General features: G+C 62.0%; 120 protein-coding genes and 2 tRNA genes (2 of these 122 running past the window's edge). 54 read left to right on the forward strand and 68 right to left on the reverse strand.

Features of this window, described 5'->3' with window-relative positions; genetic code table 11:
- A protein-coding gene (locus tag C9E81_RS08725) for a precorrin-2 C(20)-methyltransferase (RefSeq protein ID WP_122111948.1) crosses the window boundary here: on the forward strand, positions 1–604 show its 3' portion. The gene continues 152 nt to the left of window position 1, outside the view; the window shows 604 of its 756 coding nt (coding positions 153–756); its start codon lies off the left edge, out of view; it ends in the stop codon at positions 602–604.
- Positions 601–1,344, forward strand: coding sequence for a precorrin-3B C(17)-methyltransferase (gene cobJ / locus C9E81_RS08730; protein WP_122111949.1), 744 nt, complete (start codon positions 601–603; stop codon positions 1,342–1,344). The genes C9E81_RS08725 and cobJ overlap by 4 nt, the downstream gene beginning before the upstream one ends.
- Here the strand turns inward: cobJ and C9E81_RS08735 are convergent.
- A complete protein-coding gene (locus C9E81_RS08735) occupies positions 1,311–2,066 on the reverse strand; it encodes a cobalt-precorrin-6A reductase (RefSeq protein ID WP_122111950.1) in 756 nt (251 codons plus the stop codon). The genes cobJ and C9E81_RS08735 overlap by 34 nt on opposite strands.
- On the opposite strand from C9E81_RS08735, the gene cbiE reads away from it, so the two are divergent.
- From cbiE to cobM, 3 genes are read left to right on the forward strand one after another with little or no spacing between them, the layout of a single operon-like run.
- Positions 2,065–3,255: a precorrin-6y C5,15-methyltransferase (decarboxylating) subunit CbiE gene (gene cbiE, locus C9E81_RS08740; RefSeq protein WP_122111951.1), complete on the forward strand. Its 1,191-nt coding sequence runs from the start codon at positions 2,065–2,067 to the stop codon at positions 3,253–3,255. The two genes, C9E81_RS08735 and cbiE, sit on opposite strands and share 2 nt — an antisense overlap.
- Positions 3,252–3,605 (forward strand): cobalamin biosynthesis protein, encoded by a 354-nt coding sequence (locus C9E81_RS08745; RefSeq protein WP_122111952.1) that lies wholly within the window; start codon positions 3,252–3,254, stop codon positions 3,603–3,605. Before cbiE ends, C9E81_RS08745 begins: the two co-directional genes overlap by 4 nt.
- The gene (cobM, locus tag C9E81_RS08750; RefSeq protein WP_122111953.1) at positions 3,602–4,375 is read left to right on the forward strand and encodes a precorrin-4 C(11)-methyltransferase; all 774 of its coding nucleotides are present in this window, start codon (positions 3,602–3,604) and stop codon (positions 4,373–4,375) included. The genes C9E81_RS08745 and cobM overlap by 4 nt, the downstream gene beginning before the upstream one ends.
- Before the next feature lie 139 nt (positions 4,376–4,514).
- Here the strand turns inward: cobM and gap are convergent, their stop codons facing one another.
- The 4 genes from gap to purB form a co-directional block, all read right to left on the reverse strand.
- Positions 4,515–5,516: a type I glyceraldehyde-3-phosphate dehydrogenase gene (gap, locus tag C9E81_RS08755; RefSeq protein WP_122111954.1), complete on the reverse strand. Its 1,002-nt coding sequence runs from the start codon at positions 5,514–5,516 to the stop codon at positions 4,515–4,517.
- Between the two features lie 239 nt (positions 5,517–5,755).
- Positions 5,756–5,899, reverse strand: coding sequence for a hypothetical protein (locus C9E81_RS22875; protein ID WP_166461861.1), 144 nt, complete (start codon positions 5,897–5,899; stop codon positions 5,756–5,758).
- 108 nt (positions 5,900–6,007) lie between these two features.
- Positions 6,008–7,018 (reverse strand): FliG C-terminal domain-containing protein, encoded by a 1,011-nt coding sequence (locus C9E81_RS08760; RefSeq protein ID WP_166461862.1) that lies wholly within the window; start codon positions 7,016–7,018, stop codon positions 6,008–6,010.
- Positions 7,019–7,100: 82 nt separating this feature from the next.
- Positions 7,101–8,414: an adenylosuccinate lyase gene (purB, locus tag C9E81_RS08765; RefSeq protein ID WP_122112394.1), complete on the reverse strand. Its 1,314-nt coding sequence runs from the start codon at positions 8,412–8,414 to the stop codon at positions 7,101–7,103.
- 165 nt (positions 8,415–8,579) lie between these two features.
- On the opposite strand from purB, the gene C9E81_RS08770 reads away from it, so the two are divergent.
- On the forward strand, positions 8,580–8,918 hold the full coding sequence (locus C9E81_RS08770) for an SMR family transporter (protein ID WP_122111956.1): 339 nt from the start codon (positions 8,580–8,582) through the stop codon (positions 8,916–8,918).
- On the opposite strand, the gene C9E81_RS08775 is transcribed toward C9E81_RS08770, so the two are convergent.
- The 6 genes from C9E81_RS08775 to C9E81_RS08800 all read right to left on the reverse strand — a co-directional run bounded on the left by C9E81_RS08775 (position 8,915) and on the right by C9E81_RS08800 (position 15,188).
- Entirely contained in the window at positions 8,915–10,621 is a 1,707-nt protein-coding gene (locus tag C9E81_RS08775) for a peptidoglycan -binding protein (RefSeq protein ID WP_122111957.1), read from the reverse strand. The two genes, C9E81_RS08770 and C9E81_RS08775, sit on opposite strands and share 4 nt — an antisense overlap.
- Before the next feature lies 1 nt (position 10,622).
- Positions 10,623–11,963: a hypothetical protein gene (locus C9E81_RS08780; RefSeq protein WP_341802631.1), complete on the reverse strand. Its 1,341-nt coding sequence runs from the start codon at positions 11,961–11,963 to the stop codon at positions 10,623–10,625.
- 90 nt (positions 11,964–12,053) lie between these two features.
- Positions 12,054–12,608: a gamma-glutamylcyclotransferase gene (locus tag C9E81_RS08785; RefSeq protein WP_341802632.1), complete on the reverse strand. Its 555-nt coding sequence runs from the start codon at positions 12,606–12,608 to the stop codon at positions 12,054–12,056.
- A gap of 63 nt (positions 12,609–12,671) precedes the next feature.
- The gene (locus C9E81_RS08790) at positions 12,672–13,595 is read right to left on the reverse strand and encodes a prephenate/arogenate dehydrogenase family protein (protein WP_122111958.1); all 924 of its coding nucleotides are present in this window, start codon (positions 13,593–13,595) and stop codon (positions 12,672–12,674) included.
- Entirely contained in the window at positions 13,592–14,686 is a 1,095-nt protein-coding gene (gene hisC, locus C9E81_RS08795) for a histidinol-phosphate transaminase (RefSeq protein ID WP_122111959.1), read from the reverse strand. The genes C9E81_RS08790 and hisC overlap by 4 nt, the downstream gene beginning before the upstream one ends.
- A gap of 172 nt (positions 14,687–14,858) precedes the next feature.
- On the reverse strand, positions 14,859–15,188 hold the full coding sequence (locus C9E81_RS08800) for a hypothetical protein (RefSeq protein ID WP_166461863.1): 330 nt from the start codon (positions 15,186–15,188) through the stop codon (positions 14,859–14,861).
- On the opposite strand from C9E81_RS08800, the gene C9E81_RS22880 reads away from it, so the two are divergent.
- Entirely contained in the window at positions 15,187–15,462 is a 276-nt protein-coding gene (locus C9E81_RS22880) for a hypothetical protein (RefSeq protein ID WP_166461864.1), read from the forward strand. The two genes, C9E81_RS08800 and C9E81_RS22880, sit on opposite strands and share 2 nt — an antisense overlap.
- 50 nt (positions 15,463–15,512) lie before the next feature.
- Here C9E81_RS22880 and rpsD read toward each other — a convergent pair whose 3' ends face one another.
- The 3 genes from rpsD to C9E81_RS08815 all read right to left on the reverse strand — a co-directional run bounded on the left by rpsD (position 15,513) and on the right by C9E81_RS08815 (position 18,035).
- Positions 15,513–16,133, reverse strand: a complete 621-nt coding sequence (rpsD, locus tag C9E81_RS08805; RefSeq protein WP_122111961.1) for a 30S ribosomal protein S4 — start codon at positions 16,131–16,133, stop codon at positions 15,513–15,515.
- Positions 16,134–16,256: 123 nt separating this feature from the next.
- Complete coding sequence (xylB, locus tag C9E81_RS08810) at positions 16,257–17,675, reverse strand: xylulokinase (RefSeq protein WP_122111962.1); 1,419 nt, start codon at positions 17,673–17,675, stop codon at positions 16,257–16,259.
- 120 nt (positions 17,676–17,795) lie between these two features.
- Positions 17,796–18,035, reverse strand: a complete 240-nt coding sequence (locus tag C9E81_RS08815) for an antibiotic ABC transporter (RefSeq protein WP_243698582.1) — start codon at positions 18,033–18,035, stop codon at positions 17,796–17,798.
- A gap of 232 nt (positions 18,036–18,267) precedes the next feature.
- Here C9E81_RS08815 and pyrC point away from each other — a divergent pair, with 232 nt between their 5' ends.
- From pyrC to C9E81_RS08850, 7 genes are all read left to right on the forward strand, one after another.
- On the forward strand, positions 18,268–19,311 hold the full coding sequence (gene pyrC / locus C9E81_RS08820) for a dihydroorotase (protein ID WP_122111964.1): 1,044 nt from the start codon (positions 18,268–18,270) through the stop codon (positions 19,309–19,311).
- Positions 19,308–19,979, forward strand: coding sequence for an orotate phosphoribosyltransferase (locus C9E81_RS08825; RefSeq protein ID WP_122111965.1), 672 nt, complete (start codon positions 19,308–19,310; stop codon positions 19,977–19,979). Before pyrC ends, C9E81_RS08825 begins: the two co-directional genes overlap by 4 nt.
- Before the next feature lie 124 nt (positions 19,980–20,103).
- Positions 20,104–21,591: a replicative DNA helicase gene (locus C9E81_RS08830; protein WP_122111966.1), complete on the forward strand. Its 1,488-nt coding sequence runs from the start codon at positions 20,104–20,106 to the stop codon at positions 21,589–21,591.
- A gap of 43 nt (positions 21,592–21,634) precedes the next feature.
- Entirely contained in the window at positions 21,635–22,846 is a 1,212-nt protein-coding gene (locus C9E81_RS08835; RefSeq protein WP_122111967.1) for a multidrug effflux MFS transporter, read from the forward strand.
- 160 nt (positions 22,847–23,006) lie between these two features.
- Positions 23,007–24,404 (forward strand): helix-turn-helix domain-containing protein, encoded by a 1,398-nt coding sequence (locus tag C9E81_RS08840; protein ID WP_122112397.1) that lies wholly within the window; start codon positions 23,007–23,009, stop codon positions 24,402–24,404.
- 180 nt (positions 24,405–24,584) lie between these two features.
- Complete coding sequence (locus C9E81_RS08845; RefSeq protein ID WP_243698583.1) at positions 24,585–25,889, forward strand: DUF5930 domain-containing protein; 1,305 nt, start codon at positions 24,585–24,587, stop codon at positions 25,887–25,889.
- Positions 25,879–26,376 (forward strand): bactofilin family protein, encoded by a 498-nt coding sequence (locus C9E81_RS08850; protein ID WP_122111969.1) that lies wholly within the window; start codon positions 25,879–25,881, stop codon positions 26,374–26,376. The genes C9E81_RS08845 and C9E81_RS08850 overlap by 11 nt, the downstream gene beginning before the upstream one ends.
- Before the next feature lie 177 nt (positions 26,377–26,553).
- Here C9E81_RS08850 and C9E81_RS08855 read toward each other — a convergent pair whose 3' ends face one another.
- A complete protein-coding gene (locus C9E81_RS08855) occupies positions 26,554–28,344 on the reverse strand; it encodes an L-lactate permease (RefSeq protein WP_122111970.1) in 1,791 nt (596 codons plus the stop codon).
- A gap of 291 nt (positions 28,345–28,635) precedes the next feature.
- Here C9E81_RS08855 and C9E81_RS08860 point away from each other — a divergent pair.
- Positions 28,636–28,719 (forward strand) — tRNA-Leu (locus tag C9E81_RS08860).
- Positions 28,720–28,802: 83 nt separating this feature from the next.
- Here the strand turns inward: C9E81_RS08860 and C9E81_RS08865 are convergent.
- The 6 genes from C9E81_RS08865 to C9E81_RS08890 are packed head-to-tail and all read right to left on the reverse strand — an operon-like array spanning position 28,803 to position 31,284.
- Positions 28,803–29,852 (reverse strand): tyrosine-type recombinase/integrase, encoded by a 1,050-nt coding sequence (locus tag C9E81_RS08865; protein ID WP_122111971.1) that lies wholly within the window; start codon positions 29,850–29,852, stop codon positions 28,803–28,805.
- Positions 29,849–30,058, reverse strand: coding sequence for a hypothetical protein (locus C9E81_RS08870; RefSeq protein WP_122111972.1), 210 nt, complete (start codon positions 30,056–30,058; stop codon positions 29,849–29,851). Before C9E81_RS08870 ends, C9E81_RS08865 begins: the two co-directional genes overlap by 4 nt.
- Positions 30,059–30,109: 51 nt before the next feature.
- The gene (locus C9E81_RS08875) at positions 30,110–30,619 is read right to left on the reverse strand and encodes a hypothetical protein (protein ID WP_122111973.1); all 510 of its coding nucleotides are present in this window, start codon (positions 30,617–30,619) and stop codon (positions 30,110–30,112) included.
- Entirely contained in the window at positions 30,616–30,825 is a 210-nt protein-coding gene (locus C9E81_RS08880; RefSeq protein WP_147457578.1) for a hypothetical protein, read from the reverse strand. The genes C9E81_RS08875 and C9E81_RS08880 overlap by 4 nt, the downstream gene beginning before the upstream one ends.
- Positions 30,822–31,124 (reverse strand): hypothetical protein, encoded by a 303-nt coding sequence (locus tag C9E81_RS08885; protein ID WP_122111975.1) that lies wholly within the window; start codon positions 31,122–31,124, stop codon positions 30,822–30,824. The genes C9E81_RS08880 and C9E81_RS08885 overlap by 4 nt, the downstream gene beginning before the upstream one ends.
- A gap of 13 nt (positions 31,125–31,137) precedes the next feature.
- Positions 31,138–31,284, reverse strand: a complete 147-nt coding sequence (locus tag C9E81_RS08890; protein ID WP_122111976.1) for an Arc family DNA-binding protein — start codon at positions 31,282–31,284, stop codon at positions 31,138–31,140.
- A gap of 110 nt (positions 31,285–31,394) precedes the next feature.
- Here C9E81_RS08890 and C9E81_RS08895 point away from each other — a divergent pair, with 110 nt between their 5' ends.
- From C9E81_RS08895 to C9E81_RS08910, 5 genes are all read left to right on the forward strand, one after another.
- Complete coding sequence (locus tag C9E81_RS08895; RefSeq protein WP_122111977.1) at positions 31,395–31,835, forward strand: hypothetical protein; 441 nt, start codon at positions 31,395–31,397, stop codon at positions 31,833–31,835.
- Between the two features lie 98 nt (positions 31,836–31,933).
- Positions 31,934–32,140 (forward strand): hypothetical protein, encoded by a 207-nt coding sequence (locus C9E81_RS08900; RefSeq protein ID WP_122111978.1) that lies wholly within the window; start codon positions 31,934–31,936, stop codon positions 32,138–32,140.
- Positions 32,130–32,435, forward strand: coding sequence for a type II toxin-antitoxin system RelE family toxin (locus C9E81_RS08905; protein ID WP_122111979.1), 306 nt, complete (start codon positions 32,130–32,132; stop codon positions 32,433–32,435). The genes C9E81_RS08900 and C9E81_RS08905 overlap by 11 nt, the downstream gene beginning before the upstream one ends.
- A gap of 70 nt (positions 32,436–32,505) precedes the next feature.
- Complete coding sequence (locus tag C9E81_RS22690; RefSeq protein WP_147457579.1) at positions 32,506–33,003, forward strand: hypothetical protein; 498 nt, start codon at positions 32,506–32,508, stop codon at positions 33,001–33,003.
- A 60-nt stretch (positions 33,004–33,063) separates the two neighbouring features.
- The gene (locus tag C9E81_RS08910) at positions 33,064–33,252 is read left to right on the forward strand and encodes a hypothetical protein (RefSeq protein WP_122111980.1); all 189 of its coding nucleotides are present in this window, start codon (positions 33,064–33,066) and stop codon (positions 33,250–33,252) included.
- Positions 33,253–33,322: 70 nt separating this feature from the next.
- Here C9E81_RS08910 and C9E81_RS08915 read toward each other — a convergent pair whose 3' ends face one another.
- From C9E81_RS08915 to C9E81_RS09010, 20 genes are all read right to left on the reverse strand, one after another.
- The gene (locus tag C9E81_RS08915; protein ID WP_122111981.1) at positions 33,323–33,544 is read right to left on the reverse strand and encodes a hypothetical protein; all 222 of its coding nucleotides are present in this window, start codon (positions 33,542–33,544) and stop codon (positions 33,323–33,325) included.
- Positions 33,545–33,812: 268 nt separating this feature from the next.
- Entirely contained in the window at positions 33,813–34,166 is a 354-nt protein-coding gene (locus C9E81_RS08920) for a phage tail assembly chaperone (RefSeq protein ID WP_122111982.1), read from the reverse strand.
- A complete protein-coding gene (locus C9E81_RS08925) occupies positions 34,166–36,397 on the reverse strand; it encodes a tape measure protein (RefSeq protein ID WP_122111983.1) in 2,232 nt (743 codons plus the stop codon). The genes C9E81_RS08920 and C9E81_RS08925 overlap by 1 nt, the downstream gene beginning before the upstream one ends.
- Before the next feature lie 9 nt (positions 36,398–36,406).
- Positions 36,407–38,020 (reverse strand): terminase large subunit, encoded by a 1,614-nt coding sequence (locus tag C9E81_RS08930; RefSeq protein ID WP_122111984.1) that lies wholly within the window; start codon positions 38,018–38,020, stop codon positions 36,407–36,409.
- Positions 37,995–38,375, reverse strand: a complete 381-nt coding sequence (locus tag C9E81_RS08935) for a phage terminase small subunit P27 family (protein ID WP_122111985.1) — start codon at positions 38,373–38,375, stop codon at positions 37,995–37,997. The genes C9E81_RS08930 and C9E81_RS08935 overlap by 26 nt, the downstream gene beginning before the upstream one ends.
- Positions 38,372–38,689, reverse strand: coding sequence for a phage head closure protein (locus C9E81_RS08940; RefSeq protein ID WP_122111986.1), 318 nt, complete (start codon positions 38,687–38,689; stop codon positions 38,372–38,374). The genes C9E81_RS08935 and C9E81_RS08940 overlap by 4 nt, the downstream gene beginning before the upstream one ends.
- On the reverse strand, positions 38,686–39,096 hold the full coding sequence (locus tag C9E81_RS08945; protein WP_122111987.1) for a DUF3168 domain-containing protein: 411 nt from the start codon (positions 39,094–39,096) through the stop codon (positions 38,686–38,688). Before C9E81_RS08945 ends, C9E81_RS08940 begins: the two co-directional genes overlap by 4 nt.
- Positions 39,096–39,506: an HK97-gp10 family putative phage morphogenesis protein gene (locus tag C9E81_RS08950; protein ID WP_122111988.1), complete on the reverse strand. Its 411-nt coding sequence runs from the start codon at positions 39,504–39,506 to the stop codon at positions 39,096–39,098. Before C9E81_RS08950 ends, C9E81_RS08945 begins: the two co-directional genes overlap by 1 nt.
- Positions 39,506–39,814 carry a head-tail connector protein gene (locus C9E81_RS08955; RefSeq protein WP_122111989.1) on the reverse strand — a complete coding sequence of 103 codons (309 nt, stop codon included), beginning with the start codon at positions 39,812–39,814 and terminating at the stop codon, positions 39,506–39,508. Before C9E81_RS08955 ends, C9E81_RS08950 begins: the two co-directional genes overlap by 1 nt.
- Complete coding sequence (locus tag C9E81_RS08960) at positions 39,811–40,269, reverse strand: hypothetical protein (RefSeq protein WP_122111990.1); 459 nt, start codon at positions 40,267–40,269, stop codon at positions 39,811–39,813. Before C9E81_RS08960 ends, C9E81_RS08955 begins: the two co-directional genes overlap by 4 nt.
- Positions 40,269–40,751 carry a hypothetical protein gene (locus C9E81_RS08965; RefSeq protein WP_122111991.1) on the reverse strand — a complete coding sequence of 161 codons (483 nt, stop codon included), beginning with the start codon at positions 40,749–40,751 and terminating at the stop codon, positions 40,269–40,271. Before C9E81_RS08965 ends, C9E81_RS08960 begins: the two co-directional genes overlap by 1 nt.
- Positions 40,748–41,107, reverse strand: coding sequence for an HNH endonuclease signature motif containing protein (locus C9E81_RS08970; protein WP_122111992.1), 360 nt, complete (start codon positions 41,105–41,107; stop codon positions 40,748–40,750). Before C9E81_RS08970 ends, C9E81_RS08965 begins: the two co-directional genes overlap by 4 nt.
- Positions 41,107–42,642 carry a phage major capsid protein gene (locus C9E81_RS08975; RefSeq protein ID WP_122111993.1) on the reverse strand — a complete coding sequence of 512 codons (1,536 nt, stop codon included), beginning with the start codon at positions 42,640–42,642 and terminating at the stop codon, positions 41,107–41,109. The genes C9E81_RS08970 and C9E81_RS08975 overlap by 1 nt, the downstream gene beginning before the upstream one ends.
- Positions 42,639–43,028, reverse strand: a complete 390-nt coding sequence (locus C9E81_RS08980) for a hypothetical protein (protein WP_122111994.1) — start codon at positions 43,026–43,028, stop codon at positions 42,639–42,641. The genes C9E81_RS08975 and C9E81_RS08980 overlap by 4 nt, the downstream gene beginning before the upstream one ends.
- On the reverse strand, positions 43,015–44,223 hold the full coding sequence (locus tag C9E81_RS08985; RefSeq protein WP_341802633.1) for a phage portal protein: 1,209 nt from the start codon (positions 44,221–44,223) through the stop codon (positions 43,015–43,017). Before C9E81_RS08985 ends, C9E81_RS08980 begins: the two co-directional genes overlap by 14 nt.
- 56 nt (positions 44,224–44,279) lie before the next feature.
- Positions 44,280–44,540, reverse strand: a complete 261-nt coding sequence (locus C9E81_RS08990) for a MerR family transcriptional regulator (protein ID WP_243698584.1) — start codon at positions 44,538–44,540, stop codon at positions 44,280–44,282.
- A gap of 40 nt (positions 44,541–44,580) precedes the next feature.
- The gene (locus C9E81_RS08995) at positions 44,581–44,901 is read right to left on the reverse strand and encodes a hypothetical protein (RefSeq protein ID WP_122111995.1); all 321 of its coding nucleotides are present in this window, start codon (positions 44,899–44,901) and stop codon (positions 44,581–44,583) included.
- The gene (locus C9E81_RS09000) at positions 44,898–45,974 is read right to left on the reverse strand and encodes a bifunctional DNA primase/polymerase (RefSeq protein WP_122111996.1); all 1,077 of its coding nucleotides are present in this window, start codon (positions 45,972–45,974) and stop codon (positions 44,898–44,900) included. Before C9E81_RS09000 ends, C9E81_RS08995 begins: the two co-directional genes overlap by 4 nt.
- Positions 45,974–46,480, reverse strand: coding sequence for a hypothetical protein (locus C9E81_RS23300; RefSeq protein WP_243698585.1), 507 nt, complete (start codon positions 46,478–46,480; stop codon positions 45,974–45,976). Before C9E81_RS23300 ends, C9E81_RS09000 begins: the two co-directional genes overlap by 1 nt.
- Before the next feature lie 291 nt (positions 46,481–46,771).
- Positions 46,772–47,155 (reverse strand): DUF2147 domain-containing protein, encoded by a 384-nt coding sequence (locus tag C9E81_RS09010; protein ID WP_122111997.1) that lies wholly within the window; start codon positions 47,153–47,155, stop codon positions 46,772–46,774.
- 138 nt (positions 47,156–47,293) lie between these two features.
- Between C9E81_RS09010 and hisA the strand changes: the two genes are divergently transcribed.
- The 6 genes from hisA to aat all read left to right on the forward strand — a co-directional run bounded on the left by hisA (position 47,294) and on the right by aat (position 51,767).
- Positions 47,294–48,010, forward strand: a complete 717-nt coding sequence (gene hisA / locus C9E81_RS09015; protein WP_122111998.1) for a 1-(5-phosphoribosyl)-5-[(5-phosphoribosylamino)methylideneamino]imidazole-4-carboxamide isomerase — start codon at positions 47,294–47,296, stop codon at positions 48,008–48,010.
- A 17-nt stretch (positions 48,011–48,027) separates the two neighbouring features.
- Positions 48,028–48,789, forward strand: coding sequence for an imidazole glycerol phosphate synthase subunit HisF (gene hisF, locus C9E81_RS09020; protein WP_122111999.1), 762 nt, complete (start codon positions 48,028–48,030; stop codon positions 48,787–48,789).
- Complete coding sequence (locus C9E81_RS09025; protein WP_122112000.1) at positions 48,786–49,118, forward strand: phosphoribosyl-ATP diphosphatase; 333 nt, start codon at positions 48,786–48,788, stop codon at positions 49,116–49,118. Before hisF ends, C9E81_RS09025 begins: the two co-directional genes overlap by 4 nt.
- A gap of 145 nt (positions 49,119–49,263) precedes the next feature.
- Positions 49,264–49,776, forward strand: a complete 513-nt coding sequence (accB, locus tag C9E81_RS09030; RefSeq protein ID WP_122112401.1) for an acetyl-CoA carboxylase biotin carboxyl carrier protein — start codon at positions 49,264–49,266, stop codon at positions 49,774–49,776.
- 7 nt (positions 49,777–49,783) lie between these two features.
- Positions 49,784–51,130, forward strand: a complete 1,347-nt coding sequence (gene accC / locus C9E81_RS09035; protein ID WP_122112001.1) for an acetyl-CoA carboxylase biotin carboxylase subunit — start codon at positions 49,784–49,786, stop codon at positions 51,128–51,130.
- A gap of 7 nt (positions 51,131–51,137) precedes the next feature.
- Positions 51,138–51,767 carry a leucyl/phenylalanyl-tRNA--protein transferase gene (aat, locus tag C9E81_RS09040; RefSeq protein ID WP_279432710.1) on the forward strand — a complete coding sequence of 210 codons (630 nt, stop codon included), beginning with the start codon at positions 51,138–51,140 and terminating at the stop codon, positions 51,765–51,767.
- On the opposite strand, the gene C9E81_RS09045 is transcribed toward aat, so the two are convergent.
- The 3 genes from C9E81_RS09045 to C9E81_RS09055 form a co-directional block, all read right to left on the reverse strand.
- Positions 51,734–52,150, reverse strand: a complete 417-nt coding sequence (locus C9E81_RS09045) for a DUF2155 domain-containing protein (protein ID WP_122112003.1) — start codon at positions 52,148–52,150, stop codon at positions 51,734–51,736. The two genes, aat and C9E81_RS09045, sit on opposite strands and share 34 nt — an antisense overlap.
- On the reverse strand, positions 52,151–52,525 hold the full coding sequence (locus tag C9E81_RS09050) for an NADH:ubiquinone oxidoreductase subunit NDUFA12 (protein ID WP_122112004.1): 375 nt from the start codon (positions 52,523–52,525) through the stop codon (positions 52,151–52,153).
- A gap of 181 nt (positions 52,526–52,706) precedes the next feature.
- Positions 52,707–53,522 carry a hypothetical protein gene (locus tag C9E81_RS09055; protein ID WP_122112005.1) on the reverse strand — a complete coding sequence of 272 codons (816 nt, stop codon included), beginning with the start codon at positions 53,520–53,522 and terminating at the stop codon, positions 52,707–52,709.
- 133 nt (positions 53,523–53,655) lie between these two features.
- Here C9E81_RS09055 and C9E81_RS09060 point away from each other — a divergent pair, with 133 nt between their 5' ends.
- The 3 genes from C9E81_RS09060 to C9E81_RS09070 are packed head-to-tail and all read left to right on the forward strand — an operon-like array spanning position 53,656 to position 55,974.
- Positions 53,656–54,009 carry a PepSY domain-containing protein gene (locus tag C9E81_RS09060; RefSeq protein ID WP_147457580.1) on the forward strand — a complete coding sequence of 118 codons (354 nt, stop codon included), beginning with the start codon at positions 53,656–53,658 and terminating at the stop codon, positions 54,007–54,009.
- 7 nt (positions 54,010–54,016) lie between these two features.
- Entirely contained in the window at positions 54,017–54,679 is a 663-nt protein-coding gene (locus tag C9E81_RS09065; protein ID WP_122112007.1) for a response regulator transcription factor, read from the forward strand.
- Positions 54,679–55,974, forward strand: a complete 1,296-nt coding sequence (locus C9E81_RS09070; protein ID WP_122112008.1) for a sensor histidine kinase — start codon at positions 54,679–54,681, stop codon at positions 55,972–55,974. Before C9E81_RS09065 ends, C9E81_RS09070 begins: the two co-directional genes overlap by 1 nt.
- Positions 55,975–56,012: 38 nt before the next feature.
- Here the strand turns inward: C9E81_RS09070 and thyX are convergent, their stop codons facing one another.
- Entirely contained in the window at positions 56,013–56,924 is a 912-nt protein-coding gene (gene thyX, locus C9E81_RS09075; protein ID WP_122112009.1) for an FAD-dependent thymidylate synthase, read from the reverse strand.
- A gap of 146 nt (positions 56,925–57,070) precedes the next feature.
- On the opposite strand from thyX, the gene C9E81_RS09080 reads away from it, so the two are divergent.
- Entirely contained in the window at positions 57,071–57,499 is a 429-nt protein-coding gene (locus C9E81_RS09080; RefSeq protein ID WP_122112010.1) for a VOC family protein, read from the forward strand.
- 51 nt (positions 57,500–57,550) lie between these two features.
- Here the strand turns inward: C9E81_RS09080 and C9E81_RS09085 are convergent, their stop codons facing one another.
- A complete protein-coding gene (locus C9E81_RS09085) occupies positions 57,551–58,036 on the reverse strand; it encodes a MarR family winged helix-turn-helix transcriptional regulator (protein ID WP_243698586.1) in 486 nt (161 codons plus the stop codon).
- Positions 58,037–58,186: 150 nt separating this feature from the next.
- A complete protein-coding gene (locus C9E81_RS09090) occupies positions 58,187–58,489 on the reverse strand; it encodes an FAD assembly factor SdhE (protein WP_243698587.1) in 303 nt (100 codons plus the stop codon).
- Between the two features lie 98 nt (positions 58,490–58,587).
- On the opposite strand from C9E81_RS09090, the gene C9E81_RS09095 reads away from it, so the two are divergent.
- Positions 58,588–59,790, forward strand: coding sequence for a pyridoxal phosphate-dependent aminotransferase (locus C9E81_RS09095; RefSeq protein ID WP_122112012.1), 1,203 nt, complete (start codon positions 58,588–58,590; stop codon positions 59,788–59,790).
- Positions 59,791–60,019: 229 nt separating this feature from the next.
- On the opposite strand, the gene C9E81_RS09100 is transcribed toward C9E81_RS09095, so the two are convergent.
- The gene (locus C9E81_RS09100; RefSeq protein WP_122112403.1) at positions 60,020–60,802 is read right to left on the reverse strand and encodes a 3-hydroxybutyrate dehydrogenase; all 783 of its coding nucleotides are present in this window, start codon (positions 60,800–60,802) and stop codon (positions 60,020–60,022) included.
- A 401-nt stretch (positions 60,803–61,203) separates the two neighbouring features.
- On the opposite strand from C9E81_RS09100, the gene C9E81_RS09105 reads away from it, so the two are divergent.
- From C9E81_RS09105 to C9E81_RS09115, 4 genes are all read left to right on the forward strand, one after another.
- On the forward strand, positions 61,204–63,072 hold the full coding sequence (locus C9E81_RS09105; protein WP_122112013.1) for an extracellular solute-binding protein: 1,869 nt from the start codon (positions 61,204–61,206) through the stop codon (positions 63,070–63,072).
- Entirely contained in the window at positions 63,069–63,197 is a 129-nt protein-coding gene (locus C9E81_RS23530) for a hypothetical protein (protein WP_279432711.1), read from the forward strand. Before C9E81_RS09105 ends, C9E81_RS23530 begins: the two co-directional genes overlap by 4 nt.
- Complete coding sequence (locus C9E81_RS09110; RefSeq protein WP_122112014.1) at positions 63,197–63,520, forward strand: hypothetical protein; 324 nt, start codon at positions 63,197–63,199, stop codon at positions 63,518–63,520. Before C9E81_RS23530 ends, C9E81_RS09110 begins: the two co-directional genes overlap by 1 nt.
- A gap of 191 nt (positions 63,521–63,711) precedes the next feature.
- The gene (locus tag C9E81_RS09115; protein WP_122112015.1) at positions 63,712–64,599 is read left to right on the forward strand and encodes a cation diffusion facilitator family transporter; all 888 of its coding nucleotides are present in this window, start codon (positions 63,712–63,714) and stop codon (positions 64,597–64,599) included.
- 13 nt (positions 64,600–64,612) lie between these two features.
- Here C9E81_RS09115 and C9E81_RS09120 read toward each other — a convergent pair whose 3' ends face one another.
- The 5 genes from C9E81_RS09120 to C9E81_RS09140 form a co-directional block, all read right to left on the reverse strand.
- Positions 64,613–64,876, reverse strand: a complete 264-nt coding sequence (locus C9E81_RS09120) for an FkbM family methyltransferase (protein WP_122112016.1) — start codon at positions 64,874–64,876, stop codon at positions 64,613–64,615.
- A 27-nt stretch (positions 64,877–64,903) separates the two neighbouring features.
- Complete coding sequence (locus tag C9E81_RS09125; protein ID WP_122112017.1) at positions 64,904–65,350, reverse strand: class I SAM-dependent methyltransferase; 447 nt, start codon at positions 65,348–65,350, stop codon at positions 64,904–64,906.
- 102 nt (positions 65,351–65,452) lie between these two features.
- The gene (gene xth, locus C9E81_RS09130) at positions 65,453–66,238 is read right to left on the reverse strand and encodes an exodeoxyribonuclease III (RefSeq protein ID WP_122112404.1); all 786 of its coding nucleotides are present in this window, start codon (positions 66,236–66,238) and stop codon (positions 65,453–65,455) included.
- 136 nt (positions 66,239–66,374) lie between these two features.
- The gene (locus C9E81_RS09135) at positions 66,375–66,956 is read right to left on the reverse strand and encodes an outer membrane protein (RefSeq protein WP_122112018.1); all 582 of its coding nucleotides are present in this window, start codon (positions 66,954–66,956) and stop codon (positions 66,375–66,377) included.
- 110 nt (positions 66,957–67,066) lie between these two features.
- Entirely contained in the window at positions 67,067–67,390 is a 324-nt protein-coding gene (locus tag C9E81_RS09140; protein ID WP_122112019.1) for a HesB/IscA family protein, read from the reverse strand.
- Positions 67,391–67,417: 27 nt separating this feature from the next.
- On the opposite strand from C9E81_RS09140, the gene C9E81_RS09145 reads away from it, so the two are divergent.
- The 3 genes from C9E81_RS09145 (at position 67,418) to metH (ending at position 72,519) form a co-directional block, all read left to right on the forward strand.
- Positions 67,418–68,644 carry a deoxyguanosinetriphosphate triphosphohydrolase gene (locus C9E81_RS09145; protein WP_122112020.1) on the forward strand — a complete coding sequence of 409 codons (1,227 nt, stop codon included), beginning with the start codon at positions 67,418–67,420 and terminating at the stop codon, positions 68,642–68,644.
- 127 nt (positions 68,645–68,771) lie between these two features.
- Entirely contained in the window at positions 68,772–69,815 is a 1,044-nt protein-coding gene (locus C9E81_RS09150) for a homocysteine S-methyltransferase family protein (RefSeq protein ID WP_122112021.1), read from the forward strand.
- Complete coding sequence (gene metH / locus C9E81_RS09155; protein WP_122112022.1) at positions 69,808–72,519, forward strand: methionine synthase; 2,712 nt, start codon at positions 69,808–69,810, stop codon at positions 72,517–72,519. Before C9E81_RS09150 ends, metH begins: the two co-directional genes overlap by 8 nt.
- 62 nt (positions 72,520–72,581) lie before the next feature.
- On the opposite strand, the gene C9E81_RS09160 is transcribed toward metH, so the two are convergent.
- Both C9E81_RS09160 and C9E81_RS09165 read right to left on the reverse strand, forming a co-directional pair.
- Positions 72,582–72,658: transfer RNA gene (locus C9E81_RS09160), tRNA-Arg, on the reverse strand.
- A gap of 73 nt (positions 72,659–72,731) precedes the next feature.
- On the reverse strand, positions 72,732–74,153 hold the full coding sequence (locus tag C9E81_RS09165) for a sensor histidine kinase (RefSeq protein WP_122112023.1): 1,422 nt from the start codon (positions 74,151–74,153) through the stop codon (positions 72,732–72,734).
- Positions 74,154–74,418: 265 nt separating this feature from the next.
- On the opposite strand from C9E81_RS09165, the gene rpmH reads away from it, so the two are divergent.
- The 10 genes from rpmH to C9E81_RS09215 all read left to right on the forward strand — a co-directional run bounded on the left by rpmH (position 74,419) and on the right by C9E81_RS09215 (position 82,562).
- The gene (rpmH, locus tag C9E81_RS09170; protein WP_028725980.1) at positions 74,419–74,553 is read left to right on the forward strand and encodes a 50S ribosomal protein L34; all 135 of its coding nucleotides are present in this window, start codon (positions 74,419–74,421) and stop codon (positions 74,551–74,553) included.
- A gap of 43 nt (positions 74,554–74,596) precedes the next feature.
- Positions 74,597–75,022: a ribonuclease P protein component gene (gene rnpA / locus C9E81_RS09175; RefSeq protein ID WP_122112024.1), complete on the forward strand. Its 426-nt coding sequence runs from the start codon at positions 74,597–74,599 to the stop codon at positions 75,020–75,022.
- Positions 75,019–75,273 (forward strand): membrane protein insertion efficiency factor YidD, encoded by a 255-nt coding sequence (gene yidD / locus C9E81_RS09180; protein WP_122112025.1) that lies wholly within the window; start codon positions 75,019–75,021, stop codon positions 75,271–75,273. Before rnpA ends, yidD begins: the two co-directional genes overlap by 4 nt.
- A 25-nt stretch (positions 75,274–75,298) precedes the next feature.
- On the forward strand, positions 75,299–76,174 hold the full coding sequence (gene ttcA / locus C9E81_RS09185) for a tRNA 2-thiocytidine(32) synthetase TtcA (protein ID WP_122112405.1): 876 nt from the start codon (positions 75,299–75,301) through the stop codon (positions 76,172–76,174).
- A gap of 61 nt (positions 76,175–76,235) precedes the next feature.
- Positions 76,236–77,537, forward strand: a complete 1,302-nt coding sequence (locus tag C9E81_RS09190; RefSeq protein ID WP_122112026.1) for an EAL domain-containing protein — start codon at positions 76,236–76,238, stop codon at positions 77,535–77,537.
- 178 nt (positions 77,538–77,715) lie between these two features.
- Positions 77,716–79,569, forward strand: a complete 1,854-nt coding sequence (yidC, locus tag C9E81_RS09195; protein ID WP_122112027.1) for a membrane protein insertase YidC — start codon at positions 77,716–77,718, stop codon at positions 79,567–79,569.
- Entirely contained in the window at positions 79,566–80,327 is a 762-nt protein-coding gene (locus C9E81_RS09200) for an MOSC domain-containing protein (protein WP_122112028.1), read from the forward strand. The genes yidC and C9E81_RS09200 overlap by 4 nt, the downstream gene beginning before the upstream one ends.
- Positions 80,324–80,974, forward strand: coding sequence for a ribosome biogenesis GTP-binding protein YihA/YsxC (gene yihA, locus C9E81_RS09205; RefSeq protein WP_122112029.1), 651 nt, complete (start codon positions 80,324–80,326; stop codon positions 80,972–80,974). Before C9E81_RS09200 ends, yihA begins: the two co-directional genes overlap by 4 nt.
- Positions 80,975–81,037: 63 nt before the next feature.
- A complete protein-coding gene (argB, locus tag C9E81_RS09210) occupies positions 81,038–81,937 on the forward strand; it encodes an acetylglutamate kinase (RefSeq protein WP_122112406.1) in 900 nt (299 codons plus the stop codon).
- Between the two features lie 106 nt (positions 81,938–82,043).
- On the forward strand, positions 82,044–82,562 hold the full coding sequence (locus C9E81_RS09215; RefSeq protein WP_122112030.1) for a SixA phosphatase family protein: 519 nt from the start codon (positions 82,044–82,046) through the stop codon (positions 82,560–82,562).
- Between the two features lie 5 nt (positions 82,563–82,567).
- Here the strand turns inward: C9E81_RS09215 and C9E81_RS09220 are convergent, their stop codons facing one another.
- The 10 genes from C9E81_RS09220 to C9E81_RS09265 form a co-directional block, all read right to left on the reverse strand.
- Entirely contained in the window at positions 82,568–84,526 is a 1,959-nt protein-coding gene (locus C9E81_RS09220) for a serine/threonine-protein kinase (protein WP_166461865.1), read from the reverse strand.
- Between the two features lie 130 nt (positions 84,527–84,656).
- Complete coding sequence (locus C9E81_RS09225) at positions 84,657–85,421, reverse strand: PP2C family protein-serine/threonine phosphatase (protein ID WP_122112032.1); 765 nt, start codon at positions 85,419–85,421, stop codon at positions 84,657–84,659.
- On the reverse strand, positions 85,418–86,113 hold the full coding sequence (gene tagF / locus C9E81_RS09230) for a type VI secretion system-associated protein TagF (protein ID WP_122112033.1): 696 nt from the start codon (positions 86,111–86,113) through the stop codon (positions 85,418–85,420). Before tagF ends, C9E81_RS09225 begins: the two co-directional genes overlap by 4 nt.
- Complete coding sequence (gene tssM / locus C9E81_RS09235) at positions 86,092–89,733, reverse strand: type VI secretion system membrane subunit TssM (protein ID WP_122112034.1); 3,642 nt, start codon at positions 89,731–89,733, stop codon at positions 86,092–86,094. Before tssM ends, tagF begins: the two co-directional genes overlap by 22 nt.
- Positions 89,730–91,427, reverse strand: a complete 1,698-nt coding sequence (gene tssL, locus C9E81_RS09240; protein WP_122112035.1) for a type VI secretion system protein TssL, long form — start codon at positions 91,425–91,427, stop codon at positions 89,730–89,732. Before tssL ends, tssM begins: the two co-directional genes overlap by 4 nt.
- Positions 91,427–92,761 carry a type VI secretion system baseplate subunit TssK gene (gene tssK, locus C9E81_RS09245; RefSeq protein WP_122112036.1) on the reverse strand — a complete coding sequence of 445 codons (1,335 nt, stop codon included), beginning with the start codon at positions 92,759–92,761 and terminating at the stop codon, positions 91,427–91,429. The genes tssL and tssK overlap by 1 nt, the downstream gene beginning before the upstream one ends.
- Positions 92,762–92,877: 116 nt before the next feature.
- A complete protein-coding gene (locus C9E81_RS09250; protein ID WP_147457581.1) occupies positions 92,878–99,213 on the reverse strand; it encodes a hypothetical protein in 6,336 nt (2,111 codons plus the stop codon).
- A 340-nt stretch (positions 99,214–99,553) separates the two neighbouring features.
- A complete protein-coding gene (locus C9E81_RS09255; protein WP_122112038.1) occupies positions 99,554–101,752 on the reverse strand; it encodes a peptidoglycan DD-metalloendopeptidase family protein in 2,199 nt (732 codons plus the stop codon).
- A gap of 4 nt (positions 101,753–101,756) precedes the next feature.
- The gene (locus C9E81_RS09260; protein ID WP_147457582.1) at positions 101,757–103,034 is read right to left on the reverse strand and encodes a hypothetical protein; all 1,278 of its coding nucleotides are present in this window, start codon (positions 103,032–103,034) and stop codon (positions 101,757–101,759) included.
- A gap of 79 nt (positions 103,035–103,113) precedes the next feature.
- A complete protein-coding gene (locus tag C9E81_RS09265) occupies positions 103,114–103,530 on the reverse strand; it encodes a DUF1036 domain-containing protein (protein WP_243698590.1) in 417 nt (138 codons plus the stop codon).
- Between the two features lie 17 nt (positions 103,531–103,547).
- Between C9E81_RS09265 and C9E81_RS09270 the strand changes: the two genes are divergently transcribed.
- The 6 genes from C9E81_RS09270 to C9E81_RS09295 are packed head-to-tail and all read left to right on the forward strand — an operon-like array spanning position 103,548 to position 107,146.
- Positions 103,548–104,045 carry a hypothetical protein gene (locus C9E81_RS09270; protein WP_147457583.1) on the forward strand — a complete coding sequence of 166 codons (498 nt, stop codon included), beginning with the start codon at positions 103,548–103,550 and terminating at the stop codon, positions 104,043–104,045.
- 21 nt (positions 104,046–104,066) lie between these two features.
- Positions 104,067–104,579: a hypothetical protein gene (locus tag C9E81_RS09275; protein WP_122112041.1), complete on the forward strand. Its 513-nt coding sequence runs from the start codon at positions 104,067–104,069 to the stop codon at positions 104,577–104,579.
- A gap of 19 nt (positions 104,580–104,598) precedes the next feature.
- Positions 104,599–105,234, forward strand: coding sequence for a MotA/TolQ/ExbB proton channel family protein (locus tag C9E81_RS09280; RefSeq protein WP_122112042.1), 636 nt, complete (start codon positions 104,599–104,601; stop codon positions 105,232–105,234).
- Between the two features lie 3 nt (positions 105,235–105,237).
- Positions 105,238–105,717, forward strand: a complete 480-nt coding sequence (locus C9E81_RS09285; RefSeq protein WP_122112043.1) for an ExbD/TolR family protein — start codon at positions 105,238–105,240, stop codon at positions 105,715–105,717.
- Positions 105,714–106,112: an ExbD/TolR family protein gene (locus C9E81_RS09290; protein WP_122112044.1), complete on the forward strand. Its 399-nt coding sequence runs from the start codon at positions 105,714–105,716 to the stop codon at positions 106,110–106,112. Before C9E81_RS09285 ends, C9E81_RS09290 begins: the two co-directional genes overlap by 4 nt.
- Positions 106,109–107,146 (forward strand): hypothetical protein, encoded by a 1,038-nt coding sequence (locus tag C9E81_RS09295; RefSeq protein WP_122112045.1) that lies wholly within the window; start codon positions 106,109–106,111, stop codon positions 107,144–107,146. The genes C9E81_RS09290 and C9E81_RS09295 overlap by 4 nt, the downstream gene beginning before the upstream one ends.
- Positions 107,147–107,188: 42 nt before the next feature.
- Here C9E81_RS09295 and tssH read toward each other — a convergent pair whose 3' ends face one another.
- The 3 genes in view from tssH to tssF are tightly spaced (at most 13 nt apart) and all read right to left on the reverse strand, a layout consistent with a single transcriptional unit that may run on beyond the window.
- Positions 107,189–109,822, reverse strand: coding sequence for a type VI secretion system ATPase TssH (tssH, locus tag C9E81_RS09300; protein ID WP_122112046.1), 2,634 nt, complete (start codon positions 109,820–109,822; stop codon positions 107,189–107,191).
- 13 nt (positions 109,823–109,835) lie between these two features.
- Positions 109,836–110,804, reverse strand: coding sequence for a type VI secretion system baseplate subunit TssG (tssG, locus tag C9E81_RS09305; protein WP_166461866.1), 969 nt, complete (start codon positions 110,802–110,804; stop codon positions 109,836–109,838).
- On the reverse strand, positions 110,801–111,377 hold the end of the coding sequence (gene tssF / locus C9E81_RS09310; RefSeq protein ID WP_122112048.1) for a type VI secretion system baseplate subunit TssF. 1,334 nt of this gene lie beyond the right edge of the window; the window shows 577 of its 1,911 coding nt (coding positions 1,335–1,911); the start codon falls outside the window, past its right edge; it ends in the stop codon at positions 110,801–110,803. The genes tssG and tssF overlap by 4 nt, the downstream gene beginning before the upstream one ends.

Raw genomic sequence — 111,377 nt, forward strand, 5'->3', positions numbered from 1 at the left:
GCAGGGCATGCTGGCCGAGGGCGTGACCGAATACCCTATGGAATACCCGGTCACCACCGAGCTTCCCTTTGACAGCCCGGAATACAACGCCCTGCTGGCCGCATTCTATGACCAATGGGCCACGAGGCTGGCCGATCTGGCGCAGGATCACGAGGTGGTGGTGCTCTGCGAGGGCGATCCGTTCTTCTACGGCTCCTTCATGCATCTTTACATCCGCCTGCGGGGCCGCGCCCCGGTCGAGGTGATCCCCGGCATTCCGGGCATGGCGGGCTGCTGGAACGTGACCGGGCAGCCGGTCACATGGGGCGACGACGTGCTGAGCGTGGTCATGGGCACCCTGTCTGAGCCCGACCTTATCCGGCATATGCGCGGATCGGACGCGCTGGTGGTGATGAAGACCGGCCGCAACCTGCCCAAGATCCGCCGGGCGCTGGCGGCAGCCGGACGGCTGGACCAGGCATGGCTGATCGAACGCGGCACCATGCCGGGCGAAAGGGTGGTGCGGCTGGCCGAGATCGAGGCAGGCGACTGCCCCTATTTCGCCATCGTGCTGATCCACGGACAGGGCCGCCGCCCCGTCTCGATGCCAGAGGCGGCGGAATGAGCGGTCGGGTCACGGTCGCGGGGCTCGGCCCGGGCGCCGATAGCATGGTCACGCCCGAGGTCAGCGCAGCCCTGGCCGAGGCCACGGATGTCATCGGCTATATCCCCTATGTCGCCCGCATCGCGCCGCGCCCGGGCCTGACCCTGCATGCCTCGGACAACCGGGTCGAGCTGGACCGCGCCGCCCATGCGCTGGAACTGGCGCAGGCGGGGCGGCGCGTGGTCGTGGTCTCCTCGGGCGATCCGGGGGTCTTCGCCATGGCCTCTGCCCTGTTCGAGGCCGTCGAGGCCGATCCGTGCCATGAAGCGCTCGACATTCGCATCCTGCCCGGCATCACTGCCATGCTGGCCGCCGCCGCGCGTGCAGGCGCGCCATTGGGGCATGATTTCTGCGCCATCAACCTGTCCGACAATCTCAAGCCCTTCGCGCTGATCGAGCGCCGGTTGCGGCATGCCGCAAGGGGCGATTTCGCCATGGCGTTCTATAACCCCCGCTCGGCCAGCCGCCCGCATCAATTCGCCCGCGTGCTGGAGATCCTGCGCGAGGAATGCCGCTCTGATCCGCTGATCACATTCGCCCGTGCCGTCTCGACACCCGATGAACGGCTGATCACCGTAACCCTGTCCGAGGCGCGCCCCGAGATGGCAGATATGCGGACGGTTGTGCTGCTTGGCAATTCCGCGACCCGCCGCGTCGGGCGCTGGATCTATACCCCGCGACGAGCGGAGGGCGCGACATGATGCAGCCACGCCATCGCCTCTTCGGGGCTCGCGACCCTGAGGCGCGGCGGCAGCCGGGGCCTGTCGATCATCACCACCGGCAGGTGCAGGTGGCGGGCGGCGACCAGCTTGGCCTCGGTCCCCGCGCCACCGGAATTCTTGGCTACCAGATGAGTGATGCCATGGGCGCGCATCAATGCCTCGTCCCCCTCTGCCGTGAAGGGGCCGCGGGCGATCACGGCCTCGGCACCCTGCAACGGAAGCGGCCCCTCCGGCGGATCGACCAGCCGCAGCAGGTAATGATGCGGACGGGTGGCAAAGGGGGCGAGGTTCTGCCTGCCGATGGCCAGGAACACCCGCGCGGGCGCGTCGGGCAAAGCGCGGGCGGCCCCCTCGGGATCGGCGGCATGGGTCCAGCGGTCCCCCGGCCCGGCGCTCCATGCCGGGCGCTCCAGCGCCAGAAGCGGGGTTCGCGTCTCTTCGCAGGCGACAACCGCGCTGCGGCTCATCTGCGCGGCAAAGGGATGGGTCGCGTCGATCACATGGCTGATCGCCTGCTCCCGCAGGTAGGCGGCCAGCCCCGGGACGCCGCCGAAGCCGCCCACGCGCAGCGGCAGGGGCTGTGCGAGCGGCGCATGGGTGCGGCCCGCATAGGAAAACACCGCATCCATGCCCGCATCCGCCAGCAGGCGAGCCATGCGGCTGGCCTCGGTCGTGCCGCCCAGCAGAAGGATACGGATCATGGCTGAACCCTGGTTGACGATCATCGGTATCGGCGAGGATGGCTTGGCCGGGCTGCCCGATGCAAGCCGTTCCGCGCTGGAACAGGCCGAAATCGTTTTTGGCGGCCCTCGGCATCTGTCGCTTGCTGGGGTCGGGGCCAAGGGGCAGCCTTGGCCGGTGCCCTTCGATACCGCCCCGGTGCTGGAATGCCGGGGGCGGCCCATCGCCGTGTTGGCCTCGGGCGATCCGTTCCGTTTCGGCGCAGGAGGGGCCTTGGCCGAATGGCTAGAGCCCGGAGAATGGCGCGCCCTGCCCGCGCCGGGCATATTCTCGCTGGCTGCCGCACGGTTGGGATGGCGGCAGGAACAGACCGCCTGCCTTGGCCTGCACGCAGCACCATTCGCCCGCCTGCGACCATATCTGGCACCGGGTTGCCGGATCATCGCCACCCTGCGCGATGGCGCGGCGCCAGTGGCCCTGGCGGAATGGCTGACGGCACAGGGCGCGGGGGCGATGCGCATGGCGGTGCTGGAACGGCTTGGCGGCGCGCAGGAGCGTGTGCGACAGACCCGCGCAGACGGCTTTGGGATCACGGGAATCGAGGCCCCGGTCGCCGTCGCCCTCTGCGGTGCCGACCTGCCGCGTGGGTTCGGCCCGGCCAATGCGCCGGGACGGCCCGAAGCGGAATTCGCCCATGACGGCCAGATCACCAGATCGCCCATCCGCGCCCTGACGCTCGCCGCTCTGGCCCCACGGCGCGGCGCGCTGCTCTGGGATATCGGCGGCGGATCGGGCGCGGTCTCGGTCGAATGGGCACTGGCCGGAGGCCGCGCCTGCTGCATCGAGCCGCGCCCGGATCGGCTGGCCAATATCCGCGCGAATATCGAGGCTTACGGGTTGTCCGGTATCGTCGAGCCTATCCATGGTGCTGCCCCCGAGGCGTTGGCCGGTCTGGCAGAGCCGGATGCAGTCTTTGTCGGCGGCGGTGCAAGCCGGGAATTGTTCGAGACGCTCTGGCCGCTTCTGCCCGCAGCCGCCCGGCTGGTAGCCAATGCCGTAACGCTGGAAACCGAGGCCCTGCTGACCGATCTGCATGTCCGCCGAGGCGGCAGCCTGACCCGGATCGAAATGGCCGAGGCCGCGCCCCTTGGTCGGATGCGGGGCTGGCAGGCCGCACGGCCAGTGGTGCAATGGCAGGTGACGCGATGAGAGTGGCAGGTTTCGGCTGCCGTCCGGGCGCGCCCATCGAGGCGCTGCGTGATGCCCTGGCCCGGACCGGGATGCAGGAACTCTCGGCACTCGCCACCATCCCGGTGCGCGAGACTGAACTGACCGCCTTGGCGCGCGCGCTGGACTTGCCGCTGCATCTCAGCGAGGTGGCAGGCATCACCACTCCCACGCGATCCGAGCGTATCCAGGCCATGCACGGCACCGGCTCGATCGCCGAGGCTGCTGCCCTGTCAGCCTGTGGACCGGGCGCGAGGATCATTGTCACCCGTGTCACCAGCACCTGCGGCCGCGCCACTGCGGCCATCGCCGAACGCAAGGAAACCCCATGACCGTCCATTTCATCGGTGCCGGTCCCGGCGCGGCTGATCTGATCACCCTGCGCGGGCGCGACCTGATCGCGGCCTGCCCGGTCTGCCTCTATGCGGGCAGCCTGGTCCCCGAGGCATTGCTGAGCCATTGCCCGCCCGGCGCGCGGATCGTAAATACCGCGCCGCTCAGCCTCGACCAGATCATCGGCGAGATGGCCTCGGCCCACGCGGCGGGCCATGACGTGGCGCGGCTGCATTCGGGTGACCTCTCGGTCTGGTCGGCGATGGGAGAGCAACTGCGCCGCCTGCGCGTACTGGATATTCCCTTCGAGGTGACACCCGGTGTCCCCTCTTTCGCTGCCGCTGCCGCTGCCTTGCAGACCGAGTTGACCCTGCCCGGCATCGCCCAATCCGTGGTGCTGACCCGCACGCCCGGCCGCGCCTCGGCCATGCCGCCGGGCGAGACACTGGCCGCATTCGCCGCCACGGGTGCGACTTTGGCCATTCACCTGTCGATCCACGCGCTGTCCCGCTCGGTAGCCGAGCTAATTCCGCATTACGGCCCCGATTGCCCGGTGGCCGTTATCTGGCGCGCAAGCTGGCCCGATCAGCGGGTGATCCGCTCGACACTGGCCGGGATCGAGGCCGAGGCGGAAGGCATCGACCGCACCGCACTGATCCTTGTCGGTCCGGCACTCGCGGCGGAAGGCTTCGACGACAGCCGCCTTTATGCCGCCGATTACGACCGCCGTTACCGCCCTACCGGTGCAAACCCGGAATTTCCCGAATGATGATGCCTGGATATACCGATGGCCCCCGAGGTATTTGCACAAAGAAGAAGAGGCATTTGGTTCCAAATGTCCCGTCATCAATAGTAAAAGGGCGGCAAGGAACTATCCTGCCGCCCGATCCGTCCGCGATATCCTCTGATCAGATCAGCTTGCCCATCGCAACCGCGGTATCCGACATGCGGTTCGAGAAGCCCCACTCGTTGTCATACCAGGTCAGGATCCGGCAAAGCTTGCCTTCCATCACCTTGGTCTGATCCATGTGGAAAATCGAGCTATGCGAATCGTGGTTGAAATCCGACGAGACCAGCGGTTCTTCGGTATAACCCAGGATACCCTTCAGCGAACCTTCCGCAGCGGCCTTGATCGCGGCATTGATCTCTTCAACCGATGTGTCGCGGGCAGCCTCGAAGGTCAGGTCGACAACCGAGACATTGGGCGTCGGCACACGGATGGCGACACCATCCAGCTTGCCTTTCAGCTCGGGCAGCACCAGCCCCACGGCCTTGGCAGCGCCGGTCGAGGTCGGGATCATCGACAGCGCGGCGGCGCGGGCGCGATACAGATCCTTGTGCATCGTGTCCAGCGTCGGCTGGTCGCCGGTATAGCTGTGGATCGTGGTCATGAAGCCACGGGTGATGCCGATGCTGTCATTCAGCACCTTGGCAACCGGTGACAGGCAGTTGGTCGTGCAGCTTGCATTCGAGACCACGATATCGTCCGAGGTGAGCGTGTCGTCATTCACACCGAAAACGATGGTCTTGTCGGCATCCGTTCCGGGAGCCGAGATCAGCACGCGCTTGGAGCCGTTCTCCAGATGCGCCTGGCATTTTTCCTTCGAGGTGAAGATGCCGGTGCATTCCATCACCACATCGACATTGCTCCAGGGCAGTTCGGCGGGATTGCGGATGGCGCTGACCTCGATCGGACCACGGCCCACATTGATCGTCGATCCCTCGACCTTGACCTCGGCGGGAAAACGGCCATGCACGCTGTCATAGCGCAGCAGATGGGCGTTGGTCTCGACCGGGCCCAGGTCGTTGATGGCGACGACTTCGATATCCGTGCGTCCCGATTCCACGATGGCACGCAGCACGTTGCGCCCGATGCGTCCGAAACCGTTGATGGCGACTTTGACAGCCATGGCTCTTTCTCCCGACCAGATGACGTTGCGTTTCCTCTAGCGTGGCTTGGGGGCCGATGCAAATCCCCTTGAAGGCCCCGATAGCCGGTGGCGCGGCTCTTTGCCACCGGATCGACGGGTCCCGGGTTGACCCGCGAAACAGCGGTATCTCGGTTATCGGCTGAAAACGGCAGCGCTGCGGATCTTTACTCTTGAACCGCTTCGGGCTTCAGATTGACGTCTGCTTTTCCGGAAAGGGCTTAATTCCAGAAGGTTACGTGGTCTACCAGTCGGTCGAACATCTTCCCGGCCAGCACCGGCAAGTCCATGTGCAGCCAGAAGTAATCCAGAGCGAATATGCCGATAATCAGCACCGCGATCGTGATGGCAACCTGATTGTTCATGTCGGCCTCCGGCGGTGTTTATGGCGCGCCTTGCACGCAGCGGCAAGATAGTCCGCGATCACTCTGGCGAGACCGGACGGGGCGATGAAAAAAACGGTTCCGCCCAGTTTACTCGTCGTCCTTCGGCAGAATCAGCTTCAGTTCACCGTCCATCTGCAGTCTGCGGATCGTGGCAACGACCTCGTTTGCTGCCGCCTCCGCCTCCTCGGAACTGATCGTTCCCAGATCCGCTATCTCCTCGCGCAGGCCGTCCGCCATGCGCGAAGACAGGTTCGAAAGAATGAACTCGGCCGCGGCGGCCTCTTCCTCTGATTTCTGGGATAGTGCCTTCAGCATTGTGGCCTGATCCACCTCGCGGATGATGCGTGGGATGTCGCGCGGTTCGACCCGTTTCGGTATATGCGCAAAGATGAAAATCGCCCGCCGGACATCGACGGCGAATTCCGCATCCTCGTTATCCAGCATTTCGAGGATATCATCGCGCAATTCCGAACTCGCGAAGTTCAGCATGTCGCCCATGCGGTCACTGGCCGGCGTTTCCATCGCCGGGCGCGGCAGGGCGTCTGCCGCCTGCGCCAGAACCAGACCGATCCGGCGCAGCGCCTGCGGCGCGATATTCCGGGTCAACGACATCGACTGCGCGACCATCCGCGCCCGCTCACGCTCCAGCGCCGAGTAGGTCGCGGCAGCCTTCTCGACCGGCAATTGCGACAACATCACGGCCACCAGTTCGACCGCCTCGTTATCCGCGAGGGTCTGGATATCCTCTTGCGGCAGTTCGGTAATGCGCGGCCAGGGATCGCCGCGCCCCGACATCAGGACCAGCCGCCGCAGCCGATCGGTCGTATCGTCGGAAAGGCGGTCCGCCAGTATCGCCAGAGTGCCGTCCAGATCGCCGGGGAAGGTGACTCCCACGGCCTCCAGGCTGTCGCAGAACTCCGTGATCACATCATCCCGGGTTCTGCGGTCGATCAGCTCCATATTCGCCATTTCCTCGACCAGCAGGGTCTGTCGGTCGCTGTCGAATTCGTCCAGGCTTACCCCCGCATCGTCATCCAGCAGCAGACGAACGATAATCGCCGCCTTTTGCCGCGGACTCAGCCCGGTCTGCGTATTCATGCCCGCCCTCGTCAGCCGTTGATCACTTGCCGGGGACCAGTCTGGCATGGATTTCCTAACCCGAATTTACCGGCGACGGCTTTCAGGCCGGATTTTCGCCGAAAACCCGTGCAAAAATCGTATCGACATGCTTGGTGTGATAACCGAGATCGAATTTCTCCTCGATCTCCTCGCGCGTCAGGGCCGCGGTCACTTCCGCATCGGCCAGCAATTCCTCCTTGAAGTCCTTGCCTTGCTCCCAGACCTTCATGGCATTGCGCTGCACCAGCCGATAGGCATCCTCGCGCGACACCCCTGCCTGGGTCAGTGCCAGCAGGACCCGCTGGCTCATCACCAGGCCCTTGAACTTGTTCATATTGGCAAGCATGGTCTCGGGATAGACGACCAGCTTGTCGATCACCCCCGCCAGCCGGTTCAGCGCGAAATCCAGCGTGATCGTCGCATCAGGCGCAATGCCACGCTCGACCGAGGAATGGCTGATGTCGCGCTCATGCCACAGCGCCACATTCTCCATGGCCGGGATCACCGCCATGCGGACCAGCCGGGCCAATCCGGTCAGATTCTCGGTCAGCACCGGGTTGCGCTTGTGCGGCATCGCGGAAGACCCCTTCTGGCCGGGGCTGAAGAATTCCTCGGCTTCCAGCACCTCGGTGCGCTGCATGTGGCGGATCTCGATGGCGATGTTCTCCATCGAACTGGCGATCACCCCCAATGTCGCGAAGAACATCGCATGGCGGTCGCGCGGGATGACCTGCGTGCTGATCGGCTCGGGGCGCAGACCCAGCTGCGCACAGACATGCTCCTCGACGCGCGGATCGATATTGGCGAAGGTCCCGACCGCGCCCGAGATCGCGCCGGTGGCCACCCCTTCACGCGCCCGTTCAAGCCGTTCCCGCCCGCGCGCCATCTCGGCATAGAAGCGCGCGAAGGTCAGGCCCATCGTGGTCGGCTCGGCATGGATGCCGTGGCTGCGCCCGATGCGGACGGTGTCCTTGTGCTCCAGAGCGCGGCGCTTCAGCGCGGCCAGCAGCTTGTCCATATCGGCCAGCAGGATGTCGGCGGCGCGGACAAGCTGGACATTCAGCGTGGTGTCCAGAACATCGGACGAGGTCATGCCCTGATGAACGAAGCGGGCATCTTCGGATCCGATATGCTCGGCCAGATGGGTCAGGAAGGCGATCACGTCATGCTTGGTCACCGCCTCTATCTCGTCGATCCGGGCGGTATCGAACTCCACGTCCCTGGCACGCCAGACCGCTTCGGCATTCGCCTTGGGGATCACCCCCAGCTCGGCCTGTGCGTCGCAGGCATGGGCCTCGATCTCGTACCAGATGCGGAACTTGGTTTCCGGCGACCAGATCGCGGTCATTTCGGGGCGGGCATAGCGAGGGATCATGGCAGGCTCCTTGTCGTTGGCGCGGGCATAGCCTTCTGCTGCCGCCGGGGCAAGTTGCATGTCTTGGCATCTGCCGCCGGCAGCGGCGAATCCGAGGTTGAACAGCGCCGGGGGCTGGGCCAAGTTCCCTTGGTCGCCAAACCCCGCCAGCCAAGGAGATTCGCCATGCTGTCCCTTCCCTATCTCGCGCTGCTAATGGCGATCGCTCTCGAGGTGGTAGGGACTTCGCTACTGCAAAGTTCGGCCCAGTTTACCCGGATATGGCCGACAATCGGTATGGCATTATGCTATCTGCTCAGCTTTTATCTGCTGTCGATCAGCCTCAAGGTGCTGCCGCTCGGCATAGCCTATGCGGTGTGGAGCGCGGTGGGTATCGTGCTGGTTGCGCTGATCGGGCTGGTGATATTCGGACAACGGCTGGATTTGCCCGCGGTCATCGGACTGTCACTGATCGTCGCAGGCGTTCTGGTGGTCAACCTGTTTTCCAAGACGGTCGGGCATTAACGCTCGGTCAGTTTCAGCTCGATCCGGCGGTTCTGGGCACGCGCCTCGGGCGTATCCCCGTCATTGACCGGACGCGTATCGGAAAAGCCGGTCGCAGCCAGCCGGTCGGAGGGAAAACCCAGTTGGTCGATCATGTAGCGCACCACAGCCAGGGCACGGGCCTGGCTGAGTTCCCAGTTGTCCCGGTAACGGCCAGTTCCCGACAAGGGCGTGCTGTCGGTGTGACCGTCCACCCGGATGATCCAGTCGATTTCGGCCGGGATCTCGTCCGATATATCCGATAGCATCCGGGCCACTCCGGCAACCTGCTCGCGTCCCGCAGGGGAGAGGTTCGCCTCGCCCGGCGCAAACAAGACCTCCGACTGGAACACGAAACGGTCGCCGACGATCCGCACGCCCTCGCGCCCCGAGAGAATTTCCGACATCCGCCCAAAGAACTCCGACCGGTAGCGGGCGAGATCGCGGACCTCCTCCTCGGCCCGCTTGCGGGCGGCTTCCTCCAGTTCCAGACGCCTCTCCTTTTCCTCGGCCGCACGCAGGAGAGCAGCGTTAAGCTGTTGCCCCAGCTCGGCCACCCGCAATTCGGCCTGCTCCTGTTCGCCTCCGGCAGTATCCAGAAGCGCCTGCAACGAACCGAGTTCCGCGGTCAGCGACGCGACCTGCTCGTTCAGCAGCGCGAGTCGCCGCTGATCCTCGTTCGACATCTCCTCCTGTTTGGCCAGTTCCGCCCTCGCGGTTGCCAACAGGGCGGCTTGCCGTTCCGCCTCTGTCGCTTTCGCCTCGCCCTCCTTCGACAGCCGGTCGCGGGCAGCCTCGGCGGCGGCCAGCAGGGTCAGCGTCTCTTCAGCGCGCTTGCGGCTTTCCTCCAGCGACAGTGTCATAGCCGTCAATTCGCTATCGGCCTTTTCAAGCCGCTCGCGCAGGGCCTTTGCCGCCTCGGCCTCGGCCAGACGTGCCGCTTCGGTCTCGCTCAACTGCGACTCGACAGCGGTGAGCTCGGAGCGGAGGCGTGCTGTCCTCTCATCCGCGCCGGCGTTCCGGCTGCGCAGGTCTGCGATCAGTGCTTCGAGCGCCTCGCGGCGGGCAGCGGCCAGCCGGGCCTGTTCCGCCTGTGCATCGACCTCTTCGCGCGCAGCGGCCACTGCCAGTTCCGCCGCCGAGGCACGCTCGCGCTCTTTGGCCAGCTGATCCTGCAATGCCTCGGTCCGGGCCTGGCCCTTATTGCGCACCGCAATCAGCGCGGCCACCTCGGCCTCGAAATCCGTCAGCCGGGATTTCGCGTCCTTCAGTTCCGACCTGCTGCTTTCCAGTTGATTTGCAAGGCGCGTGATATGTGCGGCCCTGTCGCGTGCCTGCGCCTCGGCCTCGGCAAGGCGGCCTTCCAGGGTCTCTCTCGCGCTGGTCTGATCGGCCAGTTGCCGTTTCAGATCGGCCCCCCGTTCCTCGGAAGCCGTCAGAGCCTGACCGAGTGCGGATACCTGCTGGCCCAATTCGTTCAGCCGCCGCTCTTGCCGCGAGATCACCTGATCCTGCTCGACGATCCTGCTGCCCTGATCGGTGACCTGCTCGCGCAGAACCGACTGCACGATCACGAAGATCGTCAGGACGAACATCATCACCATCAGAAGCGCGGTCATGGCATCGACAAAACCCGGCCAGATCGTGGCCGAGAAGCGATTGGCCGAGGCGCGGTTCAGCGCCATTTCATTCGTCCCGCTGCTGCTGCGGGACAGATGGATCGGGCAGTTGATTATCAGGGAACCGATCACCGAAACGCGCCGCCCTGACCGCGCGGGTCAGCACAAGGAGATCCGAGCGCAGTTCCGCCACCCTGGCGTCGCGGCTCTCGTTCAACTGCCCGGCAAAACGCGACAGGGCCGAATCCAGACCATTCCCGCCCGCCGGTGGCTCTTGCTGTTGCATCAGCGCAATCAGCCGATCCTGTCCATCCGCCATCCTGTTCATCGCAGAGGTCAGCGCCGCCGCCTGCGCGATCGTCGCCTCGCCCGCCGCATCGTCCCGGCGAACCAGCGCCTCGACTGCCTCGACCATCGCCAGCACCCGCTCGTCGGCCATCGCCGCCGCCTCATCCCGCACCACGTCCCGCTCGGCGTGGAATTGCTGCAGCCAGTCGATCTGCGTGGCAATCTGGTCCAGCAGACCGGCTCCGGCTGATGACCCGGCTTCATCGCCATCCATCGTGAGGCTGATGCGGGTGAAGCCCGACATCCATTCTTCCAGCTCACGGTAGAAGCGGTTCTGGCCATGGGTGACGAACAGCTCCAGCAGCCCGACCACCAGTGACCCGGCAAGCCCCAACAGCGAGGATGAGAACGCCGTCGCCATCCCGCCAAGCTGCGCCTCGAGCCCGCTCATCAGCTTGTCGAAAACCTGCACCCCGGTCTCGCCCTCTTGCGGAGCCAGCGCCCGGATCGTCTCGATCACTGCGGGCACGGTCGTCGCGAGGCCGTAGAAGGTTCCAAGAAGACCAAGGAATATCAGCAGATTGGCAATATATTTCGTGATATCTCGGATCTCTTCGATCCGGGTCGCGACGGATTCGAGGATGGACCGGGCCGATCCAGTCGAGATCACTCCACCGGCCGGACCGCGCGCACCCAACAGCGACGCCAGAGGCGCTAGCAACCGGGGCGGCTGATCGCCGTCATCCGCGCCCCGCGCCGCAAGCCCTTTTTCCACGGCATTGCGGCGCCGGGCCGCGAAACGTTCTATCCAGTGAACCGAGCGGATCAGTTGCGCGACCTGCCAGAAGCAAGCCAGAACGCCAAGCGCGAATACCGCGAAGATCAGCCCGTTCAACCAGCGATTGGCCATGAAGATCGGCAGGATTCGTCCATATGCGAACCAGCCGCCGAGCAGGACCAGAACCAATACGGTCAGCATCAGCAGAATCTGCCTGACCGGCTGCGAGAAATGCGGATGCCCCGCCGAGCCGCCGCCACGCGAAGCCGTGACGCGCCGCGGAGGCGCCGTCAGTTTGGGCTTGGGTTCATGCGGCCCATGGCCGGTGGTCGGATCACTCAAGGTCAGCCTTTCCACTCAGTACGCAATCATTCGCGCGGAGTGTAGGGCGCAGCAGGTGGCTTGCCAAGCGACCCTATTGGGAAACCGTGCTTAAGCCTGATCCTTCATCAGACGCCGCACATCCTCGGAAAGGCGTTCCAGCATCCCGTCGTTCATGCCGATCTCGGCGAGGTGACGCACGGTATTGAACAGGTAATCCGCGTTCGGCCCGCGCCCACCATGCGCCCGGGCGATGATCATGGCCTGCTCATCGGCGCAAAGATTGCCGGCATATTGCCAGTGATCGCGCCGCATCACATAGGCGATCGCCTCGACCTGTCGCCCGTCTTCCAGCGCAACCGGCAATACGGCCTCACGATAGGCGCCGGTCACCATCTCGCGCCCGCGCAGGTATTCCATGACCCGGTCATGCTCATCCTCGGCGATCCGCAGGGCCAGCCCGCTGCACTCCGCCTCCGGCTCCCTGTCAAGGCCAAGCACCAGACCGGGTGCATCCTCGGTGCCGCGATAGGTAATCGACCGCAGGCAGAAGCTGCGGGAATAGCCTTTCAGCCGTGCCTTGGCCGTCTCGATGGGAGTAAAGCCGGGATCCCACATCAGTGAGCCATAGCCGAAAACCCAGAAAACCTTGTCCATGCCTGACATGCCTCTCTTCCGTCAGGAAACTAGGCGAGGACCTGCATGATGAAAAGCCCCGGGCTGCGCGAGCTACGGTCTGGCCCCCGGCGTGCGCCCGAAATCGGGCGCATCGGTGTCCTGCCCCGCCTCGATAATGCCGCGACGGATTGCGCGGGTACGGGAGAAATAGTCGAAAAGCTGCTCTCCGTCCCCCATGCGGATCGCACGTTGCAGCACGAAAAGCTCTTCGGTAAAGCGGCCAAGAATATCCAGCGTGGCTTCCTTGTTATGAAGGAACACGTCGCGCCACATGGTCGGGTCGCTGGCCGCGATGCGGGTGAAGTCGCGGAAGCCGGCGGCGGAATACTGAATCACCTCTTCGTCCGTCACCCGGCGAAGGTGATCGGCCACGCCGACCATGGTATAGGCGATCAGATGCGGTGCATGGCTGGTAACGGCCAGCACAAGGTCGTGATGGCCGGGTTCCATCCTGTCGGTCTTGGCCCCCATTGCGGCGATCAGGCCGGAGAGCCGGTCGACCGCCCCAGGATCGGTTCCGGGCAGCGGAGTCAGCAGCCACCAGCGATTGCGAAACAGGCTGGCAAAGCCCGCGCGCGGGCCGGAATGCTCGGTCCCGGCAAGCGGGTGCCCGGGAATGAAATGCACGCCGTCCGGGATATGCGGACCGACCGCGTCGATCACCGCCTGCTTGACCGATCCGACATCGGTGACCGTGGCTCCCGGCGCCAGATGCGGCGCGATTTCGGCGGCGACATCGCCCATCGCGCCCACCGGCACGGCAAGCACCACCAGATCGGCCCCCGCCACCGCCTCGGCGGCGCTGTCGCAGATGCGGTCGCACAGCCCGATCTCGCGCGCCGTGTCGCGGGTGGCCTCGCTGCGGGCATGGCCGGTGATCTCCCCGGCAAGGCCGGATTCGCGCATGGCATGGGCCATCGATCCGGCGATGAGCCCCAGTCCGATCAGCGCGACACGGTTGTAGATCAGGCTCATTCCTCGGTCCTTCTTTCCTGCATGAAGCGGCCAAGGCAATCGATCACCCGGCGACAGCCCGCCTCGTCGCCCACGGTGATCCGCAGGGCATCGGGCAAACCGTAGCCGCCCACTCGCCGCACGAGAATGCCATCCTCGCGCAAAGCGGCATCGGCGGCCTCCGCCTCTTCGGGGCTGGCAAAGCGCGCCAGCAGGAAATTCGCGAAGCTCTCGTCACAGCCGATCCCCATCTGCACAAGGGCGTTGCGCAGCCATTCGCGCCAACGGGCGTTCTCGGCCGCACAATGGGCAGTGAAACCTGTGTCACGGATCGCCGCCTCGGCCGCTGCAAGCTGTGCCGATGACAGGTTGAATGGCTGCCGGATCCGGTTCAGCACATCGATGACCGAGCGCTGAGCATAACCCCAACCGATCCGCAGCCCGCCCAAGCCGTGGATCTTGGAAAAAGTCCGCGTCATGATCACATTCGGATGCCGGTCGACCAGCGACACGCCGCCATCGAAACCGCCCGCGAACTCGGTATAGGCGCCATCATGCACAAGAATAACATGCCCGGGCAGGCCGTCTACCAGCCTCTGCAACTCCTCCTCGCCCAGCATCGTGCCGGTCGGATTGGCTGGGTTGGCGATGAATACGATCCGGGTTCGCCCCGTCACGGCCTGCAATATGGCATCCACATCGATGCGCCGTTCGGCCTCGGGCGCCGTGACCGGCTCCGCCCCGACCATCCGGGCAAGGATGGGATACATCGAAAAGCCATGCTCGGTGGTGATGATCTCGTCTCCCTGCCCCGCATAGGCATGGGTGACGAATTGCAACACCTCGTCCGAGCCGACCCCGCAGATGATACGCGCCGGATCCAGACCGTGCACCTCTCCGATCGCCTTGCGCAGGTCGGCATGGTCCGTCGAAGGATAGCGGTTCAGCCCGCCCGCAGCCGCCAGAAATGCCGCCTTCGCCGCCTCGCTACACCCTAACGGGTTCTCGTTCGATGACAGTTTCAGCACGTCGTCATGCCCGGCAAGCCTGCTTTCACCGCTGACATAAAGCGCAATATCCATGATGCCGGGTTTTGGCGTGATATCTGTCATGACCGTTTTCCTTTGCGCGCCCGGTTTAGAGACTTGGCCCGGTCAGGGAAAGGGCCGAATCACAGGGTTCCGCTATTGGCCGTGGCTGCGAAACCGCTGCCGCGCCCGGCCCCGACCTGCAGGGAACTTCATGAACATGCCACGAAACATACCCGCCCGGAATTGACGCCGTTCAGTCCCGCCAGAGCGGGATGCGCAGGCTGCAGAAATTGGCCACCGCCATTCCGGCCGACAGGGACCCGTCCCGCGGTCCCGAACCGAACTGGGACAATCCCGCCCCTTCGGCCTTTCGCGTGGGGTCAAGAGTGAAGACAATACCGTTGCCAGCCTCGCGCGGCTTGGATGTGGCGCGCCAGATACGGGTCTTGCCCGGCTGTTCCAGAACGCGCTGGACGAAATCACCCGCAGCGCACCAATAATCGGTGTCGTCCCGTCGCACCTCATGAAGAACTTCGATCTCGGTCGGGCTGACCTGCACCGCCGTCATGCCGTTCCGGGCCATGAAAGCAGCCGCCGGCATCGGCAACAACAGCGGGATCAGAAACAGCAGTCGCATCGCAAATTGCATTGGGGGCGTCAGGATTATTTCCAAGACTTCATCACCGATGATGCCTCACAAGTATTTCTGCGGCAATAACGAATGGCTTGGGTATCGTCGCAGCTACGCTGTGATGGCCCGCGACACCGAGTCGCCGTTAGGCATCACGGAAAGTCTCGGATCCGGCATCTCTTCGCAAAAATGGATTGCCAGCAGGACCAGCCAGGAGTTCATGTGAAAAGGGCCGCGCCATGGCGCGGCCCTTGAAAAATTCCGATGCGGCGAAGATCAGTTCTTCGCGTAGAATTCGACCACGAGGTTCGGCTCCATCTGCACCGCGTAGGGCACGTCGCCCAAGGTGGGGGTGCGGACGAAGGTCGCGGTCATCTTGTTGTGGTCGGCTTCCAGGTAATCCGGCACGTCACGCTCGGGCAGACCCACGGCTTCCAGCACAATGGCCAGTTGGCGCGAACGCTCACGGATCGAGATCACGTCACCTTCGCGGACACGATAGGACGGGATGTTGACGCGCTTGCCGTTCACCTCGACATGGCCGTGGTTCACGAACTGACGGGCAGCGAAGATGGTCGGCACGAATTTCGCGCGATAAACGACGGCGTCCAGTCGGCGCTCCAGCAGGCCGATCAGGTTCTCGCCGGTATCGCCGCGGACCCGCTCGGCCTCGGCATAGATACGGCGGAACTGCTTTTCGGTCAGGTCGCCGTAATAGCCCTTGAGCTTCTGCTTGGCGCGGAGCTGGGTGCCGAAATCGGACAGTTTGCCCTTGCGGCGCTGACCGTGCTGGCCCGGGCCGTATTCACGGCGGTTGACCGGGGACTTGGCGCGGCCCCAGATGTTTTCGCCCATGCGGCGGTCGATCTTGTACTTGGCAGCGGTGCGTTTGGTCATCGCTGATCTCCTTCAATATGGTTTCGAAGGGCGTTGTCCTTTGGCCGAAGCCCGACAGGCATCCCCTTGCGGGGGCCGCCAACACCAATGAAGTGCGCGCTTATAGTCCCGTTTCAGCCGGTGTCAAGCGCGCTGAGCCTGCAGGCGCGCCAATGCCTCGGACCAGCCGGGCAGCAGCGCCGGGTCAGGATCGAAACGCGCGGCGATCTCGGGCCGGGTCATCGCCTCGGCCCCAGCTCCGGTCGCCGCCATCAGCCCAAGCCGCGCGGCGCCGAAACCCGCCCCGGTCTCGGAGCCCGCCGGGCGCAACACCGGCACCCCGGTTGCCTGCGCCAGCATCGCCAACCACAGATCCGAGCGCGCGCCCCCGCCCATCGCGATCAGCGAATCCGCACCGCCCCCCGCCTCGCGCAAGGCGGCCATGTTCTCGGCCAGCGCGAGCGCCACGCCCTCCAGCACTGCCCGGGTCATCTGCGGTCGGGTGCTGCGCGCCGACATCCCGGTAAAGCCCGCCCGCTGCGCAGGATCGTTCAGCGGCGTCCGTTCGCCGGTCAGATAGGGCCAGAAGGCGATGCGCGCGGGCTGGCCGGGCTGCGGGTCCAGTTCCGCCAGCAGATCCGCGACGGGCTGACCGACGATCCCGGCCCACCATTCCAGGCAGGCGGCGGCGGACAGGATTACCCCCATCTGGTGCCATTGCCCCGGCAAGGCATGGCAGAAGGCGTGGATCGCGGTCTCGGGCGCGGGCAGGAAACGGTCGGTCGCCGCAAAGATCACCCCCGATGTGCCAAGCGAGACCAGCCCCGCGCCCGGCCCGGTGATCCCTGCGCCAATCGCCGTCGCAGCGTTGTCACCCGCCCCGCCCGCGACGGGAATACCGGCAGGCAGCCCCAACTCGCCGGCAATATCGGCGCGTAGCTGCCCCGCCACGGCGCTGCCCTCGGCCAGCGAGGGCATCATTCCGCGCTCCATCCCCGTCGCCGACAGCAACGCATCCGACCAGTCCCGCGCAGCCGGATCGAACCAGGCTGTGCCCGAGGCGTCGGACATGTCGCTAATGGCCTCGCCCGTCAGCCAGAGCCGCAGGTAATCCTTGGGCAACAGCACCCGGCGCACCTGTTCGAACAGGTGCGGTTCGTGCCGCTGCATCCAGACCAGCTTGGGCGCGGTAAACCCGGCAAAGACGAGATTCCCGGTCACATCGCGGAACCGTTGCTGCCCGTCCAGCTCCGTTGCCTCCTCCGAAGCACGGCCGTCATTCCAAAGGATGGCGGGACGCAGCACCCGGTCGCTTTCGTCCAGGCAGACCGCGCCGTGCATCTGCCCCGACAGCCCGATCCCCGCCACCCGGTCCAGAGGTTCCTTCAGATCGGCGATTGCCGCGCGGGTCGCATCGATCCAGTCCTGCGGCGCCTGTTCGGACCAGCCCGGCTGAGGTGTCGAGACCTTCAACCCGGCATGGCCGGTGCCGATCACTCGCTGCGCCTCGTCGATCAGCACGGTCTTCACGCCTGATGTACCGAGATCGATTCCCAGATACATTGCTCTACTCCCCTAGTTCGCCTGCGCCGTTTTGGCCGATTCGCGGCTATAGCGCCAGCCCGGAAGAGTGTGCCCGACCGGAATCCCTGTCGCCGCGTTCCAGCTTGAATGCAAGATCGCCTACAGCCTGCGCGTCAAACGGCGCGAATTGGCCTGGGTCCGCTTGCTATAGGGGTTCAGCGCCGCCGACATCACGTGATCGGGGCTTGCGCCACGGCTGGCAGCCCGCGCCATGGCGAACAGCGATTCGGACGCTGCGGCCTGTTTCTCGGCTACCATGCGAAAAGGCTCGCCAGGGGCCTGTGCCACCACTCCCAGCATTCCCGCGACCCGGATCCATATCACAACCTGTGAATCCATAGCGAGATGCATCATCTGCTCCCATAACCGAAAAGGTCCCTCCGTCCTCCCATTCGTGTTCTTTTTCCGAGACATGCAGGATTCCTTTCGCCGCCATCCGCGACATATCGGGACATCGTGAGTTAATTGAACATGTGAAACAAGTATCTTGTTCCCATAAATTTCCGACAAGCCGCGACAAATATGCCAAGCCCGCTTGGCAATACGGCCGCGCAATGTATAGAGGCGGGTCATGACTGACAGCATCACACTCCGCCGCCCCGATGATTGGCACCTGCATCTGCGCGATGGCGCGATGCTGGCCGCCGTGACCCCATATTCCGCGAGTTTCGGCCGCGCGATCATCATGCCCAACCTGATCCCTCCGGTCGTCACCGGCGACCAAGCGGCAGCCTATCGCGACCGGATCCTGGCGGCCCTGCCCGGGGGTGCGGCATTACAGCCGCAGATGACGCTGTATCTGACCGACACGACCGATCCGGTGGATGTGGTGGCCTCGCATCGCGACGGCATCATCCGCGCGGTCAAGCTGTATCCCGCCGGGGCGACCACGAATTCCGCCAGCGGCGTGACGGATTTCGACCGTGTCCGCCCGGTGCTGGAGGCGATGGCCGAGGCGGGTATCCCACTTTGCGTGCATGGCGAAGTGACCGATCCGGAGGTGGATATCTTCGACCGTGAGGCAGTCTTCATCGACCGCGTTCTGGACCCGATCCGCCGCAAGACCCCCGGCCTTCGCGTGGTGATGGAGCATATCACCACGTCTGACGGCGTGGACTACGCACGCTCGGGAGGCGATGACCTGGGCGCGACGATCACGACCCATCACCTGGTGATCAACCGCAACCATATCCTCGCCGGCGGTATCCGGCCGCATTACTACTGCCTGCCGGTGGCCAAGCGCGAAACCCACCGCATCGCCCTGCGCAAGGCCGCCACCAGTGGCGAGGGACGGTTCTTCCTGGGCACCGACAGCGCGCCGCATCCCGACCGCGCCAAGCTGCAGCCTTGCGGCTGCGCGGGCTGTTTCACGGCGCCTAACACCATGTCGATCCTCGCTCATATCTTCGAGGAGGACGGCGCGCTGGACCGGCTGGAGGCATTTGCCAGCCTCAACGGCGCAACATTCTACGGCCTGCCCCCGAACCAGGACCGCATCCGCCTGACCCGCCGCGACACCGCCGCTGCCTATCCGGCGACCATTCAGGCGGGGGACGAGACCGTCACCGTCTTCGATCCCGGCTTCCCCCTTTACTGGCATCTGGAGGACGCATGAGCCTGCCCTACCCCACGCGCGAGGAGATCGCCCGCCTCTCGGCCCACATGCTGCTGGAGATCAAGGCGGTGGATTTCAACGCCGAGCAGCCCTTCACCTATGCCTCCGGCCTCAAGGGGCCGACATATGTCGATTGCCGCAGGATCATCAGCTTTCCGCGCGTGCGCCAGACCCTGCTGGATTTCCTGGCCGCAACTGTCATGCGAGACGCGGGCTTCGAGGCTTTCGACAATGTCGCGGGCGGCGAGACGGCGGGCATCCCCTTTGCCGCCATGGTCGCGGAGCGGCTTGGCCTGCCGATGACCTATGTGCGCAAGAAGCCCAAGGGATACGGCCGCAACGCCCGGATCGAGGGCGTGATGACCGAGGGCCAGCGCGTGCTGCTGGTCGAGGATCTGACCACCGACGGCGGCAGCAAGCTGTCCTTCGTCGATGCCATCCGCGACACCGGGGCAAGCTGCGCCCACACGGCGGTGATCTTCTATTACGGGATCTTCCCCGAGACCACGCAGCGGCTGGCCGATCACGGCGTCAGCCTGCATCACCTGTGCACATGGTGGGACGTGCTTGCCGAGGCACGGGAAAGCGAGGCTTTCGATACCGCCACGCTGAACGAGGTCCAGACCTTCCTGACCAACCCGCGGGAGTGGCAGGCGGCGAATAGCTGACGCGGAGGTTATCCACAGCTTATCCCCCGAACCGCCCACCGGATTCCGCCGTCACGGGATTTCCTGTGACCATAACTTGCGGTATCATCGCGCGAATAACCATAATATTGGGGGCGAGAGGCGGATGAGCAGCTTGCACGCGATCATTCCGGGACAGGATTCGGACGAGCCGGGGACGCAGGCGGTCCCGTTTTCGCTGGAGGCCGAACAGCAGCTTCTGGGGGCATTGCTGACCAATAACGACGTGTTCGACCGTATCAGCCAGACCATCAGGCCCGAGCATTTCTATCACCCCGTTCATGCCCGCATCTTCGAAATCTGCGCCGAGCGGATTCGCAAGAACGCATTGGCCAGCCCGGTCACCATCAAGGCCTTCATGGAACATGACGAGGGCCTCAAGGAACTGGGCGGCGCGCCGTATCTGGCGCGTCTGGCCGGGGCGGCGATCTCGGCCTATGCCGCACGCGACTATGCACAGATGATCCGCGAATTCGCCTTGCGCCGCGAATTGATCACGCTCGGACAGGACATCTCGGCCCGCGCCTCGACGGTCGAGGTCGATGACGATGCCGAGGAACAGATCAAGGCCGCCGAGCAGACGCTTTACAAGCTGGGCGAACAGGGCGTGGCCGAGCGCGGCTTCCAGAGCTTTCTCAAGGCGGTGACTGGCGCGGTCCAGACCGCGAACGCGGCCTATCAGCGTGACGGCAAGCTGTCGGGGATCTCGACCGGGCTGGTCGATCTGGACGGCAAGATGGGCGGGCTGAACAATTCCGACCTGATCATCCTGGCGGGGCGTCCTTCGATGGGGAAAACCTCGCTGGCGACGAATATCGCCTTCAACATCGCCAAGTCCCACAAGCTGGGCGAACGGGCCGACGGCACCCATGGCACGGTCGAGGGCGGCGTGGTCGGTTTCTTCAGCCTCGAGATGTCGGCCGAACAGCTCGCCGCACGAATCCTGTCCGAGGCGGCGGAAGTTCCCAGTGAGCGCATCCGCAGCGGCAATATGGACGAAGCCGAGTTTCGCCGTTTCGTCGAGGCCGCGCATGCGCTGCAGAACTGCCCGCTTTACATCGACGACACCCCGGCGCTACCCATCAACCAGTTGGCCGCCCGCGCCCGCAAGCTCAAGCGAACGCATGGGCTGGATGTGCTGATGGTGGACTACCTGCAACTGCTGCGTCCGGCCACGGCCAAGGACAGCCGCGTGAACGAGGTCTCCGAGATCACCCAGGGCCTCAAGGCCGTCGCCAAGGAACTGAATATCCCGGTCATCGCCCTGTCGCAGCTGTCCCGGCAGGTCGAAAGCCGCGAGGACAAGCGCCCGCAGCTTTCCGACTTGCGCGAATCGGGAAGTATCGAGCAGGACGCCGATATCGTGATGTTCGTCTTCCGCGAGGAATATTACCGCGAACGCGAAAAGCCCTCGGACAGCGATCTGGACGCGATGGCCAAGTGGCAGCAGATCATGGAAAACGTGCATGGCAAGGCCGAGGTGATCCTTGGCAAGCAACGCCACGGCCCGATCGGCACGGTAGAGTTGTCCTTCGAGGGACAGTTCACCCGTTTCGGCAACCTGGCCAGGGACCGGCAAAGCACATGGGATTGAACCTGCCGGGCGCCGCCCGGGCAAAAGCCTCGAAACATCGCCCATGACCATTGCCAGAACACCTCCGCATCCTGCCACACTGGTTGCATTGTCCGGAGTCTCGGCACTTTCGATGAACGTGTTCCTGCCCTCGCTTCCCGGCATGGCGCGGGATTTCGAGGTCGATTACGCGGTGATGCAGCTTTCGGTCTCGGCCTATATCGGGGCCAGCGCGGTGCTTCAGCTTCTGGGTGGACCGATCAGCGACCGGATGGGGCGGCGGCCGGTGGTGCTCGCCGCATTGGCTGTTTTCATCCTGGCCACGATCGGAACGCTCATCGCCCCGAATGCGGGCGCCTTCCTGATCTTCCGGCTGATCCAGGCGGTCGTGGCCGTCTGCATGCTGGTGCCTCGCGCAGTGGTCCGCGACATGTATGACGGCGCGCAGGCGGCCTCGATGATCGGTTATGTCACCATGGGAATGGCCGTCGTCCCGATGATTGCCCCAATCATCGGCGGCCTGCTGGACGAGGCCTATGGCTGGCGGGCGAATTTCGCCATGATGGGACTGCTGGGCCTGGCCGTCGGCATCGCCGCGTGGCGCGACCTGGGCGAGACCGTGCGCGACGGCGGCCTGCCGTTGCGGCAGCAGGTCAAGAACTATCCGATCCTTGCGCGATCCGTCCGGTTCTGGGGTTACTGCCTCGCCGCGACCCTTTCTTCCGGCTGTTTCTTTGCCTATCTGGGCGGTGCGCCCTTCGTCGGCGAGCATGTCTTCGGCCTTACCCCCGCCGAGGTCGGTTATTTCTTTGCCGCTCCATCACTCGGCTACCTGGCAGGCAACTTCCTTTCAGGCCGCTTCACGGCAAGATTCGGGCTGAACCGGATGATCCTGACCGGGTGCTGCATCTGTTTCGCCTCGCTCGCTTTTTCGCTGGCGGTTCTTCTGTCCGGGATCGTGGATCCTTTCATATTCTTTGGTGCCATCGCCGGCATGGGGCTGGGCAATGGTCTGGTCATGCCGAATGCCAATGCCGGGATGATGAGCGTCCGGCCAGAGCTTGCCGGCACTGCCAGCGGGCTGGGCGGCGCATTGGCAATCGCCGGAGGTGCGCTGTTGTCGGCGCTGGCGGGGGCGCTTCTGCAACCCGGATCGGGGGCCACTCCGCTGCTCGTTATCATGAACCTGTCGGCCGCCGGGGCACTGGTCGCGATCCTGTGGGTGCTGAGGCGCGAGGCTCAACTGGCCAGGACGACTCAGATAAAGTCCTGTTGAGGTTTTCTTAACTTTCCTGATGCAAAAGCCGCGGCATGTCGCTTGTTTCACCCTTCCGGCCTCGGATCTATGGTTCTCAATGATCGCCGCCCTTGCCCTGCCCCTTGCACCAAATGCTTTGCAAAGGCTAGAGCCTGTTTTGCAAAGCAAGGGGGCAACCGTGGCAATTCAAAAAATCTATGCCGGAACAGCGCTGCGCGAGACGCGCGCCCGGGCGGGCCTGACGCAACGCCGCTTTGCGGAAACATTGGGCGTATCGCTCCCGTATCTGTCGCAGATGGAAAACAACCACCGGCCGATCTCTGCCGGAGTGCTGCTGAGGCTGGCGCAGGAATTCGGCATCGATCTGACCACGCTGGCCGCCGGAGATGCCGAGCGAATGGTGATCGACATGCAGGAGGCGCTGGCCGATCCGCTTTTCGACGCTACCCCGCCACTGGCCGATCTGCGTCTGGCTGCAACCAATGCCCCGGTACTGGCCCGCGCCTTTCTGGACCTGTATCGCGCCCATCGCCAGGGACAGGAACGACTGGCCGCGCTGGACGAGGCAATCGGGGCTGCGGGTCAGAACGCCGTCGTTACACCGTGGGAGGAGGTGCGGGATTTCTTTCACTACTGCGACAACTATATCGACGCGGTGGATCGCGCAGCCGAGCATTTCGCCTGTCCCGAAGGAGAACGGGGGGATCCGTGGCAACTTGCGGTGGAGGCATTGTCAAGGCGCGGCATCCAGGTTTCGCTGGTCGAGATGCCGGCGAACTCGGTTTTCCGTCGCGAAGGCCGCGAACTGCTGGTCAATGCGGCTGCCGAAGCTCCGACACGCGTATTCCAGCTGCTGCATCTGGTTGCATTGGAACTCCGCACCGATCTGCTGGAAGCCACGCTCGACCTGGCCCGTTTCCGCACCCCCGTCGCGCGGGAAATCGCGCGGGTCGGCATGGCCAATTACTTCGCAGGGGCGGCATTGATGCCCTATCGCGCCTTTCTCGCCGCAGCGCAGGAAGAGCGCCACGATCTGGAACGCCTTTCCCATCTGTTCGGAGCGTCGCTGGAGCAGGTGGCGCACCGGCTCTCGACCATGCAGCGGCCCGGGGCGAAAGGGGTGCCGTTCTTCTTTGTTCGCGTCGATCAGGCGGGAACCATCACCAAGCGCCATTCGGCCACGCGGCTGCAATTCGCCCGCTTTGGCGGAGCCTGCCCACTCTGGAACGTCCACCAGGCCTTCGAACAGCCGGGCCGCTTCCTGCGCCAGTTGGCGGAAACTCCCGATGGAATGCGCTACCTGTTGCTTTCGCGCGACGTATCCAAGCATGCAGGCGCATTCAACGCCCCGGTTCGCCGATTCGCTATCGGTTTGGGCTGCGAGATCGCCCATGCAAATGGTATGGTATATTCCGATGGCCTGGATCTGTCCAAACCGCGGGCATTCGAACCGATCGGCATTTCCTGCCGGATTTGCCCGCGTCCCGACTGTCATCAGCGCTCGGTGCCGCCAATCGATCGGCCGCTGAACATCCCGACGGATCGCAACGGACCGCTGCCATATGAAATCGCGTAACTTCTTCGTCAGAGAAGCAGCTGTTTCGGCGGATTTCCGCCAGTCAAGGCGTATATTTGCCTATACGACAGCCTGCGACATCTGCGCTGTTGCCTTAAGGGCACAGGTCATTATTACCCCATGGGAAATGGAACCACAGCATCTCGGCCACAACAGGGATGCACCGTCGAGGGACATGTTTTGCCAAAACGTCTAATAAGCAGCCTGGATTCGTCATTGGAACGCTGGTTGCCTGAAAAACGTCTGTTTCTCCGCTCGGACGATGCAACACGATTCCTGCGGCTGCGACCGGCAACCCAGTTGATGGGCCTCCTCGGCGGCGGCTTGATTTTCGGCTGGACCGTGATTGCAAGTTCCATCCTGGTTATCGACGCGATCAGTTCAGGCTCTTCTGACGAACAGATGAGCCATACGCAAGCCGCTTTTGAAGAACGGCTGGAACAGCTTTCCGCAGAGCGCGATGCGCGCGCAGCCGAGGCATTGGCCGCCCAGAACCGCTTTACCGTCGCGCTGGAGCAGGTATCGAAGATGCAATCGCAGCTCCTGGCCTCGGAAGAGAAGCGGCGCGAGCTGGAAACCGGTCTCAAGGTCGTCCAGTCCAATCTCAGCGAAGCGATCACCGAGCGTAACGACGTGAAGGAACAGCTTCAGGTCACGGATGGCGATGGTATGGACGATCAGGCTCGGACCGAGGAGTTTTCGGTCGCGCTGGATATCCTGTCGGGCGAATTGCGCAACACCGCCGATGCACGCAGCGAGGCAGAGCGCCTTGCCGAGGAGGCCTCGCTCAAAGCAGAGGAACTCCGGGTCGAGCGCGACCAGATCATCGCGCGCAACGACGAGATCCTGAACCAGCTGGAAAATGCGGTCACCGTATCGGTCGAGCCTCTGGACGAGGTGTTCCGTTCGGTCGGTATGGACCCCGACGACGTTCTCAGCACCATCCGCGAGGGTTATTCCGGGCAGGGGGGGCCACTTAACCCGATCTCTTATTCCACCAGCGGCGACGCCACGCTGAGCCGTGAGGAAACCAAGGCCAAGCAGATCATCGTCACGTTGGACGAGATGAACACCTACCGCATCGCCATCGAGAAATTGCCGCTGGCGATGCCGGTCAAATCCTCGTTCCGCTACACCTCGGGCTTTGGCCGCCGTTGGGGCCGCATGCATGAGGGCGTCGACATGGCTGGCCCGTCGGGCACCCCGGTCTATGCCACCGGGGACGGGGTTGTCTCATTCGCCGGACGGCAAAGCGGCTATGGCAACCTGATCAAGGTCACCCATGAACTCGGCACCGAAACCCGCTATGCGCATCTGTCCAGAATTCGCGTAAAAGACGGGCAAAGGGTGTCGCAAGGAGACCTGATCGGTGATATGGGAAATACAGGACGCTCGACCGGTCCGCATCTTCACTATGAGGTACATGTGAACGGGCGGGCGGTTGATCCGATGAGTTTTATCAAGGCAGCAAGCAATGTTTTCTAAGACCCGTGTAACCGAGAATCAACCTCAGCAGAATCCCGCCTCGCCGCAGCAATCCGACGCGGCTGCAAACCCTCCCAAACCCGAACGCTACAGCGAAAGCGCGCCTGCGCCCACCCGGCAAAGGGCGGCACCGTCGGTGCTGTCGACGGATCTGACCGTGGTCGGCAATATCAGCACCGAGGGCGATATCCAGATCGAGGGTAATATCGAGGGCGATGTTCGTGCGCATCAGTTGACCATCGGCGAATCAGCCACGATCAAGGGCGAGATCGTCGGTGATGATGTCATCGTCAATGGCCGCGTCGTCGGCCGCGTCCGGGGCCTGCGCGTCCGCCTGTCGGCGAGTGCACGGGTCGAGGGCGACATCATCCACAAAACCATCGCCATCGAGTCCGGGGCTCATTTCGAAGGCTCGGTCCAGCGTCAGGAGGATCCGCTTGCGAATGGCGGCGGAACCAAGAAGCTGGCGCTGCCCGTGGGCGGGTAATGCATCGTCCGGACATGCTGTAGGCACAGCACCGCATGAGGATATCAGCCCGCCAACCGGCGGGCTTTTTATTATGAAGCTGCCGGTCTTTTCACGATGAAGGCGCCGCCAGCAGCATTGCCTGCCTGCGCGCCAATCGGAGCGGACTCCGCTATGGGCAGCCCGCTCCGACAGATGCTACATCCGGGCAGGCTGCGGACCGGAACCCCGAGCGCGATTCGTCCCCAGGCCGGCAACCACGATGGCAGCCCAGACAATCGCCACGCCCCACCACAATCCGCCATGGATCAGCCCCATGCCAATCAGGCCGGCCTGTACGACATAATAGACCATGGTAATGAGCGTCTTGCGGATCAGATCGCCCTCGCGATCGGTCAGACCGACCGTGGCCGAAGCGGCAACGACATTATGCACGCAGATCATATTGCCCGCAGCTCCCCCGACCGCCTGCAATGTCACAACGATGGTCGCCCCCAGCAGGTCCAGCCCGATTGCCTGCGCCGTCGAGAACTGGAACAGCGAGAACATCATGTTGGATACCGTGTTCGATCCTGCGATGAACGCCCCGAGCGCACCAATCACCGGTGCAAAGAGCGGCCACGCATTGCCGGCGGCGGCGGCCATCCCCTCGGCCAGCGTGATCGGCATCGAGGTAACGCCCTCTGCGCCCGAGTTGATGAAAACCTGCACCATTGGGACGGCAAGAAGCAGCGCCGGTGCCGCCGATATCATCGTTCGGCCCGAGATCGCCCACGCCCTGGCATAATCCGATCCACGCATACGGAACAACGCCACCGAGATCAACGAAGCAAGGATCATCATCGTGCCCGGCGAATAGAGGAACTGGGCCGAGGTCTTGATCCCCGATCCGAAAAGATCGGCAAAGGCGATGGTTGTCGAAGGCCCGGTGAGCCAGTCCTTGAGTGGTTCGATGGTGCGCGTGAGAACCAGAAGAACCGCCACGATGACATAGGGCATCCAGGCCGTGAGCAATGGGATATCGCGGCGCGGCGCATGCCCGGCGGCAGTCATCTCTGCCTCGATCCGTTCCGGCTCGACGCTACCCTGCCAATCGTCGCCCCAGTTCTCGCGCGGCGGAAAATCGAACTGCTCGGACGGCAGGAACAGCCCCGCCCGGGCTGCCGGAACCACGATCATCAAACCGATCAACCCCCCCAGAAGCGACGGGAACTCCGGTCCGAGAAATACCGCAACCAGCCAATATGGCACCGTGAAGGCGATGCCTGCGAACAAGGCGAATTTCCATACCCGGAAGCCTTCGGCGAAACTGCGGCTCGCCCCGAAAAAGCGGGTGAGCATTCCCACCATCAGCAGTGGAATCAGCACTCCGATCAACGCATGAACCAGTGCCACATTGGCCGCAACGACGGGAACATATTGGTCGAGGCTCTGCGGTGCGATGGTCGCGGCGACCTCTTCGCTGTTCGAAAGCCCCGTCTTGATCCCAACCAGCATGGGAGTGCCGACGGCACCGAAGGAAACCGGTGTGGACTGGATGATCAGCGACACCATGACCGCGGCCATGGCCGGAAAGCCGATTGCCAGCAACAAGGGCGCAGCGACAGCCGCAGGCGTGCCGAAACCGGACGCCCCTTCGATCATCGAGCCGAAAAGCCAGGCGATGATGATGGCCTGGATTCGGCGATCGGGCGAGATATCGGTGAAGCCGCGCCGGATCACCCGGATCGCCCCCGATTCCTGCACGGTATACAGCAACAGAATCGCCCCGAATACGATATAAAGCAGAGTCACCGCGGTCACGAGGCCATTCACCGTCGCCCCGGCGACGTTGGCTACAGGCGCCCCCCACAACATCAGCGCCAGCACCACGGTGATCACATATGCGGCCAGCATCGACAGCTTTGCCGATTTGCGCATCACCACCAACATCACGAAAACAGTCAACACCGGCAACAGCGCAGCCATGAACATCATGCTTTGCGGCATGTCTCTTCCTCCCTATCCGGTCCAAGCCCTAAAAGGATCCTCAAGCTACCGGAAGGTCAACCCCAGTCCGGATTCCGACGATCAACCGCGTCAGATCGGTGTTTGACCAAGCATCGCACGGTCTCGGCCCCGGTGGTGCATGCTATTGAACACACAAGGGACGAATCATATCGGCGCGGGCCGGCGCGGGCAAACGGGCCGCAAAACAGAAACTCAATAAAGTCTGTGCGTTACGCAGGTGACATATAACCCCTTGCGTATCAAGGAATTATGCCTTACCCGGTTTTCAGCGCCCGAGTGGCGGAATGGTAGACGCAGCGGATTCAAAATCCGCCGGAGCAATCCATGCCGGTTCGAGTCCGGCCTCGGGTACCAACTGATTTCATTGATGTTTTCAGCATTCCGCATTATAAGTCCCTTTTGCTGCTCTAGGTTTGCTACACACACTTGCTACACTTTCACGTTCCATTTCCGTGCTGTTCTTCCCTCGATCTGCGGGTATGTGCGGCCTTTGAGAGCCGCTTCCGATTTGCCCGTTTCCGATAGTACGCGACCATTTCGGCGCTCTGATTGGTGATTGCCTGGATCTGTGCGTCGGTGCAGTCGGCCTCGGCAAGGCGCACGATGGCCAGCTTCCGAAGTCCATGCAGGGTATATTTCTGCGCCCGGTCCCCGAGGGTCTTGCGCCACGCGCGGAAAGCCTTCTCAATTGAGTCGTATCCGAGAGGCTGGGTAAGGTTCTTGGCCAGTACGTAGGCGCCGCGAACGGGCAGTTCTGCTAGATAGTTTCGAAGCTCATCCGGGCAGTAGACCTCGTATGTCTCGTTGCCCTTCTCATCCGTAACGAACATCCCGTCACCGACGAACTGGTCCCGGCGCATGTTGATCGCTGCATTGGGCCTCTGGCCGGTTCCGAGGATCAACTCGGCGGCAGTCCTCACCTTCTCCGGGGCCTCGGGCAGTTTGGCGACCATCCAGTCGGGCCAGTCCTCATATTCCCGCTGCCGGCCATACAATTCGATCTTGTCGGCAACATTCTCGATCTTCCACCGAAGCTGATCCTTCGCGAAGTTCATGAGCAATCGGATCATCTGGATATAACGATCGGCCTTTCGGGGCGTGTCAGCATATTTCGCATGGATCGCCATGACGGCCTTGCGGGTCATAGAGGCCACAGGCTTGCCGCCGTTCTTCTCGGAGATCTCGTTCATCACCCGGTCGTAATCAGGCTTGGTACTGGCGGCGAGCTTCCGATATTTCGCCGACGATTTGTAAGCGACGATCAACTCGTTCCATGTTTCCCTCGCCTTGGGCTTCACGGCCTCGGCTTTGCCGGTGCGGATATCCCAATAGGCATCCAAGAACTCCCGACTTTCCATATCTTCCGGCAAGGGTATCCAGCGCTCGCGGCGCTTGCCGTCCACAGTCCAGGTCTTGCGGAAATACGGCTCGACCTTGCCGCCCTTGCGCTCTTTCGTGACCAGATAGGGAAGATCAGGCTTTCTCATAGCTCGAACTCATCCACCGGCTTTGCGGCATCTCCATTGGCAATCCGACGCAGCATCTCCACCGACCACCGTTTTTCGCCGGGGATCAGTTCGATTCCGTCCGGTAGTCGGCCCGCATCAACAGCAGCGCGAAAAACGGCAGGCTTCAAATCCAGAAGCTTTGCCGCTTTCACCTCGCCAACAGATATAGGGGTCAAAGAAACCATCGTTTTCCTATTGCTTGGGAAAAGCCCCGACCGAAGCCGGGGCGATCAGGGTCAGGCGGCATCCTTTATCTTGGCGGCGGTGTCGCCCAATGCGATGTCCGCGACCAGAGCGCGAGCCTCGGCCCATGCCTCGCCATCATAATCAAGGCAGGTATGACCGCCGAAGCTGTGGCCGACCTCCATCTTGATTGCCATGTCCTGCGCCGTCAGGGAAGGCAGAGCGTGTAGCTCGATCTCGATCTGCCTCAACGTATCATAATGCGGCAGATCGTCCTGGCCTGAACCAGCGGCGGACTCGAATATCGCGTACGCGGACATGTATTCTCGGTATTTCTTCACAACTGGGGTTTCGTCCGGGACCGTCCGCACCTCGTCGGCGATAGCCCTAAGCTGGCTATCTACATCCCGGATGATGTCAGTGATCTTGTCGGCGCCGTAACTCAGATGCGGGTATTCCCGGCAGAGCATAACAAGCGCGTCATGCAGCAACTCGCCCTGCATAAGCGCCTCGTCCAGCCGTTCCGAAGTATCGTTGATCTTGTGAATGAGTTCCCGGCTCATGCTGCGGCCTCCTCTTTCGGCAGGCGGGCGCTGTCCAAGTTGTCATTCAGCGACGCCGCCATTTCCGCCGCGATAACGATCAGCGTCCTTTGCGCTTCCTCGGCGATGTTTTCGGAATTGAGCCGTTCAACAGCGTCCAGAACATAATGCAGACGCATTGCGAGGGTTTGCTGTTCGGCGATGTAGTTGTACATGCTCAAGTTCATGTCCGTGTCTCCTTCGCAGCGTTGTGCGCGGTCATGACCAGCTCCTTCTCGTTGCCGAGCCAGAACCAGTCCAAGCTCAGGCCGGTCTCGACAGCGTAGCCAAGCAGCTCGTCGCTGAATGTCCAGCCGTCACCCTGATCGGCAAGAATGAACTCGGGTGGCGTCGTGCCGGTCCACTCAGAGAACAGCGCCAGCCTGTCCATTGCGCCGTGGGGTATACGGGGCCCCTGCTCACCGCGGTAAGAGATCCGGAAAACGCGGTGCCGCGTAACCTCCGGCTCGTTGACTATGATCTTCATCCTTCCTCTCCTTTCACTGGGCTTCGGCCCGCTCCATCCGTTCCCGGACAGCGCGGATCACTTCACTGTTCTGGCTGCTGCCGTTCTTTGCAGCCTGTTCCGCCAGCCACGCCTTCACATCGACGGGCAAGCGAAGGGGAAATGAAGTCTTCACTTCCATGTTCCTATCTCCATTGTATATTAATGTTACTTCAAAGTGACATTACATGTGCAATTGATGTCAATCAAGAGTGAATGTACTTGTTCCACTCAAGATGACAGGAGCAGTTCATGGCGAAGGAACCAGACGAAGAACAAAGCACGGGACATGAGAATGTCCGGCGCGTGTATGCACTGCCCGCTGAAATGGTTGAACGCATTACGCAATTTCAGCGTGAAAAGGGCTTGTCGTCCGAAGTTGAGGCAGCGCGTAGGTTGCTCGATGAAGCCCTGAAAAGCCGTGACAACATAGATTCCATCATCAACCGACTGTTAGCCAAGCTTGGCCAAATTAAGATTGCTTCTGAGGCAGCCCGCGATGTTCTCATAGGGCACCCCCTCGTGGCGGCGCTCAGTTTTGGCGATGAGTCGGTAACCTTCACTTTGAAAAGCAATGACAAAGCGACAGTATTTGAAAGCGGCTATGTCATAATAGGCGACAAAGGCAATGAGTGGGTGCAAAAAGATAAGAATAACCCCTATGCCGGTGGACATAGGGAAATACCCTTCTAGTCTGACGACCTGACGTTACAGGGCTGTTACCTCTCTTCGCCCTACCCCTAGCAGAATCGATGCATCGTGCTATATTGAGTTTCATAGAGAGGATGAACATGACCACGCGTTTCGCAATGAACTTCACGGGCGGCCATCAGAAACGCCCCGTAAGATCGCGTCGCATAGGCGGCGTGAAGCGTGCGACGTATGCTAACCTCACGATCGAAGCGATTGACGAATCGCTCGAAGATGCTCGGTTGAACGCGATTGCCGATGAACGGGCCGATGGCCCCTTCGTTCGGGTGTCGCTGGATGACCTATAACTTAGACTTCCATGAAAAAGCACTCAAGGAATGGCGCGCACTCGATGCAACGGTGCGCGAACGCCTCAAGCGCAAGCTGGCCGAACGCCTGGAAGAGCCGCGCGTCGAAGCTGACAAACTCAGCGGACAGCCGGATCGCTACAAGATTAAGCTGAAAAAGCCCGGCCTGCGGCTGGTCTATCAGGTATTCGATGACAGGTTGGTGGTCGCCGTTATTGCGGTTGGCAAGAGAGAACGAAGCGCCGTTTACGAGAAAGCCTCAGGACGGTTCTACCTACCACCAGAAGACGAATAGCCCGTTTTGCCTTGCTTTTGTGCGGCGAATAGGCGAATTTCCGCCTAACATTTGCGCAACGACGAATCACATGACATTTATTCCTTCCGATCAACTCTTAAACGATCCCGTGCGAGTTAACGTACTAGCGAACGACAAGGAGCACATCGCACGTGTATTGATCGGACAAGATGATCATACGGAGGAAGTATACAGCGCGGTTGTCACACTGATTTCGCAACCACAACTTCCTGCCGGAACGCTAGAATTGATGTTCGGAATTGTTGTGTATGATCCGGAACTTAGTGAACCTGAGTGGATAAATGATGGGGAAGCAACAAAAAGGTTTCTAAAGGATGAGGATCGCGTTGCCGTGCTTGAGTGCATATGTTCGATGGCAGTTGAAGTTGCGCGAGCAGCAGATCCCAGCGTTATCACTTTCGTAACATCTGTGCCGTATCTTCCGCAGAAAGCGTTGACGAAGTATGGTTACATATGCAAGGCCTTGAGAGGCGTAGGGTACTTTGGCGGTCGTGGGAATGAGTACCTAGGCAGTCATGTTTGGATGCTTGAGAAGCGCCAAGGATAGGAACTTTACGCCAATGGAAGGGTTATGTAGGCCAATGCCGGCCATTTCAGGAGTGACAAAATGAGCACACCCCCACTTAACCGCGATCAGCAGATTGAGCTGATGGTGAATGCTGCTGAGCGCCACGCTGCGCAAACTGCGCGGTGGATGGGTAATGCTCAGATTCAAGCCGTTCTGCGATCGAACGCCAATGGTGGGTCGGACGACACTTATGAGCAGAGCACCAAATCACTCGCAAAGTGCGCTTGATTTTCTATAAAGCACTAATAATGCTGTATTGAAGCCCGCCTAGATTGGCGGGCTTTTCCGTGAAGACACTTTAGCGCCGAACTGTTTGCAAGACGGCTTTGCCGAGATCGCCCCGCATCTGCGTGAGCAGGTAAATTTCACCCGCCTCGCCAAATTTCAGCGTATCGCCACGAGACATCGCTTCCGCGAATGTCCCGTATGACGCCGCCGGAATGATGAACGTCCTCGGATCGTGGCCTTGCACGTCCGTGATCTCTGCCGTGTCGCCGCCACTAAAGAATACCGTCGCCATTGTAGCTCCTGTTGATGCGTATGCCCTCCCGAGATCAACATACAGTATCGTTGCCGATTCGTTCTAGCAAAACCTTGAACAAGGACCGGGCAGCGCAGCCACCCGGCCCATGACTGCCCCCGGTTTCACGCCGTGACAGTCTGCGCCACGCCCGCAGGAGAACAGGCCGCGCCTTGACGGGGTTTGGCCTTTCCTGAGCCGGGCACTCACCGTCTGATCCCAATGCGTTTGCGGGGGAAGCAGAGAAACCCCGCCGGGTGCATCAGCCCTAACTCACCGCGACATCGAACAAGGCCGCGCTCAGGGGTTGCTCGGATATCGGTGCGATCTTCTTGACGCCCTCGGGGGCATTGTTTCGCTGCATGGCGTGGTTCAGCCAGACATTGTCCAGGGCCATGATGATCTCGGCATGGTGCGGCTCGATCGGCACCCGCATGAGCTGTGACCAAGCGGCCATCGCCTCCCATGAGATCGGGTTCGGGCCGTGTTGATGCCATGAGCGGGCACGGGACAGAGCCTGGAAGGCGTCCAGCATCTCCCGGCCACCATCGGGCACGCGAGCCTTGCCGCCCGTGAGATGGGCTTTCAGGGCCTTGCAGAGGTTGGTTTTCAAGTTGCTCATCATGCGATCCTGTTTCCCCACTCTTTCTGGTTGCGCGTGAACCGGCCGAATGAGCCCTGATCATATCGGTTGATCCCGGCCTGAACGCCGCCCTGCACCCGCTTGTCCACGAAGGCTTGCAGGTTGCCGCTCTCATCGACGCCGACCGTGACATGCACGCCGACATCCTGCTTGCCGGATGGCTGCGGGGTTCCCTGCATGGCATTGGCCATCTGCGAGGCAGTCCAGTATCGCGCCGGGCCCGTGGCCTCGACCTCCGGGCCTTCCTCGCCCACCAGCCGGACGCCGCCGCTATGCATGCCACCCTTGGCGAAACGCGGTGTCAGCAGGCCACCAAGCCCGCTGGCAAGGCCACCCATGCCGGGTATCCCCATGATCGCGTTCATGAACTGGACCTTGGCGATCTCGGCCAGCAGTTGCAGAACCGCATCCTTGGCAGACATCGAGCCGTCGATGATCGATCCGAACATCTCGGCCAGGGCATCCTTGCCGCGCTGGCTCTGTTCCTCGATCTGGCGCATCTTGTCGGCGGCTTCCTCGGCCTCCATGCCCGCCGTCATGTAGCTCTCGGCCAGCTGGTCGATCTCGGCCTCCAGTTCGGGTGTGATCTCCTTGCCGGCCTGTTGCGCGGCGTGCAGCAGCTCGGCCTTGGTGCGGGCGAACTCCATCGCATCGCCCAGGTCACGCTCACCGGTTGCGGCAAGGACCAGTTGGGCGGCTTCGATCTGCAACGCTTGCGTCCGCTTCTTGATCGCCTCGGCCTCGCGCTGATAGTCATCGGCTTTCGGGCGGCTCGATCCACCACCACCGCGACGTCCCGACCTGCCCCGGGAACCACCGCCAGAACCGCCAGCAGTGCCACCGGCCGGGAAATCTGCGGTGCTGACCGGCTCGGCATCCGCAGGCATGGGCGGCGGGGAATAGCTGGTAATGCCTGTGCCGGTATCCGACATGTCATGAACGGGCGTCCCGTCAGGCCGCAGCCCGGCGACAAAGCGGGGCAGGCTCGCGGCCTCGGCTCGAAGGGCTGCCAATTCGGCTCGAACCTCACGTATTCTGGCAATTGAGTCGGTATTGTCGAAACCGAGCTGGGTGTTTTTCTCGATGCTGGCTTGTAGGGTTTCAATCTCGCGTTCCAGCAGGTCGATCTTCTTCTCTGCCTCGCGGATATCGGGATTGACGATCTGTCCGCCCTCGGTGATGCCCATGGCCTCGTTCAGGTCCCGGAAGGTCTGGGCTTCGGCCATCTGCCGCAACCAGCCTGCCGCAGCTTCCTCGGCCTCGCCGAAAGCCTCCGCGATGGATTGGATTTGTGAGACGAAGCCGGCGGCGTCGAAACGATCCAGCCCATTCGAGAGATCACCGAGGATCCGGGCAAGCCCGGCACTGGCGCCGGATGCCTGATCGAACTCGCCGACCACGGTCACAAGGCTGTTGCCGATCCGGGTCATTGCCTGCCCGACAGTCGTTTGCGAGTTCTCGGCCTGCCGCTGCAATTCGACCGATCCGACCTCGAAGGCGCGGAAGAATGCCTTGCTGGATACCTCGCCACCAACCACCAGCTTGCGCAGCTCGGCCACAGAGCCGTTCGCCTCTTTCAGCCCCCGCGCGACCGCCTGCGCGATCGTGGGCGTGCCTTCCAGGATGGAGTTGAATTCCTCGGCCCGGACGATCCCGCCCCCGAGCGCCTGGGACAGTTGTAAGAGCGATCCGCTGGCAGCCGTGGCGTCGGTCCCGGCCACCTTGAGGGCAACGGCGATATTGTCGGTGAAGGACAGCAATTCCTCGGAGGAAACGCCAAGTTCGTTCTGGGTCAGGGACAGCTTGCTATAGAGGTCCACCAGCGCATTGATCGGGGTCGAGTTCCGCTGTGCCGATGCGAACAGCCGCTCATAGACGCGGGTCAGCTCCCCGCCCTCAAGCCCGGCCACGCGCAGGCTGTTCGCCATCGAGGTCGCCGCGTCCGCAAGCCGGTTGTATCCCTGCACCCCTCGCGCGACAGCGAAGGCCGCACCGAAGGCACCGATGCGCGCCGCCGTGGTTGCCAGCGCCCGGTTGATCGCCGTGGTGGAGCGGATCATATCGGCTTCCATCGCACGGGTGGCGGATCGGGACCGGTTCCGCAGGCCGGTATAAGTCTTGGTGCCGCGTTGCTCGGCCTGCCGCATCCGCTTTTCAAATTCGGTAATGCGGGCTTCCAGCATCACCACAAGGCGTTCGTCTACAGCCATTTCGGCCTCCTATGCCGTCCACATGTCGTCGGTGAACCAGTCCTGTTTCGTGACCATCGCGCCCTCGTCGGCGGCGCAGCGGGCCACGGCCATCGCGGCAGCCACGGCGCCGTCGATCTTGTCGCGGCTCTTGCCCTTGTGAAATGTGCGGTTGCCTGCCGGGTCCGTGCGCACCTCGATATTCGAGAAGTTCCAGCGCAAGACCGGATGCCCGCCATGCCGGAACCGCCGGCCTATGATGGCGCGCTCCAGTTCCTTGACCGCCGGGGCCATTGTCGCCCAGCCCTGCCGCATCTCGACTGCCGGGAAACCATCCTCCAGCAGGTTGTTCAGCATGTTGCGGGCCAGATGCGGGTCGAAGGCGATCTCCTGCACGTTGAACCGGGCGCAGAGTTCGCGCAGCTGATCCTCGACGGCCCGGAAGTCCACGACATTGCCCTCGGTAGCGGTGATCTGCCCTTCACGTGCCCAGACCGTATAGGGCTGGCCGGATAAATCTTCCCTGCCGCGCAGATTGTCCTCGGGGCAGAAGAACCACGGCCAGACCTGGAAGCCATCCTCACCGTCGCGCCAGCAGGCCAGGATCACGGTCAGGTCGGAATTGCTGGACAGGTCCACCGCAAGCCAGCACTCAGCCTGTGTGGCCTCCAGATCGTCCAGATCGACCGGGCCGGAGCCTTCGTCATAGATCGCCATCTCCACGAACGGGTCGGTGGCATGATCCAGCCAGATGTTCAGGTTCAGCTGCCGGAAGGCTTCGCGATCGCCAATGCGCCGTTCGCCCTCGCGGGCAAGCTGGCGCAGGCCCTCGATATCGGGATAGCCATGGCGCAGGCCGGGGTTGACCCGGAACCAGATTTCCTCGTCCTTCCAATCGCAATCGGCGGGGGCCTCGAACAGCACCGGCAGGATCGACGGATCATCGACCTCACCGCGCGCCACGCGGCGGGCATCGTTCACGATATCCCATGCGATGTTTTCCTGGCCGCGCCCCGCCGTGGTCGCCACGACCAGCAGGCTACCGGGGGTTTTTACAAGGCCGGATCGCAGCACGTCCCAGAGGTCGCGTTTTTTCCAGGCGTGCAATTCGTCGGCGAGAACAAAGACCGGCGTGCGCCCGTGCTGGGTGCCGGCATCGGCGCTGATCGCCTCGCAGAAGCTGCGATATTTCGGGTAGGTGATGCGGTTGCGATAATCCAGCGTGCGGATATGCGGCGCGATCTTCGGATGGCAGGTCAGCAGGCCGCGCAGTTCCTCATAGGCGATACGGGCCTGTTTGCGATCCGAGGCGGCGGTGATGACCTCACCACCATTCACCCGTTCGGGGCCAACGGTATGCAGGGCCTCCAGCGCGGCAGCCAGCGAGGTCTTGCGGTTGCCGCGCGGGACAAGGATGACGGCGGTCTTGACGATCCGGCTGCCGTCCTCATGCCGGGGGCCATAAATGCGGCGAACGATCCGCTCCTGCCACGGGTCAAGCTGGAACGCCTTGCCCGATTTCGGGTGCCGCAGCATCCGCAGGAATGTCACGGCGCGCTCGCCAAAGCCAAGCGGATCGGGGATCTCGCTGCCGTCATAGATCCATGTGGGAAAGGTGCTAGATGTCGAGGGGGTCTGGCTCATTGTCACCATCCTCCCTGATTGCGGGGCGTGACCGGGAAACCGGGGTCAGGCCAAGCTCGGCGGCAAGCTGGCGGGCCGAGGCCATCGCCTTATCTTGGAGCCGGGCCAGTTTCAGCATCATGTCCGGTTCTTGCCCGTCCTGAATAAGCGCCTCTGTTTCTCGAACGCGCCCGATGCAGATGCAGTAATTTTCAAGCCCGCCCAGATCGGCATCGGTCAGGATGCGCCGTTCGGTCAGCACCGGCATCACCCGGTCCCATTCGGCGCGGGCGTCCTTGGCCAGCCAGTCAGGAGCCGGGATATTGTGCCTGTAGGACATATTATCGACCACAAGAGCGGGCTTGGTTCCCTTCATTCCGGCATCCTCACGCAACGCATTTCCACGCCCTTGCGACGGCCAACCGGGGCGACAGACTTGATATTGAACGGGTCGTCATTCCAGACCACGCGATCGGCATTGGTGATGCCATCGAAGAACCGGGCGCGGAACACGATCACCTCTTCGTCGCTGGCGCCAAAGTTGCGGATATATTCGGTCGTGGACTGTTCGACCTTCTCGGCGCGCAGCGTGGCGAGATGCACCCAACTCTGAACCGGGGTGCCGTCCGGGTCCACGGTGACGGTTGCGCGCTCGATGGTGATTTCCTCGGTGAGCCTGCCCGATCTCATGCCGCTGTCTCCACGATCAGGGCCTCGACGGTGACGACGCCGTGGCTATGCTCGCCGTCCGGATCGCGCAGGTAGCGCATCGACTGAACCAGCAGATCGGCACAGTGCAGACCTTCCGGCAGGACCAGCCGCGCCGGTTTTACGGCCAGCCGTATTTTGTCACAGATCGCCCTGACGCCGCTCAGCGAGGGTTCCTTCTTCCAGACGTGCAGGGTGTGGTAGATGCGGGTATGCGACCGTTTCAGGCTGGTGCCTTCATCCACGGCCTGGCTTTCCCCCATGATAATCGAGGGCGATGGCGCGGGCCGCTGATTGGTGTCGAGGATATTTCCTGCCGGGACCAGTGCGACCAGTTCCGGGGTGGCAACCAGGCGCATCCGCAGAGCGATTTGCACTTCATGTTCCATTATCGCGCCTCCTTGATCGCTTTTCCGATGGCACGTTTGATCAGGTTGGTTGCGCGCTTGCGGCCAAGCCGGAAGCCTGGCCAGAAGAAAGGAACGGCGGCGGATTTGATGGTGCCGTATTCGACCAGATGGGCATAGCGGACATCGGTATTTCCTACCGTGATCATGGCGGCATTCTCGGGAACAACCGTGGAGCCGCCGGGCTGGCTATATGGGGGTGTCGCCTGTCCCGGCCCCGTGACGGCAATGCTACCCACCAGATCGCCGGTATCCTCGGGGGCAAGCTGTTCCATGCGGTCCTGAATTTCGTAAGCCGATTTCATCAGCGCAGGCTCGACCGCCTTGCGAACCTCGCGCGGGATCGCATTCATGCGCTTCTGGAAACTCGACAACCCGCCATCATCCGCCATCAGAAGCTCCAGTCCCGATATTCGTTGACGATGTCCGAGACGCCGAAGGGCAGCGCCTCGTCCCGGCTCTCGATCCCCTCGCGGTTCTCGAACCACCACACTGCCAGCTGCAGCACCGCCTCTTTCAGGGCTTGGGGGATCGGGTCCTGATCCACGCCACCGAACATCTCTTCGATCTTGAAGCCCAGAAGCCGTTCGACATGGTTCTGGGCCGCGTCACCCTTCTGTTGCAGCAGGGTCTGATCCTCTGCCGGGGCATCCAGTGTGAGCCCGGCCTGTGCCATCAGTTCTTCGAATGTGACGATCATGACGGGGCCTCGCTACGAATTATGTTGTGCGTGGGGATCAGGGTGGCCTGGAGCTTCATCACCGCGTTTGCCGTATCGAAGACCTCGACCAGCGACACGACCAGGGCCAGCCATCGCCGGCTCACGCCGCCATCGGGAAACACCAGCCGGAAAGGGTGGAACAATTCCGACTTCGCGGCCTTCCAGAGAATGATCTGTCCCGGATCAGTTGGAACATTGCCGAGAATGATCTGCATCGGCGTCGCACGCCGCGATCGCTTGGCCGTCTCCACGTAGAAGCTGTCATTCAGTCCGCAGCCATCAGACACTTCGGCCTCGTCGGCCGCCCATTCAACGCCAAGCCCGCCCAGGGCTTCGGTCTCGCCGATCTCAACCCAGGCACCACTGATCGCCCCGTTCCGGTCGGTCGGGGCGTCAGCGATGTAGAGACGGGAACCGGCAGTCGGATACAGCATCAGATACCCGGTGCCGCATCGACCTTGACCACGTTGGAATTGACCCAGAGCGTGGCATTCAGCTTCATGACATTGTTGGCCGTTTCCAGCGCCTCGACGGCGGTGCCGACCTTGGCGATGAAATAGCGCTCCGAAGGGGTTCCACCCTCGGGGGCGTCGTTCAACTCCAGCTTGAAGGCATAGTCATGGATGGTCTTTTCGGCTGCCAGGAGGGCGATCTGGCCCGCGTCGCCATAATCGATGCCCGCGACCACCTCCATTGCACCGGCATTGCGGGTGCCTTTCAGGCGGCGCGTGCGGTTGGCGGTGATGCTGTCGAAGGTGATCTCGGTCGAGGTATCACCGACAGAGCCAAGGGCTTCGACCTCGCCGATCTCGACCCAGCTTTGGGCGGTAAAATCGGCCTCCACGAAGTCGGTGGATTTCGATGCCAGCACGCCGCCGATAAAGAGCTTCGCGCCATTGGTTGCATAGATCGTCATTGGATGACCTTTCTATATTGGCGGCGCTCTTCGCGTTGCTTCGCGCCGGAATGACAGGGGGTGCAGAGGGGCTGCCAGTTCGCCTTGTCCCAGAACAGGGTCCGGTCGCCTCTATGCGGGGTTTGGTGATCGACCACGGCAGCCGGGGCGCCGCAGTAGGCGCAGCGCGGGTAACGGGCGAGAAACGCCTTGCGGGCTTTTTCCCATGCACCGGTATATCCGCGCTGGCTGCTATTGGGCCGGGTCTTGTCGAAGCGGGCCTTCCGCTCGGCCGCGCGCTTCGCCACGCAGGGGCAGATGGCGCCCGAAGGCACCACCTTGCCACAAGAGCATATGCGAGGCGCGCAGACCGGCATCAGGCTGCCGCCATCTCAAGCTTGCGGAACGCATCCGGGCGAACCACCGCGGCACCGACACGGCGACGGGCATGGTAACGGATCAACCCGTTAACCCGCTGCGTGTAGGGATCGGCGAGGATCGACAGCGACAGGCGGTCATAGATGCGATAGCCGCGCCGGAAGTCACCGAAGATGATCGGCTCGGCACTCAGGCCGATATCCGGCATGTCCACCGCCTCGACCACCGGACGCCCGAGGATCGTTTCCGGCTGTCCCGCCTGATAGGACGGTTGCCAGAGGTAGCGGCCATCACCATCTTTCAAGGTGCGGATCGCGGCCAGCGTGCTGCCATTCATGACCCAGGTGCCGGCATTGCGGTAGGTTGCCGGCAGCGAGTAGACCATCGCAATCAGCTCGTCGGGATCCAGCAAGGTGCCGCTGGCGGCGACGGTCGAGGTGATATTCGCATCCGTCATGAAGCCCGAAGGTTCCAGAACGCCATCGCCCTCGACAAAGGCAAGTGCCTCTTTCTGCCCGAAGTCCTCGGCCAGGGCCATGTTCACCTCGGACAGGACATTGGCGCTGTCCTCGGCCAGTTGCAGCGAGATATCGACATAGGTGGCGATTTCCTTGATCGCGATTTTCGCCTGGTCGAAGGCCGGTTGGCTGCCGGTGCGGGCCGTGGTTTCGTCAACCCAGACTGCATTCGTTACGCCGGTCCGCTTCGGCAGGATCACACTGCCCGAGGTGGTCGAGCGAACCTCCGCGATGCCCCGGATCGGCGAGAACTCCACCAGGTTGCGGATAAAGTCCGTTTGCATATCCTCGGGGGCAAGGATGTGATCGGTCGTGTCGCTGGTGGTGGTCAGCGCCTTGCGGTCATAGTCCCGGCCCTGCAGGTAACTGATGAACGCCTTGTGCTCTTCGCTCGGCTCGTCCTCCGCCTTGAAGTCGCCGGGGCGGTTCATCTTGGCTTCCAGCTTGTCGAGCCGGGCCACCAGCGGGGCCGTATCGAACTTTTCGAACTTCTTCTCGATTGCATCCATTTCCTTTTTGAATTCGGACGCATCGAGCTTAAGCTCCAATGTGTTTTCGGTTTCTTCGGTCATCGTATGATCCTTTGCTGTAACGATGCGCGCGCCGGGGTGCGCTGGCACCGCGACAACGCTGATTTCGAGAAGTTCAAGGTCGCTGATCGTGCGACCGCCGCCCTTGCGCGGCAGGGCCTTGCGGGATGCAAAGCCGATCGACAGGCCGCGAAGCGCGCCCGCCTGGATCAGCGAGCGAACCTCTGCCGCACGCTGCACTTCGTTGATGAGAAGCCGCCCCTTGACGACCAGCCCCTCATCGGTCTCGTGGATCTCGTCCCAGACGCCCACGGTGTCTTTCTGGTCATGCGTGGCCAGCATGGGGATCGGGGGCAGCGCCTTGCGGAATGCCCCGCGCTCGATCACGTCGCCGACGCGATCCGGCGAGCCGAAGGGCCAAGCCAAGCCCTCGACGGCGCCGGCTTCATCGACGCTGAACTGTGCCTTGCATTCGATCTGGCTCATGACTGCCCCCGGAAAGCTGCCCGGTCGGACGCGAAGGCATCAACCTGCGCCTGTACCCAGGTCGCCGCCCGCAGGAACCGCACGACATTGGCATGGTTGAAGGGAACGGGTTCGCCGTCCTCTTTGACATCCCAGCCAAGGACACAGCGAGCGAGTGAATTGATCCGGGCTTTCTCGCGCATGGCGGCGGATACCCGGCCTGTCTCGTCGGCCATCTCGGCCAGATCATCCACCATCTGGAGCCGGGCACGGGCCTGTGTGGCGCTGTCCGGTCCCGCGATCCGCAGGCTGATTCCAATGGGTTTTCCGGTGACAGGATCGACCAGATCGAAGTCGCGGCCCCGATCCTGATCCTGCGCATCGGCGATAATGTCATTCAGTTGCATCGGTATTCCCGGTATCTGTTTCTGGGTTTGCGGTGCCGGTAATGTTCGGGTTGAGGTATTCATCCCCGCCGGCACGTGGCGGCAGGCCGAGCCATTCCCGGCCCTCGTTAGCGTTGATCGTCTGGCTGGAGATCAGCGAGTTAATGACGGTGGCGCGGGTGGACAGATCAGCTCGGGTCAGGTCATCGCGATCGAAGCGAATGACATGGGTCTGGCGTTCATTGTCCGAGAACAGCGCCCGACGCAGCGCACCCTCCAGCCCCCGCAGCCACGGCTCAAGCGTGTAGCTCAGGAATTCGCGTCCCTTCTGTTCGCTGTTCGACCATGTCGCGCGGGACAGGTCGCCGACCATCGGGGCGGGAATGTTGAAGGCGCGGGCGATTTCCTCGATCTGGAACCGCCGGTTTTCAAGAAACTGCGCATCGGTCGAGTTGAAGGTGAACGATTCGAATTCGGCGCCGTCATAGAGGATCGCGGTTTGCCCGCCGGTATCCTCGCCCTCATGCGTAGCCCGCCAAGCGGCACGGGCCTTCTTCACGCTTTCCTCGCCCATGCCTTTCGGGAATTTCAGCGCCCCGGACGGACGTGCGCCACGGGTGAACAGGCGCCCGGCGTGGCGGTCCAGCGCAACAGCGATGCCGATGGCTTCCCTCGCCAGTGTCAGCGGGGCACGGCCAAGAGGCGGCAGCAGGTGGATGATATCGCGCGCTGGCGTCGGACGGCTGGCGAGGCAGTAGCGACGTTCGCCGGTATCCACGTCCAGATCGAAGGTCAGCACGCCGGGGCGATAGCGGATCAGCTCGCGGGGCTCGTCGCCGACGCGATTGACCCAGACCATGCCGCCGGCATCCTGCATGAGTGCATCCACGACGATCTGGCGGATCAGTTCAAAGCCGCTCGTCCATTCGTTCGCCTCATCGCGCAGAAGGCCGAGAACCGGATGATCCGGCACGTCCATCTCCACCCCGCCATCGATGCGCTTCACGTGCACATCGAGCGAGGCGACGGCTTCCGAGATCAGCTGGATGGCATTGGCGACGACCGGCACCCGAAGGGCAGCTTGCGAAGAAACGACGATGCCGGTGGAAGTCGGGGTGAGGCCGAACATGGCTTCGATCGCCGCATCAGGTGACGCGAGCGACTTGGTTTCGGGCGTTGCCGCCTTGCGGGAGAATGGCCAGATCTTCATGGCCATAAAATAACCTGCCACGAATCAACGCGGCAGGTGGCAAAACCTTGCAAAACATAGGTTTATCTAGCACAGAGCCAGGATTTGAGCGCCGCTCGGGTCGAGAAATACCGCCCGCCGGGTTTGCTGATCGGCGCATCCGTTTTCTGATACCATCGCCGCACCGTGTCAACACTCACCCCGGCCACCTGGGCGATCTCGGGAAGCCCCCAGAGGTTCCGGTCAGGCTCCAGCACCTCGTCCACGCGCCAGCGATCCAAAGGCGGATTGTCGTTCGTCTGCTCGTTGTTGCGAACCATTTTCAAAAACTCCAATTCGGTCATATCTCGCGCGTGCCTCCCCGCGCCGGTCCCCAGAGGATCGCTAAAGTTGACGACCACCCCCGGGTGCCTCGAACCTGCCGCCGGGCAATCGGCATGCCTGCCTGTAGATCGCTACGGCTTCCTCGGTGAGTGCCCGCTGCAATTCCCGATCCGCGATATGCGTGCTGATCTGCCAACCCTTCCGGTTCACGCCGCGGGGCCCGTTCGCCTTGAACAGTCCGTCCTGGCTCTCCAGCAAGATGCATCCGTGCATCGATAGCCCTGCGACATTGGCCGAGAACATCGCGACCAGTCGATTGCCGTGCTTGCTCCACTGGCCACCGTTAATGCGGGTGAGCTTGGTGATGGTGATGTCGGTCACTGGCTCACCTCCACCAGAGATACAGCACCTATATGTGAGGGGGGGAATGTATTATGATTATGGGCAGATTTGGGCATTTCATCTGCGAGACGATAATGGCCTGCGCTGACGCCGCGCCGGGGCGGTATCACCTCAACGATATAACCACGATCCATCAATACATCTCGGGCATGCTCGATCTGGCGGCGGGGCCAAGGCGGGGTTCCAGCCTCACTCATAGCCCTTGGGGCAATGGCGAAGAATGGACGGGTTCGGTGCCAACGCTGGAACATTTGCAGCAGAACCAAGGCTCTCGGTGCGTCCAACAGATCATCCATAATCTTGTCTCCTTTCGTGAGTTGCGGTTTCTTCAAGCCGAGGTAATTGCGGCCCGTGGTCTCATATCCCCACGCGGATCGGGCGCAGGCTTCGGCCTCTTGCGGTGGTAGCGGTTCGGGGAATGCTGATGTCCAGGTCAGCGCTACGTCGATCAGAGCCTCCACATCGTCACAGTGACGCGCTTGGCTCATACAGTAGCGCCAGAGGCTATCGTTCCGCTCACCGCGCTGGACGGCCTCCGGGGCGCGGGTAAAGCCCTCTGACAGCGCGCCGTCCTTGATGGTCGGAAGAATGCAGACGTCCTCGATCCCGCCTGTTCGGAAGGCGTAAGAGGCGCCCAGGTCTTCACGGAAGGACGGCGGGGCGATGGTGAAGCCACCGCCCAGCACATCGATCGGCAGGCCATTGAAAGGGCGAACATGCCGCCCCTCGCCATTATGTCGATACCAGAGCTTTGCCTTGCCGGATGCCGTGCGGATCACGACCGGGGTCTGCCCGAAGCGTTCCAGTGCCGCAGTCACCCAGGCATCACCTACCGCATCCACGTCAATCTCGGTGATGCCCGAGGGCTTGCCCATGACGATGCCCAGCCCGTCATTCGCAGCAAGGCGTGCAGAACTTGCCCAGCCACGTGATTGCCTCGGTGTCGCGTTCTGCCAGTTCTTGACCGCGGGTTTCTTGTTGCGGACATCCACCGGGAAAACCGGCAGCCCCGCGGCCGCATAAATGGGGGCATGTTGTGCATAGATGCCCATCACAGCGCCCCCTCGATGAGGCCGCACATGCCGGCGTCAGAGAGTTCCTGACGAAGCTGATTGGCGTGGCCTGGAGACAGGCAGATGATGACCTGCTCAAGCTCTCCGGGGCGGTGCACGGTGATGGTGGTTTCGCCGAAGCGGGTCTCGATACGAAAGTAGCCTTGAGGCTTCAAGCTCAGGCTGTCGGCCAGCGACAACCTTGCTATAGCGCCGCCCCAGATGTATAATCCGTCCGACTTCCGACGAATGTCTTCTAACTCGGTAGCGCCCCCCAGCGCTGCCGGGTTTTCTTTTTTCCCGGGAGGATTATTGGCGAATTTGCCGGCGCTACACTTTCGCTGTTTGTTTATGGTTTGTTCGTGTAGCGAATTTTCTTTATCCGACTGTTTTTCCTGACTTTCGGGTAAATTCAAAACCCGCCGGAGCAATCCATGCCGGTTCGAGTCCGGCCTCGGGTACCACCGCAAATCTTCATCTTCTCGTCCGACAATCCGGACAGCCATGCGATCCCACCCCTGAATTCCGCATGCCTGACGTCGTTCTCACGTGCCGACGGCAACCTCCCGGTCCTCTCGAAAACCCGGTATCCTCATGTCGCAGCGGACTTCACACGCCTGTCACATGCCGAGGATATAGAGCAGGTATTCTTTCACTTGTGCTTCTTTTCAGGCAGTTCTAATCCCGGTGCGCCTTCGGTCATGCAGGGAACATAGGTTTTCAGTCAGCCCGCCCATTGTGGCGGGCTTTTTCATGGCAACAACCAGCCGCCATCGCAGGCATGGCCCCGGCGGATTTCACTGGATGCGAGCCCAGGTCTGGCTCTTGCACAGCAGGCCACCCGCGACACAGCCTGAAAGGCTCATCCGGTCGCCCGAGACATTCGCCTTGCCCATATAGGTCTTGTTATTGGCAGGGCGCCACACCTTGCCTTCGTAATTGCCGCCCCCCACCGGAGCCATATCGATCACGATCTGACGACCGAGATTGGGCGATTGATATTCGGTCTTGTCCTTGAATGTGCGGCTGATCACACCGCAGAAGGCACTGCCGCAAGGCGCAATCGTCACATGGGCAAAGGCGCCCTCGTCCGGCTGTGTCTGCCAGACTCCTTCGATCGGGTCCGCCACGGCTGCGGTCGCGCCTAGCAGAAATGCGGCAGCGGCAAACAGTTTTCTCATTATCGTTCCTCCCCGGATAAGTTTTGCCAATTTGTGCCCCAAAATATCGGCAAGGCAAGGATGACGTCAGGTGAAACCCTTTCCCTTTCGTTAACGAGATGGCAAAGGAGACGCGAAGCGACGACTGAGAGACACAGAATGATCCTGTATCCCGCCATCGATCTGAAAGACGGCAACTGCGTGCGCCTGTTGCGCGGCGACATGGACGCAGCGACTGTATTCGGTTCGGACCCGGCCGCACAGGCACGCGCCTTTCGGGATGCCGGTGCCGAATGGCTGCATCTGGTCGATCTGAACGGTGCATTCGAAGGCAAGCCGGTGAACGCGGCAGCGGTGGAGGCGATTCTCGCCGCGATCGATATTCCTGCGCAGCTTGGCGGCGGCATCCGCGACATGGCCACTATCGAAATCTGGCTGGAACGCGGGCTGACGCGGGTGATACTCGGCACGGTCGCCGTCGAGAACCCCGAACTGGTGCGCGAAGCAGCGGACGCCTTTCCCGGCCGGATCGCCGTCGGCATCGATGCTCGCGCCGGCCGCGTGGCGACACGGGGATGGGCGACCGAAACCAACCTCAAGGCAGCCGATCTGGCCCGCCGGTTTGAGGATGCGGGCGTGGCCGCGATCATCTATACCGATATCGATCGCGACGGAGCGATGCAGGGGCCGAATATCCCGGCGACCGAGGCGTTGGCACGGGCCGTCAGCATCCCGGTCATCGCCTCGGGCGGAGTATCGAAACTGGCCGACCTGACCGCGCTGGCCGCCACCCGCGTCATCGCCGGTGCGATTTCCGGACGCGCGCTCTATGATGGGGCACTGGACCTTGGCGAGGCGCTGGCGGCGCTGCGCTGATCTTTCGAGGATGCAAGATGCTCAAGACCCGGATCATCCCCTGCCTCGACGTCGCCGATGGCCGCGTGGTCAAGGGCGTGAATTTCGTCGATCTGGTCGATGCCGGCGATCCGGTCGAGGCGGCGCGCGCCTATGATTCAGCCGGAGCCGATGAGATCTGCTTTCTCGATATTCACGCCACGCATGAAAATCGCGGCACGATGTTCGATCTGGTCACCCGCACCGCCGAGCAGTGCTTCGTGCCTCTGACGGTCGGCGGCGGCGTGCGCAGCCATCGCGATGTGCGCGACCTGCTACTGGCCGGCGCCGACAAGGTCAGCTTCAATTCCGCCGCAGTCGCCGATCCCGACGTGGTAGCCGAGGCTGCCGACCGTTTCGGCAGCCAATGCATCGTGACCGCCATCGACGCCAAGACCGTGGCCCCCGGCAAATGGGAGATCTTCACCCATGGCGGACGCAAGCCGACGGGGATCGACGCAGTCGAATTCGCCCGCCTGGTCGAAGCCAAGGGCGCGGGAGAAATCCTGTTGACCAGCATGGACCGCGACGGCACGCGTTCGGGCTTCAACCTGCCTCTGACCCGTGCCATCGCCGACGCGGTGAATATACCGGTCATCGCCTCGGGCGGCGTCGGCACGCTGGATCATCTGGTCGAAGGCGTTACGCAGGGCCATGCAAGCGCCGTCCTTGCCGCCTCGATTTTCCATTTCGGCACCTATACGATTGCAGAGGCCAAGGCCCATATGGCCGCCGCCGGTATCCCGATGAGGCTGACATGACGCCATCAGACCGCGCTCGACCGCTCGACCGCCTGTCCGCCACGATTGAATCCCGCAAATCCGCCGACCCGGAAAGCAGTTGGACCGCCAGGCTTCTGGCCAAGGGCCCCGAGAAATGCGCCGAGAAATTCGGTGAGGAGGCAATAGAAGCGATCATCGAAGCCACACGAGGCGACCGCGAGCGGCTGACATCAGAGGCCGCGGATGTGGTGTATCACCTGCTGGTCATGCTGGCCGCACGGGATCTGACGCTGGCGGATATAGAGACAGAGCTCGAACGACGTGAGGGGATGTCGGGCCTGGCAGAAAAGGCTGAGCGCAAGGAATAAGCAGGTCCATAATGCACACTTGCGCAAGGCTGAAATACGCTCGAATGACGCGAAACCCTTCCCCTCGGGCAGGCATGGAGGCTATAAGCGGCGCGATCACCGCCTTCCGCTGGAAGCGCGGCATGAAATCATGGCAGAGGACGGCATGAGCAACGATTCGAAAGACGGCAAGCATCACGATGGCGACGTGGCCTTTATCCAGTCGCTGGCCGAGCTGCTGAATGCAAGCGATCTGGCCGAATTGTCGGTCAAGCGTGATTATGGCGAACACGACCGGCTGACCGTCAGCCTGTCCAAATATGGCAAGCAAGTTGCAATGCAGGCAATGCCTGCCCCGGCACCGGCTGCACCTGCGCTCTCTGCGGCTCCGGCTGCCACGGCGCCGGCCACAGCGACCCCGGCAAGCGACGACCCGGCTGATCTTCCCGGCGCGGTCACCTCACCCATGGTCGGCACCGCCTATCTTGCGGCCGAACCCGGCGCGGCACCATTCGTCCAGATAGGCCAGCAGGTCGAAGAAGGCGACACGCTGCTGATCGTCGAGGCAATGAAAACCATGAACCACATCCCCGCCCCGCGCGCCGGCACCGTCAAGCGGATACTGGTCGATGATGGCAGCCCGGTCGAGTTCGGCGCCCCCCTGATGGTCGTCGAGTGAGGCGCCGATGTTCGACAAGATCCTGATTGCCAATCGCGGTGAGATCGCCCTTCGCGTGATCCGCGCCTGCCGCGAGATGGGCATCGCCTCTGTCGCGATCCACTCCACGGCGGACGAGGACGCGATGCATGTGCGCATGGCCGACGAATCGGTCTGCATCGGCCCGGCACCGTCGTCGGCCAGTTACCTCTCGATGCCCGCGATCATCTCTGCCTGCGAGATCACCGGTGCGCAGGCAATTCATCCGGGATACGGATTTCTGTCGGAAAACGCCGGTTTCGTGCAGATGCTGGAGGATCATGGAATCACCTTCATCGGTCCGCGCGCCGAGCATATCCGCATCATGGGCGACAAGATCACCGCCAAGGACACGATGAAGGCGCTTGGCGTTCCATGCGTGCCGGGCAGCGATGGCGGCGTCGATGACGTGGCCGACGCCCAAAAGGTCGCCGCCGAGATCGGCTATCCAGTCATCATCAAGGCAACCGCCGGCGGCGGTGGGCGCGGGATGAAGGTGGCGCAGGATGAAAAGGGGCTGGAAGTCGCCTTCCGCACCGCGCGGGCCGAGGCCAAGGCCGCTTTCGGCAATCCTGATGTCTATATCGAAAAATACTTGCAGAGACCGCGCCATATCGAGATCCAGGTTTTCGGCGACGGCAAGGGCCGCGCCGTACATCTGGGCGAGCGCGACTGCTCGCTGCAGCGCCGCCACCAGAAGGTGCTGGAGGAGGCCCCGGGCCCCGTCATAACCGATGCACAACGCGCCCATATCGGTCAGGTCTGTGCCGAAGCCGTCGCCAAGATCAGCTATGCGGGCGCGGGCACGATCGAGTTTCTGTTCGAGGATGGTGAGTTCTATTTCATCGAGATGAACACCCGCCTGCAGGTCGAACATCCTGTGACCGAAGCGATCTTCGGCGTCGATCTGGTCCGCCAGCAGATCCTCGTGGCAGCAGGCGAGGAAATGGAGTTCCAGCAAGACGATCTGTCGATTCGCGGCCATGCCATCGAGGTTCGGATCAATGCCGAGAAGGTGCCCGGCTTCACCCCCTGCCCCGGCAGGATCAGCCAATATCACGCTCCGGGCGGGCTTGGCATCAGGATCGATTCGGCGCTTTACGACGGCTATTCCATTCCTCCCTATTACGACAGCCTGATCGGCAAGTTGATCGTGCATGGCCGGGACCGGCGTGAAGCCCTGGCGCGTCTGGATCGCGCGTTGGGAGAATTGATCGTGGATGGCGTCGACACCACCGTGCCGCTGTTCCGCGACCTGCTGCAAGAGCCCGACATCCAGTCCGGCAATTACTCGATCCATTGGCTCGAGCGCTGGCTGGACAGGAAATACGGCTGAACCAGCCGTGCTGACACCTGCGCAACTGCTCTCCGGCTATGCGCAGGGTGTCTTTCCCATGGCGGAAAGCGCCCGTGACCCGCGGCTGTTCTGGTTCGATCCACCCATGCGCGGCGTGCTGCCGGTGGGTGGTGTCCATGCCTCTCGCTCACTGCTGCGTGACCTGCGTCGCAAGCACTGGTCGGCGCATCTGAACAGTGATTTCGATGGGATCGTCGCAGCCTGCGCGGACCGCAACGAGACATGGATCAATGCGCCGCTCGCCCGGCTTTATCACGAACTGCACCGGACCGGGCATGCCCATGCCATCGAGATCCGTCACGATGGCTGCTTTGCCGGTGGCATTTTCGGCATTACGCTTGGGACGGCATTCTTCGGCGAGTCGATGGTATCGGCGCGAACCAACGGTTCGAAAATGGCATTGCTTTGGACATCCAGGCACTTGGCGCGCTGCGGTTTTACCCTGTTCGACACGCAATTCCTGACACCGCATCTGGAACGGATGGGCGGGATCGAGATTCCCCGCCACCTCTATCGCCGCCAACTCGCCATCGCGTTGCAAGACAAGGCGGATTTCACAGCCCATCCGTTACCGGATGCCGGTCAGATCTGGCAGGAGATCACCCAGACATCGTAACGCGCGTCATCCAGCGCCGACAGCGCAGGAGAGGAGGCGATCATCCAGCCGCTGAACCGCGTCACATTTTCCGACAGATCGGTAATGGTAAGCTGCGCGAACGCGTCCGAACTCGGATCATCGGCCGGATAGCGGCATTCGCCCAAGCGTATTTCCAGCCTCCCTAGACGCACAGCGTCCCCGACCTGCAAGCGCAGATCGGTGGTGCGTCCGGACACCTTGTCCAAGCCGCGCAGCAAGGCGCCACCGGCCCGGACCACCCTTTCCTGGGAGGCAATGTCCTCCGCGCTTTTTTCCTGCGCGATCGCTCCTGCCCCGGAAAGGGTCGACAACAGCAGCGCCGTGCAAACCGCTACGCCTCTCCTCTGCCACCACAGATTCATCTATTCCGGCTGCCACGCATCGTAATCGCGCCGTTCGACCGGATCCGCACGGTAAAGCGACCCCTCCGGGTGATAGGCATTCCCAGTCCCGGTCATATTCGCCACATGCGGTTTTTCCCAGGGCTTGTGCGGCAAAGGCGCCTTGGTCGGAGGCTCGGCCCAGGTGTGATGCAGCCACCCATGCCATTCCGGGCTGACCCGGCTGGCCTCGGACTCGCCCTTGAAGATCACCCAACGGCGAGAACCATCCTTGTTCTGGTAAAAGACATTGCCCTCGGCATCCTCGCCCACCTTGGTGCCGTTGCGCCAAGTCCAGACCTGGGTATTGATCGTCTGGCTGTTCCACCAGGTCAGGGCACGAAGCAGAAACGACATTGTCGCGGACCTCATCTTTCAGGTTCACCCGAGATATGCCGCAACTCGCCGGCAAGGTCCAGTCTCCGCACCCATAAACCGCATTAACCTTAACGCTGCCTCTCCGGCATCACGAGCCGATCCTCTGGCGGTAAAGTGAACTCCGGGGGGCAGGCCGCCGCCCCCCTTTCCTTACCTTCCTTCACCGGGCGGTTTCGCGAATGACCTCGCCTTTTGGATCCAGTTCCAGCGTAACCGGTTCTCCCTGCGGATTGGTCGCCTCCAGCAGGATTCGCGGGCCTTGCATATGGAGAAAGCCGAACTGGCTGTAACCAGTATCCGACAACTGTTTGTTCACCTCGGCCGAATCGAATTCAGGTGCAGGCATCGGCGGCCGGCCGGGGCGTTCTCCTTCATGGCGCGGCCCCATGCGATGCATGCGTTTTTCCCCGGGACCATCTCCACGATCCGACCCCCAGTGCCGCCCCTCGCGATGCATCCGCTTGACCCGCGGCCCTTCGTCATCATCGTCGCGGCCAAAGCGCAACAGGCGGCCATCCTGGTCGAACAGGGCGAACATGTCTTCCCCCTCGGCGTCCTCTCCCTTCACACCCAGCATGTCATGACGCGTGCCGACCTCCTCGATCTTGGCAAATTGCGCCATCACCTCGTTGTCGCGCACCGATTGGGGCAAAAGCGAATCGATCAGCGCCTGCGGCAGCGGACCGTCATCGGCCTCGATCGCGATCAGCTTGCCCGAATCATCCAGTCGTGCCTCGATTTCTGTGCCGTCGCTGGTCGTGCCTTCGACCTCGCGGAAGCCGCCGCGTTTGATCTCGTTTTTCAGGTTTTGCAGCTCCAGCGCTTCCAGTTCCGGCGGCAGATTGGCTTGCGAAGCAGAAGCGATTACACCGGTCTGACGGTTGTTCTGGGCTTCGGTCTGGGCCAGCGCAGCACCGCCGACACTCGCGATCACGGCAGCAATGGCTGCGGCGCTGACAAATTTTTCTCTGCTCATGCGTCATCCTTTCATTCTTCCCGGTCGGCGGCAAATCCGCCACCGGACGAATCGCTTCTAGACGCGCGGCGCCGAATGAAACGCCAATGCTTCATTTGGTTTTCGTTTGGACAAAAACCTCCATAATGCAACCATGCACCGTTTTGCCTTGATCCTTGTCCCGCTTTTGCTTCTGCCGCCGCTGGCTTACGGGCAGGATGCCGTCCCCCGGTCCCACGCGATGATCGAGGCATTCCGCCCTCAACCGCTGCATCGGATCGCCGAAGCGGTCACGGATCGCTACGAGGGCCGGATCATCGCGGCGGAAGTTCGCCCGCCACTTCCCCGGGAACGGCTGGCGGGAGTGCAGTTGATCTATGAAATCCGGCTGATCACGCCGCAGCGCAACCTGCTGAATATTCGTCTGGACGCCCGCACGGGCCGGTTCCTGGAGATCGCGGGGCGCGGTCAGATCGAGGCGCGCAAACGGGTCGGAAACCAGCAATGAGGAAAACATGCGGGCTTTGATTGTCGAAGATGACCCGGTGCTGTCGAGCCAGCTTGCCAACGCCATGCGCGATGCGGGCTTTGTCACCGATCTCGCGACGGATGGCACCGAGGGAGAATTCCTGGGTGCGACGGAAAGCTATGACGTGGCGGTGCTGGATCTGGGCCTGCCGGGAATGCCGGGGATCGAGGTCCTGACCCGTTGGCGCGATCAGGGCATCGGAATGCCGGTGCTGATCCTGACCGCCCGGGGTGACTGGACCGACAAGGTGGCGGGTTTCCGGGCGGGCGCGGATGACTATGCCGTCAAACCCTTTCGCCTCGACGAGGTGGTGCTGCGCGCCCAGACCCTGATCCGCCGCGCCGCGGGCCATGCCCGTCCTGTGATCGAGGCCGGGTCCCTGCGCCTCGACAGCCAGTTGGGGCTGATCACCCGTGACGGGATGGCCCTGAAGCTGACCTCGTTCGAGACACGCATCCTCAGCTACCTGATCCATCACAAGAACCGCATCGTCAGCCGCACCGAGTTGAGCGAGCATCTGTACGAGGCCCATACCGACCGGGATTTCAAATCCATAGAGGTCGTCATCGGACGGCTGCGCAGGAAAATCGGCGAGGGTATGATCGAAACCCGGCGCGGCGAGGGCTATATCCTGCGGGCCACCGCCTGATGCGATCGATCCGGGGGCGGCTCCTGATCCTTGCGGCGGTGTGGCTGAGCGCCGCGTTGCTGGCGGCATTCCTGTTCATCTCTCACCTGCTCGAAAGATTTGTGACCGACCGTTTCGACGCCGAGGTGGCGGCCATCGCGGATGCCCTGACCGCCGCGCTGGAGGTTGATGACGGCCGCATCGGGCTTGCCGATGCCCCCTCCGATCCGCGTTTCCTGTTACCGTTCAGCGGCTGGTACTGGCAGGTTGCGGCCGATGGTCGGGCGGTGGCGCGTTCGGATTCACTGCTGGATGGGCGGTTGGACGGCCCCACGCGCGATTTCGCGGGCGGTTATGGCACCGGCGCGGACGGCGCGGAATTGCGCGTCATGCGGCGCGAACTGACGATCCCGGACAGCGCATCACGCATCGCCGTTACCGTCACCGCCCCGCAGACGCAGATCGACGACAGCCTGCGCCAGATCATCCGTCCGCTGGCCATCGCGCTGGCAGTTCTGGGGCTGGGCCTTGCCGCAGCCAGCCTGCTGCAGGTGACGGTAGGACTGCGCAGCCTCGACCGGCTGCGGGCGGATCTCGCCGCGGTGCGAGAGGGCAAGGCCGATCGCCTCACCCTGCCCGATGTCAGCGAGTTGCGCCCGCTGACCAGCGAAATCAATGCCAGCCTCGACCAGAACGCCAATCTGCTGGCCCGATCGCGCCAGCATCTGGGCAATCTTGCCCATTCACTGAGGACCCCCCTTGCCGCGCTGGCCAATGAATTGCCGGACGGCCATGGCGGGCTGCCGCTGATCACCCGGATGGACAGGCTGATCGGTTGGCATCTGCGCCGCGCCCGCTCGGCCGGTCCGCGGACCATGGGGCAACGTACACCGATCCGCCCGGTCATCGAGGATATTCTTCTGGTGCTGCGCTGGCCGATTCATGACAAGGGCCTGGCGATACAGATCGATTGCCCCGATGATGCAGGTTTCGCGGGCGAGCGCCAGGATCTCGAAGAGATGATCGGCAACCTGGCCGAAAACGCGGTCAAATGGGGGCGCGGTCACATTAGGGTCCGGGTGACCCGGGCAGAGGATCGCCTGAGCATCCGCATCGAGGATGACGGCCCCGGCATGACGGATACCGACGCCCCCCGCGCGCTGATCCGGGGCGCGAGACTGGATGAGCATGGCCCCTCGGGTTCCGGCCTTGGCCTTGCCATCGTCGCCGACCTGGCGGCACTGCATGGTGGGGAGCTGCGGCTGGAACGCGCCTCTCTCGGCGGGTTGGCCGCAATCCTGCATCTGCCTGGCTAAATCCTTGCGGGAAACCGGCCTGGCACCGCCGGAGATACCTATCCCCAGATTTCCTCGAATTCCCGCCATTCGCGCGCGCTCATCCCGGATTGCTCTTGTGTCACCGTCTCGCCCGCCAGCCGCCGTTTCAGCACCGCAACGGCCTGCGCGGACAGGCTGACCGAATCCATCCGGTAATCGCGGAACGCCGCGAAAGCGGCAGGAACCCAGTCAGCCACGATCCCGCAAAGCGCATCGGCATAGGCCCGGATCTCGAACTGCGCATGGGCATCGGCGCGCAGACGCAGGAAATGCAACAGGTTGTGCAAATCGACCTTCCAGTACCACTGGGTATAGATATTGGCAGGCAGGTTCATCCGCGCCAGCTCCCGCGCCAGCCCCTGCTGGCCGTCCTGGCTCAGCATCGCCTCGTAGTGGTCATAGCTGCGCATCGCGTCCTCGCGCAGCAACTCCAGCACCCGCGCCGCCTCTTCGCCCTGCAGCACCTCGTCCCGGCCCTGGTTGTTCTTTTGCGATTGCGCGGCAAGATGCTCGGGCGCGGGAATATAGAATTCCCGGTCGAGGATCGAGTAACGGGCCGAGTATTCGTTCACATTGGCGGTGCGGTGGCGAATCCACTGGCGCGCGACAAAGACGGGCAGCTTGACGTGGAACTTGACCTCGCACATCTCGAACGGGGTCGAGTGCCAGTGCCGCATCAGGTAGCGGATCAGGCCCTCGTCGTTCTGTACCGATTTCGTGCCCCGCCCATAGGAAACCCGAGCCGCCTGGCAGATCGCCGCATCGTCGCCCATGTAATCCACCACCCGGACAAAGCCGTGATCCAGCACCGGATGAGCGGTGTAGAGATGTCGTTCCATCCCCTCGGAAATCACCCGCAAGGTTTGGCGTGGGGATTGGCGCAGATTGTCGATCTCGGCCTGCTGCTCAGGGGTGACTGGCGTATTCATGGTGGTTCATCTCTCGCTCTGACACATTATCTTGTGCCACCAGCCACCGAGTCGTTCAACCGAATTACGCGCCGGCCACTCCATTGCCTGTCGCTGCATCACGTGCCAATCTGTCGCCCGGACGGCACCCAGCAAGGAGATCCGCTATGAATATCCGCTATCTGCACACTATGGTCCGCGTGAAGGATCTGGACAAGACGATGGAGTTTTTCCGCCTTCTGGGACTGGAGGAAACCCGCCGTATAGACAATGACAAGGGTCGCTTCTCGCTGGTGTTCATGGCCCCGCCGGGACAGGAGGACTGCCCGGTCGAACTGACCTATAACTGGGACGGAGACGAGGGGCTGCCATCGGACAGCCGCCATTTCGGCCATCTCGCCTATCGCGTCGGCAATATCTACGAGATGTGCCAGAAGCTGCAGGATGCCGGTGTGACGATCAACAGGCCCCCGCGCGACGGGCACATGGCATTCGTGCGCAGCCCCGACAATATCTCGATCGAGCTGCTGCAGGAAGGCGAGGCGCTGGCGCCCGCCGAACCATGGGCCAGCATGGAAAATACCGGCCATTGGTAAGCCCATGCCCCGCCATCCGGCAACTTCATGGCGGGGCAAACCGCCTCCGGTTCAATAGATATAGCGTATCCGTTCGACCCAATAGGATTCGATCCCGCGCATTTGCTGGTTGACCTTCGCAAGGGGCGGCTCATTCAGGATGCCCGAGCACAGCAACCCCTCGGCATGGCGGATGAACAGCTCACGCATGATCCTGCGTATCCTCAACCCTTCGTCCGTCAGCCGGACCCGTACCGAGCGCCGGTCCAGGTCGCATCGCTCGTGATGGATATACCCCATCGTCACCAGCTTTTTCAGGTTATAGCTGACATTCGAACCCTGATACATACCGCGCGAGCGCAATTCGCCCGCGCTGACCTCGTCCTCGCCGAGGTTATAGAGGATCAGTGCCTGAACCGGGGTCAGTTCCTGCCGTCCGAGACGTTCGAACTCGTCCTTGATCAGGTCGAGCAGGCGCCGATGCAACCGTTCCAGCAATTGCAGGGTCTGCATATAGGTCTCGACATCCTCCGAAGCCCCGTCGGAGATTTCGCCCATATCCGGGACGATCCGAGCTTGTGGCACACGGGGAAGCATGGGCGGACTGTTCCTGTCTTGCATCTCGATTGACCCGAAGATGCCGTGAAAAAGCGAATCTTCGGTTAAATCTGCCCAGATACGGAAAATGCGGTCTATTTCACGGGTAGATCAACGCTCCGAAGCAGAAAGACTTCCGGCCGCATGGGCCGCGATCCTGTCCAGCATCGGCGCAAGCGCGGCTGGCCCTGCCACTTCTCCCTCTCCGCTCAAACGCGCGGTGATCCAGCGATAAAGATCCTGATCGTTCTCGGTCAGCAGCGCCTCGTAGAGGCCATAGTCAGCCTCGTCCAGATCCTTCAGCGGCCCGTCCGAAAACGGCCCGAGGATCAGATCCATCTCTTTCATGCCGCGCCGCCAGCTGCGCATCCGCAACCGCCGCAACCGGGTCTCGTGGCTCTCGGCCTCTGTCATCGCCCTGCTCTCCTTGCCGTTCCCGCCGATGCTTGTGGCCCGATGGCAAACAACCTATGCCATGACAGGACCAAGTTCAAACCGGCAGGACCAGCAGAATGGGCTTTCTTTCCGATACGCTCGCACGGGTGAAACCATCCCCCACCATCGCCATGACCACGCGCGCCGCCGAGCTGCGTGCCGCAGGCCGCGACATCATCGGCCTCTCTGCCGGAGAGCCCGATTTCGACACGCCGGAACATATCCGCGAAGCCGCCAAGGCAGCGATCGATGCCGGGCATACCCGCTATACGGCAGTGGACGGCACGCCATCGCTGAAGCGCGCCATCTGCGATAAATTCGCGCGAGAGAACGGGCTGGATTACGCGCCGTCGCAGATCACGGTCGGCACCGGCGGCAAGCAGATCCTGTTCAACGCGCTGATGGCCACGCTGAATCCCGGCGACGAGGTGATTATCCCCGCGCCCTATTGGGTCAGCTATCCGGACATGGTGTTGCTGGCCGGCGGAACGCCGGTCATCGTCCCCTGCGGCATCGAAGCGGGTTTCCGTCTCACCCCGCAGGCGCTGGAAGCCGCGATCACGCCACGCACGAAATGGCTGATCCTGAACTCGCCCTCGAATCCTTCCGGAGCCGGTTATGGCCGCGATCACATCCGGGCGCTGACCGATGTTCTGCTGCGTCATCCCGACATATGGGTGCTCAGCGACGACATCTATGAACATCTCGTCTTCGACGATTTCGAATTCACCACCCCGGCGCAGGTCGAACCGCGCCTGAAAGACCGCGTGCTGACGATGAACGGCGTCAGCAAGGCCTATGCCATGACCGGCTGGCGCATCGGCTACGGCGCGGGACCCGAGCCGCTGATCAAGGCGATGGCCAAGCTGCAATCGCAATCGACCTCGAATCCCTGCTCGATCAGCCAATATGCCGCCGAAGCCGCCCTGACCGGCCCGCAGGATTACATCTCGACCAGCCGCGAGGCGTTCCAGCGCCGCCGCGACCTGGTGGTGGAGGGGCTGAACGCCTGCCCCGGGATCGATTGCCCAACCCCGGAGGGCGCCTTCTATGTCTATCCCTCCATCAAGGGTCTGCTGGGCAAGATCTCTGCGGCCGGGACCCGGCTCGACAGCGACGAAGCCTTTGCCAATGCATTGCTGGAGGAAACCGGCGTCGCGGTGGTCTTCGGCGCGGCCTTCGGCCTCAGCCCGCATTTCCGCATCTCCTATGCGACCAGCGACGAGCAGCTAACCGAAGCCATCGCCCGCATCCGCCGCTTCTGCGAAAGCTGCACCTGAGGGCTGCCGCAGGGCGCGACCGCCTTCTTCTTCTTTGTCCAAATACCTGCGCCGCAGGCACGCCGCCCCACAAGGGGCGGCGTTCGCTCATTTCTCCGACCGGTCGTCCCGCCTGCCCGAATCGGCCTTCTTCACGTCCAGGTGACAGGGTATCTTGAATCTCCGGTTTTTTTCGGCCCGCCGTTTCGACCAGCGGTCAAGCCAGCGCCAGAAGCCCCGCATCCTCATGTTACAGTGCCGTCCAGCCGCCATCGACGCTGATCGTCGTCCCGGTGATCTGCGCCGCCGCGTCGCTGCACAGGAAGACGGTGGTATCGCCGATCTCCTCGACGGTGGCGAATTCCTTCGAGGGCTGGCGTTCCAGCATCACCTTCTTGATCACGTCCTCGCGGTTCATGCCGTATTCCTTCATCGTGTCGGGGATCTGCGCCTCGACCAGCGGGGTCAGGACATAGCCGGGACAAATCGCGTTGCAGGTGATCTTTTCCTGCGCGGTTTCCAGCCCGGTCACCTTGGTCAGGCCCACGACCCCGTGCTTGGCGGCGACATAGGCCGATTTGAACGGGCTCGCCGTCAGGCCATGGGCCGAGGCGATATTGACGATCCGCCCCCATCCCGCCTTGCGCATCAGCGGCAGAGCCGCCGCCGTGGTGTGAAAGGCGGAACTCATGTTGATGGCGATGATCGCATCCCATTTCTCCACCGGGAATTCCGGGATCGGCGTGACATGCTGGATACCGGCATTGTTGACCAGAATATCGCAGGCTCCGGCCTTTTCGATAAGCGCCCGGCATTCATCCGCGCTGGACATGTCGGCCTTGATGTAGCGCACCTTGACGCCATGCTCGCCCGCCATCTTCTCGGCCAGCGCGTGATCCTCGTCACTGTCGGTAAAGCTGTTCAGCACCACATCGGCGCCCGCCTTGGCCAGCCGATGAGCCACGCCCAGCCCGATACCGGAATTCGATCCCGTCACCACCGCTGTCTTGCCCGTCAGGAATTTTTCAAACATCACGTCCTCGAACTTGCGTTTCGCCTCTGGCCAGCTTAGCGGGTCGGACCGGTTGTTGCAGCCCGAAACGATTGCCTGCCTCGGATTGCGGAGCGGCTTGCCGATCACAATGACTTGCGGTCATTCGAAATGAGGGAACCCTTCTTGCGCCCCGGCACTTCCGGCATCGGCAGCCAGCGGAATGCTATCCGCTTCCATTCCGGGAGGACAAAAAAACGCCCGCACAAGGCGGGCGCAAGTCATGAGGCAGGTTTCATACAGGCAAGAAACCTATCGAGCAGTGAGTTATTTATACGCGAGTCGGCCTCCGAGTCCAACACCGAAGTTTTTCCCGGCATTGACGCATCACGGGCAAGCCTGTTGAAATCACGACCAAAGCAAGAATGACGAGGCGAGCGGCGATGCGAATCTACAAAATCCTTAACAATTGCGCGATGAGACGCCTGTTTCTTGCTGCCGCGCTGTCGATTGCAGGTGTTGCATCAATGCCGCTGGCAAGCCTTGCAGAACCTGCTCATGGCATTGCAATGTATGGAGAACCCGCCCTTCCCGACGGTTTTTTTCACCTGCCCTACGCGAATCCCGAGGCTCCGAAGGGCGGCACGATTCGGCTGGCGGAATCCGGCTCATTCGACTCGCTGAAGCCCTGGGTGCTGAAGGGCAATCCGGTCTGGCCGATCCTTTTTCAACCGGGACTTGTGACCGAAACGCTGATGTATCGCTCGATCGACGAGCCTTTCACGCTTTATGGGCTTTTGGCCGAATCCGTCGAAACCGATCCGGATCGCACCTGGGTTGAGTTTACCCTGCGTCCCGAGGCGCGGTTTTCGGATGGCTCCCCGGTCACTGTCGAGGATGTGATGTGGTCTTACGAGACCCTCGGCGAACAGGGCCATCCCCGCTATCTGGGCGCATGGTCGAAAGTGGCCAAGATGGAGCGAACCGGAGAGCGCACCATCCGTTTTACCTTCAAGGAACCGGATCGCGAGCTCGCCCTGTTGATGGGGATGCGGCCGATCCTCAAGAAGGCACAGTGGGAGGGCAAGGATTTCAGCCAGCCGGGGCTGGACAGGCCCATCGGCTCGGCCCCCTATGTCATCGACCGGGTCGATCCGGGGCGCATGATCAGCTTCAGGCGCAACCCTGATTACTGGGGCAAGGATCTTCCGCTAAATCGCGGCCTTCATAATTTCGACGAGATCCGCTTTGACTATTTCGGCGATTCCAACGCCATGTTCGAAGCCTTCAAAGCTGGCGATATCGATGTCTGGCGCGAATTGTCACCGTTGAAATGGGAAACAGAGTTCAATTTTCCCCTGCTGAATGAAGGCAAGGTCATCAAGTCAGAGATCGGGCATCGGCGGCCTTCGGGAATCATGGGGCTGGTGATGAATACCCGCAATCCGGTCTTTGCCGATTGGCGGATTCGGCAGGCCATGATCGAGGCGTTCAACTTCCAGTTCATCAACAATACGCTCAACGGTGGCATGGAGCCGCGGATCAGTTCTTATTTCGCCAATTCCACGTTGGCCATGCATCCCGGCCCCGCCGAAGGCCGGGTGCTCGAATTGCTGGAGCCATTCGCCGATGATCTGCCGCCCGGCACACTGGAAGGCTATGTTCTGCCCCAGGGCAGCAAACGCCCGCTCGACCGGGCTGGATTACGCAAGGCACTGAAATTGCTTGGTGATGCTGGTTGGACGGTGCAAAATGGTGTGCTTAAAGATCGTGATGGCCGTCCCTTCAGCTTCGAGATCCTGCTGAATCAGTCGGGCAGCGCGATGCGCGGTGCTTCGGAAATGCAGCAGATTGTCGATATCTATATCGAGGCGCTGCGCAATCTGGGGATCACGGCGCGCGTGACACTGCTGGATTCCGCGCAATTCGTGCAAAGGACGAATAACTACCAGTTCGACATGGCATGGTATGAACGTGCCCTGTCGCTGTCCCCCGGTAATGAGCAGATGCTTTATTGGGGACATGAGGGCGTGACACAGCCGGGCAGCCGTAACTGGATGGGCATGAACAGCCCCGCGGCCGAGGCGATCATCGGGGAAATCCTCAATTCGAAAGACCCCGAAGAGTTCAACGCCGCGGTTCGGGCGCTGGACCGGGTGCTGACAGCCGGGCGTTATGTGATTCCGGTCAGCTACCCACCCGTATCTCGTCTGGCTCATTCCGCCAAGCTGTTGTATCCTGATCAAAAACCTCTTTACGGAGACTGGCCGGGCTTCATGCCCGGGGTCTGGTGGCAGGAGACAAAGGAATGAGAGCAGTTATAATCGTCGCGCTGGCCTGCGGATTGCTGGCCAGCTGCAATACCGTCGCAGGTGTGGGCGAAGATATCACGGGCGTCGCCCTATGGGGTCAAGGCTTCTTAGGAGGGGGCTATTGATGAAATGGCATCACGTTCAGGCAAACTGGTCTGCTTTCTACGAGGCCATCGCGGATAAATGGCCCGAGGTCGACGAGGCCGATCTGGACGAGATCGATGGCGATCAGCGTGCCTTCATCGCCTATCTGGCCGAAGCGACCGGGCAGGAGCCCGCGGAAATACGGGAAGAATTGCGCGAATGGCTGAGAGGAGAGATCCCATCGGACATCGTCATGGACCCGATCCACGATAACCACTCCATCGCGCTCAGTTCGAAATACGTGAACGAGGGCGAGGATGAATATGACGACGACGCCCATTTCGGTGACGATCAGGACGACTAAGAGCCTCGCCATCCGCTACCTGACAGACAAGCCGGCGCCGGTCAGTGCCCCATCAGTTCATGATGAACCATCATCGATTTGACTGCCTGGTCAATCAGAAGCCGGCGGTCATTTCAGGTTGAGCAATTACAGGCGATCTGACAAAGGCTGCACGAGTGCGAAAAGTGACGGCAAGCGGAAGGGCGGCCGCAATGACCAATATTGTGAAAATCGCCGTGGGCAGCATCGTCGTGGGCTTCGTGGTATTGGCACTGAAGCTGCTGGCATGGTGGATGACCGGCTCTGTCGCGCTGCTGTCGGATGCGCTGGAAAGCACGGTCAATGTCGCCACTGCCATCGCCGCCCTGATCGCCATCCGCGTCGCCGCCCGCCCTGCGGATGCCAGCCACCCCTATGGCCACCACAAGGCGGAATTCTTCAGCGCGGTGCTGGAGGGCGTCATGATCATCCTCGCGGCCTTGCTGATCATGCGCGAGGCCTATCTGGGCTTTCGCACCCCGCCTGAGCTCGACGCTCCATTCCCGGGCCTGGCGGTCAATGCGGTCGCAGGCGTTCTCAACGCGATCTGGTGCCGGGTGTTGATATCGCGCGGAGGGCGGCTTGGCTCCCCTGCCCTGGTTGCGGATGGCAGGCATCTGCTGACCGATGTGATCACCTCGGGCGCGGTGCTGCTGGGGGTTGTGCTTGCCGTGACGACCGGCTGGACCGTTCTGGATCCGCTTCTGGCCGGGCTGGTCGGGCTGAATATCCTTTGGACCGGCTGGAAACTGACCGCCTCGTCGCTTAGCGGGCTGATGGACGAAGCGGTATCGGACGAGACGCTGGAACTGATCCGGGATGTGATCTCGGACCGCGCGACCGGAGCCATCGAGGCCCATGACCTGCGCACCCGCCATGCCGGGCGTGTGACCTTCATCGATTTCCATCTAGTCGTGGATGGCCAGACCACCGTGGACGACGCACATGGCATCTGCGACCGGATCGAGCAATCACTGCTTGCGAAACTACCCGAGGCGCAGATCACCATCCATGTCGAGCCGGAACATATGGCCAAGCATTCCGGCGTTCTGGTGCTGTAGCGGCTCCCGGGCGTCAGACATTCAGCGAAATAATGAAGTCCCGATCCGCCGGACGCGCCCAATAGGCCAACCCGCCCCGGGTAAAGCAATGCCCATATCCTGCCCCGGTCAGCAGGTCGGCACAATTCTCCAGGTTGTCTTCGACCAGGATGATCGGCTCGAATCGTCCTATCGTCGCCATGCCCCCATTCAGCACGCTGCTTTCATGGCCCTCGACGTCCAACTGGATCAAGCAGAGGTCCTCGAAGGGTAAATCATCGATCCTGAATGTCGGCACAAGCTCTGACCGGCCCTCATGCTTATCCTAAAAGCCCGATGCACCGCCCAAGAATTTTCCGTCCGCGTCATGCGTCGCGATCTCCGTCAGGCCATTGCGGTCCGAAAGGGCTCCATTGACCAAGATGACATTGCTTAAACCAAGCCTCTCGGCATTCTTCTTGGCCAGAAAGAAATTCTCGAGTACCGGTTCAAAGGCATAGAGTGTCTTCGCCGAACGTGAGTAAGTATGCAGCATATCACCGAAAAACGTGCCCGCATGAATCGCCGCACCGTTTTTCCTGTAGTCGAGTATCTTTTTGAAGCTGAGATGGGAAAACGGCTCGTAATATCGGCCTGCAAGGCTCTTCCGCACTGCGGGGCGGTGGGTGGCCCTGCGCGGCACGTCCAGTTCGATTTCATATCCAAGCTGATCATGACGCACTCGCACCCTGACGATCGGTATCTTGTAAACATCCCGGGTTACGACACTCATCCTGAACCTCCCGCATTCCGGATCACCTGATGACAAGACCAGCCTGCCATGGATATTGCGGTTTCGTCGTCCGGTCCGGAACCGGAGGAAAGGCACATACCTTCAGGCCGCCAGCCGCAGCCAGACCGGCACGTGGTCACTTGGTTTCTCGGCTGCGCGGGCTTCACGGTCCACGCCGGTTTCGGCCAGCAGATCGGCGGCTTGCGGCGACAGCAGCAGGTGATCTATCCGAATACCGTCATCCTTGTTCCAGGCGCCGCCCTGGAAATCCCAGAAGGTGAAAGGCCCGCGTGCAGACCACGGATCGCGGATGCGGATCGCATCGGTCCAGCCTTGCCACTGGATGGCCCGCAGCATGGCGCGGCTTTGCGGCAGGAACAGCGCGTCATCCACCCATTTGCCGGGATTGGCGGCATCGCGCGGCTCGGGGATGATGTTGTAGTCGCCCAGCATCACCACCGGCATTTCACTGGCAAGCAATTCCGCAGCCCGTATTCGCAAACGCTCCATCCATGCCAGTTTGTAATCGTATTTCGGCCCCGGCACCGGGTTGCCATTGGGCAGATACAAGCCCGCGATCCGCACCGCCTTTTCCCCGGTAACGGTCGCCTCGATATAGCGCGCCTGCTCGTCCCCGTCGTCGCCGGGCAGGCCGCACATCACATCCTCCAAAGGCAATTTCGACAGGATGGCGACACCGTTGAAACCCTTTTGCCCATGGGTTTCGATATTCCAGCCCAGATCCTCGAAATGCGCGCGCGGGAAGGCCTCGTCGAGAGATTTGATCTCTTGCAGGACCACGACATCCGCCCCGGCCGCGTTCAGCCAGTCGGTCAACGCCGCGATCCGCGCCTTGATACCGTTGATATTGAAAGATGCGATCTTCATGCCGGCATCTTGGGCGGACTGGGCAGGAATGGCAACGGGCAAAAACCTGCGGCTGCTGCCTCCAACAAAAAAGCAGCGCAAACGGGCCGCTTTCCTTGTACTTCATCCCATGCGCCGGATACTGCCCAGCCCCTGTTCAGAAATGATACGATGCCCGTAGTTGGAACAAGTTGAAGTCAATATTGGCCCTATTCCTAGCGACCTCATCTTCTTCTTTATAATGCTGCTTGCTGTATTCAGCGCCCAACGTAAAACCTCCTGTCACTTTGAAATCAACGCCAGCCCCGAATACGTAGCCGTCACTCGAAGAATCGTTGTCGAACGAAACGCGGGCCGTGCCAAAAGTCACATAAGGCAGAAAGCGGTCAAGGTCATAACCAACGCGCGTTTTCACCAAGAGGTTATCAAGCTTGATGGTTTCGCCGTCTGCGCTCGCAGAGATGCGAGCATGAGCCAATTCGGCACCAACAACGACCCGACTGTAGTCGCCCTGATAGCCGATATGCAGACCGGGGCCGACAAGATCCAAGTCAAACTTCTCGTCCTGGTTATCCAAGATTATTTCGGAAGAACCTTTTTCATACTGGATACCGGCATAAAAACCCGCCCAGTCATGATCCGATCCGGTCGATCCGATGGCAGTCGGGGATGCGTAACCGGCGGAAAGCGCCGGTGTCGCCGCACAGATTGCAGCGGCAACTACATTGGACAGTTTCATTCTTTCTCCATTCAACGTCACTCACGTCAAATGGATTTGTCCCGCAAATAGATAAACAAAGAGTATATGATTGCGAGTTCGGTTTGGCTCAGACCGCAACCCTTATCCCGTTACAAAGAAAATGACGTTCCGCAGCCGCAGCTCGAGGTCACGTTCGGGTTGTCGATGGTGAAACGCGCGCCGATCAGTTCGTCGGTGAAATCGATCACCGCACCGGCCAGATAGGGCAGCGATACCGGATCGACCACGACCTTCTGGCCACCGCCTTCCAGCACAAGATCATCCTCCTCGGCCTTGTCCAGCCGGATGTCATACTGAAAACCCGAGCATCCGCCGCCCGCCACCGCCACTCGCAGGGGGCGGATCTCGCCCGAGATATTGATCTCGGCAAGCTGGGCGAATGCGCGTTCTGTCACTTTTGGAGGCACGTTCATGGGGCGTTCCCGTTCTCAAAGACACGCATGGAATATAGGCTTGCCGCGCATCTCTCGCAAGGATGGTCCATGACTGCGCCCTATGCCTGCCAGCCCCAAGACAGCCGCGGCCGCCTCTGGCCCGAACGCATGTCGACCTTCCGTTCGCCATGGCAGCGCGACCGGGACCGGATCATCCATTCCTCGGCCTTCCGGCGGCTGAAGCACAAGACGCAGGTCTTTGTCGAGCATGACGGCAAGGAATATCGTGGCGATTATTTCCGCACCCGCCTGACCCACACGATCGAGGTCGCGCAGGTCGCCCGCACCATTGCCGGGGCGCTGGATCTGAACACCGATCTGGCCGAGGCCGTGGCGCTGGCCCATGATCTTGGCCATCCGCCCTTTGGTCATACCGGCGAGGATGCGCTGGCCGCGCTGATGGAGCCTTATGGCGGCTTCGATCACAACGCGCAGGCGCTGCGCATCGTCACGCGGCTGGAACGGCATTACGCAGATTTCGACGGGCTCAACCTGACATGGGAGACGCTGGAGGGTATCGCCAAGCATAACGGTCCCATATTGGACCGGGATGACGCGGGTGATCCCGTCCCCTCGCCGCTGCCCTATGCACTGGCCGAAGTCGATGCAGCCTGGGACCTGGAACTGCACACGAATGCCAGCGCCGAGGCGCAGGTGGCGGCGGTGGCCGATGACGTCGCCTATAACCATCACGACCTGCATGACGGGCTGCGCGCCGAATTGTTCACCGAAGAGGAACTGGCGGAACTGCCGGTCATCGGCCCGGCCTTCGCCGAAGTTGACCGTCTCCATCCCGGCCTCGACCGGATGCGGCGGCGGCACGAAGCGCTGCGGCGTGTATTCGGCGTCATGGTCGAGGATGTGATCGCGGTAGCCGAAAACCGTCTGGCCGGGTTGCAACCGCAATCGGCGCAGGAAATCCGCGACATGGAGGGGCCGATCATTCGCTTCTCGAAACCGCTTTATCAGAATATCAAGGCCATCAAGTCCTTCCTGTTCCAGCGGATGTATCGCGCGCCCTCGGTCGTCGATGAACGCCACCGCGTCACGAAAATCGTCAACGAGATGTTCCCGCTCTTCATGAAGGATCCTGCGAAGATGCCCGAAAGCTGGCAGCGTGCCATCCTGCAAGCTGGCGATGAAACGGAGCGCGCCCGAATCGTTCTCGACTATGTCGCAGGGATGACCGACCGCTATGCCATTGCCGAACATCAGCGCCTGTTCCCGGGGTAAGCGATCCGGGACACGCCGGGAGCTTAACGGATTATCAACGCCACTCATGATCTTGTAGAAAATTATGAATTTGCGGACAGCTCGATCACTCCCTATGTTGCGGGCTTCCTGACCAAGGGTGACGACCATGACCGGCAGACTGACTCCCTCCCCCGTATTCAAGGCGCTGAACAGCGCCGCAGCCGAGCGTATCCTGATCCTCGACGGCGCAATGGGCACTCAGATCCAGGCCCTGGGGCTGGACGAGGACGACTATACCGGGCGCGCATCGGGCCATGCCTGCCGCCATCATTCCGAGCATCCGCAGAAGGGCAATAACGACCTGTTGATCCTGACGCAGCCCGAAGCGGTCGAGGAGATCCATTACCGCTATGCCAAGGCGGGCGCCGATATTGTCGAGACGAACACATTCTCGTCAACCACGATCGCGCAGGCCGATTACGGGCTGCAATCGGCGGTGCATGACCTGAATGCCGAGGGCGCGCGCGTCGTGCGCCGGGCACTGGACCGTGCCACGGCCGAGGACGGCAAGCCCCGTTTCGTCGCCGGGGCACTGGGGCCGACCAACCGGACCGCCTCGATCAGCCCGGACGTGAACGATCCGGGCTTTCGCGCCGTGACCTTCGACGAGCTTCGTATCGCCTATCTGCAACAGGCGACGGGGTTGATCGAGGGCGGCGCGGATATCCTGCTGATCGAGACGATCTTCGACACACTGAACGCCAAGGCCGCCATCTTCGCCTGCCTTCAGGCGATGGAGGCGCATGGACAGGCGCTGCCGCTGATGATCTCGGGCACGATCACCGATGCTTCGGGGCGCACCCTGTCGGGGCAGACGCCGACGGCCTTCTGGCATTCCGTCAGCCATGCGCGGCCCTGGACGGTGGGGCTGAATTGCGCGCTTGGTGCCGCCGCCATGCGTCCGCACCTGGCCGAGATGGCCGGGGTGGCCGACACGCTGATCTGCGCCTACCCCAATGCCGGGCTGCCCAACGCCTTCGGCCAATATGACGAAGGCCCGCAGGATACCGCCGAACAGGTGGCCGAATTCGCCCGCGAAGGGCTGGTGAATGTCGTCGGCGGTTGCTGCGGCACGACCCCCGAACATATCTCTGCCATCGCCGAGGCCGTGGCCGAATTCAGCCCGCGAAAGGTTCCCGAATATGCCTGACCGCCAGCTCCGCCTCTCCGGTCTCGAACCCTTCGTCCTGACGCCCGATATTCCCTTCGTGAATATCGGCGAGCGCACGAATGTCACCGGCTCGGCCCGGTTCCGCAAGCTGATCACCAATCGCGACTATGCCACCGCGCTGGAAGTCGCCCGCGATCAAGTCGAGAACGGCGCCCAGATCATCGATGTGAACATGGATGAGGGGCTGATCGACTCGAAGGCGGCGATGGTCGAGTTCCTGAACCTGCTGGCGGCGGAACCCGATATCGCCCGCGTGCCGATCATGATCGACAGTTCCAAATGGGAGGTGATCGAGGCCGGGCTGCAATGCGTGCAGGGCAAATCGGTGGTGAACTCGATCAGCCTCAAGGAGGGCGAGGAACAGTTCCGCCATCATGCGGGCCTGTGCCTGGCCTATGGCGCGGCAGTCGTGGTCATGGCCTTTGACGAACAGGGACAAGCCGACACCCTGCAACGCAAGACCGAGATCTGTGCCCGCGCCTACAGGATCCTGACCGAAGAGCTGGACTTTCCCCCCGAGGATATCATCTTCGATCCCAATATCTTCGCCGTGGCGACGGGGATCGAGGAGCATAACAATTACGGCGTCGATTTCATCGAGGCCACCCGCTGGATCCGCCGGAACCTGCCGCATGCGCATGTCTCGGGCGGGGTGTCCAACCTTTCGTTCAGCTTCCGCGGCAACGAGCCCGTGCGCGAGGCAATGCATGCCGTGTTCCTCTATCACGCCATCCAGGCGGGAATGGACATGGGCATCGTCAATGCCGGGCAATTGGCGGTCTATGACCAGATCGACCCGGATCTGCGCGAAGCCTGCGAGGACGTGGTTCTCAACCGCCGCGAAGACGCGACCGAGCGGCTCCTGGACATCGCCGAACGCTATCGCGGCGAGGGCGGCAAGGAGAAGCGCGAAAAAGATCTGTCATGGCGCGAATGGACCGTCGAGAAGCGGCTGGAACATGCATTGGTCAACGGCATCACCGAATATGTCGAGGCCGATACCGAAGAGGCACGGCAATCCGCCGCCCGCCCGCTCGACGTGATCGAGGGGCCGCTGATGGCCGGAATGAATGTCGTCGGCGACCTGTTCGGCGCGGGCAAGATGTTCCTGCCGCAGGTGGTGAAATCCGCCCGCGTGATGAAACAGGCCGTCGCCGTGCTGCTGCCCTATATGGAAGAGGAGAAGCGCCTCAATGGCGGCACCGAGCGCGAAACCGCCGGCAAGGTGCTGATGGCCACCGTGAAGGGCGATGTGCATGATATCGGCAAGAATATCGTCGGTGTCGTGCTGGCCTGCAACAATTACGAGGTGATCGACCTGGGCGTGATGGTGCCCTCGCAGAAGATCCTCGAGGTGGCGAAGGAACAGAATGTCGATATCATCGGCCTGTCCGGCCTGATCACCCCGTCGCTGGACGAAATGGTGCATGTCGCCTCGGAAATGGAGCGCGAGGGTTTCAACGTTCCCCTGCTGATCGGCGGGGCCACAACGTCCAAGATCCATACCGCCGTCAAGATCTCGCCACGCTACCACAAGGGCGCCGCCGTCTATGTGACCGATGCCAGCCGCGCGGTGGGCGTGGTATCCTCGCTGCTCAGCCCGGCACAGCAGCAGGCCTATGTGGAAAATATCCGCAGCGAATATGCCGAGGTCGCCGACCGCCACGAACGCAACGAGGCCGCCAAGCAGCGCCTGCCCCTGTCCGCCGCCCGCGCCAATGCGCTGAAACTGGACTGGACGGGGTTCAGGGCCACCGCCCCTTCCTTCACCGGCACGCGCGTCATCGACGATTGGGACCTGTCCGAGATCGCCCGCTATATCGACTGGACGCCGTTCTTCCAGACATGGGAGTTGAAAGGCGTTTTCCCCCGCATCCTCGAGGACGAGAAGCAGGGCGAGGCGGCGCGGACGCTCTATACTGAGGCGCAGGAGATGCTGGCCCGGATCATCGAGGGCAAATGGTTCCGCCCGCGCGCCGTGGTCGGCTTCTGGCCCGCCAATGCGGTGGGCGACGACATCCGCCTTTATACCGGCGAGGACCGGGGCGAGACCCTGGCCATGCTGCACACGCTGCGCCAGCAGGTAGCCAAGCGCGGCGGGCGCCCGAATGTGGCCCTGTCCGATTTCGTCGCCCCCGAAGGCGCGGGGCCGGATTATGTCGGTGGCTTCGTGGTGACGGCAGGCCCCGAGGAATCCGAGATCGCCACCCGTTTCGAGCGCGCCAATGATGATTACTCCGCCATCATGGTCAAGGCGCTGGCCGACCGCATCGCCGAGGCCATGGCCGAGATGCTGCATGAACGCACCCGCAAGGAATTCTGGGGCTATGCGCCGAACGAGGCTTATTCCCCCGAGGAACTGATCGCCGAACCCTATAACGGCATCCGTCCCGCCCCCGGCTATCCGGCCCAGCCCGATCATACCGAGAAGCAGACATTGTTCGACCTTCTGGATGCAGAGGCCGCAGCGGGCGTGAAACTGACCGAAAGCATGGCCATGTGGCCCGGCTCATCGGTGTCGGGCCTCTATATCGGCCATCCCGAGGCCTATTATTTCGGAGTCGCCAAGGTCGAGGAGGACCAGGTCCGCGATTACGCTGCGCGCAAGGGCATGTCCATCGAGGAAACCGAGCGCTGGCTGGCCCCGATCCTGAATTATGTGCGAACGGACGCGGTGGCCTGACCGGACTGGTCACCGCGCATTCTTCTTTGTCCAAATATCTCAGACAGACGATATGGAAAATATGGCGGACCCGGGACGATTCGAACGCCCGACCCCCAGATTCGTAGTCTGGTGCTCTATCCAGCTGAGCTACGGGTCCGTTGTAGGGGGCTGATCTAGCGCCCCACTACAGGAGATGCAAGGGGGATCACATGAAAAAAAGCAGAATCCGGTCAGCGCGCCGCCGCCGTCTGACCGGGCGATAGCACATTCATATGACGCGGGATGCGAATCATGAATTCGCTGCCTTCGGCATCGCTGCGCAACAGTTCGAGTCGCCCGCCATGATTGCGGATCAGATCGGCGGCTATCGTCAGACCAAGACCTGTGCCGCCCTTACGGGCGCTGCCGGCAAAGGGCTGGAACAGATACTCCCGCGCCCTGTCCGGCAAACCGGGTCCATTGTCGCCGACACGAATCCACCATTCACTGTCACTTTCGTCCGCGCCCAGTTCGATCATGCCGGGCTGCCCCGTCCCCTCGATCGCCTGCCGGGCATTACGTGCAAGGTTGGTCAGCACGCGATACAGCTGATCCCGGTCCGCACGTATCGTGAGGCTGGGGGGAATATCGGTCAGGAACTCGACCTGACCCGCAGTCGTGGCCGCCAATGTTTCGGCCTCGATGACCTCGGCCGCCAATTGGGCAAGATTGAAGCGTGTCAAGGAGGGCATGGGCTCTTCGGCCTTGCCGAATGCCAATGTCGTTTCGCACAGCGTCACGGCACGGGTAATGGAATTGAGCAGCTTGGGCGCCGCGCGCCTGACCTTTGGATCGGCGCTGTCCTCAAGCCGGTCCGCAAAGATCTGTGCCGTTGTCAGGATATTGCGCAGGTCGTGGCTGATCTTGGCCACCGCCTGACCCAGTTGCGCCATCCGCTCTTTCTGTTTCAGCGACGATGTAACCGTCTTCTGCATCGATTCCAGCGCGGTTTCAGCATCGCGCAACTCCACCAGCCGGGCATTCGGGCTGATGATATGCCGCGGATCCTCGGGGGCGCTGGCATATGCCGACATATGGCTGATGACACGGCGCATCGGCACCAGGATCAGGCGCTGTGCGGCAAGATTCAGAAGGATGGCAGTCAGGATCGAGAATGCCGCCGATGTTGCCAGCAGACGCAGACCAAACTCGATCATGGCGGAACGCAGCGGGGCCGTCCGCATGGTGATCTCGATGAGTTGCCCGGCCTGATTGACAGGTGCGCCGATGATCCGAATCACCTGGTCCCTGGGTTCCCACAGGGTCACGACGGCATCCATGATCGATTGCCACGGCCGGGTTTCCCGCAAATCGTAGGTCACCGCGACCGGCCCGGGAATCGGAGAGGACAACACAAGCTGCCGGATATCGTCACGCCGCAGGACCACGTTGAAAACCCCGGCATTCTGCAACAGTTCTGATTCCAGATCGCTGGCCAATGCGTCATCGGTCGCCAGCAATGCGAGACTGGCGATCTGGGCGCGTTCCAGCCTTGATTCCAGATAGTCCTGGCGAAAACCGGATAGCGCAGGCAAGAGAATGAACATCTCAGCCAGTATGACGAAAATGATCGTCAACGCAGCGAATCGGCCAGAGATCGTGTTCAGTCGCATTTCGTCCCGGATATAGTGCGGCAAACCTGACACATATGCAGAACCGCGCGCATTTTACACATTGAACAAAGTTTTCCGCCCTTGAGTTCCCGGATATGTTTCCCGCGACCGTGGCAGCTTTGCCGCAGGTTGGCAGTTGACGTCGCAAGAAGCCTGCACTATCCAGCGGGCTTCGAACAACCGGCGCGTCAGCGTGCGGGGTCATGATCTGTCGACCACCCCGCTGTAGACCGCCACCCGCAAGCTACGACCCGGAGACAGGAATATGAAGCGCACTTTTCAACCTTCGAACCTCGTTCGTGCGCGCCGTCACGGCTTTCGCGCCCGCATGGCCACCAAAGGCGGCCGCCGCGTGCTGAACGCCCGTCGCGCCAAAGGCCGCAAGCGTCTGTCGGCCTGATCGCATCCCGGTGGAGCCTCTCCACCGGTGAAAGGCTTTGGACATGCCGCCCCTGCCCCATCTCTGTGCTGAAACCCGGCCACAGGATGACGGCGTGGCGGTTTTTCGCGTGTCTCACGCACCGCATAGCGGCAAAAAATCGCCCGAAATCCTGAGAAAGCGCGCGGATTTCCTGGCCGCTTCCAAAGCGCGCCGTCAAGGCATGCCGGGATTGCTGCTGCAGGCCCGGGACCGCGGAGACGAAGCACCGGCGCGTGTCGGCTTCACCTGCTCCAAAAAGATCGGCAATGCCGTCATGCGCAACCGGGCCAAGCGTCGGTTGCGCGAAGTCGCCCGGCTACGGCTGTTCGATGCCGCGAAACCGGGATGGGATTACGTGCTGGTCGGCCGCCCCGGCGCAACCGTCAGCCGCGAATTCGACGCCCTTTGCGACGATCTGTCACATGCGCTGCGCAAGGTGCATCGATGAGTCCGCTTGCGCATCTGCTTGCGTTACCTGTCCGGGCCTATCGGTTGGTAGCTTCGCCCTGGGTCGGGCATGGTTGCCGCTTTCAGCCCAGCTGTTCAGCTTATGCGCTTGAGGCCCTGCGGCGTCACGGGGCGTTCCGCGGCGGTTGGCTGACGCTGCGGCGCATCGCCCGATGCCACCCCTGGGGCGGGCATGGCTTCGATCCGGTTCCGGGATGTCCGGACCATCAAGATGATCATCGACATGGATGACAGGCTGCTTGGGAAAGGTTCTGCAATGCTGGACGACAGCGATGACACGGAAATTCATCCACTTTTCGCGGGCGCGCCTTCTTCGACCGAGTTCCGGAAACTTCGCAAGCGCCTGGTTCGCGAAACCCGCAATGCCATCGAAGATTACGGTATGCTGCGCTCCGGCGATCGCTGGCTGGTCTGCCTTTCGGGCGGCAAGGACAGCTATACCCTACTGGCGGTCCTGCACGAGTTGAAATGGCGTGGGCTGCTGCCGGTCGACCTGCTGGCATGCAATCTCGACCAGGGGCAGCCCGGTTTTCCGGCGACGGTCCTGCCCGAATTCCTCTCCAGCCGCGGTGTCGAACACCGGATCGAATATCAGGACACCTATTCCATCGTCACCGAAAAAGTGCCACAGGGCCGCACCTATTGCGCGCTGTGCTCGCGCTTGCGGCGCGGTAATCTTTACCGGATCGCGCGGGAAGAGGGTTGTTCTGCCGTGGTCCTGGGACATCATCGCGACGACATTCTGGAAACCTTCTTCATGAACCTGTTTCACGGCGGGCGGCTGGCCACCATGCCGCCCAAGCTACTGAACGAAGATGGAGATTTGACCGTCCTTCGCCCGCTCGCCTATGTGGCCGAGGCTGATTGCGACCGTTTTGCAAGCGCGATGAACTATCCGATCATTCCCTGCGACCTCTGCGGTAGCCAGGAAGGGCTGCAGCGTGTCCAGGTCAAGAAGCTGCTGGATGAATGGGAGTCGCGGACACCGGGCCGCCGTCAGGTCATGTTCCGCGCGTTGGCGAATGTGCGGCCCTCGCATATGCTGGATCCGAAGTTATTCGATTTCGCGTCGCTCTTTCCGGATAAGCCGGAAACAGGCGCGGATCACCCGCCCGGCAATCGAACGCATTAACCGAAAGACAAGTTTTCGTCTCTAAGACCGGCTCCCGTTAACTCTGAAAGGAGCCGGTATATTGGTACGTTTTCTCAGCGCAGTATGGAGCGGGCTGTCCCGCTTCACCGCACGATTCGGAATCAGTCGAGGATCCAGCCGCCTTGTCCTGCTTCTGCGCCTCGAAAACATGCCTGTCCTGACCGATCACCTGGAGCGGGCGGGGATGTCGTATCTGCTGGAACAGATAACCATTAATCTCCGCGAGGCGCTGCGACCGCAAGACCGGGTGGAAGTCGTGGCTCCGGGCCTGTTCGCAATAACGCTGCACTGCCGCTCGCGCACGGTCGCCAAGGCTGTCGCCAAGCGTGTGCAACAGCATGGTCAGCAGGGTCTGGCAGCGAAAGGGCAAACCATCAAGCCGGTGCTGACAGGCTTGTTGATGGCCTGCCCGCAACCCGCGCTGATCTGCAAGGCGAAATTGCTTGGATACGGCCGAAAGCAACTGGAAAACGCCGGGCCGGAGGAACTGGGCAGGGTCATCATGATTGAAACGCCTCTCGACCGCCTGACCAGCGACATGCCTATTACCGTCGCTGATGCCGTGAAGGTGGGACAGATAATTGCCTATTTTCAACCGAAAGTCTGCTGCAATTCAGGGCGCGTGACAGGCTTCGAGGCGCTTGCCAGATGGCGGCACCCGACACAGGGGATCCTGTCGCCGGCAAGCTTCATGCCGGGAATGACAGTGACCGATCACCGCGCCCTGACGGCAACCATGCTGCAGCATGTGTTGGATGCGCTGGTATTCTGGGACGAATCCGGCCTTCATGTGGAAACGGTCTCACTGAACATCTCGAATGTCGAGCTGGGCGATCCACGATTCTCCCAAACGATCCTGCAAGAGCTGAAAAAGCGCAAGATCGCGCCGCACAGGCTTGTTCTGGAGCTTCTGGAAAGCATGTGGCCGTTCAACAGCGATCCGATCCCGCACAGGAATCTGAAACATCTGCTGGAGGCGGGATGCCGGCTGGATCTGGATGATTTCGGAACAGGCTATGCCAGCCTGGACGCGATTCGCACTTTCGGCGTGCATCGCATCAAGATCGATCGAACCTATGTCACCGGCTGCGATGTCGATGCCAACCAGCAGCGCATGGTGTCGGCGATCCTGGCAATGGCCGAGCAGTTAGGGGTGGGAACCGTCGCCGAAGGGGTCGAGACGCGGCAGGAGCATGCCTATCTGGCACAGCTTGGCTGTGACGAAGTTCAGGGCTACGCCATCGCTAGGCCCATGCCCCTTGAACAAACTCCGGAATTCCTGACCCGGCATAATGATCGGATAGATTCCCTGCCCGGCATCGCATCGGGAATTTTCTGTTGACGCCATATTCTTTCCGTTCGCAGGCGGGTTTCGTCCCGCTCGCCGGAACTTGATCGCCAAAGCAGGAAATTTTGCAGGTTTTATTGGGTCGCGAAAGGTAAAACAGGCAAATCCGCTTGACCTTTGATGGCCCCTTCTGTTGAACCGGCGCGACTGACGCGATCACGGTGGTAACGGAATGCAAGACAATAACCGCAATCTGATCCTGGCGACGGTTCTGTCGTTTCTGGTGATCCTGATCTGGTACACCGTCTTTGCGCCCGAGCCGCCGGTCCAGCAGCAGCCCCAGCAGCCGGTTGCCGAACAGAATACCGACGGCTCTCCTGCTGCCCCGGCCGCTCCGGCAACCGGGAATGCGGGCACCGCCGATCTCGGCGAAGATGTCGATGCTCCGAAAGCGGGGCGTGTCATGATCGACTCTCCCTCGCTGGAAGGGTCGCTTTCCCTGGCTGGCGGACGGGTCGATGACCTGTCGCTGAAGAAATACCAGGAGACACTGGATCAAGGCGCGCCGGATGTGCGGCTGCTGTCCCCCTCCTCCGCGACGACAGATGCCTCCATCGATACGACCGGATCGAAACCTTATTACGCCGTGTATGGCTGGACCCCGGGCCCCGGCGTCGATCCTTCGCTTGTGCCCACTCCGGCGACCGTCTGGAACGTCGAATCCGGCGATACCCTTGCCCCCGGCAAACCGGTCACCCTGGCCTGGGACAATGGCGCCGGCCAGGTTTTCCGACGCACGTTCGAACTCGACGAGAATTATCTCTTCACCGTTACGCAAAGCATCCGGAATAACGGCGACGCCGCGTTCAGTGCCGCCCCCTATGGCATCATCGCCCGGCATGGAAAGCCCGATACCACGAATTTCTTCATCCTGCATGAAGGCACCGTCGGGATGCAGGACGGCAAGCTGGTCGAAATGGATTACGACGATATGACCGAACTGGATCCGGTCGAGCGCGAAGGGCGCGCCGATATCGTCCCGGTCGAGGAGAATGGCTGGATCGGCTTTACCGACAAATACTGGATGACGACTCTGGCTCCGGCACCCGGTCAGGCATTCACCTCGGTCGTCAAATATGCCGAGAGCGCCGACATCTACCAGACCGAGGCCCGTTACCCGATGCAGACGGTGCAGCCCGGTGCCGAATCGTCGGCGCAAAGCTACCTGTTCGCCGGGGCGAAGGTCTGGGAAGTCATCAAGGGCTACCAGGAAACGCCGGGTATCGATCGCTTCGTCGATTCCATCGATTGGGGCTGGTTCTACTTCCTGACCAAGCCGATCTTCCAGCTTCTGCACTGGCTGAACGGCCATATCGGCAATATGGGCTGGTCGATCATCGCGCTGACCTTCATCCTCAAGCTGCTGGTCTTCCCGTTGGCGCGCAAGTCCTACATCTCGATGGCGAAGATGAAGGAACTGCAACCGCAGATGGAGGCAATCAAGGAACGCACCGGCGACGACCGGATGAAGTTCCAGAAAGAGGTCATGGAGCTCTACAAAAGCCAAAAAGTGAACCCGGCTGCGGGTTGCTTGCCGGTGTTGCTGCAGATCCCGATCTTCTTCTCGCTCTACAAGGTGATCTTCGTCACCATCGAACTGCGTCACGCGCCCTGGCTCGGCTGGATCCGCGATCTCTCAGCACCCGACCCCTCCAGCCTGTTGAACCTGTTCGGCTTGCTGCCTTATGCCGCTCCGGCGCAAGGAACGATGCTGCATTCGATATCGCTGCCGGTACTGGCAATCCTGTTGGGTATCAGTATGTGGGTGCAGCAGAAACTGAACCCGGCACCGACCGATCCGGCGCAGAAGATGATCTTTGCCTGGATGCCTTGGGTCTTCATGTTCATGCTGGGGGGCTTTGCCTCGGGCTTGGTGCTGTACTGGATCACCAACAACACCATCACCATCCTGCAGCAATACACGATCATGTCGATGCACGGGCACCGGCCCGATCTGTTCGGCAATATCAAGTCCTCGTTGCCCAAACGTCCGCGCGGGGCCTCGAAAGACGGTAACGGCAAGTGACGGCGCATCTGGCCCATATCCGCCGCCATCCGATCAAGTCGATCGGCGGAGAGGGGCTGGACGGTATCCGCCTGCAGGCTGCCCGCCGCTTGCCCGGAGACCGCGAATGGGCGGTTCTGACCGAGGCGGGAGAGCGTAATGCCCGCGGCAGCGAGACCGATGGCGAGCCGGATCGTTGGCTGCCGAAGTCCTGTTTTCTTCGCGGTGTCGTCTCGGCCCCGCTGCAGGCGATCAGCGGCGGCTGGCAGGGTAACCGCATCAGGTTGCGCCAGCCCACGCGCCCGGATCTGGCCTTTGATCCGGAAACCGAAGCCGAACTTCTGATCGACTGGCTGCGGCCGCTTTGGCCCGCCGGCGCGCCTGCGCCCACACGGCTGGTCAGGGGCGCTGCGATCTGGACCGATGTCAAATGGCCGTGGATCTCGATCCTGTCAATGGACAGCCTCGCCGAACTGGAAGCACAAACCGGCAAATCCCTGGGTATCGAGCGGTGGCGCGGCAATCTGTGGATCGAAGGATGGGAGCCATTTGCCGAGCGTGAGATGATCGGTCAGGTCATCCGCATCGGTGATACCGAGTTGCGTGTCACCGATCAGATCGGCCGCTGTCAGGCGACCAGTGCCGACACACGCACCGGCGAACGCGATCTCGACATGATCGAAGCACTGGAGCGGCTGTATGGCGCGACCAATTTCGGCATCTATGCCGAGGTCGTGACCGGCGGTGACATCGCCGCCGGAGACGGAGTCAGCGGATGAAAGTCGCCTTTCCGGTCGCTCCGGATCCAGAACCCGAGCAGGCCGAGATCGCCCGACTGCTGTTTGCCGGTCCGGTCGAGTTCCTGAAAGGCGTCGTCGCGATGGACGGCCTGCCCCCTGCTGACCGGCCCGAGATCTGCTTTGCCGGGCGCAGCAATGTCGGCAAGTCCAGCCTGATCAATGCGCTGACCGGGCGCAAGGGCCTGGCGCGCGCCTCGAATACGCCGGGCCGGACGCAAGAGATCAATTACTTCACCCTTGGCGATCACAGCTATCTGGTGGATCTGCCGGGCTACGGTTTTGCCAAGGCGCCCGTCGCGATCGTCGCCAAGTGGCAGGCACTGCTGAAATCCTATCTTGCGGGGCGCCCGACCCTGCGCCGGGCGTTTTGCCTGATCGATTCGCGCCACGGCATCAAGCCGGTGGATCACGAGATCATGACGCTCCTCGACCGCTCGGCCGTGCCTTTCCAGGTCGTGCTGACCAAGGCCGACAAGCTGGGGCCGAATGCGATCAAACCGGTGCTGGAACAGGTCGAAACCGAGTTGCAAAAGCATCCCGCCGCCTTTCCGCAGCTTGTCGTGACCTCGTCGGACAAGGGACAGGGCATCGCCGCGCTGCGCGCGATCATCGCGGCTCTGGACTGATCGCGCAGCCCGCCTTAGGGTCGCCTGCATCGGACAGGGACCCCAAGGATGAGAAAGCAGAAGATGAACCGGGACTGGATCGCCACCGCTCGCACCCTATCGGAAGCCCTGCCCTACCTGCAGCGCTATTCGGGTGCGGTCGTCGTGGTCAAGTTCGGCGGCAACGCCATGGGCGACGACAAGGCGATGGAAGATTTCGCCCGCGACATCGTTCTGATGAAGCAGGTCGGCATGAACCCGATCATCTGCCATGGCGGTGGCCCGATGATCAATGATCTTCTGGGCAAGCTGGGTATCGAAAGCCGCTTTGTCCGTGGCAAGCGCGTCACCACCAAGGAAACCGTCGAAGTGGTCGAGATGGTTCTGTCGGGCCTTGTCAACAAGCGCATCGTGCAGGCGATCAACGACGCCGGTGGCCGGGCGGTCGGCATTTCGGGCAAGGATGACGACATGATGGTCTGCGAGGCGGACGATCCCGAACTGGGCTTTGTCGGCCGTCCGGTCGAGATGAACGTGCAGATCATCCGCGACCTCTATACTGCGGGAATGATCCCTGTCATCGCCCCGGTCGCCACCGGGATGGAAGATAACGAGACTTTCAACGTCAATGGCGACACGGCGGCCGGCGCTATCGCAGGAGCGCTCAAGGCCGATCGGCTGCTATTGCTGACCGACGTGGCGGGCGTCAAGGATTCCTCTGGTGAGGTTGTCACGCAATTGACCCCCGAGCAGGTTCACGAGATGATCGCCGACGGTCAGATCGCCGGCGGCATGATTCCCAAGACAGAGACCGCATTGAAGGCGATCGAGGAAGGCGTGCGCGCCGTGGTGATTCTCGACGGACGCGTGCCCAACGCCTGCCTGCTGGAACTGTTCACCGAACATGGCGCTGGCAGCCTGATCCGCTCTACCGAGCCGAGGGTGAAGCCGCGTGGGTTGCGACAGGGCGAAACCGGTCTGTGAAATCGGGCACCCCGCAGGCGCGAGGTTACCCAGAGTGCTTGCCCGAATGGCAAAAGCTGTGGCAGGCTGCCTGAACGATTGGCATGGCATATGAGGCAGTTCCCCCATGACTCCGCTTGGATATCGAAGACTGATCCTGACCCGCCACGCCAAATCGGCCTGGGATGACCCCACGCTTGCCGATCATGACCGGCCGCTGAACGATCGGGGTCGCCGCTCGGCGCTGGCCTTGGGCGATTGGCTGGCCAGCCGGGGTTACGAGCCGGAAGAGGTTCTGTGCTCTTCGGCCTTGCGAACCCGCGAGACATGGGAAGTCGTCGAAAAGGCCACGCTGGAGGTCCGTCCCCTGGTCCGGATGGAGCCCGGCCTGTACCATGCCAGCCCCGAGAAGATGATGACCATCCTGCGCACCGCAAGCCATCAGACCGTGATGATGCTTGGCCATAATCCCGGAATCTCGGAATTCGCGGCCATGTTGCCTGCGCGCGCCCCGCTTGAACCAGAGTTCCGCCGGTATCCCACCGCAGCGACGCTGGTCGTCGACTTTCAGATCGACAGCTGGTCAGAGGTTGCCCCGGGACAAGGCAGCGTGATGGATTTCGTGCGCTTTAACGGTCGGCGCTGATCCGGTTATTGATCACCCTCTGCCACCTTGGCCCGCAGTGCCAGGACACCGGCAGCCGGGTTTTCGCCATTCGCACGCAATTCGTCCAGAACGCGCGGCAACAGCTCTGCCGCGGGTGCGCCGGAAGGGGCCGCGGCAACAGCCGTTACCGGTTTTTCGGTCGTCAGCGCAACCAGCAGAAACGGCGCGACATCAGCGGTGCCGCCTGTCGACGCCGAAGAGATGCCGACGCCAAAGCGACGGCCATCCGGCGTTTCCGTGCCTTGTGCGGTCAGGTCATAGACCCCGCCATCTTGCGATACGAGGAACAGCCACAGGTTGCGTCCTGTATCCCATTTCACCTCGCCTATCAGCCTGAAGCCGGATTCGGCGGAAGTGATGCTGGCGGTCAGTTGTGGCGGAGCTGCAGGGCGACCGGAAACCTCACGCAGAAAATTCAGCGCAGGACAATGAGCGGCCACGACGCGTGTTTCGACCGTGGCGGGGCGCACGCCGAATGACGTTTCATAGGCATCCATCAGTTCCGTGGGTGCAAAATTCGTTCCACTCAGGACCGAGATCATTCCAGCATTCGGCCCGGACGCAATCCGGTCCGCAAAGCTGCAATCGGGCATCGGCTGGCTGGCAAGAAATCCCTCGCGGGTCGCGGGGTCACGTGCGACCAGATCGTTCGCTTGCTCGGGTTCGGCCTCTACCACCGGCGGGGTTTCTGTGGATGTGTCGCGCAGTATCCACCATGCCGCTCCGATCGCAAGGGCAGCAACCGCCAAAGCCACGAACAGGGCAAGAACCCAGCCATCTCGCTTCGCTTTGGTGACGGAAGGAGCAAAGGCTTCATGCCCGGCAGCATAGCTGCCCGGGGCCACCGAAAACGGGCTTTCGGAATCCGTCTCGACCGATTCTCCGGACAGGGACGGAAAGCTGCCGCTCATGCCGTCTTCACCATTCCCCGCCTTTGCAGCGGACCATAACGGCAGGCGATATTGCGCGGGCAGCATGGCCGGATCGCCCAGCATGCGCAGCACCGTTCCCATATCCCCGGGGCGCCGCTGCGGATCGGGCTCCAGCATATGCTGAAGCAGTGGAAACAGCCGGTGTGACACACCGGACAGATCCGGGATCGCCTGCCGTGCAGCCGAAGCGGAAACGACCGAGTCGCCCATGTCGAGTGGCGTGCCCCGCGCAACCATGGCCATCAGCAACCCCAGCCCATAGACATCAGTATGGGGTCCAATCTCACCGCCGGCATGCCCCAACTGCTCGGGGGCGATATACTTGAATTTCCCGGCAAACCGCCCCGCCAGCCCATCGCCCAGCTCGGTCGAGCGGGCAATGCCGAAATCGATCAGCACGGCTTCGTCGATGCGGTCGTCCCGCAGGATGACATTGTCGGGTGACAGGTCGCGATGGGTGACACCGCGGGCATGTGCGCGGTCCAGCCCCCTGGCAATGCGCCGCATCAGCATGATCGCGGCGTCGTCCGGCAGCGGACCACCTTCCTTCACGCGCGTTCCCAGATGGCGCCCCTCGACGAACTCCATGATCAGGCAATAGCGGCCAAGCCCGGTATCAAGAACAAAGTTGTGATAGCGAACAATGGCTTCGTCCCGAAGCTGCACCAATACCCGCGCTTCGCGCCTGAACAGGTCTAGCACTGCGTCGTCCTGCGCCAGATTGGGAAGGATCACCTTCACGGCGACAGGATCGCCGGTAAAGACGTTCTCGGCGCGATAAACCTCGCCCATGCCTCCCGCGCTGACCAGCGACAGGATGCGATAATTGTTGTTGATCAGCGTGCCCGGCTCGACCAGCCGCACATCTCCGCCCCGCACCTTTGGCTGCTCACCGATCATCGTCGGTTCAACGGCCTGTGAGGGAAGCGAAACCTTTGGTTCGTCCGAGATCACGGTTTTCCGCGGATCGGTATTTGCCGGGGTCTCATGCCCGGATTCTTCCGCAAACACGGTTCGGTCATCCGTGGAAACCGCGCTTGCGGAAGATTCTACCTGTTCCCCGGATTGCTCTGCAGTTCCATCATCCGCCGAGGGAGGGCCCGTCTTGCGGGAAGGATCTTTCTCGATCTCGCTCATCGCGTCACTCGTTCTGGTCCGGCACGACTTCCCGCGCTTCGCAATCCACCACGATCACGCTGACATTGTCCCGAGCACCCCGTTGAAGGGTTGCCGTAATCAATCTTTCGGCCAGCTCGGGCGCGGATCTCGGCTCGCACAGCATGGCTGCCAGTTCGGCGTCATCCAGGTGCTCGGTCAACCCGTCAGAGCACAAGAGCAACCGATCCCCTGGCTTGACGACTCCGCTGACAACCTGCGGGCGCGGCTCGGCACCGATCCCGATGGCACGGGTAATGACATTCCTGCCGGGTGCGACACGCGCTTCGGCCTCGGTCATCACGCCAGAGGCGACCAGTTGGGCGATCTCGCTATGATCCTGCGTCAGCGCCGTCAACGCGCCTTCGCGCAGCAGGTATATCCGGCTGTCGCCCGCCCAGACACAGCTTAGCTCGGCCTCGTGGATCAACAGGGCGGCGATCGTGGTTCCGACGGTTCCCAGATTATTGGCATGTGCATGCTCGGCTATCCGGTGATGTGCGCGGTCAAGCCGCTCCATGACCCTGGCGCGCTGATCCTGCGCACTTACGGAAACCCCCAATGAACCAAGCTCTTCGACGATCAGCGCACTGGCCACATCGCCTGCGGAATGCCCTCCCATCCCGTCTGCGACCGCCCAGAGGCCAAGTTCGGGAAACGTGGCGATACTGTCCTCGTTATGCGATCTGACACAGCCCCTGTCGGTCAACGCTCCGACATGGAATGAGAACATATGGTTTGCCTCGGTCATGCCGCATCCCCCCCTCCGCCTGCCACGCCAGCCTGTTGACCGCCCGCGATCAGCCAGCCGAGTTCGGACAGGCCGGGCCATCCCTGACAGGCCAACACGCCCGAGGGCCGGTCGGCAACCCCCGCAAACCACCAATAACTGCGTGCCGAAACCGCATGCGCATGATCCGCGCCTCGAAGATTGCCCAGCAAGGATGCCGGGTCCAGTTGCGGATTAAGCGCCCAGAATGTCGGCCATGCGACAGCTTCGGAGGTCGCAGCAGGCAGCTCTGCCCACAGCTTTTCGGCGGCTGTGCGGGGTTCGAATGCCTCGCTGCCCTGCAATGCCGCCAGCTGGCGCATGGCTGCGTCATAGAAATCCTGCGCAGGCTCCATGACAGGCGCCACACCACCCGATTGTGCGACGATCAAAGGGAAACGCCGCCCGGCCCTGTCGCGCGAAGGAACCCAGGCCCCGCGCAGGGCCTCTCCCGCAAGCAGCGCCGGACCTATCCAGAAACACAGGCGGGGAGAACGGTCGAACAGGTCCTGCCATGCCTCACCCGCCCATGAACGCCACTCGCCGAGTGTCGACTGCATCCAGTCTCCCAGGGGCTTCAGCACGGCATCCGGCAGGCCTGCGGCGACGAAATCGCCAAAGCCCCGATGCTTGCCGTAGATACCTGCGGCATTCAGTCGATGCTCTGCGGACATTCAAACTCACGGAGCTCAGGCATGGTGAACGGATTGACCAGCGCGTTGATGGTGAAGTCATAGGTGATGTTGCGCCCATCCAGCATGAAGGTCGCGCGCAGCGTATCGCCCTGCTGCTGCTTGTAGCTGGCGGCGTTCAGAAATTCGATGAAGGTCCAGGAACTGCCTTCGAAGCGCATCACGGAATTGCGCGACAGCGGAGGCGATAATTGCAGCGCGGTCGATTTTCCCGATCCCGGCCAGACGACAGTGCGCGGCAGCGATCCGGTCGCGGTCTGCACCACCGTATCATTGATGGCCAGGGCCGCGCTCTCGACGGTCGGATGAGCATCGACCTGGGCCACCGTGATCTCAACCGAGGGTTCCGTGCCTCCGCCCGCGAAAAAGGCGCGCCGGATCCGCTCGGCCCGCTCGAACTGCTTGAGCGCATTGGCCGAGAGGCGCTTGGTGATCTCCTTGTCCTGGCGCCATGTCAGTCCGTTATCTCCACGTTCGACATAGGGTTCCAGAAATTCGGTGTAATATTTGTCCATCTCGCCCCCCGGCCCGAAGAAACGGGAGAAATTGGCGACTGACAGGCTGCGCGAGGAATCCGCGAACGGATAGGACGAGGCGATCACGTCGCGGCAAAAGAACGTCACCCGGTCCGTCAATTCGCGATTCATCGTCTCGATGCTGGCATCCGAGGCGCCCGAACGGAAATCGCTTTCAGCGCGGCTAACCATCCGGGCAAGTTGCTCGGGAAGCTGAGAATTATACTGGGTCAACGTGTTCAGCAATGTGGGCAGCGCCGCGGCTGCCTGATCGGGATTATGCTCTGCCAGCCGCAGATTTTCCCAGACCGCGCCCATATTGCCCAGAAGCGTGTCGATAGGCCGCTGGCCTGCCTCGCCCTCGACAAGCAATTGCCAGTCCTCGAATGCCTTGGAGATCGCCTCGATCGGCGCGGTCACGCTGTTGCTCTCGCCCGAGTCGCCACCGCCTGCCCGTGTCTGGTTCTTGCCGCCCTGCTGCGCCGCTGCGTCAAGCACGATGCGTTGCACTCCGCTGGAGCGCGACCGGACGCGCGCACCCAGTTGTTCGCCGATAGCCCCGGCGAGACCGCCGCCGCCCTCGGTATTGCCGCCCTCTCCCCCACCGGTCAGGGCCTCGAGATCGGCCCCTTCGAGCTGCTCGTATTCCCGGCTGAGCCGGGTCTCGGTCGCAACCGCCTTGACCAGTTCCAGTATGGGCGAGGCCTGCGCCGAAGCGGCATTTCCAAGCGCGGAATATGCCGGCTTGTCGGCAACCATCGAATTGAGAGTCAGATTGCCCAGAACACCGCTCCAGGCTGCAATGAACTCGGCCCGGTAGCGTTCAAGCAGATCGCGGTCCAATCGCGCCAGACGGGTTTCGATCTCGGCTGAATTGCCCAGATCGCCCAGCACCCACTGATCGCGGCGCAAATCCTCTCCGACGACGGCAAGCTGATCGTAGAAATAGGACCAGAACCCTTCATAAGTATAAAGACCCGGCACGCTCAGTGCCGCCAGATCCTGCCCATCGCGGGTGGTAAAGACCTGCGCGGCAGCATTCCCGCCCGTCGCTTCCTGAAGGTTCCAATCCTTCAGACCGGCCGCGATCGCACCGTCCTTGATCAGCGCGTAGGCCTGTTCGTCCAGCGGCAACTGCGCGATTGCGGCGCGGGCGCGGTCGACCGTGGCCTGATCCAGATCGACCAGCAGGTTACGGCGGTCGTCCAGGGACAGCATGGCGGTCAGATGCGTCTTCAGTTGATCGATCAGTTCCAGCCCGGTGCGGCCCGGATATTCCTGGCGCCACGACTGGTCGAACCAGGCCAGGATCGCGGGGTCGTCGGTGGTCTCGCCCTGCTTGCCGAGCAACAGATATACCTTCAGTGCGCGATAGATCTCGGTCATCTCGCCCGACGCGATGATATCGGGCATCCGGGTTTCCAGATCGAGTATCAGTCGCGGTCTCAGCATCCTCTCCAGCGCCTGAGCATAGCTTTCGGTGGCGACGCGGTTCAGACGGTCGCGCTGGCCAAGGCCGAGCCCTTCCCAGAAACTGGCATCCCGGCTGTCGCCATAACCGGCGGGCATCGAGGACAGGTCGTTGAGCAGCGGCACGACGGGGCGCAGATCGGTATCGTCGATCACATCGCGGGCAAGCTCTTCCTGCGCGGCCAGCGCGTAGGCCTTGGTTTCCGCCTCGGCGGTGCGGACCAGCCGCAGGTTCTTCCAATAGCTGTAGCCCAACGCGGCCATGCCGCTCAGGGTGATCACGGCAATCGCCGACAAGAGCGCGGTGCGAATCGCGAAAGCGCGGCGCACAGCCTTGAGATCGTGCGAAACCCAGCCCTGCTCCGGAAATATTACCCGGCGCAGAAGGTCATGGATGAAAAAGCTCTTTCCCCGCCCGGACATGAAGGCCGATTGAAAACCGATCGGCACGTCCTGCGGCTGCATCGCCCCCAGCACCTGATCGACCGGGGTGCCCTCTTGCGTGCCGGAGGTGAAGTAGAAGCCTCGCAGAATGGCGTTGGTCTTGTAGCGCGTGGGCTCGAAAACCTTGCGCAGGAAGCCCGCGACATTGTCGCGCAATAGCGTCATCTGGCCTGGCAGGCCAAAGATCGCTATGCGCGCCACGCCGTCGGGCTCCTCGGAGAGCCTGTCGATGATCTCGTCCGAGAGCCGTGACACGAGCCTGTCGAACTCGGCTGGCACGGCCTCGTGGGTGATTGCCTTGCGGTCCTTGTTCTGGAAGGTCACACCCCAGACCAGCTTGCGACGGTTCAAGCTGAAGCTGGAGAAATATTCCCGGAATCCCGCGATCAGGTCCGCCTTGGTGAACATTACATAGACCGGGAAGTCGATCTTGAGTTGCTCGTGCAGTTCGGCCAGACGGGCGCGAACGATCTCTGCATGCCGCGCCAGTGACGACGCATCCTCGCGCATCATGTCCTCGACCGAGAAAGACAGGATCACACCATTGATCGGACGGTTCGGGCGTGTCCGTTTCAACAGTTCGAGAAAGGAATCCCAGCTAGCCTTGTCGGCCACGGAATCGCTGTCCTGCGTCGTATAGCGGCCGGCCGTGTCGATCAGCACCGCCTCTTCGGCAAACCAGAAATCCATGTTCCGTGTGCCGCCGAAACCCGACACCGCCTGGTCATGGGCAAGCGGGAAATCCAGCCCGGAATTGGTCAGGGCCGTCGTCTTGCCGGCGCCGGGGGGGCCGATGATGACATACCATGGCAGATCGTAAAGCGAGGACGCGCCGCCGGATTTCTTCAGGACCGCCAGCGCCTCCTGCATCTTTTCCGCAAGGATCTTGCCGTCGCCCTCGGGTTCGGGGGGAACCAATGCCTCTTCGATCTCGCGGGCTGCGCGGACACGGCGGCGCCAGCGGATGAACAGGATCAGGAAGAAGACGAACAGGACCGTGCCGATAATGGCCAGCCGCAGCCAAAGTGTCGCCAGCAGCGCCCATCCCGTCATCGGGCCGCCGATCCAGACGGCGGCGCACAGGGCGACGATGCCAAGGATCGTTACCGTCCAGCGCCACCAGGCATGTTTGCGCCAGCGCGGAAAACGGATGCTGATCCCCAGAAGTCTCAATTCGGCGTCTCCGTTTCGGCGCTTTCTTCCGGCGCGGCTTCCACGCCGCCATCAGGGGGCGCGCCGTCATATGTGCCCTCACGTGCCAGCATGATCTCGACCCGGCGGTTCTCGGACCGTCCTTCGGGTGTCGCGTTGTCGGCGACCGGTTCATCCTCGCCGCGCCCCTCGACCGTCACGCGGTCCGGATCGGACAGCAAAGGGCCAAGCACGCCGGCCACGCTTTCGGCGCGTGCGGTGGATAGCTGATAATTATCCTTGAACCTGCCGCGACCCGACATCGGCACATTGTCGGTATGCCCCTCGATCAGGATCGGCCCGCTTTCACCGTTCAGAACCTCGGCGATACGGCCGGCCAGATCGGCAAAGCCCGGTTTCACCTCGACCGCGCCGGTATCGAATAACTGCAGGTTGCCAACCCGGATGGCGATGTAATCCCCCTTGGCCTCGACCTTGACCAGGCCATCGGAGATCTCGCCCGAAAAGGCCGAGCGGATACGTTCGAGCTGCGGGATCTCGGCCTCGTAAACCGGGGCGGCGGCAGTGCGGTCGACCTGGACGATCGGCACGCCCTGATGCAACCGGCGCATCGCTTCGGCGGCTTCGGCACCGTCTCGGTTGATCAATGTCGCGAAGACCGCGAAAACACCGACCAAGGCCGCAGCAGAAATGCCCACCACCGCCGGGATCGGAATAGCGCCAAAGCGACGGCCCCGCCCCTGCACGACGGGCTCCCACATGACCGAGACATCTTCGGCCGGGCGCGGGTGAACCCGGCGCAGGCTTTCATAAATGGCGCTGCGGATGCGCGATAACTGGGCCGCGCCATTGGGCGCGGTCCGGTACTGACCCTCGAACCCGAGCGACAGGCAGACCAGCATCAATTCCAGCAGGTTATATTGTTGCGCGGGCGCCTGCATCGCCTTTTCGGCCTCCTGAAAGAAGCCGACACCCGAGTCGCGCTTGTGAAAGAACCGCGCCACCATCGAATATTGCTGCCAATCGCCGCGGGCGCTGCCAGGCAGGTTCTGCACTATATCGTCCGCCGTACCCGACAAGGCATATTTCGCCACCAGCGCTTCATGCGGATTCACACCGGCAGCCAGCGCGTTACGCTCGAAACGATCGATCTCGCGGGTCACATGCTCCATCAGCGGAGCAACCTGCAGTTCGACCAAACCCGTCCGCAAGCGGCCCAGCAGGATCAACAGGGTGGCCGCCGAGGCAAGCAACGGGTTTGCCGAGGACGCGGCCCCCAGATCACGAACATTCAGTGCTTCATGCAAGGCAATCCGCGGTGCCTGCCGGACGGGCTGAGCCTGACCAGAGTGGCCGATATCGGGAAAGAACCCGCGTGAATCCGCCCCGGCCGCCCGTCCGATCTGCGACGGATCCGCGCTCGGCGCCGGAGCCGGTGCCGGCCTGCCGATCCAGGTCTGCCCGCTCTGCGACGACCCCCCGAATGGCGATGCGCCCGGCCCGCTTTCAGCGAAAGGCGAAGCCGATCCCGGGGGCTGCTGCCCGAAGGGCGAGGCACCGGGTCCGCCCGGCTGCTGCGGCGCGGGCTTACCCCATGCATCGCTTACCGGCGGCTGCTGGATTCCCGAAGCAGGGGCAGGGCGCTGGCCAAATGGTGTGCCACCGGGCAGAGGCCCGCCGAATATCGTCTTGTCATCGTCGTCATCACCAGCCATCACGACCTCTCGGGAACGGCCCACAGCTCCAGCTTGAGATGCGGCCAGTCACCGGCAAAATGCATCCCGATCGCGGGCGCCGTCGAAAATTCGCGCCACAGGGGGGAGTTCTTTTCAAGCCGGAAATACACATTCGAGGACAACACCCGGATCTGCCTGGGCGGGTTGGGCAGGTGCTGCAGCCCGATGCCCGGCAGGTTGTTGTTCACGATCTCGGACATTCGGGTATTGGGACCGACCTTGCAAAGCTCGGGGAACTGGCGCTGCACCTCGGTCAGGGGCTTGGCACTTTCGACCTCGATCACGAAACTCGCCTCACGGAACAGGTTGCGGTCGCGCACCTCGGCCAAATAGGAATTCTGCCGCACTTCGCGCAGCGGCAATCGGATCGCGCGGCCCACATCGCGCGACAGCAACCGCTGTATATCCGCCACGATCTGCGAGAACGCCTCTTTGGGATCATCGTGATCATATGGGGGATAATCGGGCGCGTGGCGATTGCCGCTGTCGAAAGTCGCCAGTTCCCCGGCCAGCGCAACCAACTCGCGGTAAAGCGACTCGGGATGGACCGAGAATGTCCGCGACATATGCCGCAATACGCCGATCTGGCGGTTCAGCGCCATCAGCATGAGGTAATCGCTGGCCTGCAATCCACCGCCCGCCGAAGGGTCGGTGGCATAGCGTGCAAGACTTTCCAGCCGGGCCTCGATCCAGCCGATCACGCGGGTCAGATAGCCCAGGATCTGCGGATGCGCCCCGATCACCAGAGACGGAGGTGGAAATGTCTCGTCCAGCGTCACCACGCCGTCGCGCACCTCGGTGATCCGCGCAAGACGAAGATTCTGATAACCGGGGCGCGGGGTCTTGCGGATGGCAAGCTCCAGCCGTGGCACGGCCAGTTCCAGCACCTGTTCGGTCCGCATCGGCGAGGCCGAGTCGCTGACGGTTTCGGTCACGATCCCCCAACGCGTTGTCGACCCTTCTTCGTCGTAGGGCGCGGTATCGCGCATGTTCGGCGATCGGTCGGGCAGCGTCAGCCAGACGAACTGCCCCGCCGCATCATCAGGCACCGGCACCGCAACCGGCAACGGAGCGGTATCCGGGGCGTCGAATGGCGTTCCGTCGGGCATGATCCCGGATATCGCGCGCAACGATATCATGCCTTGCTGGGCCTGGTCCCGATCCACGACCAATTCGCCCACGCCCCAGGGATAAGGCGTGATCAGCCGCGTCCGCGCGTGAACCAGATGCTCGTGGTAGCGGTCTGCTTGCTGCAAATGCTGGGGCTGCATGAACAGCCCCTCTTTCCAGGCGACCTTGCTGAACCAGGACATGCGGGTTTGGCCCCCAATCTCTCATCGAATGCGGCAGGATGCCCGAACAGCGCTTCAGCCAGCCGGGCACCGTTTTGGAATGCAGCAAGCCTAAGCATACAGGCCGCTGATGCCAATCAGAATTGCAAACGCAATTGCCCGGTCACGCCCACGCTTTCCAGCCCGTCACCCGTTCGCGCGTCGATCCGGGCACTGGCGCTGATCTGCCGCGGCCGAAGGCCGGGGCCGGGCTGCAGGACCTTGACGTAATTCGCACCGACGCTGATTTCGCCGTAGGTCCCCAGGTTGTCCGACTCCAATCGCTGCGACTCGCCGCTTTGGCTCGTAAATACCGATACGCTCGGATCCGAGAAGTTCTTGTAAACCGTACCGGTCGCGAAAGCGTAAAGGGCCGAATTGTCTTGGGACTGTACGAAGGTTTTCGCGATCGTCGCCCCGGCAAAGCCGATTTGCGCCTCGCTATCCTCGAACTCGATCCGGTCACCGCCCGAAAATTCGATCGAGTCGGTGGACAGCCGCGAATAGGCGAAGCCGACATTCGGCACCACCGACCAGCCTTTATCGCCAATCGGGAAGATATAGCTGAATGAGCCGCTCAGCGTGCTTCCCCTGCTGGAGAAATCATCATCCAACCCCAATCCGCCGCCCGTCACCCCGATATTCTCGATCGTGAAATCGGTATGCTCATAGCGATATTGCAGATCGGCCTGCATCCGGCCCTTCGTCGCGGTGACATATACTCCACCGTAAAGCTGGTCGAATTCGGATTCGTTGCGGCTCGCCAACACCCGGGTGACTTGCTGGGAATTACGCCCGTCAACTGCATAGACCGGCTGAGTCGTATCACCCTGGTTGACCCCCAGAAAGCCACCGAATGCCATGTTCCAGCCACCGTAACGATCATCGAAACATGCAAAGTCCGTTCCGACCTGCATGCCGTAATAGGTCGCCTGGACCGTGCTCTCGATATTGCTGACGCCATTATCCGTGGCCCCGGTCGCTTTCGCATGACCACCGGTGGCGCGGCCCCAGCTACCGACGCCGCAAGGCTTGTCTTCGGCATCAAAGGCCAGGCCGGTCACGAACGGGCTCGTCGGACGGTTGACGACTGCGCCGATCAGGGACTGGGTCAGGGTCACGCTACCGAATATTGCCCCGATCGCCGGGTTGGTCTGGCTGATCATCCTCAGGTCGCCATTAGCACCGTCCTGCTCGACCGAATAGACAATCCGCTCGGAAGCGAGATCCGTGGGATTATAGCTGTAGGTGAAATTGTTCTTCGCCCCCTGGGTTTCGTCCACATCCAGCAGCGTGACATATTCACCGATCCTGACTCCTCCGGGATTGCCCTTATATGCCAGGTCCAAGCTGTAGTTCCCGGTCGCCGCCCCATCTTCGACGACGATCCGGTCGGTCGTGAAATCGCTCAGATTGACATCCAGCGCATAAACTCCGTTCCCGCTCAGCCCACCGGTATGCATCACGTCGTTGGTGCGGCCGTTCTGCAGGCTCAACTTGCCATTATTGGCAATCTGCCCCTCGATCCGGGCATTGTTCCCCGCGGCGAAGTCACCGTTGTTGATCATGTTGCCCTTGACCTGCAGATTATTGCCGGCTGCCATTTCATGGTGATTCACCAGCATTCCGCCGATCCGGGCATTATTACCCGCATCAATGTTTCCGGCATTCGTCAGATTGCCGGAAACGGCGCCGTCAAGCTGCAGCTCCGCATCTTTTTGGACCATGACATTCGAAGCATTGACCCGATCACCGGCACCGATCTCGAAATCATGCCCCAGATGCAGGGTCTTGGCGATACTGGCCCCTTCCCACAGTTCAAGAGTGCCGCCCTGATAATTCAGGTCGCCAGTGATACGCCCTCCGATCTTCGCGTCCCCGGTGGTTGCAAGCGAGCCGTCAAGCGTTCCGGTTTGCTGGTAAACACCGGTATTTTCGACATCGCCGGTCAACGCGCCGGCAATCGTGATTCTTCCGTTGTTCTCCACCCCCGATCCAGTGGTCAGCGTATCTTCGGCATCTATCGAGATCGCGCCTTCATTCATCAGGCTCCCGACCGACAGCGCACCGTCCAGTTCAAGATCTGCCCGGCCCATATGGGTCAATTTTCCGCTGATGGTGCCGGAACCGGCCAGCTTGCCCGAATTCTTCACATCGCCGTCTATCACGCCGCCATTCAGCGTCGTCCTGCCGGAGTTTTCCAATCCGGCCTGTGCCTGCAAGGTTCCGGCAATCTGCAAGGTCCCGTTGTTGCTCACCTCGCCCGTCGAAAGCAGCACATGATCGGCATTTACCCTCGTAATATTCTCATTCACCAGGCCTGCGACCGTGAGATCCCCGATGCTCGCCAGGGTTCCGTGATTCTCGACGGCACCAACTGAACCAGCAAGACGCGCCACGCCATCCGACCTGTTCGTCAAGGAACCGGCAATCACCCCGGAGCCTGTAATCACCGCCGAATTGGTGACATCACCTGTGATCCTGCCGTTGCTGAGCGTCGTCGTGCCGCCGGAATTGGTCAACCCTCCACCAAGCCTGCCCGAAATACGAAGCGCACCCTTGTTCACGATATCCTCGCCAGTCGACGAGTTCAGCGCCCCGGCCACCCGCATATCACCATCCGCGGCATTCGTGATTCTTTCTGCCGTGACCGACGAATCCCCACTGATCACCATATTGCCGGAATTCGAGAGCTTGCCGACATTATCCAGATTGCCCCGCGAGTCCGCGTCTTTCGTCACCTGCAGGTTACCCTTGTTGGTGATATTGAAGCCACCTCCATCGACAGCGGCCGAAATCGTCACATCGCCAAGAGCCGTGTTGTTCAGGGCCCCGTTCAGCACAGCGTCCTTGCTGTAGTTCAGGTCAACACTGTTCTGCACTGCCCCGACCAGTGTAACCCGGTCCACATCGATCTCTGAACCATCATTCAGCACGATCTTTCCTGCGCTGATAGTCAGAGAGCTGTTGTCAGGGGTGGCATCGATTATCCCGTTATTCGTGAAAACGCCCTCGACGGACAGGATCCTGTGTCCTGCACCGGTTACGTCTATCGTGCCGAGATTCTTCAGGTTGTTCTCGATCGTTGAGTTCGAGACAACATTTATCCTTCCGTCCTTGGTGTTGGTGATCTGTCCGGATACCGTGGCATGATCCAGTTCCAGCACACCGTTCCCGTTTTTGAAGGTTTCCGTCGCGAGCTCCCCGCCGGAAACCTTGACCGTGCCCGAATTCTCGACATGTGCAACATCGAGCGAGCCGTCAACCTGAAGCAACGCCCCCGTGTTCTGGATCACTGTCCCATCGATCGAGCTGTTGCTGCCCTTCTCACCGATGATCGTGCCCGAATTCGCGATATCGCCGCCAACAGTTCCACCGGACAGGATCAGCTTCGAATCGGCGCCCTTGTTGTTGATTTTGCCCGATTCCGATGAAAGCTCGCCCGATACCGTGATCGTCCCGCTGTTCTCGACATTCCCGCCGGAGGCCAGCGTATCCGAGCCTTCGATGGTTATGTTACCCTGGTTCCCCAGACTTCCTACCGATAGATCGCCGTCGACATCGAACGAATCTCCCTGGTGGCTCAGATGACCGGAAACCAGGCCCGACGCAGTAAGTGACCCGTGATTGGTTATGCCGCCGGCGACATCGCCCGAGAGGTTCATGTCACCAGTGTTGTTTATATCTCCGGTAATCGAACCTGTTCCGGTCAAGGTTCCAGCGTTTGCCAGCCTGTCAACCGTGATAGACCCGTTATTCATTGACACGAGGCCACCACGATTGTTGGCGAAAACATCGTCGTCGGCGACCAGGTTGCCGGACACCGTCACCTTGCCGCCATCCTCGTTGGTAAACCTGCCTTTGATTCCCTCACCGCCGATCTCGACCGACAGTCGATCCTCGACATTTACAGTCCCGGTGTTCGCGAAGCTGTCCGCGGAAATCTTTCCGTTCCCGCCTTTGACCAGCAAGCTGCCCGCGTTCCGCAGATCCGCCGCAGCGATCGAACCACCGGCCACGGTAACCGATCCGCCAATCTCGTTGACGACGCTGCCCCCGCCTGCGGAAAGGCTGCCGGACACGGTCAACTCACCATCCTGTCCATTGATGAAATAACCGGCGTTCCCGGCAGCATCACTCACGACGTCGAAATCGCCATCAAGATCGATACTGCCGGTATTCGTCGTGCTATGCGCGGCAATCACCCCGCCTGACAGTGTTACTTCGCCCCAATTCTGCAGATCCGCCGCGGTGATCGAACCCGAAACATCCATTTCGCCGGTATTGTTTATATCTCCGGTAATCGAACCTGTTCCTGTCAGGGTTCCAGCATTTACCAAACTATCAACCGTGATAGACCCGCTATCCAGCGACACGAGGCCACGACGATTATTGGCGAAAACATCGTCGTCGGCGACCAGGCTGCCGGACACCGTCACCTCGCCGCCATCCTCGTTGGTAAACCTGCCTTTGATTCCCTCACCGCCGATCTCGACCGACAGTCGATCCTCGACATTTACAGTTCCGGTGTTCGCGAAGCTGTCCGCGGAAATCTTTCCATTCCCGCCTTTGACCAGCAAGCTGCCCGCGTTCCGCAGATCCGCCGCAGCGATCGAACCACCGGCCACGGTAACCGATCCGCCAATCTCGTTAACGACGCTACCCCCGTCTGCGGAAAGGCTGCCGGATACGGTCAACTTACCATCTTGTCCATTGATGAAGCCTCCGGCGCTCCCGGCAGCATCACTCACGACGTCGAAATCGCCATCAAGATCGATACTGCCGGTATTCGTCGTGCTATGTGCGGAAAGCTTGCCGTCAAGATCAATCGTGCCGGTGTTGTCCAGGGTTTGCGTCACAACCGTCCCGACCTTGCCATCGGCCAGATCGATTGACAGTTCGCCCCGGTTCTGCAGATCCGCCGCACTCACCGAGCCACCGGCCACGACAATCGTTCCACGAGCACCGTTGACAACACTGCCCCCGTCTGCGGCAAGGCTGCCGGACACGGTCACCTTGCCGTCTATTCCATTGGTGAAATAACCGGCGTTCCCGGCAACATCGCTCACGACCTCAAAATCGCCATCAAGATCGATACTGCCGGTATTCGTCGTGCCATGTGCGGTAAGCTTGCCGTCAAGATCAATCGTGCCGGTGTTGTCCAGGGTTTGCGTCACAACCGTCCCGACCTTGCCGTCGGTAACCCCGATCGTCAGCCTGCCCGAATTCGTCAGCCGGGCAACATTCCGGATCTTCCCGCCTCTCACAACACCATCTGCGGCGAGTTGCGGTTTTACCGCCATCTCGCCAGTGTTGTGGACATCATTGCCGTTCGCATTCACGGTTGACGAGATGATCAGACTGCCTTGACCATCTCTCGCATTCAGATTGGACAGGCTTCCCTGCAGCGTCGCGTTGCTGACATATTCCAGATCGCCCTTGTTCGTTATGTTCCCGAACAGGGCAATGTTATCAAGCTTGAGATTGGAATCTCCTCCAAGGATGATTTCATCCGCCGAGATGTCCAGACTACTGCCCGGATAGACGACTCTTATTTCGCCGTTATTGATGAAACGGCCGGGAAGATCGGAGCCTGCCTCTGCCTTGACATTCAGAACTGCCTGGCTGCGTCTTGTGCGAACCTCGATCAAACCTTTATTCTTGAGCTCACCGTTTACGGTGACATTTGCATTCCCGATCCTGATCGTACCGGCTTCCGAGTCCTCTCCATCACTGGCCCGGTTGACCACCCTACCGTTCAGCGTGGCGCCATCGAACAACCTCATCACCCCGCCTGCATGATTGTCAATGGTCCCGGCAGCCTTGAGAGTTCCAGACAGATCCAAGTCGCCCTCGTTATTGAACCTGCTGACCGACAGGACACCACTGGTCACATTCGTGTTGCCGTAGTTGTCCAGATTTCGCGTAATCACTGCACCAGTCGTGTCGATGGTCCCGTGGTTCTCGACACTGCCGTCATGAGTCCCGTCAAGGGTAGTGTTGCCCCAATTGGTCAACTCGCCGGTTGTCGTGCCGGAGATCTGGAATTTCGCGCCCTCATTGATGGTGACCCTGTCCAGCAATCCTACCGTCTCGCCACCGTCCGAGATCGTGGAATCGCCGGTATATCTTACCAGGTTCTTTTCATCGTCATCAAAAATGCCGCCGCCGCCGATTGTCACGTCACCGGCCAGCGCCGAGCCAATGGTCAGGGTTTCACCTTCCTCGCTGGCATCGTTGTTGATGAGCAGCCCGTTATCATTCGACTCGATTACGCCTCCGTTGAGAACATAGGTCCCCGAATCCAGGCGAATCTCATCCGGCGAGATCGTATCTTCATCATCAAGCCTGAGCCTGACCCGTTTCCCGTCCTTACCGGTTGTCAGGATGGCAACGGCCCCTTCCTCCGGCAATGCTCGCAACTTTCCAGTCAACGGTCTACGCCAGATTTCGTCATCCGACGACCACGAGCCCGACTCGGGCTCCAGTTCGCCTCTCGGCCCAGCGGTATTATCCAGATAATAGTCCCAAGCATGCCCGGCGGAGGGGGAAATGATCGTCCCAATGCCTATCAACGCTGTCGAAAGCAGCAATTGAGAACGAAGGATCGGGCGGCGGAGACTGAATGAATAGCTGGTCATCTTGAAATCGACTCTCACAATCAGGAAATCTGGCGTCAAAAATTAACAGCGCATTAAAACTTCTTAATGGATACCGTCTCAGGCACCCGCAAAACAAGTGCAGTTTGCTTTGACGCAGTTCCTGGCGGTCGATTTATCCATCTCCATGTCCGCGAAGCTGGTCCATCGCGGACACATAGGCGCGCAATTCAGGTGAAAGGGGTGGTTCCGGCAAAGTCACCGCGCCCTCGACACCGGAGGTGCCGGACATCTTGCGGTCGGCCCAGTTGCGCAGATCACCTATACTATATCCGCGCAGGAACGGGTTGGCTGCCACCACACCTGCGCCCATGACACTGGCGACCGATAGCGACGGCTCGGCCCTCAAAGCCTGATCGGCCCCCGCAGGACCAAGGAAATGCGCCAGATACAGCCGCCCGGCCGAGATCGAATGGCCGCGGGCACGCAGATATGCCTCGTTTTCCTGCGCGAGGTGGCGAACCATCTCGCGTGACATCTCGGGATTGAAACGCAGTTCCAGCAATTCAGTGCGCGAAAGGCTTGAAATCAGATCCGGACGGTAACTGCGCATCATGCGCAGCCATGTCGATTCGATGAATTGCCCCAGTCCGGCCGCCGTCGAACGCGGATTCTGCGCCCGGGCATTTCCCGCGCTTTCCACCCGGATGATCTGGGCGATTAGCGCCTCGATGGCGTCGGAAGCCAGAATCTTGCCCGCACTGCTCAGATAGGGCATCGGGTCGACCGGCGCGCCAGCCTTGATCAACTGAAAGATCAGTCCGGTATCCCGCCGCCCTTCGATGGTGCCGCCGATCGTGCCGATCATGGTGCCGCGCGTGATCTCCCCACCTTGCGCAGCGGTGCCTGACAAGGTTCCGAGGCCGCCATAGCGGGTGATCATGCCGTTCGGATGGATAATCTCGACATGCGCCCCTTTCTGGCCGTCCACGGAAGCCAGCGTGATCTGCCCATCACCCGCTGCAAAAACCGGGCTGCCCGCGGGGGCCGACCAGATCACGCGACCGCGCCCGGGTTCATCTCCGGCGGGCGGGATGAAGCGCTGCGACAACACGCCCGAAACCGGTGAAACCATCTGCAGCCCGTCGTCCCTGCGCTGGACGCGCGAGCCGGGCGCATGGCATTCGAAACCGTCCCCTTCCGCCGGGACGACATAGCATGAACGCTCGCCAGCCGGGCCGGTAACGCCGATGAACAGGATCGAGCCGGGATCAGCCGTCCCTGCCCCCGGCGCATAGATCAGGGTCAGCCGATCAGCATCGTCTGCATAGCTGTCGAGGTCATATACCTTCGCCATCATCGCAAGTGCCTCTCCGATGATTTGCGACGGCACATCGTTGCTCAATGCGGCTGAATAGATCAGATCGAGCAATCTCTGTTGGCCGGTGGCGTCCTTATTCTCATCGCGGGACATCGCCCGGTCCAGCAGGGACTGATCGGCCCAGGCATCGGCCGAAGGGACCAGTTGCCCAGCCTGCGACATGGCCAGGGATCCGACAAAGCCTTCGGTTCCATACAGCGTCAACTGGATCACCTGCCGCTCATCGCCACGCATACGGTAACGCATCGCCAGCAGAGATCCCTCTGGGAGTGTCTCGTCCAGAGAAAGCTGATCGCGGATACGGTCTCCAAGATCCGCAGCGTTGGAATCCGTGAAACCGTTCCGGGCAAGCAGTTCCTCGATCCGGGTCGGCCGCGTCGTCTCTACCACCATCTCGCGCCACAGGCTGCTGCGCAGGCCGGAATCGCGCAGGAATGCGATGCTGGATGTCGCCCGCTGATCAGCTGGCACCACCGAGGATGCCGGCCCGGTTTCGGAAAGGCTGGCATTCATCAGCCTCGCGCGGCTGCGTTCAGCCTGAAACAGGGCGAACTCCTCGCGCGAGGACGGCAATGCCGCCACAAGCTGGCGGTTGCGCGGCACCAATTCGCTTTCCAGCACCGCGACCGCGCCGGAAGATACCGGAATCCGTCTGCCGGTTACAAGCGCGGGGGGAACGGGTTCCTCGCGAATATCACGAGGGTTGCCGTCATCAGGGGTGGGGATAATCAGCGGATCGCCGGGAATGTCGGTAAAGGTGTCCGTGCGCACGACCGGAGCGATATCGAATTCCGTTTCGACCTGGACCAATTCCTGCCGCTGATCCCCAAGCCTCAGCAATGCACCAAAGTCCGGGTCGAAATAGCGGATGCCCAGAAGTCCGATCGTGGAAAGGAAGAAAATGACGCCCACCCAACGAAGCACGCGGGCACGGCGACGGCGGCGGCGCGCCGCCTTGCCCATACTCTGAAAACGCGGGTCAACCCCAATCATCGCTTCACCGGAACGTGCCTATCCCCAGCACTCCGGGATTGGCGTTGATCGTCCGGCCGGAACTGCCGCTGCCTTGTGATCCGGCACCGGTATTGCCCTGCGGGGCTGCGGTAGCTGCCGCTGGCGCATTGCGGGTCACAGTTCGGGCCTGCTCCGAACGGGTGCTTGTCCCTCCTCCGCTGCTTCTGCTGGGCGCGGCCCGGGCGACCGGCTGGATATCCGGGCATTGCACGGATTCATTGCGGATGATGGTGCGATACAAACCGATCCCGGGATCCGTTGCTGCCTGCGCGGTTCCCAGAGCTTCGAAATATCGCTGCAAGGCAGAGGCGGACCCGGATCCCCAAGCCCCGTCGATACCGCCTGTATAGCAGTTCATCCGGGCAAGCTCGGTCTGGATTGCGGCAACGGTCTGCACCTCGGCTGGATCGAACGCCCCCCGTGAAAGAAGCCTGTCAAACATTGCCGGGTCGCGCTGCCGGATCGCCTCGCGCGCCTGGTAAGGCAGCCCCATCGGTCCGCGCGCATCCGCAGCAACCAGAACGGCCAGATCACCCACGATAATCGAAGGCTCGGGACCGCCGGGCTGGCGCGTGGCGGTCCTTTCCGCAGTGAACGGAGTATTCGCCGTAACGGTTTCGGCGGCGGGTGCCGTGGAAACGGTCGGATCGCTGCTGGCAAGTATAACCGGAGGGGCCGTGTCAGTTGCCATCGCCTCGGACGGCAATGCCGAGATCACCAGCCCGCCCATCGGGGACGGAGTCTCGGGCTTTGTCTTGGGCAGGCGATAGCCACCAGCCCGCAGCGTAGCCCGCTGTGCCGCACCCTCCTGCCCGGCAGCGGTCGCAAAGACGCCTGCGAGCTTCCCGGCATCGCAGCCCTCGGGATCGAGGGGGACAGCCAGTGCCACGCCGGATGTTTCGTCCAGCAAGGATGTCAGCTCATCGGGGTCAGGTGACTGATCGCCCCATCCGCAGCTATTGATCGCAACGATCATGGCGCGATCCGCAGGCAGATCGGTCAGCAAGGTCGCGAGTGCCGATCTCCCGTCAGCCCCTTCCGCAATCGGGGAACCGACATAGATCATTTCCGGATGACCTTCGCCGATTTGCTCTGCGGCCCTGTCTGTCGGCACCAAGGCAACCCTGTCAGCCAGCGGCACCAAAATCTCGGGCAGGGACGAGCCTATGACCAGCACCGGCGGATCGGACTGGGCAACCCCCTGCCGCCCCGTCAGGCAGAGCGCAAGCATAGCCAGAATTCCGGCGCGGCCTAGTCGCATGAAGCGTCCCCGTCTGCAATTCGGTCGATCAACTGCATCCCGCACCACAACTACCAGCCGGTGTCCCACCGTCCAAGCATCATGTCGGTCGCGGCGAAACGAAAACGGTCCAGTCGCTGCGCTCCCTGGTATCGACCTCGAGAAATCTCGCGTCCAGAAAACCGCGCAGCAGGCAGTCCCGTTGCCCCGAGATCTCGAAACGGCGCGGAGCCACGCACATCGGAACCGCACCCGCCAGGACCTCCTTGCCAAACACATCGGTTGCGAAGATGTAGTAATAGCGCGACTGCAGCGGCTCACGCTCCAGAACCGCGCATTGGTTGGGCGCAACCCGCCACCAGCCGCGTGTGACGAAATCGTCGCCATCCGGCGCGCCGATCGCCACATTCAGGACATCGTAGGACTGATTGCACAGCCGCATTTCCGCCCGAGCGGCATCAGGCAACCCCGATAGCCCCAGGATGATCGGGACGAATATCAGCAATAACAGTTTCACAATGGGCGCCAGATCAATTGAGCAAACAGGTCAAGCATGATAAAGCTTTGATAAAGGGAGTATGTGGTTTCATGAAGCCGATCTTTATCGCAGGTGCAACCTTACTTGCCGCGAGCGGAGCATTCGCTTTCGCCACGGCGATCGATCATCTGACGGCTGCGCCGGATGCCACTGTGCCCGAACTCTCCCATATGACCGAACGCAATCTTCGCCCCACGCCGCCGCCTCGGGTTTCGCCATCGATTGCAAGCACGCCCGCGATGACCGAATTACCTCGGCCGGAAGGTCCTGACAAAGCACCCACCGAACTGGCGGCATCATTCAACGCAGCCAAGGAAACCGCCGCGATTGATCACGATGCGGCAGTAGCCTCGCCAGAGGTGAATTACTTTATTCCTTTCAAAGAACCGGGCGAGGCGTCCGAAGCATCCGCCGATTTTTTAGGGGCAGGCTCTTCGGAAGCCGCGGCCCGTCATCACTTCGAAACCCTGCACCAGATCGGGGTCTATCGCTGATTTTCAAAGAAAGGGCTACTCATGCGCCACGGTGGGATTGCGCTGCTTTCCAGTGTGTTTCTGATTTTCCCCGGCTTTTCCGCCTTCTCGCAAACCGGCGATGCCACGGCGGAAACCGAGACCCCGCTCGAAACCAGCACTGAAACCGCCGAGCCCCGGGTTCAGGACGATCTCGGTGACAGTATTCTGCTGGAGCTCAACAAGGCCGAACCTACCGAAGCCGGTGGTTGCAGGCTGACCGTCGTCACCACGAACCGCCTGGATCGGGATCTTTCCCGCGCCGCATGGCAAGTGGCGATTTTCAACGGCGACGGCATCGTTCAATCGCTGCCGATCCTGGATTTCGGGGCGATGGTCGCGGGCAAGACCAAGGTGGCGATGTTCGAATTGCCTGACAATGGCTGCACCGGAATCGGGCGGATCGTCGTCAATGACGTCGCGGCCTGCACCACTGGCGACGGCGATGATCTGCGCGACGCCTGCCTGACCGGGCTCGCGACCCAGTCGCGCACCGATATCGATTTTGGGTTGTGATCGCTGAAGGCTGACGAAGATGACATTTCCCAGCGATCTGCCGGTGACGACGTTGACCGTCTTCGCGGCCCTGGCTGCATTGTCGGTGCTGACCCTGACTGTCACCATCTTCAAGATGATACAGTTTCGGCGCCTCGGTGTCGGCGGTCACAGGCGCGGCGAGGAAATCCTTGAGGATTGGCTGAACGGCCGTCCCGACGAAGCACAGCGCAAGGCGGCGGCGGGCAGAACCGTTCTGGCCCGTGTTCTCGGGGCGGTGATGTCGGGGCTGCGCGCGCGCCCCTCGGAACCCGGCTATGGCGAGGAGTTGGCCCGACAGGTTGCGCTGACCGAGCTGGCCCGGATGGGCGCGCGGATGCGGCTGCTCGAAGCGGTGGTGCAGATGGCCCCGATGCTCGGACTTCTGGGGACGGTCATCGGCATGATCGACGCTTTCGGGAATCTGGCCGTAAGCCAGGAAGCCGCGGATCCCCGCCTGCTGGCCTCGGGTATCTGGACCGCGCTGACGACTACAGCGGCGGGGCTTGCCATCGCATTGGTGGCCTATTTCATCGCCTCGTGGCTGGAAGGCCGGATCGAGGACGAGCGTCAAACCATCGAACTGGTGATCTCTTCCGCAATCCATGGCCGGATCGCGCAACCGGCCAGAGCCTGACCCATGACCGCCGCCACGACAACGTCGTCACCCCGCCCGGCACGGGCCAGGGGGCTGAACCTGCCCCGGCGCAATCCGCGATATCGGTTTTCGATGACCCCGCTGGCCGATGTGCTGTTCCAGCTGCTGATTTTCTTCATGCTGTCTTCGAATATCGTTCCTTACTCGATGCTGACCCTGCGAAGCGGAGTACTGGAAGGCGGTAACGCAGAGGCACGGGAAACGCAGCCGGAAATACGGGCAGCCGATGCGTCGGCAACGGCCGTCTGGACGCTCCACCTTGACGAATTGATCGCCGGAGGTCAGCGCTTCACCCTGGACCGCCTGCCGTCACTTGCGGACGCTTTGGCGGCGCAGGGCACCCGGAATGTGCTGATCGTGGTCCAGTCAGACGTGCGTGTCCAACAGGTGACCACGGTGCTGGAGACCCTGGCTGCGCATGGGATCGAGTCGGTCCAGATAGCGAATGGAGCCGCAGGATGAGTTTGCGTCTGCCGGCACGACATCCCGACAGGTTGCGGATCGACACCTCGCTGGCGATCGTCAATATCGTGCTGTTGCTGATCTTCTTCTTTCTGGTGGCTGGGCAGGAGACCAGGATCCCAAGGGATCTGCGGCTGGCGCAAACTTCCCGGATAGCACCGGCCGCCCTGCCCTCGCCCATTCTTGAAATTCGTTCAGACGAGGATTGGTTACTGGACGGCAAACCGGTTTCCCCAGAACTGCTGCCCGCGGCGCTGGCCGGTTCCGACGAGGTCGTGCATCTCATGATCGACCGGGACGCCAAGGCGAACCTGCTGATCGCCGCACTTGGTCACCCCGAGCTTGTCCGGCGCGAGGTCCGGCTGGTCACCCTGCGTGCGGGGCCGAATCAATGATCGGGGCGACGGGACGAAAAACGGCCTGGGCTCAGGCGGCGCTGCTGTCGATCTCGCTGCATGGTGCGGCTGCGGCAGCGCTGATCTATCGCCCGTCATGGAACCTGGCCGCCGCGCCACCACCCGAGCAGTTGCAGCTTGAGATCACCGCGCTGAACCAGCCCTCGACAGCGGTGGAGACCCCGACATTGACATCGGTTGCGGCGATGGATGACCCGGCGGTCGAAGCCGCGCCAAACGAGGAGGCGCGGCAACCCGAAGAGGAAGTTCTGACGCTTCTGAATGACAATGCGATCACGCCCTTACTGCAAGACCAGACATTACCGAGGGTCCAGCCCTCATCTATGGGTCCGGCTTCCAAGAGCGAAGGAGCCGGTGCCCCCCATCCAAGTTCTGAAAGCCGCGAAACCACGCCCACCGATCCTCGCCTTGTCGAACTGTTCGACCGCATCCGCAACCTTCTGACCGAGCCATGCCTGCTCGCATTACCCGCGCTGCGTGGCGACGACGCGATTCAACTGGGTGTGCTGGCGGCGAGTGACAGAAAGATTTCACAGCTGATGAGTGATCTGACCCGGGGGCTGACGACCGAGGTGACCGAAGCCGCCGTGCTACTGGATCAACGGCAATGTCCGGGACTGTCCTTCGCGCGCCAGGACCCGTCATATCCCGTGTTCGGCCTTGGGATCCAACTGGAATCGCAGGATGTTTCCAGCGGATCGTCGCTGCGCGGCCAGATCTCGGGAGGGACGGGCTGGTACAATACCCTGCTGCTGGTCGATGACAATGGCGTTGTCCATGACTTGCGGCGCTTCCTGATCCGTTCGTCGAACCGGATCCGGTTCGATGTGCCCGTGGCGCGATCGGGTGCGGCGCGGGACACCCATCAACTGATCGTGGCGGTGGCCACACCGCAACGCCCCGAAACCATCTCGCAGCTTTCCGGCCAATCGGCAGAGCCCTTCTTCGACGCACTCATCCGGGAGGTCGGCGAGAACGCGATCGTCGGGATCAACAGCGTCTATGTCCGCTGAGTCGGTAATGCAGGGCGGTTATGGCTCCGTATCCGCAACCAGTCACGTGAACTCATAGCTGAAGCCGTCGTCTCCCACCCGGATGGTGACATCCGACATTGCCTCGCCACTGACCATGCGGGCTAGCACCTGGCGCGACAGGTCGGGCAGGATCGAATTGGTAATGATATTGTCGATCATCCGTCCACCGCTGTCGGGATCGCGGCACTGATCGACGATATGCGAGATCACCGCGTCGTCCCAGACCAGCTTTGCCCCCTGCGATTCCTTCATCCGGCGGGCGACCGAACCCAGCTTGAGGCGCGAGATCCCGGCCAGCACTTCGTTGCTCAGGGGCACATAGGGAACGGTCACGATCCGGCCCAGAAGCGCGGGCGGGAAAGTGCCCAGCAATTCCTCCTTGAGCGAGGCCTCCAGCGTCTCGGCATCCTCGATAACCCCTTCGGGCGCAAGGTTCATGATCGTGCCCGTGCCGACATTCGAGGTCATTAGTATCAACGTGTTGCGGAAATTGATCGGGCGGCCATTGCCGTCCTCCATCCGGCCCTTGTCGAAGACCTGAAAGAACAGTTCATGGACATCGGGATGGGCCTTTTCCATCTCGTCCAGAAGCACGACGGAATAGGGCTTGCGCCGCACCGCCTCGGTCAGCCGCCCGCCCTCGCCATAGCCGACATAGCCCGGAGGCGCGCCTTTCAGCAGGCTGACGGAATGGGCCTCCTGAAATTCGGACATGTTGATGGTGATGACATTCTGTTCACCGCCATAGAGCGCCTCGGCCAGCGCCAGCGCGGTTTCGGTCTTGCCCACGCCCGAGGGGCCGCAGAGCATGAAGACCCCGATGGGTTTCTCGGGGTTGCCGAGGCCCGCGCGCGCAGTCTCGACCCGGCGGGCGATCATCTGCAAGCCCTGATCCTGCCCGATCACCCGTTCCTTCAGGTGATCCGCCAGCGACAGCACCGCCTGCAATTCATCGGCAACCATGCGGCCAGCCGGGATGCCGGTCCAGTCGCTGATGACGCTGGCGACGGCCTGATCGTCCACATGCGGGTAGATCATCCGGTCGTCGGCATGGATCGCCTCCAGCTTCGCCATCCCCTCGGTCAGTTCCGCCCGGATGGCGTCGGGATCGACCTCTTCGCCCTTTTCCGCGGCCAGACGGGCGCGCAGGTCGAGGATGTTCTCGACAATGCTTTTCTCGGCATCATAGGCGGCTTCAAGCGCGGTCAGTTCGTCCTTCCTGGCCTGCAATTCCTCTTGCGCCTCGGCCAGACGGGTTTCCGGGTTCGCGCCCAGTTCACGCTCGGCGGATTTGGCGGCGATCTCGGTTTCCAGCGAGGCGATGGCCGCCTGCAGATCGGCGATGCGGGCCGGGACCGAGGACTGGCTGACCGCCACCCGCGCGCAGGCAGTATCCAGAAGTGACACCGCCTTGTCGGGCAATTGCCGCGCCGGAAGGTAGCGGGCGGACAATTTCACCGCCGCCTCGATCGCCGCATCCGAGATGCGAACCTTGTGATGATCCTGCATCGGCCCCAGCAGGCCGCGCATCATGTAGCAGGCGGTGTCGATATCGGGCTCATCGACCTGCACCGGCTGGAAACGCCGGGTCAGGGCCGGGTCCTTTTCGAAATAATTGCGGTATTCGGCCCATGTCGTCGCCCCGATGGTGCGCAGCGTGCCACGCGCAAGTGCCGGTTTCAGCAGGTTCGCCGCATCGCCGGTGCCCGCCGAGCCGCCTGCGCCGATCAGCGTATGCGCCTCGTCGATGAACAGGATGATCGGGATCGGACTGGATTGCACCTCGTCGATGACCGAACGCAAGCGCTGTTCGAATTCGCCCTTCATGCTGGCCCCGGCCTGCATCGCGCCGATATCCAGCATATGCAGCCGCATGCCCTTGAGTGCGGGAGGAACCTCGTCCGCGGCGAGCTTCTGCGCGAAACCCTCGACCACGGCGGTTTTGCCGACCCCGGCCTCGCCCGTCAGGATCGGGTTGTTCTGCCGCCGCCGCATCAGCACGTCGATGATCTGGCGGATCTCGTCGTCGCGGCCGACCACCGGATCCATCCGCCCCTCTGCCGCATCCGCCGTCATATCGACCGAGAACCGGCCAAGCGCGGTCGAGGCCCCTACCGCGTCGCCGCCGCCTCCCCCGGCAGAACGCAGCCCGGCGCCGTCCATCGGGCGCATGTCCTCTTCCTCGGAATCGACCCAGATGGTGCGGGATTCGCGGCCGATATGGTCCGGCGAAAGGTTGTCGAATACGGATGAATACTGCACCAATGCATGGCGCAGCGCCTGATCGTTCAGAAGCGCGACCAGAAGATGCCCGGTGCGGATCTGAGCCTCGCCAAAAAACAGCGAGGCATAGGTCCATGCGTGGTTCAGCGCGTCGGCCAGCCGTTCCGAAATGCCAGGCGTCTCGGTGACGTTTTTCTGCAGTGCCGCCGCTGCCCGGTCGAGATCCTTGAGAACACGGGCGCGATCCAGTTTGGCCTCGCGCAGCGTGATCGAGATATCGCAGTTCTGGTTGGAAATCGCGTGAAACAGCCAGTGGCACAGCTCGACATTGCGGTTGCCGTCCGAGCGCGCCTGCCGCATCGCCTGAAGAAAGGCGTCATAGCCGACGCGGTTCATCTTGCCGGCGAATTTCTCGATGGTGATTGCGGTCATGCTTGGCCTCTTGTCATTCCGCGCCCTGGGCCAGGGCAAATCGTGAAATCTCGATCTTTTCCGCTGCCTGCATTTCGGCGGAAGGAGACAGCGCGGCAAGCCAGCCCAGTGAAATCGTCTCTCCCATGCGCGCCGCGGGGATCTCGGACGGGGGCAGGGTCAGCGCCAGATCCACCTCGTAGGAGCGGCCCAGATACCAATATACCAGATCCGCGAGGCGTTGGTGCCTGTCCTGACCGGGCAGGAAACTGCGATATGTCCCGACATCAGGGATATGCAGATGGATACAGATTTTCTCACTGACCGATTGCAGCCGTGCGCCCAGATACATGTCGCGGCCCAGAACCCCGCCCGAACCCAGACCACACCGCTCGTCCTCTTCGAATTCCAGCCATGCAGGCACATGTTCCTCGACCTCGGCCTGCAATTCGAAATAGTTTTCCAGCATCTGACGCAACCGCACCGCGCTACGCACACGGCCGCCAAAGATCGAGACAAGCGGCAGGCGGGCGATATCGGGAAAGCTGTCATGGCGCAGGAAAGCCGGGCTGCCGGTTCCCGCCACCGCCGCGACATAACGGGCGAAACGGTCCTCTTCCGGGCGGTCATGCTGGCTGATGGCATGGGCATCGGACCAGGCGCGGAAGAAAAGTTGATAAAACCGCGCCGCAAGCATGTCGACAAAGCGGACAAAGCCGTCCTCACCCTCTTCCTGCCAGCGCAAAACCTCTTCGGTCAGGTTCAGGGGAAGCGCGCCGTGGGGACCGAAAAAGCCCATGAAATTCGCCCGCAGCCGGATCTTGCCGTCCTGCTTCTGCTCAGCCGGTATCAGATCGGATACGGGGAACGCGAGGAGCGGATCCTGCCCGATCTCAACGATTTCATCGCTCAGCCGTGTCGAGCGGCCGATGCGGGGACGATCCTGCGCCTCGCGTTCGAGCCGCCTGAGCAATGCCAGGAAACCCGCTCCTTCCGGGTTCATATCAACGGACCTGTGCCGGTGCGGGGCGGCCATTTGCGGATCACGCCCCGCTGCTTGCTGACTGTCACCATCTGCGTGAAGCTGTTGATGCTGACATATTCGGCAAGGAAACGATCCAGCACGGCCGCCATCAGGATGATACCGCTTCCCTCGAAACCGGTTTCATCGAAAGTCACCGTGATTTCGAGGCCGCGCGCAGGGAAATACCCCTCGGCACGGCGCAACGACCGGGTGACGGGGCGAACATTCAGATCCACTATCCCGGCGATCTGAGCTTCGGTCACGCTGTCGGACAGGTCGGCGAACAACGTCAGAATCTCGCGCAGGCTGGCCGCACCATCACGGCCATAACGATCGTCCAGACCGAAATGGTTCAGCGCCAGGTAGGAAATCAGCCGCCAATAGACATCGCCCTGCCCTGTCCGATGCGGGCCGGAACGTTCGGTCTCGGTCATGGCTTCACGTGGTGCGGTCGGGCCGTTGATACAGGTCACCGACATCTCACTGTCGGACACGATGTTGAAATCCTCCGACCGGACCAGGGGCAACGCGGCGGGCAGATGCCGGTTCGAA

Source organism: Paracoccus alkanivorans (genome assembly GCF_003697785.1).
GTDB classification, from domain to species: domain Bacteria; phylum Pseudomonadota; class Alphaproteobacteria; order Rhodobacterales; family Rhodobacteraceae; genus Paracoccus; species Paracoccus alkanivorans.

Bases quoted from the DNA above. Each gene is read 5' to 3' on its own strand.
- accB (WP_122112401.1), top strand. From the start codon at position 49,264: ATGAGCAACGATTCGAAAGACGGCAAGCATCACGATGGCGACGTGGCC.
- C9E81_RS08825 (WP_122111965.1), top strand. From the start codon at position 19,308: ATGAGCCTGCCCTACCCCACGCGCGAGGAGATCGCCCGCCTCTCGGCC.
- C9E81_RS08990 (WP_243698584.1), bottom strand. From the start codon at position 44,540: ATGACCGAATTGGAGTTTTTGAAAATGGTTCGCAACAACGAGCAGACG.
- C9E81_RS09150 (WP_122112021.1), top strand. From the start codon at position 68,772: ATGACCGGCAGACTGACTCCCTCCCCCGTATTCAAGGCGCTGAACAGC.
- C9E81_RS08830 (WP_122111966.1), top strand. From the start codon at position 20,104: ATGAGCAGCTTGCACGCGATCATTCCGGGACAGGATTCGGACGAGCCG.
- C9E81_RS09010 (WP_122111997.1), bottom strand. From the start codon at position 47,155: ATGAGAAAACTGTTTGCCGCTGCCGCATTTCTGCTAGGCGCGACCGCA.
- C9E81_RS08930 (WP_122111984.1), bottom strand. From the start codon at position 38,020: ATGAGCCAGACCCCCTCGACATCTAGCACCTTTCCCACATGGATCTAT.
- C9E81_RS08925 (WP_122111983.1), bottom strand. From the start codon at position 36,397: ATGGCTGTAGACGAACGCCTTGTGGTGATGCTGGAAGCCCGCATTACC.
- C9E81_RS08790 (WP_122111958.1), bottom strand. From the start codon at position 13,595: ATGAGCCTGATCTACAACCGTGTCGCGCTGATCGGACTGGGGCTCATC.
- yihA (WP_122112029.1), top strand. From the start codon at position 80,324: ATGAAAGTCGCCTTTCCGGTCGCTCCGGATCCAGAACCCGAGCAGGCC.
- accC (WP_122112001.1), top strand. From the start codon at position 49,784: ATGTTCGACAAGATCCTGATTGCCAATCGCGGTGAGATCGCCCTTCGC.
- C9E81_RS08800 (WP_166461863.1), bottom strand. From the start codon at position 15,188: ATGGCCCGGAACGGCATGACGGCGGTGCAGGTCAGCCCGACCGAGATC.
- C9E81_RS09000 (WP_122111996.1), bottom strand. From the start codon at position 45,974: ATGGGCATCTATGCACAACATGCCCCCATTTATGCGGCCGCGGGGCTG.
- C9E81_RS08880 (WP_147457578.1), bottom strand. From the start codon at position 30,825: ATGAACTTGAGCATGTACAACTACATCGCCGAACAGCAAACCCTCGCA.
- C9E81_RS09115 (WP_122112015.1), top strand. From the start codon at position 63,712: ATGACCAATATTGTGAAAATCGCCGTGGGCAGCATCGTCGTGGGCTTC.
- C9E81_RS23300 (WP_243698585.1), bottom strand. From the start codon at position 46,480: ATGGCTGTCCGGATTGTCGGACGAGAAGATGAAGATTTGCGGTGGTAC.
- C9E81_RS09145 (WP_122112020.1), top strand. From the start codon at position 67,418: ATGGAATATAGGCTTGCCGCGCATCTCTCGCAAGGATGGTCCATGACT.
- rnpA (WP_122112024.1), top strand. From the start codon at position 74,597: ATGCCGCCCCTGCCCCATCTCTGTGCTGAAACCCGGCCACAGGATGAC.
- C9E81_RS09215 (WP_122112030.1), top strand. From the start codon at position 82,044: ATGACTCCGCTTGGATATCGAAGACTGATCCTGACCCGCCACGCCAAA.
- C9E81_RS09140 (WP_122112019.1), bottom strand. From the start codon at position 67,390: ATGAACGTGCCTCCAAAAGTGACAGAACGCGCATTCGCCCAGCTTGCC.
- C9E81_RS09165 (WP_122112023.1), bottom strand. From the start codon at position 74,153: ATGCGACTGAACACGATCTCTGGCCGATTCGCTGCGTTGACGATCATT.
- C9E81_RS08960 (WP_122111990.1), bottom strand. From the start codon at position 40,269: ATGCTGTATCCGACTGCCGGTTCCCGTCTCTACATCGCTGACGCCCCG.
- C9E81_RS08920 (WP_122111982.1), bottom strand. From the start codon at position 34,166: ATGAGCAACTTGAAAACCAACCTCTGCAAGGCCCTGAAAGCCCATCTC.
- tagF (WP_122112033.1), bottom strand. From the start codon at position 86,113: ATGTCCGCAGAGCATCGACTGAATGCCGCAGGTATCTACGGCAAGCAT.
- C9E81_RS09060 (WP_147457580.1), top strand. From the start codon at position 53,656: ATGCACCGTTTTGCCTTGATCCTTGTCCCGCTTTTGCTTCTGCCGCCG.
- C9E81_RS08895 (WP_122111977.1), top strand. From the start codon at position 31,395: ATGGCGAAGGAACCAGACGAAGAACAAAGCACGGGACATGAGAATGTC.
- C9E81_RS22880 (WP_166461864.1), top strand. From the start codon at position 15,187: ATGAAAGCAGCCGCCGGCATCGGCAACAACAGCGGGATCAGAAACAGC.
- yidC (WP_122112027.1), top strand. From the start codon at position 77,716: ATGCAAGACAATAACCGCAATCTGATCCTGGCGACGGTTCTGTCGTTT.
- xylB (WP_122111962.1), bottom strand. From the start codon at position 17,675: ATGTATCTGGGAATCGATCTCGGTACATCAGGCGTGAAGACCGTGCTG.
- C9E81_RS08855 (WP_122111970.1), bottom strand. From the start codon at position 28,344: ATGCCGCAAAGCATGATGTTCATGGCTGCGCTGTTGCCGGTGTTGACT.
- xth (WP_122112404.1), bottom strand. From the start codon at position 66,238: ATGAAGATCGCATCTTTCAATATCAACGGTATCAAGGCGCGGATCGCG.
- C9E81_RS08870 (WP_122111972.1), bottom strand. From the start codon at position 30,058: ATGGTTTCTTTGACCCCTATATCTGTTGGCGAGGTGAAAGCGGCAAAG.
- C9E81_RS09105 (WP_122112013.1), top strand. From the start codon at position 61,204: ATGCGAATCTACAAAATCCTTAACAATTGCGCGATGAGACGCCTGTTT.
- ttcA (WP_122112405.1), top strand. From the start codon at position 75,299: ATGCTGGACGACAGCGATGACACGGAAATTCATCCACTTTTCGCGGGC.
- C9E81_RS08980 (WP_122111994.1), bottom strand. From the start codon at position 43,028: ATGCAACTGAATGACATTATCGCCGATGCGCAGGATCAGGATCGGGGC.
- C9E81_RS08735 (WP_122111950.1), bottom strand. From the start codon at position 2,066: ATGATCCGTATCCTTCTGCTGGGCGGCACGACCGAGGCCAGCCGCATG.
- C9E81_RS08850 (WP_122111969.1), top strand. From the start codon at position 25,879: ATGTTTTCTAAGACCCGTGTAACCGAGAATCAACCTCAGCAGAATCCC.
- C9E81_RS09025 (WP_122112000.1), top strand. From the start codon at position 48,786: ATGACGCCATCAGACCGCGCTCGACCGCTCGACCGCCTGTCCGCCACG.
- C9E81_RS08975 (WP_122111993.1), bottom strand. From the start codon at position 42,642: ATGAGCCAGATCGAATGCAAGGCACAGTTCAGCGTCGATGAAGCCGGC.
- C9E81_RS09080 (WP_122112010.1), top strand. From the start codon at position 57,071: ATGAATATCCGCTATCTGCACACTATGGTCCGCGTGAAGGATCTGGAC.
- C9E81_RS09050 (WP_122112004.1), bottom strand. From the start codon at position 52,525: ATGTCGTTTCTGCTTCGTGCCCTGACCTGGTGGAACAGCCAGACGATC.
- thyX (WP_122112009.1), bottom strand. From the start codon at position 56,924: ATGAATACGCCAGTCACCCCTGAGCAGCAGGCCGAGATCGACAATCTG.
- tssK (WP_122112036.1), bottom strand. From the start codon at position 92,761: ATGTCCTGGTTCAGCAAGGTCGCCTGGAAAGAGGGGCTGTTCATGCAG.
- cobM (WP_122111953.1), top strand. From the start codon at position 3,602: ATGACCGTCCATTTCATCGGTGCCGGTCCCGGCGCGGCTGATCTGATC.
- cbiE (WP_122111951.1), top strand. From the start codon at position 2,065: ATGGCTGAACCCTGGTTGACGATCATCGGTATCGGCGAGGATGGCTTG.
- C9E81_RS08770 (WP_122111956.1), top strand. From the start codon at position 8,580: ATGCTGTCCCTTCCCTATCTCGCGCTGCTAATGGCGATCGCTCTCGAG.
- rpmH (WP_028725980.1), top strand. From the start codon at position 74,419: ATGAAGCGCACTTTTCAACCTTCGAACCTCGTTCGTGCGCGCCGTCAC.
- C9E81_RS08745 (WP_122111952.1), top strand. From the start codon at position 3,252: ATGAGAGTGGCAGGTTTCGGCTGCCGTCCGGGCGCGCCCATCGAGGCG.
- tssG (WP_166461866.1), bottom strand. From the start codon at position 110,804: ATGAACCCGGAAGGAGCGGGTTTCCTGGCATTGCTCAGGCGGCTCGAA.
- C9E81_RS09290 (WP_122112044.1), top strand. From the start codon at position 105,714: ATGAGTTTGCGTCTGCCGGCACGACATCCCGACAGGTTGCGGATCGAC.
- C9E81_RS08900 (WP_122111978.1), top strand. From the start codon at position 31,934: ATGACCACGCGTTTCGCAATGAACTTCACGGGCGGCCATCAGAAACGC.
- rpsD (WP_122111961.1), bottom strand. From the start codon at position 16,133: ATGACCAAACGCACCGCTGCCAAGTACAAGATCGACCGCCGCATGGGC.
- C9E81_RS08785 (WP_341802632.1), bottom strand. From the start codon at position 12,608: ATGTCAGGCATGGACAAGGTTTTCTGGGTTTTCGGCTATGGCTCACTG.
- C9E81_RS09065 (WP_122112007.1), top strand. From the start codon at position 54,017: ATGCGGGCTTTGATTGTCGAAGATGACCCGGTGCTGTCGAGCCAGCTT.
- C9E81_RS09100 (WP_122112403.1), bottom strand. From the start codon at position 60,802: ATGTTTGAAAAATTCCTGACGGGCAAGACAGCGGTGGTGACGGGATCG.
- tssL (WP_122112035.1), bottom strand. From the start codon at position 91,427: ATGGCTGGTGATGACGACGATGACAAGACGATATTCGGCGGGCCTCTG.
- C9E81_RS09095 (WP_122112012.1), top strand. From the start codon at position 58,588: ATGGGCTTTCTTTCCGATACGCTCGCACGGGTGAAACCATCCCCCACC.
- C9E81_RS09085 (WP_243698586.1), bottom strand. From the start codon at position 58,036: ATGGGCGAAATCTCCGACGGGGCTTCGGAGGATGTCGAGACCTATATG.
- hisF (WP_122111999.1), top strand. From the start codon at position 48,028: ATGCTCAAGACCCGGATCATCCCCTGCCTCGACGTCGCCGATGGCCGC.
- C9E81_RS08875 (WP_122111973.1), bottom strand. From the start codon at position 30,619: ATGAGCCGGGAACTCATTCACAAGATCAACGATACTTCGGAACGGCTG.
- metH (WP_122112022.1), top strand. From the start codon at position 69,808: ATGCCTGACCGCCAGCTCCGCCTCTCCGGTCTCGAACCCTTCGTCCTG.
- C9E81_RS09110 (WP_122112014.1), top strand. From the start codon at position 63,197: ATGAAATGGCATCACGTTCAGGCAAACTGGTCTGCTTTCTACGAGGCC.
- C9E81_RS08905 (WP_122111979.1), top strand. From the start codon at position 32,130: ATGACCTATAACTTAGACTTCCATGAAAAAGCACTCAAGGAATGGCGC.
- C9E81_RS08945 (WP_122111987.1), bottom strand. From the start codon at position 39,096: ATGGAACATGAAGTGCAAATCGCTCTGCGGATGCGCCTGGTTGCCACC.
- C9E81_RS08890 (WP_122111976.1), bottom strand. From the start codon at position 31,284: ATGGAAGTGAAGACTTCATTTCCCCTTCGCTTGCCCGTCGATGTGAAG.
- tssH (WP_122112046.1), bottom strand. From the start codon at position 109,822: ATGACCGCAATCACCATCGAGAAATTCGCCGGCAAGATGAACCGCGTC.
- C9E81_RS09135 (WP_122112018.1), bottom strand. From the start codon at position 66,956: ATGAAACTGTCCAATGTAGTTGCCGCTGCAATCTGTGCGGCGACACCG.
- C9E81_RS22875 (WP_166461861.1), bottom strand. From the start codon at position 5,899: ATGAACAATCAGGTTGCCATCACGATCGCGGTGCTGATTATCGGCATA.
- C9E81_RS08940 (WP_122111986.1), bottom strand. From the start codon at position 38,689: ATGAGATCGGGCAGGCTCACCGAGGAAATCACCATCGAGCGCGCAACC.
- C9E81_RS09260 (WP_147457582.1), bottom strand. From the start codon at position 103,034: ATGCGACTAGGCCGCGCCGGAATTCTGGCTATGCTTGCGCTCTGCCTG.
- C9E81_RS09295 (WP_122112045.1), top strand. From the start codon at position 106,109: ATGATCGGGGCGACGGGACGAAAAACGGCCTGGGCTCAGGCGGCGCTG.
- C9E81_RS09055 (WP_122112005.1), bottom strand. From the start codon at position 53,522: ATGAGCAGAGAAAAATTTGTCAGCGCCGCAGCCATTGCTGCCGTGATC.
- C9E81_RS08885 (WP_122111975.1), bottom strand. From the start codon at position 31,124: ATGAAGATCATAGTCAACGAGCCGGAGGTTACGCGGCACCGCGTTTTC.
- C9E81_RS08950 (WP_122111988.1), bottom strand. From the start codon at position 39,506: ATGGCGGATGATGGCGGGTTGTCGAGTTTCCAGAAGCGCATGAATGCG.
- C9E81_RS09125 (WP_122112017.1), bottom strand. From the start codon at position 65,350: ATGAGTGTCGTAACCCGGGATGTTTACAAGATACCGATCGTCAGGGTG.
- gap (WP_122111954.1), bottom strand. From the start codon at position 5,516: ATGGCTGTCAAAGTCGCCATCAACGGTTTCGGACGCATCGGGCGCAAC.
- C9E81_RS09225 (WP_122112032.1), bottom strand. From the start codon at position 85,421: ATGACCGAGGCAAACCATATGTTCTCATTCCATGTCGGAGCGTTGACC.
- C9E81_RS08935 (WP_122111985.1), bottom strand. From the start codon at position 38,375: ATGAAGGGAACCAAGCCCGCTCTTGTGGTCGATAATATGTCCTACAGG.
- argB (WP_122112406.1), top strand. From the start codon at position 81,038: ATGAACCGGGACTGGATCGCCACCGCTCGCACCCTATCGGAAGCCCTG.
- C9E81_RS09255 (WP_122112038.1), bottom strand. From the start codon at position 101,752: ATGATTGGGGTTGACCCGCGTTTTCAGAGTATGGGCAAGGCGGCGCGC.
- hisA (WP_122111998.1), top strand. From the start codon at position 47,294: ATGATCCTGTATCCCGCCATCGATCTGAAAGACGGCAACTGCGTGCGC.
- C9E81_RS08775 (WP_122111957.1), bottom strand. From the start codon at position 10,621: ATGGCGCTGAACCGCGCCTCGGCCAATCGCTTCTCGGCCACGATCTGG.
- C9E81_RS08955 (WP_122111989.1), bottom strand. From the start codon at position 39,814: ATGATCGTCACATTCGAAGAACTGATGGCACAGGCCGGGCTCACACTG.
- C9E81_RS08910 (WP_122111980.1), top strand. From the start codon at position 33,064: ATGAGCACACCCCCACTTAACCGCGATCAGCAGATTGAGCTGATGGTG.
- pyrC (WP_122111964.1), top strand. From the start codon at position 18,268: ATGACTGACAGCATCACACTCCGCCGCCCCGATGATTGGCACCTGCAT.
- C9E81_RS08965 (WP_122111991.1), bottom strand. From the start codon at position 40,751: ATGACGATCTATGCAACCAATGGCGCGAAGCTCTTTATCGGCGGCGTG.
- C9E81_RS09070 (WP_122112008.1), top strand. From the start codon at position 54,679: ATGCGATCGATCCGGGGGCGGCTCCTGATCCTTGCGGCGGTGTGGCTG.
- C9E81_RS09275 (WP_122112041.1), top strand. From the start codon at position 104,067: ATGCGCCACGGTGGGATTGCGCTGCTTTCCAGTGTGTTTCTGATTTTC.
- C9E81_RS09090 (WP_243698587.1), bottom strand. From the start codon at position 58,489: ATGACAGAGGCCGAGAGCCACGAGACCCGGTTGCGGCGGTTGCGGATG.
- hisC (WP_122111959.1), bottom strand. From the start codon at position 14,686: ATGACAGATATCACGCCAAAACCCGGCATCATGGATATTGCGCTTTAT.
- C9E81_RS08815 (WP_243698582.1), bottom strand. From the start codon at position 18,035: ATGGATTCACAGGTTGTGATATGGATCCGGGTCGCGGGAATGCTGGGA.
- C9E81_RS08865 (WP_122111971.1), bottom strand. From the start codon at position 29,852: ATGAGAAAGCCTGATCTTCCCTATCTGGTCACGAAAGAGCGCAAGGGC.
- C9E81_RS08985 (WP_341802633.1), bottom strand. From the start codon at position 44,223: ATGGCCATGAAGATCTGGCCATTCTCCCGCAAGGCGGCAACGCCCGAA.
- cobJ (WP_122111949.1), top strand. From the start codon at position 601: ATGAGCGGTCGGGTCACGGTCGCGGGGCTCGGCCCGGGCGCCGATAGC.
- C9E81_RS09045 (WP_122112003.1), bottom strand. From the start codon at position 52,150: ATGAATCTGTGGTGGCAGAGGAGAGGCGTAGCGGTTTGCACGGCGCTG.
- yidD (WP_122112025.1), top strand. From the start codon at position 75,019: ATGAGTCCGCTTGCGCATCTGCTTGCGTTACCTGTCCGGGCCTATCGG.
- C9E81_RS09280 (WP_122112042.1), top strand. From the start codon at position 104,599: ATGACATTTCCCAGCGATCTGCCGGTGACGACGTTGACCGTCTTCGCG.
- C9E81_RS08970 (WP_122111992.1), bottom strand. From the start codon at position 41,107: ATGCCGGTCTGCGCGCCTCGCATATGCTCTTGTGGCAAGGTGGTGCCT.
- C9E81_RS23530 (WP_279432711.1), top strand. From the start codon at position 63,069: ATGAGAGCAGTTATAATCGTCGCGCTGGCCTGCGGATTGCTGGCCAGC.
- C9E81_RS08760 (WP_166461862.1), bottom strand. From the start codon at position 7,018: ATGAATACGCAGACCGGGCTGAGTCCGCGGCAAAAGGCGGCGATTATC.
- C9E81_RS09285 (WP_122112043.1), top strand. From the start codon at position 105,238: ATGACCGCCGCCACGACAACGTCGTCACCCCGCCCGGCACGGGCCAGG.
- C9E81_RS22690 (WP_147457579.1), top strand. From the start codon at position 32,506: ATGACATTTATTCCTTCCGATCAACTCTTAAACGATCCCGTGCGAGTT.
- C9E81_RS08915 (WP_122111981.1), bottom strand. From the start codon at position 33,544: ATGGCGACGGTATTCTTTAGTGGCGGCGACACGGCAGAGATCACGGAC.
- C9E81_RS08835 (WP_122111967.1), top strand. From the start codon at position 21,635: ATGACCATTGCCAGAACACCTCCGCATCCTGCCACACTGGTTGCATTG.
- purB (WP_122112394.1), bottom strand. From the start codon at position 8,414: ATGATCCCTCGCTATGCCCGCCCCGAAATGACCGCGATCTGGTCGCCG.